We start from the raw sequence: 115,343 nt of genomic DNA on the forward strand, positions 1-115,343 counted from the left end.
CGCTTCAGCCAAGACTCTGGGAGCGCCGCCAAAGGTCGTCGGCAGGCAACGCGCCTGCACCGTCGCTCCGGCAATGATCTGGCCATGCAGCGATCGGGCCACTTCCCAGGACGGATTGATGGCCTCGCCGCCAAAGGGCTCGAAACCGGTGAGCAGGATGTTCATGGCCCCAATTGTGTCGTTTCATGTCGAAGCCGGGCGAGCCCGCGGCCCGTCGGTCTGCGGCGTCAGCATGGCGTTTTTCGGGGCCAGCGCGAGCGCCGCAGCCCTCCATAATCATCGGCACACCTGCTGCCCAGCCCATGACCGACCCGTCCCAGCCCCTGCCCTGGCCCCATGGCGATGCCGACTCACCCGCTGCGGCAGGCCCGGCCTCCGGTTTTCTCTGGCCCAGCCCGCCCTATGCCGCCTACCCCCAGCCGCAGGTGCAGCGTGGGTCCGAGGCCTGCGAGATCCTGGGGCTGAACAACAGCCGCAGCATGGGCCAGCTGTTGCAACTCGATGCCAGCGACCGCATCGTGCAGATCAATGTGCCGCCAGCGCGCAACAGCATGCCGCTGAAGTTCAGCCAGTTCCGTGCCGTCAAGCTGCTGCGCACGCTGGAGGTGCCGCCGCGCGATGCCGGCGACCTGAATTCCCCGCTCAGCGTCGACCAGCGCCCGCGCACCGAGTTCCGCGTCGTCTTCACTGGCGGCGATGAGCTCAAGGGCGTGACCATCGGCCATCATCACGACAGCCTGGGCCTGTTCCTTTTCCCGCCGCTGGCCGATGACGACGACTCCGTGCGCCGCGTCTTCGTGCCCCGCGAGGTGCTGGCGAATTTCGAGATCGGTGAGCGCCTGGGCGACCTGCTGCTGAAGGACAAACTCGTCACGCCCGAGCAGCTCAACGCCGCCGCTGTCGAGCAGAACGACCTGCGCCAGCGCCGCGTCGGCGACATCCTCGTCAACCAGCAGATCGTCACCGCCGAGCAACTGCTGCAGGCCATCGAGCAGCAGGCCAAGATGCCGATGGTGCGCATCGGCGAGGCGCTGCTGGCGCTGGAGCTGGTCACGCCCGAGCAGCTCGAGGTGGCGCTGGTTCAGCAGCGTGATGACCGCTCCGTGCCGCTGGGCGAGCTGCTGGTGCGCAAGGGCGTCATCAGCCGCGCGCAGCTGCAGTCGGCGCTGGCGCGCAAGATGGGCTACCCGGTGGTCGATGTCGAGAACTTCGCCATCGAGCCTGACGCCGTGCGCAAGCTGCCGCACGCGGTGGCCAAGCGTCTGGAGGTGCTGCCCCTGCTGCTGCGCGATGGCCGCCTTGTCGTGGCCATGGAAGACCCGACGCGGCGCGACGCCCTCGACGAGGTCGAGTTCATCACCCAGCTCAAGGTCGTGCCGACGCTGACCAAGCTCGGCACCCTGCAGTTCGCCATTCCGCTGGCTTTCGACCGCTATGGCGGCGAGCCCCTGCCGCGCGGCAGCGCCGTCGACCCCCTGCCCGACTTCCAGCCCGACTTCACGCTGGACAACTCCAACAAGCTCATCGAGAGCCTGGAGCGCGACAGCAGCGAGCGCAGCGCCAGGGAAGAGGAGTCGCCCATCGAGCAGAGCGACAACTCGCTCGTGCGCCTGATCAACTCGATGATCATCGAGGCGCACAACCAGGGCGTGTCCGACATCCACATCGAGACCTACCCGGGCAAGGAAAAACTCAAGATCCGTTTCCGCCGCGATGGCGTGCTGCAGCCCTATCTGGAGCTGCCCCCCACCTACCGCAACGCGATGATCGCGCGCATCAAGATCATGTGCGACCTCGACATCTCCGAGCGCCGCAAGCCCCAGGACGGCAAGATCAACTTCGCCAAGTACTCACCCCAGCACCGGCTGGAGCTGCGCGTGGCGACCATCCCGACCAACAACGGCCTGGAAGACGTCGTCATGCGCCTGCTGGCCAGCAGCAAGCCCATGCCGCTGGACCGCATCGGCCTGTCGCCCGCCAACCTCGCCGCTCTGCAGACCGCCGTCGCCCGCCCATATGGCTTGGTGCTCTGCGTCGGCCCGACCGGCTCCGGCAAGACGACGACGCTGCATTCGGCGCTCAGCCACATCAACACGGCCGAGCGCAAGATCTGGACGGCCGAGGACCCCATCGAAATCACCCAGGCCGGCCTGCGTCAGGTCCAGGTGAACGCCAAGATCGACTGGACCTTCGCCAAGGCCCTGCGCGCCTTCCTGCGCGCCGATCCCGACGTCATCATGGTCGGTGAGATCCGTGACCAGGAAACCGCCGAGATCGCCGTCGAGGCCTCGCTGACCGGCCACTTGGTGCTCTCCACGCTGCACACCAACAGCGCGCCCGAGACCATCACGCGGCTGCTGGACATGGGCATGGACCCCTTCAACTTCGCCGACTCGCTCTTGGCCGTGCTGGCTCAGCGGCTGGTGCGGCGCAGCTGCACCGCCTGCCGCACCAGCGAGCCCATGCTTGAGGCCGAGCTGCAGGAACTGCTGGACGACTATCTGCACGTCTTCCCGGCCGAGGGACGGCCCAGCAAGCTCGCGCTGATGTCGGAATGGATCAAGTCCTACGGCCAGGGCGGCCGGCTGATGAAGCACCACAGCCCCGGCTGCACGGCCTGCGGCGGCAGTGGTTACAAGGGGCGCGCCGGCCTGCATGAGCTGCTGACTGTGTCCAAAGACATACGGCGCATGATCCAGACCGGGGCCCGCGCCGAGGAACTACAGCACGGCGGCCTCGCCGAAGGCATGCGCTCGCTGCGCCAGGACGGCATCATCAAGGTCTTGCAGGGCATCACGACCCTCGCCGAAGTCCACGCCACCAGCAATGCATGACTGAAAGTTCGAGCCGATGAGCGATGCGCCCGTAGAAACCGCAGCCCCCCGCCCCAAGCTGCGTCTCGGTGACGTCCTCGTCGAGCAGCAGCTGATCTCGGCCGAGCAGCTCGGCCAGGCGCTGGAGCTGCAGCGCGCCACCGGCAAGAAGCTGGGCCGCATCCTCATCGAGGCCAACCTCATCACCGAGGAGGCCCTGGCCCATGTGCTGGCCCGCCAGCTGCGCGCGCCCTTCGTCAACCTCAAGACCTTCCCGCTCAAGACCGACCTGGTGCGCCTGCTGCCCGAGACGCCGGCGCGGCGCTTTCGCGCCCTGGTGCTGGAGGAGCGTGGCGACACCCTGCTGGTCGCCATGGCCGACCCGCTGGACCTGTTCGGCTTCGACGAGCTGGCCAAGATCCTGAAGCGCCGCCTGGCCATGGCCGTGGTGGCCGAAAGCCAGCTGCCGGCCGTCTTCGACAAGCATTACCGCCGCAGCGACGAGATCTCCGGCCTGGCCAAGGCGCTGGAGAAGGACATCGGTGACGCCGTCGACTTCGGCGCCCTGCAGGCCAGCGTCGGCCAGGAAGGCGCACCGGTCGTGCGCCTGCTGCAGTCGGTGTTCGAGGACGCGACGCGCGCCGGCGCTTCCGACGTGCACATCGAGCCCCAGGAAGGCGAGCTGCTGATCCGCAACCGCGTCGACGGCCTGATGCAGACGCTGACGCAGGCCGACAAGCGCATCGCACCGGCCCTGGCGCAGCGCCTGAAGCTGATGGCGGGCCTGGACATCTCCGAAAAGCGCCTGCCGCAGGACGGCCGCTTCACGCTGCGCCTCTCCGACCGCACGCTGGACGTGCGCCTGTCCACCATGCCCAGCCAGTACGGCGAATCGGTCGTCATGCGCCTGCTGGGCCAGGGCTCGGCCCTGCGGCGGCTGGATGCCATCGGCATGCCCGACGACATGCTCAAGCGCTTTCGCGAGCTGCTGGGCCGTGACTCCGGCATGCTGCTCGTCACCGGCCCGACGGGTTCAGGCAAGACCTCGACGCTGTATGCCGCGCTCGCCGAGCTGGACTCGGAGAAGCTCAAGATCATCACCGCCGAAGACCCCATCGAATACCGTCTGCCGGGGCTGACCCAGGTGCAGGTCAACGACAAGATCGAGCTCGATTTCGCCAAGGTGCTGCGCGCCGCGCTGCGCCAGGACCCCGACGTGATCCTGGTGGGCGAAATGCGCGACGCCGAAACGGCCGAGATCGGCCTGCGCGCCGCCATCACCGGCCATTTGCTGCTGTCCACGCTGCACACCAAGGACACCGTCTCCACGCCTTTTCGCCTGCTCGACATGGGCGCGCCGCCCTTCATGGTGGCCACCTCCCTGCAGGCCGTGCTGGCCCAGCGCCTGCTGCGCGGCGTCTGCAAGCACTGCGCCGAACCGCACCTGGCCACGCCGCAGGAGCAGGCCTGGATCAACGAGGTGCTGGCCATGAATGGCGAGGCGCCGGGCCTCGTGAAGAGCGTGGCGGGCCGCGGCTGTGCGGAGTGCAACGGCACCGGCTACCAGGGCCGGCGCGGCATCTACGAGATGCTGGAGATGGACCCCGACATGGCTCTGGCCATCCAGAACAGCGACGCCGGCGCCTTCCTGACGGCCGCCCGCAAGTCGCTGCGCGGCAAGACCCTGGCCGACCGCAGCCTGGCGATGGTGCGCGAAAGCAAGACCTCACTGGCCGAGGCGGTGCGCATCAGCGTAGATGCTGAATGACAGAGTTGAAGCCCCTCGCCCAGCCTCGCGCCGCTGAACGCGGGCGAGTCCAGTCGGTCCCCCGCGGGGACGGCGATGCTTGCGGCGTTGAGCCGCAAGCACATCGCCCGCGATCCGGCTCGGGGCGGCCCAGCGCTCGGCTCGCGGCTCGAACGCACAGAAGGCAACCCGCATGAACTTCGCGTTCAAGGGCCGCAACGGCCGCGGTGAGCTGGTTGAAGGCATCGTCGATGCCATCAACAGCGACGCCGTGGCTGCCCAGCTGATGGCTGGCGGCGTCGTGCCCGTCAGCATCGAGGCGACCACCGAGGCCGTCAGCGTGGCGGGCGGCGGCAACTGGCTCGAGGCCCTGCTCGCCAAGCCCATCACGCAGGAGGATGCCCTGGTGCTGACGCGTCAGATGTACACCCTGCAAAAGGCCGGCGTGCCCATCCTGCGCGCGCTGGCCGGGCTGGAGGCCTCCACCAGCCACCCCGGCATCATCGCCCTGCTGCAGGACGTGCGCGCCAGCCTGGACCAGGGTCGCGAGCTGGGCACCGCCTTCGCGCGCCACCCGGCCGTGTTCAGCAGCTTCTACGTCGCCATGACCCGCGTCGGCGAGCTGACGGGCAAGCTGACCGAGGTCTTCCAGCGCCTGGCCGAGCACCTGGAGTTCGAGCTGGACATCCGCGCCCGCATCAAGCAGGCGCTGCGCTACCCCATCATGGTGATCGTCGCGATGGCCATCGCACTGATCGTCATCAACGTCTTTGTTTTACCGAAGTTCGCCGACGTCTTCTCCCACTTCAAGACAGAGCTGCCGCTGATGACACGCATCCTGCTCGGCTTCTCGGGCTGGACGGTGAAGTGGTGGCCCCTGGTCGTGGCTGCTGGCATCGGCGCGGCCTTGGCCTGGCGAAACTGGATCGCCACACCCGGCGGCCGCTACACCTGGGACCGCTTCAAGCTGCGCCTGCCCATCGCCGGCAACATCGTGCTCAAGGCCACGCTGGCCCGCTTCGCGCGCAGCTTTGCGCTGGCCAGCAGCTCGGGCGTGCCCATCAGCCAGGCGCTGACCGTGGTCGCGCAGACCGTGGACAACGCCTACATCGGCGCCCGCATCGAGCAGATGCGCGACGGCGTCGAGCGCGGCGAAAGCATCTCTCGTTGCGCGACGGGCACCGGCGTCTTCACGCCCATCGTGCTGCAAATGATTGCGGTGGGCGAGGAGACGGGCGAGCTGGATACCCTGATGACCGAGATCGCGCAGATGTATGAGCGCGAGACCGATTTCGCCATCAAAGGCCTGTCCGCCGCCATCGAGCCCATCCTGCTGAGCATCATCGGCGGCATGGTGCTGGTGCTGGCCCTGGGTGTCTTCCTGCCACTGTGGAACCTGGGCCAGGCGGCCATGGGGCGTTGAAGCGACGGCCAGGGCGTGAAGCCTGCAACGGTTTGCAGGCCGGTGTGGACCCGTCATAAAACTCGTGCGCAATTCACTTCTCATCGCTGAGCCGCTGCCCGATAGTCCTGTCACCCCCCGGACCACAGCGCCCAGAGCGCAGGAAGGCACCCCATGAACAAGTCTGTGCAAGCTGGTTTCACCCTGATCGAACTGGTGATGGTCATCGTCATCCTCGGCGTGCTGTCGGCCGTCGCCCTGCCCAAGTTCGTCGCCGTTGATGACGACGCCAAGCAGGCGGCCGTCAACGGTTTTGCCGGCGCGCTGAGCTCGGCCTCGGCCATCAACTACGCCGGCCGCAAGGCCAACGGCAACAACGGCGTGGCCGTGACCAAGTGCTCCGACGTCATCGCAATGCTGCAAAGCCCGCTGCCCACCGGTTTCTCGGTCACGACGGACAGCACCGCTGCCGCCAACATCACCGTGAGCACCTGCGTGCTGACCGGTCACATCGACAAGACGGCCACCTTCACCGTCACCGGCATCCTCTGATCCCATGACCCACGCCCCGCGCGCCGACGCGGGCTTCACGCTGATCGAGCTCATCCTCGTCATCGTGATCACAGCCGCCCTGGCGGTGTTCGCCCTCCCCAAGGTGGTGGACACGACGCTGTGGCGGCTGCGTTCTTTTGGCGATGACCTTCAGGGCCGCCACCAGGCCATGCTCAGGCTGGCCCTGCAGCAGCGCCGCCCCATCATCGAGACCATCAGCAGCACCGGCGTGAGCTGGGCCTACGGCAATGGCAGTGGCACCGCCATCGCGACGCTACCCTGCCCTGCGACCGAAAGCCCTTGCTTGTCCTCCAGCGGCACAGTGACCTTCAACAGCGGCAACAGCGGCGCGACGACGACCCACACGGGTGGCGCGCTGACCGTCACGGTCGCCTCCAGCAATTACAGCCAGGCCTACCGCATCGAGGCGGATACGGGCCTGATCTACGCGACTCCTTGAGGCTTGACCCATGAGGCGCTCGGCTAGCATCCCCCGCATGCCGGCCATGCCCCGTCGGCCGCGCCAGTGCGGCCTGAGCCTGATCGAACTCCTGCTCTTCATCGTCGTTGTCAGCATCGCGCTGGCCGCGCTGCTGAAGGTTTTCGTCACGGCCACGACGGCGAGCGCGGAACCCATGATCCGCCGCCAGCAGCTGGCCATCGCCGAGTCGCTGCTGCGCGAGGTGGAGCTGATGAACTTCACCTGGTGCGATCCCGACGATGCCAACGTCGCCACGGCCACGTCGGCCACGGTGTCGCCAACCGGGTGCGCAGCACTCGTCGAAGGCAGCGGCACCGAGCCCGGCGAGACCCGCTACGGCACCACCTCCTTCGACAACGTCAACGACTACGCCGGCTTCTCGATGAGCGGCATCCGCGACGTGGCCAACACGGCCATCGCCGGCCTCGGCGGCTACAGCGCCTCGGTCGCCGTGACCTCGGCCGCCCTGGACAACGTCGTGGCCGGCGAGGCGCTGAAGATCACCGTCACCGTCACTGCGCCCGACAGCAGCACGCTGACCTTGCAAGGCTGGCGCACCCGCTATGCCCCCAACGATGCGAACTGAAGGCGTTCGCTCACGCCAGCAAGGCTTCACGCTGATCGAGGCGGTGATGACCATCGTCCTCACCGGCATCGTCATCACCATCGTCTCGGTCTTCATCGTGCCGGCGACGGATGCCTACTTCGCCAGCAACGACCGCGCCCAGCTCGGCGAACAGGCCGACACCGCGCTGCGCCGCATCGCCCGCGACCTGGCCGGCGCTCTGCCCAACAGCGTGCGCGTGAAGGGCAACAGCCTGGAGCTCATCCCCGTCAGCGGAGCGGCGCGTTACGCCACCGCCGGTGCCGGTGCCTTGCAGTTCGGCGTCGCGCCCGTCCCCAACTTTGCCATTGTTGGGCCATCGCTCACGATCAGCCATGCCAGCCAGAAGCTGGCCTGGTACAACCTCGGCGCCGACACGCCGGACGCCGACGCCTACGCCGGTGACAACGTGCGCATCTCCGGCAACGCCGCGGGCAATGCCGTCAACGTCGGCGTCGCGGGCGTAGCGCTGCCCAATGCGCTGCAGTCGCCGCCATATCGCGTCTATGCCATCGAGTCACCCGTCAGCTACACCTGCAATATCGCCGCCGGCACGCTCACCCGCTACAGCGGCTATGCCGCGACAGCCAGCCAGGCCGACCCGCCGGCAGGCACCGCCGCCGTGCTGGCCCGCAACGTCACCGCCTGCAGCTTCAGCTACGGCACCGGCGCGGCGACGGCCCGCTACGCCCTCGCCTCGCTGCAGATCTCGCTGACCCGCTACGGCGAGACCGTGTCCCTCTATCACGCCGTCCACGTGGACAACCTGCCATGAGAACGCTGCGCGGCTTAGCGAACCGGAGTACCGGCTTCACGATGATGTCCATGCTCTTCATCCTCGTGGTGCTGGCCGCGCTGGGCGTGGCGCTGGCCTCGCTGAGCCAGCGCCAGCAGCTCGGCTCGGCCGGCGAACTGGCCGCGGCCAAGGCTTACCAGGCCGCCCTGGCTGGTCTGGATTGGGGCAGCTACCAGGTCCTGCGCGGTGCCGCCCAGCCCATCTGCTTCGCCACCAAGAGCATCGCCCTGCCCGACCAACTGTCCGACTTCACCGTCACCATCACCTGCGCGCGCAATCCGGCCGCCGGCACGGTGACCGACGGCGAGCAGCAACTGGCCTTCTACGTCGTGCAGGCCACCGCCTGCAACATCGCGAGCGGCGGCGCCTGCCCCAACGGCAGCACCACCGAACCCACCTACGCCGAGCGCCAGCTCAGCCGCACCTTGTCGTACAAGACATGCACGCCGCCCGCTGTCTCCTGCTGATCGCCCTGGCCCTGCTGTGCGGCCTCGCGCAGGCCGCGTCCAGCTACACCTTCCGCAGCGACAGCTATGCCTGGGAGACGGCCGCCAATGCCCTCGCGTGGGACCGCAGTTGCACCAGTTACCCGGGCGACGACGACAAGGCCACCATCACCTTCACCGGCGGCTTCAAGTTCACCTTCGCAGGCACGGCCTACACGTCGGTGCGCGTGCTGACCAATGGTGGACTGCAGTTCGGGACCGACACCGGCTTCTTCCGCAATTACACCAACACCGCCCTGCCGGCCGGCGCGGCCGACACGCAGAGTGGCTGCGTTGCCTCGGCCACGACCAACGTCATCCTGGCCTACTGGACCGACCTCGACCCCAGCCGCGCCGGCAGCGGCGGCGTGACCTGGGAACAGAAGGGCACGGCGCCCAACCGCTACGTCGTCGTGTCCTGGAACGGCGTCTATCAGTACAACACCAGCACCCCCTACACCTTCCAGATCATCCTGTTCGAGAACGGTGAGTTCAAGTACCAGTACGGCAACGCCAATGCGAGCGGCTCCAACGCCACCATTGGCGTGCAGGTCAGCAGCAGCGACACCACCCAGTACTCCTACAACAGCGGCTACAACGCCAACGGCAGCGCCATCCGCTGGTTCGTGCCCAACGGCACGCCGACGCGCCGCGCCGAGTACCGCTTTGACGAATGGAACTACAGCGGTCGCGTCGGCGAGGTGGCGGACAGCAGCGGCAACAGCAACAACGGCGTGCGCATCGGCAACGCAGTCACCTCGGCCACGGCCAAGGTCTGCCGCTCGCTCAGCATCCCGGCCGACACAACGAGTACCAGCCACGCAGTGGACACGCTGCTCGACGTCAACTCCGGCGTCGGCGACAAGGGCGCCGTGACCTTCTGGTACGACGCCAGCACGGCCTGGAACAACTCGGCGGCGATGCTGCTGGACGCGACGACGTCCACGAGCAAGCCCTTCTTCCTGGTGCGCCAGAGCGACGGTTCCCTGCGCCTGACCGTCACCGACAGCAACGGTCTCGTGGTGTCGACCGCCACGCCGGCGCAGTCCGTCGCCGCGAGCACGTGGAAGCACATCGGCATCACCTGGAACCTGGCAGCCGGCACCAACCAGAGCACGCTGCGCATCTATCTCAACGGCGTTCAGATCGGCGCCACGACGGCGACGACGAGCGGCAGCCTGGACAACAGCATCGGCACCCTCTTTGTCGGCGACAACCGCAGCAGCACCGCGCCCACCAATGGCACGCTGAGGTCGGCCAATGGCCTCATCGACGAAATGCGGGTCTACAACTACGAGATCAGCGCGCTGGAGCTGACGGCCGACATGGCGCCGGCCTCGCGCACTTGTCCGCTGCCGCTGGACCACTACGAGGTGTGGCTGCCATCCACCAGCCTGACCTGCCTGCCGACGACGGTGACCGTCAAGGCCTGCGCCACCAACGCCGCCAGCTGCAGCGTCGAGACAACGGTCAATGGCACGGCCACGCTGACGACCAGCGCCGGCACGCTGGGCAGCAGCGCCCTCAACTTCAGCAACGGCGTCGCGACGACGACGCTCAGCCTCCCCGGCGGCGCCGACAACACCAGCGTGGCGCTGACGCTGAGCTCCGAGAGCACCGCCGCCGCCAATGCCCGTGAATGCTGCCCCGATGGCGCCAGCTGCTATGTGTCCAACAGCTGCTCGACGACCTTCAAGCGCTCCGGCTTCCTGGTCTCCACCACCACCACCGGTGCTGCGATCACCCTGCCCATGCAGACGGCTGGCACGGCATCGGCCTCCTATTGGCTGCGTGCCGTCAAGTCCGGCACCAACAACCAAGCCTGCGAGGCGGCCTTGACCGGTTCCCGCAACGTCAATTGGGGCTATCAATGCCTCAATCCGGCGAGCTGCGGTGGCAGCAACCTGATGAGCGTCAATGGCACCGCCGTTGCCGGCAACGCCAGCGGCGTGTCCACCGCCACGGCCGCTGTGCCGATGACTTTCGACACCAACGGCAACGCTCCCTTCACGCTGACCTTCAACGATGTCGGCCAGACGTCGCTGTTCTTCAACTACGCGGTCAACCCCGCAGTCGGCGTTGACATCAACGGCACAGGCAACGCCTTCGTCACCAAGCCGGCGCGCTTTCTGATCTCCAACGTCGCCAGCGGCGCCAAGCCCAATCCCGCCGCGGCCAATGATGCCGGCGGCTCTTTCGTGGCTGCAGGCGCCAGCTTCGGCGCCCGTATCACCGCCGTCACCTCAGGGGGAGTTGCCACGCCCAATTTCGGCAAGGAGTCGACGCCCGAAGGCGTGTTGCTGACACCGACCCTGGTGCTGCCTTCGCCGGGCGCCTCCGGCACGCTGACCAACGGCACCGTGGCCGGCAGCCTGTTCATCAACGGCGTCGCCAACGTCGGCAATCTCAGCTACGCCGAGGTCGGCATCATCACGCTGACGCCTGCCCTGGCCAGTAGCGGCTACCTCGGTGTGGCCGCACCGACCGGCGCCGTGACCGGCACGCCCACCGGCAATATCGGCCGCTTCATCCCGGCCGGCCTCACCGTTACGCAGGGCCTGCCTACGCATCGCAGCGATCTGGCATGCGCGCCGGCTTCGACTTTCACTTACCTGGACGAGAACTTCAGCCTCGCGTTCACGCTGACGGCCGTCAATGCCGCCGGCAACAAGACCAGCAACTACACCAGCAATGCCAGCGGCAACTTCACCAAGCTCCCCCTCGGCACGCATGGCAGGTTCAATCTTGCCGGCATCGCCGGTGCAACGAAGTTTGCCGGCCGCGTCGGCGCCTCTGCCAGCGCTGGAACCTGGACGAACGGCACGGCCTCGGTGACCCTCACCGCCAAAGTCGCGCGTGGCGCGACAGTCGATGGTCCCTTCAACAGCGCCCAGTTCGGAATCGCGCCGGTCGATGATGACGGCGTGGCCATGGCCGCCTTCGACCTCGACACCGACGCGGTAGCCGGCAACGATCGAACGCAGGTCAATTCCTCCGGCCCTTCCGGGCAAATCCCCCTGCTCTACGGCCGCCTGCGCCTACAAAATGCGCTCAGCGCCGCCAACCGCACGCTGAAACTGCCGCTGACCGCCCAATCCTGGAACGGCACGGCCTTCGTGACCAACGCCTTGGATTCCTGCACCCGCATCACCGCCGCCAACCTGAGCTTCGGCAACTTCCGCAAGACCCTCACCGCTCAGGATGCGGTCATGTACCCCAACGTCCCCAACACCGCTGTCGTCGTCAACCCGCTGCAACCAACTTACATCACGCTGGCCGCCCCGGGCGGTGGCCGCCTGGGCAGCATGGACGTGGCCGTGGCCCTGAGCTCCACGCCCACCGACGCGTCCTGCCTGAAGACGGCCGGCGGCTGGGCCAGCGCCGCGGTGCCCGCCACCGCCGGCGCCAACCTCGCGTCGCTGCGCGGGGCCTGGTGCGGCGCGGCCGCCACCAGCGACCCCAGTGCCCGCGCCACCTGGGGCCTGTACCGCGGCAGCGACGGCGTCGTCTACCAGCGGGAGAACTATTGATGCGCTGGCCCTGGTCCACCCGCCGCAACGGCCAGCGCCTGTTACTGCGCCGCGTTGGCGAACAGCATGCCTTCGTGCTGACCGACGGCCCACCCGGTCATGACCAGGACCAGCCGGCCCGGCTGCTGCGCTGGGGCCTGATGAGCGAGGCAAAACCCGTCACCTCGGGCGACGCCATCGCGCTGCTGGACCCGGCCGACTACCAGATCCTCAAGGTCGACACCCCCCATGTGCCGCCGGAGGAGCTGAAGGCCGCGGCGCGCTGGCAGATCAAGGAGATGGTCGACGTCGACGTTGCCGAACTGACGCTGGATGTCATGCACGTCGGTGGCGACGTCGAGCGCGCGCAGCGCCAGCTCTTCGTCGTCGCGGCCCGCAACAGCGCCATCAAGGCGCTGACCAACGGCGCTGCGGGCATCAGCAGCAACATCACCATCGTCGATGTCTGGGAGACGGCCTTGCGCAATCTGCTCGCCGCTCAGGCCCGTGCCGACGACCTGGCCGCGCGCGCCTGCGCCGCCGTCCATATCGATGAGCGCCACTGCCTGCTGGTCGTCAGCGCCGGTGATGAACTCTTCTACACGCGCCGCCTCGAAGGCGACCCCGGCCTGCTGGCGCGTGCGCGCGGCGAGCAGGCCGACGCCGGCGCTGCCGAACTGCCGCTGGGTTTCGAATACCAGCCCGGCGGCACCTTCGATGCCAGCACCACGCAGGAGTCGCCCCTGGTCGTCGAGCTGCAACGCTCCATCGACGTCTGGGAGCGCAGCTGGCCTGAGCTGCCGTTGGCGCGGCTGTACGTCATCACGGCCGAGCACGGCGCGGAGGTCGCGACGCTGATCCAGCGCGAGCTCGGCCAGCGCACCGTGGCTCTGAATCCGCTGGCCGCCTTCGCGCCCGACGCGCCGGCCCCCGAGGGCGACGCAGCCCAGGCCCTGGGCGCCTGCCTGCCGCTGCTGGGCGCCGCCTTGCGCACCGAGACTCGAAAGTTGTGATGCCCCCTCGTTCACTTCGTTCACTGCCCCCCAAGGGGGCGCCAGTGCCCTTCGGGCGGCCGGGCGGGCACTGCTGATGGCCCAGCAAATCAACCTGCTCACGCCGATCCTGCTAGCACCCAAGCGCTATTTCTCGGCGCTGACGCTGGTGCAGGCCACGGGCCTGCTGTGCCTCGCGGGCCTGGCTGCGGCGCTGTGGCTGCAGCAGCGTGACCGCAGCGCCGAAGCCCAGCATCAGGTCGTTCTCGCGCAATACGCGACGGAGCGCCAGCAGTTGACCGTGGCCCGCGCCAACCTGCCCGCGCCACTGGATGCCGCCACGGTGCAGCAGCAACTGCTGCCACTGGCGGCCGGCAACGCTGATCGCCGTGCGCTGCTGCAGGTGCTGGGCGCCGACGCAGCCGGGCAACGCCATTCCGACCTGCTCGCGCTGATCGCGCGCACCCTGCCCGAACCGGCCTGGCTCAGCGAGTTGCGCTACGCGCCGGGCCGGGTCGAACTCGTCGGCGGCACGCTGGACACCGCCATGCTGAGGCCCTGGCTGGCCAGGCTCGCGGCCCATCCGCTACTGGCCGGGCAGCAGTTGTCGGCCCTGCGCGTCGAGCGCCTGGGAGCACCCGGTACAGAGACGGGCGGCAACCCGCTGCTGTCGCGTGACAGCCCGCTCGTCAGCACCGGCCTGCCGGTCTGGGCCTTTCGCGTGGTCAGCGCGCCGGCCCATGCGGCCAGCGCCGCAACCGGAGGCGCACGATGAAGGCGCAGACGACCATCGATCTCGCGCTGCTGCGGCGCCGCCTGGCGCCCTTGCTGCAGCGCTGGGAACGCCAGGCCAAGCGCATTGACGCCCTCAGCCTGCGTGAGCGCGCCATCCTGTTCCTCAGCATCGTGGCGGTACTGGCCCTGCTGTTCGACTCCTTCGTGCTCGCGCCGCAGTCCGCCCGCGCCAAGCTGCGCAGCAACGCTCAGGCGCAGCAGGCCGCCGAGATCAGCAAGCTGCGCGAGCAGTTCATCAGCGCCAGCGGCAGCGGCGGCACGCCGGCCGAACAATTGCAAATCCAGCTCGAAAGCGCCCGCAACGAGCGCCAGCGCCTGGACAGCGAATTGCGCCAGGCCAGCACCGTCAACCCCGCCGAAGGGCTGTCGGCCCTGCTGCAGCGTGTGCTGGCCCAGCAGCCGGGCCTGGTACTGGAACGACTGACGCTGCTGGACGACACGCCCGTCAGCCTGCCGTCTGCATCGGCATCGGCATCGGCAGCAGGCAACACGCTGCCACCGAGCATGCCGGGCATGAGCTGGCAGGGTGTCGAGCTGCAGCTGCAAGGCAGCTACCGCGACACCCAGCACTATGTGCAGGCCCTGGAACGCGAACTGCCGGCGTTGCGTTGGGGCGAGATGCGCCTGAGCAGCGGCGGCCCCAACGAGGTGCCGCGCCTGCTGGCCCGGATCTATCTGCTGAAGGTGCAGCCATGAGAGCGGCATTCATCGCCCTGCTGTTCGCTGCGCCGCTGGCCCAGGCCGCCGACGAACCCACCCGCGACCCCACGGCCTGGCCACCCGCGCTGCGCAGCGCCATGGCGGCCTCGGCCGCACCGGCTGCCTCTGGCGTTGCGCCGGCCGACAACGCCATCCGCCAGGTCGTCTTCGCGGGAGGCCGCGCGTATGTCGTACAGCGCGGCCGCCGCTATGGCGTGGGCGAACAAATCGAAGGCGCACGCATCGAGCGCATCACCGAACAGGCCGTTTGGCTGCGCGAGGCCGGCCAGGTCCGGCGCGAGCCGCTGTATGGCGGCGTCGAGAAGCGCCCGCCTCCGGAGGCGGCCCGGGCTGCATCCGGCGTGAAGAAATCCAAGGAGAAGCCATGAAGGCCCCCGTCCATCGACTCCTGCTGGCCAGCTCAGCAGCTGCGCTGCTGGCAGCAGGACTGTCAGGTTGTGCCGACAAGCCGCTGCGCGTGGCCCAGCCCAGCCAGGCCCTGCGCGAGGAGCTGCAGGCCCAGCGAGCCGCCCCCGCCGCCTCTGGCGTGCCCGCACCGGTCGTGGTGGCGACGCCCGTACCGCCGCCCGCCCCCGCGCTGCCGCCCGAGCCACGCTTCGACCTCATCGTCAATGGCGCGCCGGCCCGTGACGTCTTCCTGTCCCTGGTCAGCGACACGCGCTACAGCATGCTCGTGCATCCCAGCGTGTCGGGCCAGCTGTCGGTCACCCTCAAGGGCGTCACGGTGCGCGAATCGCTGGACGCCATCCGCGATGTCTACGGCTTCGACTATTCCATCGACGGCCGCCGCATCACCGTCTTTCCGCCCACGCTGCAGACCCGCGTCTTCACGATCAACGCGCTGGCTCACCAGCGCAGCGGCCGTAGCGAGGTTCGCGTCAGCTCGGGCGCCGCGCCGGCCAGCAGCCAGAACGGCGCCGCCGGTGCAAGCGGCAACACTGGCAGCGCCACCGGCGGCAGCACGACCACGGTCCAGCAGCAGGAGAGCAGCCAGCTCAGCACCAAGGTGTCGAGCGATTTCTGGGGCGAGACCAACAACGCGCTGAAGGCCCTGGTCGGCAGCGGCGAGGGCCGCGCCGTCATCACCAGCCCGCAGACCGGCACGGTCGCCGTGCGAGCCATGCCGGAGGAGCTGCGTCACGTCGAGGCCTGGCTGAAGGCGACACGCATCGCCGTCGAGCGCCAGGTCATGCTGGAGGCCAAGATCGTCGAGGTCGAGCTGCGCGAGGGCTACCAGAGCGGCATCGACTGGTCGCGCATCGGCGAGCGCAGCGCCATCGGCCAGACCAGCGTCAACCCTTCCATCCCTAGCGGCGTCAGCAGCATCATCAATCCGCTGGTCAGCAACACACGCGGCTTTCCCACGCTGTCCAGCGGCACGCAAAGCCCGGCCTGGCCCGACCTCATCCCCCTGCCCTCGGCCGGAGGCGGCACGCTCGGCCTGGCGCTGGCGCGCGGCGGCTTCCAGGCGCTGCTGGCCTTCGTCGAAAGCCATGGCGACACGCAGATCCTGTCCAGCCCGCGCATCGCGACGCTGAACAACCAGAAGGCCGTGCTCAAGGTCGGCACCGACGACTACTTCATCACCGGCATCAGTGGCAGCAACAGCGGCACCAATACCGGCACCAACGGCACGAACGGCACCACCAACCAGATCCCGACGCTGACGCTGACGCCTTTCTTCAGCGGCATCGCGCTGGACGTGACGCCGCAGATCGACGCGGCCGACATGATCACCCTGCACATCCACCCCTCGGTCTCCAACGTGACCGAGAAGATCAAGCAGGTCGATCTCGGCTCGGTCGGCAACTTCCGCCTGCCGCTGGCCAGCGCCAGCGTCAACGAGAGTGACACCGTGGTGCGCATCCCCGACGGCCACATCGTCGCCATCGGCGGCCTGATGCAGATGGAAGCCACGCGCCGCGGCTCCGGCGTGCCCGGCGCCGACAGCAACCCGCTGACGTCCATGCTGTTCGGCAATCGCGCCAACAACGGCCGCAAGCGCGAGCTCGTCGTCCTCATCAAGCCCAGCATCATCCGCAGCGCGGAGGACTGGGAGCAGCACAACCGCCTGGTCAGCGAGTCACTGGACGACACCGAAGGCCGCTCGCGGCGCGTGATCCGGGTGGATGGCGCGGCGGCGGCGCCGCAAAAGTAAGCGGTGGCGGGAAAAGTGGCCGGGTCCGCATCCGTGCCCATTCGCACAGCGTGGACGGTCGCGGCCGTCGCGGCCGTCGCACTAGCGCTGGCCGCAGGCAGCTGGCTACTGAACCGATCGGCCGAGGCGCCCACCTCACTGCCGCCCACCCAGCCAGCCCCGCCCTCGGCAACACTTCTAGGAACGTTGCTACAGCCGATCGTTGACGCGAAGGCCGATGCCGCTACCCAGCCGGCGAGCGCGGCCACGCCGGCTGCGCTTCCCCCGTCCCTGCGCACGCCGGCCTCATCGACACCCGATGAACTGCGCACGGTGCAGCTTGCGTTGGAAGAGGGCGCGACGCCAGCGCAGGCGCGCAAAGCAGCCGACGTGCTCGAGCGATGCGAGCATGCGACCCAGACAATCGAATTCGCGTACAGCGTACGCGACCAGGGCGGCCCGCTGCGGCAAGTGTTCGAGAAGACTCCTGGCTTCAACATGGACCAATGGATCAAGGAGAAGCAGGACTTGCAGCGACGCTGCCAGTTCTTCGACACGGCCACCCTGGCGCGCAGGGGCGAGTTTCTGAAGCGAGCCTACGAGGGAGAGCTCCCTGGCATGGCGCTGGCGTACCTGCTGTGGCTCAACGCCCATGCCAACCAGGCCGTCGCCGCACCGGAACTGCTCGGCAAGCTGCAGCGCGAGGTGCGGCAGACCGCCGAGGACGGCGACCTGGAGGCGTTGTCGACCTACGTCCATTCATTCGGCGCGCTGGGCGAGACGGCGATGCAGCGGCAGGCCTACAAGGAAGCGTGGCTGCGCATCCTGACTGAAATGTCCGGCCCGGCGGCGACCAAGGAAAGCCGCGATTCGATGGAGAACGTCGAGAAGATGATGCGCCAAGGGCGCTGGGCGCCGCCGGCGCTGAGCGCCGACGAACAGCGCGAGACCGATGCGCTGACGGAGCGTGTGGTTGATGCCTGGCGCAAGCGCCACTAGGAGGCTCGGGCCGGAGCGCCCTCAGCGCGAGCTGGCCGGCAGCGCGCCCGGCAAATGCGTCGCCTCCCAACCGAGCAGCTTGCGTATCTCCCTTGGCACCGGCAGCGGCTGAACGCCCTCCGGCACACGAGCGAGTTCAAAGCGGCGCAGCTCCGGGCTGCGGAAGACCGCCCCTTCGTAGGCCAGCAGCGCCTTGCCGGTGGCTTCCACACCTGGCGCTGACTGGCGGAGGGCGTCGAGGCTGGCGAAGTGGGCCTGGCAAGCCGCACCTGGCAGCGGCGCCCAGCTGATCAGCGGTTGGCCGCTGCCCGCACGCAGATAGACATTGCCGTCGACGCGGCTCATCATGGTCTGCGTGACCTTGCCGCAGGTGACCGCCGCCTGTTCGACGCGCAGCAGTGGCCCCTTCACGGTGGCATCGGCCACCAGCAGATTGCCCTCGAAGACATGGCCGACGCGCTCGTTGACGCCCGGCCCGGTCTGCGGGTGCCAGCCGCCGTTAAGCTCATCGAGAGCGGGAGATCGATCTCAACAACGCAGCCCACGCGACCCAACCCTTGCCTATGCCATAGAAACCAACGGCTACTCCGCAGGCGACCAGAAAAAAGCATGCGGCAAGTGCCATCCCACGATCTAGATCCAGAACATATGCGAGCCCCGCCCCAATTGCCGCAAGGATGAATCCTAGAAACCCAACTATCAGCGGCCTAACAATGGGTCGATCGAAGTAACGCATTGGTTGCACTCCAAAGACTAGGAGGCGAGTGACCTGATCTGTTTAGCCAATTAAGCTTCTAATGAGCTTTGGTTGCAGATAATTCCTTCGATCTGCGAAGCCGCTGCACCTCGTTCAGACAAATTGCATTTATTTTCGAGTAAATTGCAAATACCAAAGCGATTGCGATTACTCCGAAAACAATTGCAGGTGGCGCGCGTCCGATGTTGGCCAAATGCTTCCAAAGAAAAACACTGGCGACCCCAACTGTAACCATTAGAGCCACCCCAACAAAAACATACAGCGACAGCCGCAAGTATTTTCTCATGCCTATTGCCCACAAGAATTCCCAAACCTAAGACCTTCGACGATGGCGCTGCCGAGTGCGGCGCCCGCTACTCCGCCGAGTCCGCCCATCACCACATTTTTTGCCACGCCGTTTGTCATAAATCCCGTAACGAAGCCAGCGACGCCTCCGCCAATTCCCCCACCGACGATTGCGGCGTGTGAATCACGCATCCCATCCTGCGCGAGTTCATAGGCGAACACTCCGCCGACGAGTCCTCCAAATCCATCACGAACCGGCACCCCGCCTGAACCCATAACCGCTGCGGCGGCGCCACCCAGCGAAGAATTTCCAACCGTTGACGAGCCGATGAAGCCAGCAAGACCGCCCATAGCACCGCCGGTCACAGCCGTTACGATGGCCATGGGAAAGCCCCCTCGTTGAAATCCATTTATCGCACCCGATAGAACGCCACCTGCGATCCCACCTATTGTCCCGATGGCCTCCTCGGACATGCAGTACAGGCCACTTGGGTCCAAGTAAGAAATTGGGTTGCCGCCGACATACGCATAGTTATTAACTTGACCCGACGCCCAACCGATCGGGTCTTCCGAGATAAACCTCATACAATCTGGCCGGTAATACCTCGCCCGGTAGTAATACAACCCGGTGCCGTCGTCCTCGCGCCCCGTGTAGCGCTGGCTGTCGGTGCTGGTGCCGGTGGTGGCAATGGGGCTGCCATACGGCGTGTACTGAAAGCTCTTCTGCACATTGCCCGCGCCGTCGGCCTGCACCACGGTGCTGTTATTGGCCTCGGCCATGACCCAGCTCAGGCTGGGCTGGGCGTTGACGGTGGTCTGGCGCATGAAGTGCTGGTCGATGCCGCCGGTGATGAGGTTGGCTCGGATGTTGCCGCTTCTGCCCAGCGCATCCAACTCCTGGATGAAGTTGTCGCCGTCGTAGTTAAAAGCCGTTGTCGCTGAACCGAGCGTGCGCGAGACGCGCCGGCCCTGGCTGTCGTACTTGAAGCCGGCATTGGTCATCGTGTCGTTGACACCAACGAGCTGGTCCCGCGCATCCCAGGTGTAGGTCGTGACTCCGTCACCCGTCATGTTGCCGTTCAGGTCATGGCTGAAGGTCTTGCCACCCCAGGTGAGCAAGCGGTTGGCCGCGTTGTAGCTGGCGTCCGTGATGTCGGGGCCTTGCGTGCCGATGAAATTCGCCAAGTCGCCGCTGACGCCGGTGCGGCGGCCCGCCAGGTCATACGTGTAGCCACCCTGCGCAATCACACTGCCATCGGCCTTGAGGTACTTCAGCGTCTTGACCTCGCCCGCATCCGTGTATGTGGTGTTCACGCTCATGCCGCCGGTGTAGGTGGTTTTGGTGGGCCGGTTGGCGTCGTCGTACTGGAAGGCCACCGTCTGTGCCTGGTTGCCGTTGCTGGCCCCGGCTGCCTGGGTGATCAGCGTGAGCCGGTCGGCGTTGTCCCAGGTGTAAGTCAGCGTGGGCTGGGCCACCTGGCTGCCTGCCGGACCGTTCTTGAGAGTCACGGTCGCGCGCCGGCTGGCCTTGTCGTAGGTGTAGTTGACCTCGCCCTGGTCGGTGGTCTCCTGGGTCAGGCGGTCCAGCGTGTCGTAGGTGCGGGTGATGGTCTTGCTCACGCCGCCCTGGGTGTCGACGATCTGCGTCAAGCGGTTGGCGTTGTCCCAGGTGAGGGTCACCGTGCTGGTGTAGGCGGTGGGGTTGGCCGCCGTGGCGCCGAAGCCGATGGTCTTGACCCGCCCCAGGTTGTCGTAGGTGACGCCGCTAAGCTGACCTTTGCGGTCGGTGCGCTGCTTGAGCCGGCCGCCGGGCTCGTACAAGTAGCTCTCCACCTTGCCCAGCGGGTCCGTCTTGTCCTTGACCTGGCCGGTGGGCCAGTAGGTGTAGCCGGTCGTCTGGTTCTTGGCGTCGGTGTGGCTGAGCAGTTGGCTGTTGTTGTCGTAGCTGAATGTGGTGAGGCCGCCCAGCGCGTCCGTGACCTGCGTGAGGCGGTTCATGGCGTCCCAGGTATTGATGGTGGTGTTGCCCAGGGGGTCAGTGGTGGTGGTAACGCGCCCGACCGCATCGGTGAGTTGCTTGGCTGTGCGGCCCAGTGGGTCGGTCGCGCTGAGCGGGTCGGCGCTGGCATAGCTGAACAGGCTGGTCTTGCCCAGGGCGTCGCTCGTGCTGATGAGCAGGCCTTGGTCGTCGTAGGCGAAGGTGGTGACGTGGCCCAGCGGGTCGGTGACGCTACGCAGGTTGCCGCGGGCGTCGTAGCGCAAGGTGTGCGTGTGGCCCAGCGGGTCGGTCACGGTCAGGGGTTGGTTGAAGACCGTGTCGTAGGTGGCGCTGGTGACGACGGCATCCGCGGTGCCGGCCAGGCGCGTGAGCGTCTTGAGGTTGCCGACTGTGTCGTAGCCGAAGGTGGTCTGCCGGTTCAGCGGATCAGTGAGGCTGGTCAGCAGGTTGTCGGTGTATGTGAAGGTGGTGGTTTGCTGCTCGGGCTGCCCGATCGCCGCAATGTTCTTGATGACGTTGCCGCGAGCGTCGAACTGCACGCGCCGCCCGATGGTGCGGCGGTCGATGAGGTCGGTCTGCAAGGAGGCGGGCAGCGTCACTGCGCCGCCAGCGCAAGGCGGCTGGGTCGCCGTGGTGGAGTACCAATAACTGAAGGTCGAGCCGTCGGCCAGGGTTTGGGATTTAACGCGGCCGGTCTCGTAGTTGTTCAGCGCGGGGCTGCTGGTGCCAGAGCTGCAGCTGCCCGCAGGGATGTTGACGACTTCGTACGTGTTGGAGATCACCAATTTGCTGTTGGGGTCGGTCACCTCCTTCAAGCGATTGGTGGCCGTCCACGCATTCCACGACGTCGTCGTCCCGAGCAAGAACGGCGCGAAATCTTCAGACGAGCTGGTGCGGATCTTCTTGAGCCTGGCTGACAAAGAGCCGGACGCCGGGCTGGTCATTGCAAGGGAACCTGAACTTGCCGAGCTTGGCCGTTTCGTGGTGACCCGAGAACCCAAGGACATCGGTCGGTTCAAGACGCCCAGTCTGCGTAACGTCGGCCTGACGGCTCCGTACATGCACGACGGTAGCGTGCCAACGCTGGCCGAGGCGGTCGACCTAGAGGTGTATTACCGAAGTCGTACCAGCGGGCGGCCTTTGATTCTGCTTGACGCAGAGAAGGCGGACATCGTGGCTTTCCTGCAGACCTTGACGGCGGATGATCTGCAACGGCGTTAGGTGAGGACGGCGCCCACAACGGCTCCCTCGGTGAAGTTCGGCGAGCGTTGCCGGCGAAGACTCCGACACGCTGGCCGACGATCGCGCCGCTTTGCTGCCCCATGGCTGGCTAGCAATGGCCTGTATGTCGACCGGCTTCCCATGCCCAGCCTGGCCTTCTCCCATGCCACGTTGGGACCGACCTGGTGATCGCGGAGCTGCTGAGCTTCTGCGTGATCAGCTCAGCGGGCCGCGGGGAGCGCGCCCGGCTGGTGGCTGGCCTCCCAGCCCAGCAGTTTGCGCACCTCGGCCGGTATCGGTAGCGGCTGGACCCCGTCCGGCACGCGCGCCAGCTCAAACCGCCGCAGCTCCGGGCTACGAAACACCGCCCCTGCGTAGGCCGGCAGCGCCCGGCCCCTTGCCTCCGCACCCGGCACCGCCTGGCGGAGGGCGTCGAGGCTGGCGAAGTGGGCCTGGCAAGCCGCTTCCGGCAGCGGCGCCCAGCTGATCAGCGGTTGGCTACTGCCCGCGCGCAGATAGACGTTGCCGTCGACGCGGCTCATCATGGTCTGCGTGACCTTGCCGCAGGTGACCGCCGCCTGTTCGACGCGCAGCAGCGGACCCTTCACCGCGGCATCCGCCACCAGCAGATTACCTTCGAACACATGGCCGACACGCTCGTTGACGTCCGGCCCCGTCTGCGGATGCCAGCCGAAGTGGTCGCCCTGCGCGCTGCGCTCGTTGCGGTCGATCAGGGCCGGCGAATTGACGAAGGTGTTGTGGAGGATGCGGGCGTCCGAGCTGTTCAGGATGCGGATGCCCTGCACGTTGTTCACGAACACATTGCCGGCCACGACGATGCCCTTCGAGATCTCGAAGAACAGGCCCGCCATCGTGCCTTCGACGTGGTTGTTGACGAACGCGCCGCTGACATTGCCCACGTCGTACCAGACACCATTGGAGTTCGGCTGCTCGACGATGAGGTTGTCGCGCACGGTGACGCGGTAGGACTGGTTGAAGATCTTCACCGCTGCCGGGAAATAGCCGGTCAACTTCTCCACGTTGTTGCGCCGGATGAGGTTGCGCTCCAGCAGCACGTCCGACGAGCCGATGACATAGATGCCCTCGGTGCCGGTGTCGCTGATGAGGGAGTTGCGGATGACGAGCCCGTCGCCGCGGAAGTAGCCGGCCACGCGCGAGCAATGGCTGATGGTGACGTTCTCCAGCAGCGTGCCCATGACCTCCTTGCCGTGCTCGCTTTCAGGTGACGGGCCGACGGGATCGTCGGTCGGTTCTTCCGACACCAGCGTCGACGGCTTCTTGCCCTCGATGTCGATGGCCCGGTAGGCGTATTGCGTGAAGGTGATGCCGCGCAGAGTCGGGCCCTTGCGGTCCGACGGCTTGCCGTGGACTTCGCGCGAGGGGCGGTGGAGGGCGATGTCGTGCGCCGTGATCTCGACGAGGCGACCGGCCGGGTCGGCGCCGATGTAGACATGGCCCTTGGCGTAGTCGACGTAGTAGGCCTTGGCACTGACCTCGCCTTCCCAGCCCGCGGACTGCAGCGGCTCGCCGTCGATGAAGACCATGTCGTTGTTGAAGCGGTGCAGCGGCGTCTTCATGCCCTCACGCTCCCGTTGCCACCAGCCCAGCGGCTGGGCCGGGAACAGCGTGGCCCATTTCGTGCGCCAGACGTTGTTGCCCAGGCTCTGCCACTCGATCGCCACGCGCGTGCCCTTGAGCACAGGCACTTCATCCAGATAAGGCTGGATGGTGATGCCTTGGTTGAGCTGAAGACCGCCGGTGCGGTAGGTGCCGCCGCGCATGACGATGGCGTCGCCGGTGACGACGCGCGTCACCGCTTCCTCGATGGACGTTGCCTCGTTGATCGACGCACCGGAAGCCTCGGCCTTGCCGTCAGGCGCCACGAAATAGACGTGCGGCGCCTTGGGCACCGCGTAGCGTTGCGGCACCGGACCATAAGGGCCGCCCGAGGGCTGGGCCATGGCGGTGGTGGCCAGGATCTGTGCGGCCAGCAAGCCGAGAGCGCCGATCCAGCGGCGGGATGGGAGCAAGGACATCGTGCGGTCTCCAGGCGCCTGACGGTAGCGCTACCAATTGCAATGGCGCGCACGCTATCACTGTTTGCGCCGCGCCGAGGCGCCTGGAGATCCGCCGCGTGACTTCAGCGCGGCTTGGGGCCCACCAGGCCCAGCGCCAGCGCAATGCCGACCAGCACGATGGCGCCGCCAGCCACCATCTGGGACGTGATGGCTTCCTGCAGGAAGAGCGCCCCCCACAGGATGGCAAAGAGCGGGATCAGAAAGGTCACCGACACTGCGTTCGTCGGCCCGACTCGGCTCATCAGCCGGAAATAGAGGATGTAGGCCAGCGCCGTGCACAGGCCGGCAAGCGCCAGCGCCGAGCCCCAGGCGACGTTGCTCGGCATGGCGGCCGGCCACAGCCAGGCGGCTGGCAGCGCCAGCAGCACGGCGGCGGCGAACTGGCTGCCAGTGGCCACGGCGAGAGGAGAAACGCCGGCGAGATAGCGCTTGGTTGCGTTCGCCGCGATGCCGTAGCAGAGGGTGGCCGTCGCGCAGGCCAGCACGGCCCAGAAGCCCGAATGGTCCTCGCCGGGCTTGAAGCCGGCCTTGTCCCAGGCCAGGAAGGCCACGCCCGCAAAGCCGATGACGAGGCCGAGCACGCGCCATGGTGTCAGCCCCTGGCGCAACCAGACGAAGGCGACGACGGCCGTCCACAACGGCGTCGTCGCGTTGACGATGCTGGACAGGCCGGCCGTGATGGACAGGGCCGCGAAGGAGAACAACGCAAACGGGATGGCGCTGTTGAGCGCGCCGACGAGCAGCAAGCCCTTCCAGTGCTTGCGCAGGTCAGCCAGATTGCCGCGCGCTGCCAGCAGCGGGATCAGCATGGCGCTGGCCAGGCCGACGCGCACGGCCGCCAACGCAATCGGCCCGAACTCATGGGCCCCGAGGCGCATGAACAGGAAGGAGGCGCCCCAGAGCGCGGCGAGCAGTACCAGCTCGCCGATGTCGAAAGCCTTCATGCGGTAGCACCCTCCAGGCTCAACAGGGCCTGCTTGCGCTCCAACCCGCCGGCATAGCCAGTCAATGAGCCATCGGCGCCGACGACGCGATGGCAGGGCACGAGAACGGAGATCGGGTTGCGGCCTACTGCGGCGCCCAGCGCCCGCGCCGCACTGGCGCGCCCCAGCCGCTCAGCAAGCGCGCCATAGGTCGAGGGCTGCCCCGGCGCGATGGCCAGCAGCGCCTGCCAGACCTCGCGCTGAAAGGCCGTGCCGGCCGGGTCCAGCGGCGGGAGGTCGAAAGACTTGCCGCTGAAATAGGCCGTCAGCGCGGCTTCGGTGGCCGACAGGACGGCGTCGCTGCCGTCGTCCTCAGGCGCGTCAAGCGCGCCGGGATGGTGCTTCTGCCCGTCAAACCACAGGCCCGACAGGCCCGTGGCGCTGCGTGCGGCCGTCAGCGGGCCGAGTGGGGTTTCGATCCTGCGTTGCAAAACGTGATGGTTCATCGAGTAACTCCGATCTTTCTGATTGGCCGCGCGACTGCCGCGGAACTGGCTTTGCCAGGCCGCTGGCAGTGCCCCCTTGAGGGGGCGCGCGAAGCGCGTACGGGGTGGGTCAAGCCCTTCTCCAGAGATGAAGGACGGCGTAGCTGCGGTAGGGGCGATAGTGCTCCGCGGCTTCGAGATAGGCCTTGGGCGACAGCAACGGGCCTTCGCGGCTCAGGGCCTTGCGCAAGACAACGTCACCGGGGGGGAAGGCGTCGGGCCAGCTCCAGCCCCGCATCAACATGTAGCCGGCTGTCCAGGGGCCGATGCCGGGGATGGCCGTCAGCTCGGCGGCAGCGGCTTCTGGTGAACCCTCGTGGCGGGCAAAGGCCAGCGTCGGCCAGGCCTGGGCCAGGGCGATGAGGCTGTCGGCACGCCGGCCAATGATGCCGAGTGACGCGATGTCGTCGCGCGTCGCCTCGGCAATGCGCTCGGGTGTGGGGAACAAGCGTTGGCAACCTTCGGGTGCGTCGGACAAGGCTTCGCCGAAACGCTCGACGAAACGGCCGGCGAGTGTGCGAGCGGCGGCCACGGTGACCTGCTGGCCCAGCACGGCGCGTACCGCCAGCTCGAAGCGGTCCAGGCAACCCGGCAGCCGCTGGCCTGCGACGGCCGCCTCGCCCAACGCAGCGGCGATGGCCTCGGGTTCGGCGTCCAAGTCCAGCCAGCGGCGCAGCAGCGGCAATAGCGAGCCGACGGCAGGCCAGAGCGTGGGGGACAGCTCGACGCCGACCTCTCCCGCCTTGGCGAAGCTCACGCGCAGCCAGCCGGCATGGCGCCGGCCGGCGTGAGTCAGCGCCAGGGAGCGTGTGACGCCGCCCTCCTCCACCCGCTCAACCCCCGTGATCGCACGCGGCGCAAGAAACGCCAGCACGCCAACCACGTCATAGGGCTGGCGGTAGCTCAGCCGCAGCCGCGACACGGGAGCCGCACCGCCACCCTCGCGCCGCAGGGCTGTGGGCTGCAGGCGGTAGTGCTCGACGAAGGCGGCGTTGAAGCGCCGCAGGCTCGCATAGCCGGCCGCGAAGGCGATCTCGCTGACGGGCAGCGTGCTGTCGGTCAGCAGGGCCTTGGCGAGCAGCAGGCGGCGCGTCTGCAGGTATTGCAAGGGCGACACGCCGTGCTCGGCCTGAAAGATGCGGCGCAGATGCCGGCTCGTGATGCCGAGATGGGCTGCCAGGTCTTCGACGCTGGCCTCGGCGTCATCGCAGGCATCCAGCCAGGCGGCGGCCTGCTGGGCGAGCGTTCGCGAGGCGTCCATCGTCGTCCACGGCAGGGCGCGCGGTGCCAGCTCGGGCCGGCATTTCATGCAGGGGCGAAAGGCGGCGGCTTCGGCCTGGGCCGCCGTCGAGAAAAAGCGGCAGTTCTCGCGCCGCGGCAGGCGCACCCGGCATACAGGGCGGCAGTAGATGCCGGTGGACGTGACGCCCACGTAGAGCCGCCCGTCGAAGCGCGCGTCGTGCGACTGCAGGACGGCGTAGGCGGCATCGGGAGGGAGGGTCTCGGACAACATGCAGCCAGTCTAGGACGGGCCCCTGCCAGATCCTGGCAGTTTTCGGACATGCCCCCAGAACTTACTGGAGGTAGCGGCGGCGGATGCGGGCGACGGTGCCGTCTTCTTCAAGCTGGCGGTAGGCCGCGACCCAACGCCGTGCCTCGGCGGCATCGAGCCCGAGCGACGCGGCCATGTAGAGCGTGGCTTCGCCGAGCGTCGTCTGCAACACGAAGAGCATGCGGGCTTGGCCATACTCGTCCATTGCGGCCTCCAGCATGGGCGTGCCGGCGTAGACGGCATCCAGCGCCTGCTCGCGCAGGAGGCGCAACAGGTCGCGGTAGTCCTTCGCTTCGACGATGGTCTTGAAGCGCTCGGCCCGCAGATTGGCCGCAATGGGTGAGCCGCGCAGCACGCCGACGCGCAGCGCACGCAACTGGTCGAGCTCCAGGCGCGACTCGGTCGCGAGGGTGTAGAGGCCGTAGCGCACCGTCATCAGCGGCACCAACCACTGGAAGCGGGCCTCGCGGTCCGGCGTCCGCGCCAGCGGAAAAATGCCGTAGTGCCGCCCCTGCTCGACCGTGCGCACCGCGCGCGCCCAGGGGACGTAGCTGACGAGGGCCGGCCTGCCCAGGCGCTGGGCCATGGCAACGGCCAGCTCGTGGGCGAAGCCGCGTGGGCCACCGCTCGCCTCCCACGCAAAGGGTGGCAGATTCCCGGCCACCCACTCCAATGGCGGCGCGGCCTGGGCCGTGCCCAGCAGTACAGCCGGGGCGAACAGCAGGCAGCGGCGGGACAACAGCATGCCCCGACTCTAAGCCGGGTGAAGGCCGTTCTACATCGCCTTGAACAGATGAACGTAGGCGCGGCTGACAGGCAGCTCGCGAGCCTGGCCGCGAATGCGCACGAAGAGCCGGCTCTGCTCGTCGCGGCGCGTGCCGGCGAGGTGGTCGAGGTTGATGATGGTGGAGCGGTGCACCTGCCAGAAGCGGTCGGGGTCCAACTGGCCACCGAGCTCGAAGATGGGCGTGCGGATCAGGTGTTCGGCAGTGGCCGTCTGCACGACGGTGTACTTGTCGTCTGCGTGGAAGAACAGCACTTCATCGACGGGAATCTGGTGCATCAGCTCCCCTTGGGCGGCGCGGATATAGCGCAGCCGTGCCGATGCGGCGGTGGGCAGCAGCCGCTTGAGCGTCTCGGCCAACGCATCGTCGCCAGCCGGCGGTGGCGCCTCCTGGCGCAGACGCGTCACACACGCGGCCAGGCGCTCGGCTTTCAGCGGCTTGAGCAGGTAGTCGACGGCGCGGGCCTCGAAGGCTTCGACAGCGTACTGGTCGTAGGCCGTCACGAAGACAACGCGCGTTGCACCCTCGATGCCCTGGGCCACCTCCAGGCCGGTCAGGCCGGGCATCTGGATGTCCAGAAAGGCCAGGTCGGGCTCGAGGTCGGCGATGGCTTCGGCGGCCTCGACGCCGTTGGCGGCGATCCTGACGATCTGCAGCTCGGGCCAGGCCTGGGCGAGCTGGGCCTTCAGGTATTGGGCCAGGTGGGGTTCGTCGTCGGCGATGAGGGCTGTCGTCATGGTGTTCAGGCAGAAAAGGGAATGCAGATGCGGGCGCGGGTGCCGCCGCCTTCGCGGGGTTGAAGTTCGAGCGTGGCGCGCAGGCCCCAGCGGGCTTTGAGCCGCTCGCGGATGTTGTCGAGGGCGACGCCGTTGCCACCTCGCCGTTTCGGGGCGTCCAGCCCCTGGCCATCGTCGTCGACATCGATGACCAGCGTGTCGGCCTCACGCCGCGCGCTGACGACGATCTCGCCGCCGGCGATCTTGGGCTCCAGGCCGTGGTGGATGGCGTTCTCCACCAGCGGCTGCACGAGCAGCGGCGGCAATTCGATGCCGTTCAACTCAGCGGGCAGCTCCAACCGCACGCGCAGCCGCTCGCCCATGCGCAACTGCATCAGCGCGAGGTAGGCGTCGAGCATCGCGAACTCCTGGGCCAGTGTCGTCGTGTCGCCGCGCAACTGGCCCAGGCTGGCGCGCAGGTAATCGGTGAAGCGCTCCAGCATCTGCTTGGCCCGCGCCGGGTCGAAGTCGATCAGGCTTTGCACATTGGCCAGCGTGTTGAACAGGAAATGCGGCTCGATCTGGCCCTGCAGCAGCTTGAGCTGGGCCTCGGTCACCCGGGCCTGCAGCATCTCCTGGCGCCACCGCGCGCGGTAGCGAAAGCTCGCCACGACGGAAATGAACACCGAGATCAGCAGGAACTGGCGCCAGAAACCGAAGCTACCCAGCAGCTGCAACGTGTTGCCGTTGCCCATCCAGATGCGGTCGACCAGCCACATGCCAACGACCACGCCAAGCAGCGCGCAGCTGATGGACAACACAGAGAAGAACAGGCCCGAGCGCCAGTCGCGCCAACCCATGACGGTGTCCAGCCAGCGCTGCGGCGCCAGCCGCTCGAAGGCGCGAAAGATGGAGAAGAAGCCGATCGACACGCACAGGCTGACGAGCATGTTGCCTGGCATCAGGGCCTGCCACCAGAAGAGCGAACCGAGATTGCCCTGTTGCAGGCCGGCCATGACGGAAAAAACGGTGCCGAAACCAAGCGTCCAGATCAGGTAGATCAGCAGCCGAAAGCGCATCCGGTCCGGCCGATGTTTCATCAGCACGCGCTGGTGGCGCAGGGCCTGGGCGAATTCCTCGGTGAATGTCATGGGGCGCGAGTGTAGGAAGCCGCGGCGGCATGCCCCTTGCATGAGTGACGAATCGACAGCCGATGCGACGGATGGTCGGCCACGGGCCGTGCCTACAATCCGGCGCGTTTTCAAAACCCAGTATTCGAGGGCATTTCATGCAGGTTCACGCATCCATCTTCAAGGCCTATGACATCCGTGGCGTCGTCGGCCAGACCTTGAACGAGGAGCTCGCAGAGCACCTGGGTCGTGCCTTCGGCACCGAGGCCAAGGCCCTGGGCGAAAAGGCCGTCGCTGTCGGCCGTGACGGCCGCCTGTCGGGCCCCGGCCTGGTCGCAGCACTCATGCGTGGCCTGCGCTCTACGGGCCTGGACGTCGTCGACATCGGCGCCGTGACCACGCCCATGCTCTATTACGTCGCCGCCACACGCGGCGCGCATGGCTGCAGCTCCGGCATCATGGTCACGGGCAGCCACAACCCCAAGGACTACAACGGCTTCAAGATGGTGCTCAAGGGCGCCGCCGTCTATGGCGAGCAGATCCAGGGCCTGCGCCAGCGCATCGAAGCCGAGGACTACGCCAAGGGCAAGGGCCGCGGCGCCAAGATGGACATCGTGCCCGAGTACACCCACCGGGTCGTCAATGACTGCAAGCTGGCCCGCCCGATGAAGATCGTCGTCGATAGCGGCAACGGCATCCCCGGCGCCTCGGCCCCGGCCATCCTGCGCGCTCTGGGCTGCGAAGTCATCGACATCTTCTCCAAGGTCGATGGTGACTTCCCCAACCACCATCCGGACCCGAGCCGTCCCGAGAACCTGGAAGACCTGAAGCGCGTCGTCCACGCGACCGGCGCCGAGCTGGGCCTGGCCTTCGACGGCGATGGCGACCGCCTCGGCATCGTCACCAAAGACGGCGAGATGATCATGCCGGACCGCCAGATCATGCTGATCGCGGCCGACATCCTGAAGCGCCAGAAAGGCGCCCAGATCATCTTCGACGTGAAGTGCACGCAGCGCCTGGCGCCTTGGATCAAGAAGCACGGCGGCAAGCCCCTGATGTGGATGACCGGCCACTCGCTGGCCAAGGCCAAGCTGAAGGAGACCGGCGCACCGCTGGCCGGCGAGCTGTCGGGCCACATCTTCTTTGCCGAGCGCTGGTACGGCTTCGACGACGCGATGTACACGGCCGGCCGCATGCTGGAGATCCTGTCGCGGGCCAAGGACCCGAGCGCCGTGCTGCAGGCCCTGCCCAACAGCTTCAACACGCCCGAGATCAACGTGCCCTGCGCCGAAGGCGAGCACCACGAAGTCGTCAAGACGCTGAAGGCCCAGACGACGCTGGCCGACTTCCCCGGTGCGAACGAGCTGATCACCATCGACGGCCTGCGCATCGAGTACGCGGATGGTTTCGGTCTCATCCGCCCGTCCAACACGACGCCCGTGCTGGTGCTGCGCTTCGAAGGCCATACGCCCGAGGCGCTGGAACGCATCCAGCACGACGTGCTGGAGCAACTCAAGCGCGTGAAGCCGGACGCCCAGTTCGCAGCGGGCCACTGATTCCGAAGCGGCCACAGAGCCGCCCAAGACCAATCACAGGGAGAACGACATGCCATTGATCGGAGGCCTGCACATCCTGATCGCGCTGTTCTGCGCGGTCCATGTCGTGCGCAGCGGCCAGCAGCTGTACTGGCTCTTCATCCTGTTCGCCTTCCCATTGCTGGGGAGCGCGGTCTATTTCTTCGCCATCTACCTGCCCAACTCGCGGCTGGACCAAGGCGCACGCAAGGCGGTGTCCGCGGCCGCGCGGGCCCTCGATCCCGGTCGTGAAGTGCGGGAGGCACGCATCGTCTACGACGTGTCGCCCTCGGCCCAGAACCAGATGCGGCTGGCCGAGGCGCTGCTGAATGCCGGCGAGGCCAAGGAGGCCGCCGAGCTGTACGAGGGCGCACTGAAGGGGCCGTTTGCCAGCGACCCCGACCTGCGCTTCGGCGCCGTGCGCGCCCACGTGGAGTGCCAGCGCTTCGACCCGGCGCTGAGCCATCTGCAAGTACTCAAGGCCGAACGGCCCGATTACCGTCCCGACCAGGTCCTGCTGCTGCTTGCACGCTGCTTCGCCGGCACGGGCCGGCAGGCCGAGGCCCGCGAGAACTTCGAAGCAGCAGTGCGCCGGTTCGGCAGCTTCGAGGCCAATGCCGAGTATTCGATCTGGGCCCTGGCCACCGGCGACGCCGCCACGGCTGCCCGCCTGCAGACCGAGATCGATCGCCAGGTCCAGCTCTGGAATCCTGTCAGCCGCGAACTGAATGACCCGGTCATGCGTCGGCTCAAGGCCGCGCACGAGCTGGCACGCAAAGGTGGTTGATGCCTGAGGGCCTCGCGCTGGCCCTGTATGCAACCGCGCTGCGGCTGCTGACGCCCTTTTATCTGCTGCGGCTGTGGCGACGCGGCGCCAAGGAGGCGCTCTACCGGCACGCCCTCGGCGAACGCCTTGGTTTCTACGCAGGCTCGGCCGAACCTGGCCGGCTGTGGATCCATGCCGTGTCACTGGGCGAGACGCGCGCGGCCAGCGCCCTCATCACGGCCCTGCGCGGGCGCGAGCCCGGCCTGCGCCTGCTGCTGACCCATTCCACGGCAACCGGCCGCGAAGCCGGCCAAGCCCTGCTGCGCGAGGGTGATGCCCAGGCCTGGCTGCCCTACGACACACCCGGCGCCGTGCGCCGCTTCCTGCGCCATTGGCAGCCCAAGGTCGGCGTGTTGATGGAAACCGAGGTCTGGCCGACATTGCAGCGTGAAGCCGAAAGGGCCCGGGTGCCCATGGTGCTGGCCAACGCGCGCCTGTCGGAGAAAAGCCTGCGCCAGGGCCGGCGCCTGGCGGCACTGATGCGGCCGGCGGCACGCCGCATGACGCTGGCCCTGGCCCAGACCGAGGCCGACGCCGAACGCATCCGCGCGATGGGCATGGCCCGTGTCGAGGTGGCCGGCAACCTGAAGTACGACATCGCGATGGACCCGGCCCTGATCGCCCGCGGCAAGGCCTGGGCGCAGCGCCTCGGGCGCCCCGTGCTGATGCTGGCTGTCAGCCGCGAGGGCGAGGAAAAAGCGCTGCTCGACGAGTGGGTCAAGCTGCCCGCCCCTCGTCCGCTGCTGGCCATCGTGCCCCGCCACCCGCAGCGTTTCGACGAGATTGCGGCGCTCATTCAGGCTGCCGGCCTGACGCTGGCGCGCCGCAGCCAGTGGGGCGATGAGCCGCCGCCCGAGGCCCTCACCGTCGACGTCTGGCTGGGCGACTCCATGCGCGAGATGCCGCTGTACTACGGCCTGGCCAGCGTCGCGCTGCTCGGCGGCAGTTTCGCGCCGCTGGGCGGCCAGAACCTCATCGAGGCCGCGGCCTGCGGCTGCCCGGTGCTGGCGGGGCCGCACACTTTCAATTTCGCCGAGGCGACCGAGCTGGCCATTGCAGCGGGTGCGGCCAGACGCTGTGCCGATCTGTCCGACGCCGTCGCCCAGGGCCTGACACTTTGTGGGGACACTGTGTCACGGCAGACCATGGCGGCACGGGCGCAAGCCTTCTCCCGGGCGCACCAAGGGGCTGCCGCCCGCATGGCGGCGGCCCTGCTTTCAATCATTCCCTGACGGCCATGACGACCTATTCCGGTGAATGCCTTTGTGGCCGGGTAAAGCTGGCCGCCCGAGGCGAACCGCTGCGCGTGGGCATCTGCCATTGCATGGACTGTCGCAAGGAGAGCGGCTCGGCCTTCACCTTCTACGCCGTCTGGCCAGCCGGCCAGTTCGAGCATCAAGGCGACACCGCCGAGTTCCGCGGCCAGCGCTTCTGCCCTCGCTGCGGCTCGCGGCTGTTTTCCCTCGACGACCAGGAGGCCGAGATCAAGCTCGGCATCCTGTCGCAGGCGCCCACGCCCCTCGTGCCGAGCTACGAGCTCTGGGTCAAGCGCCGCGAGCCCTGGCTTCAGGCCGTCCCGGGCGCCGAGCAGTTCGACGAGAACAGGGGCTGAGCCCCGGGATCAACTGCCCTGGGTCCAGCCGCCGCCCAGCGCCTTGACGAGTTGCGCCGTCGCCGCCCATTGCGCGCCGCGCAGCTGGGCCAGGGCGCGCTCGGTGGCGAGCGGCGTGCGCTCGGCCTCGGTCACGTCCAGATAGCTGACGGCGCCCTTGTCATAGCGGCTCTTGGCCACGTTCAACGCCTGGCTGCTGGACGCCAGCGTGCGGTTCTGGGCGTCCACGACGGTCGCGCGCCCCTGCAGTTCGGCCAGCGCGTCGTCGACCTCGCGCAAGGCCTGCAGCATGCGGCTGCGGAAGGCGGCGAGAGACTCGTCCACCGAGGCCCTCGCGCCGGCGAGGTTGGCCTTGTTGCGGCCGCCTTCGAAGATGGGCAGCGAGATGCTCGGACCGATGTTGTACAGGCGCGCTGGCGCGGAGATCAGCGAGTCCAACTCCTTGCTCTGGTAGCCGAAGCTGCCGGTCAGGCGGATGGACGGGTAGAAGGCGGCCTCGGCAATGCCGACCTGGGCCGTCGCGGCATGCAGCTGCGCCAGGCTTTGTGCCAGGTCAGGACGGCGTTGCAGCAGCTCGGACGGCAGGCCGGCGCGGATCTGCGGCGGTGCCGCCATCGGTGACGCCCGCAGCTTCAGCTCGGCCGCGGCCTGGCCGGTCAGCGCGGCGATCTGGTTGGCCACCAGCGCCTGGCGGCGCGGCAGGTCGGCCACGTCGGCGTCGGCCGAGGCCAGTTCGGCGCGCACGCGCTCCAGGTCCTGCGTCGTCGAGGAGCCCGCGTCGAAGCGGGTCTGCGCGACCTTGAAGGCGTTGGCGCGGCTGTCGCGCAGGCGTTGCAACGCTGCGGCCTCGTCGGCCAGCGCGCGCCACTGCCAGTAGGCGGCGGCGACGTCGGCGGTCAGCGCGACGCGGGCGGCGGCAGCGTCGAGCGTGGAGGCATCCAGCTGGGCTTGCGAAGCTTCAGCCTGGCGCTTCACGCGGCCCCAGAGGTCCAGCTCCCAGCCGATGGAGGCCTGCACACCGGTCTGGGTGCCGTCGAAGGTGATGGCCTGGCCGCCCAGCACCGGCGTCGTGACCGACTTGGCGGACGTGCGCAGGTTGGTGACGCTGCCGCCGACGTCGACACGCGGCAGCTCGTCCGCCTTTGTCGCGCCATACACGGCGCGGGCGCGTTCGACCCGCGCGGCCGCGGCCGCCAGCGTGGGGCTGGCCTGCAGGGCCTGCGCTTCAAGCGCATTGAGCTGGGCGTCGCCGAACATCAACCACCAGTCGCGCTGCAGTTCGGCGCCGGCCACGGGTGCGGCGGTACGGTAGGCCGCAGGTGCGTTGGGGGCCGGGGCCTGGTAGTTGGGGCCGAGTGTCGTGCAGGCGGCCAGCGAAGCTGTCAGAAGCAGCGAAAACGAGAACTTTGCATTCATCTCTATCTCCGAACGGGAGTGCATGACCAAGCGGCAGCCGTGGAACCGGCTTTGCCGGGCCACTGGCTGCGCCCCCTTGAGGGGGAGCGCGAAGCGCAACGGGGGTGGGCCATCAATGTGCGGCTTCGGCGGCGCCTGCGCCACCGAGCACCTTCTTGCTCATCCAGACGATGAACACGCAGCTGATCAGCGCGATGCCCAGGATCAGGAAGGCGTCGTTGTAGGCCATGACGAAGCTGTCGCGGCGCACGACGTTGTCCAGGGCCTTGATGGCCATGTCCTGGGCGGTCGCGAGGTCGGCGCCCTTGGACGCAAAGTTCTGCGCCAGCGTGTCCAGGCGAGCCTGCGTGGCGGGGTCGTAAAGGCTGATGGACTCGCCGACGCGGGCGCTGTGCAGGTGCTCGCGGTTGGTCAGCAGCGTGGCCAGCGTGGCGATGCCGACGGAGCCACCGAGGTTTCGCATCATGTTGAACATGCCCGAGGCGCTGGGCAGCAGGTTGGGCGGGACACCGTTCACCGCAAAGTTGGTCAGCGTGATCATGATCAGCGGCTGGCCCAGGGCGCGGACGATCTGCGCGAACAACAGTTCCGGGCCGGCCGTGTCGGCGCTCATGTGCGTGTTCATGAAGCACGAGGTGGCGAACAGCGCCAGGCCCACGCTCATCATCACGCGGTTGTCCAGCTTGGTGGACAGCTTGGCCGCGAAGGGCATGATGAAGAGCTGCGGCAGGCCCATCCACATGATGACGATGCCGATCTGCATCGGCGTGTAGCTGGCGATCTGGCCCAGGTACAGCGGCAGGATGAAGGCCGAACCGTAGAGGCCCATGCCGGTCGCAAACGCAATGACGCCGGCGATCAAGAAGCTGGGGCGGCCGAGGATGTGCAGGTCGATGAAGGTGTTCTTGCGCGTCAGGCCGCGCCAGGCCCAGCCATAGATGCCGCCCACCGCCAGCACGGCGGCCGTGATGATGAAGGGGCTGGCGAACCAGTCCTTGGCATTGCCCTCTTCGAGCATCGCGGTGAGAGACCCAAGGCCGATGGCCATGAAGACGACGCCCCACCAGTCCACTTCACGCAGCAGCCGCAAGTTCATCGGCTCCTTGTCCAGGCCGATGCTGACGCCGAGCATCAGCAGGATGCCGGGTGCCCAGTTGATGTAGAAGATGCTGGGCCAGCCATACAACTCGGTCAGGTAGCCGCCGACGGTGGGGCCAAGCGTCGGTGCCAGCGTGGCGGTCATGCCGAACAGCGCAAGGCCGATGGGGCGCTTGTTCAGCGGCAGCTTGCGCGTGACAAGCGTCATCGCCATCGGGATCATGACGCCACCGGTGAAGCCCTGGGCCGCGCGGAAGGCGATCATGGACTCCAGGCTCCAGGCCATGCCGCACAGCGTGCTGAAGAGCAGGAACAGCGCGACGTTGACGACCAGGTAGCGGCGCGTGGAGAACACCATCGACAGGAAGCCCGCGAGCGGGATGACGACGATCTCGGCGACCAGGTAGGCGCTGGAGATCCAGGAGCCCTCTTCCTGCGTGGCCGACAGCGCACCGAGGATGTCCCGCAGCGAGGAGTTGGTGATGGCGATGTCCAGCACCGCCATGAAGGCACCCAGCAGGCTGGCCAGCACGGCCAGCCAGGTGCGGCCGCTGACCTTCTGGTCGGGCGGCGGGGGGAGGTAGTTCTCGTTGCCCATGTCAGGCTTACTCGGAAATTTCGACTTCCACCTGCACCGAGAGGCCCGGCACGATGCGTGTCGCGGCTTCACCCAGGCTCTTCAGGCTCTCGGGCTCGAACACGACCTTGACGGGCACGCGCTGGACGATCTTGGTGAAGTTGCCGGTCGCGTTGTCCGGCGGCAGCAGCGCGAAGCTGGCGCCCGAGGCTGGGGCAAAGCTGTCGACATGGGCTTCCAGTTCCTTGCCCGGGAAGGCGTCGACCTTCACGTGCACCTTCTGACCCGGCTTCATCTTCGCGAGCTGGGTTTCCTTGAAGTTGGCGGTGATCCAGACCTCGGGCTCGACGATGGCCGCCAACTGCTGGCCGGCCTGCACGCGCTGGCCGACCTCGACCGTGCGCTTGCCAACACGGCCGTCGCTGGACGCCCGCAGCTCGACATAGCCAAGCTGGTTCTGAGCGTCCTTCAGCAAGGCCTGCGTCGCACTCTTTTGCGCGTTGGCCGACTGGCGCGCGCTCTCGGCAGCCGCGATGGCTTCCTTGGCCGCCGAGGCGCCGGCCTTGCGGGCGGTCAGGTCGGCACGGGCGACATCGCGAGCGGCAAGGGCGGCATCCAGTTCCTGCTTGCTCGTGGCGCGCAACTCGGCGCCGAACAGTGCCTGGCTGCGCTTGGCGTCCAGCTCGGTGCGGGCCAGCACGCTCTCAGCCTGGGCGACCTGCGAGTTCGTCACCGCGGCCTGGGCCTTGGACTGGGCGATCTGCGCAGCCGTCGTTGCGATGGCCGCGTCGGCCTGGGCGATCTGGGCCTTCAGGCGCTCGATCTGCACGGCCGCATCGGCCGGGTCCAGGCGCAGCAGCACGTCGCCGGCCTTGACCACAGCGTTGTCCTGCATGCGCATCTCGGTGACGACACCAGCCACGCGCGTGGCGACGGGGTGCAGGCGGCCGGCGACGAAGGCGTTCTCGGTCTCGACGAGATGCTGTGCGCGCCACCACATGCGGCCACCCAGGCCGATACCGCCAATCAGCAGGATCGCGCCGACGATGAGCAGGGGCACGGGCGGGCCGCTCTTGGCAGGCTTCGGGGCAACGGTGTTGTCTTGCGGTGCATTCATGACAGGGTTTCCTTGTTGTTGCTTGAGGTTGTTCTAGGGCTGAGGCGGCCCATGCCGCCAGACTGGAATCGCTGCAGCGCGGCCACAACCTGGCCTTCGTTGCTCATGACAAAGGGGCCGTGGCGCACGACGGGCTCGAAAAGCGGCCGGCCGCAGAAGCAGGCCAGGCGCAGCGCCTCAGCGGCCACGATGCGGGCGCCGCCACCGACGGACACGCTCAGGGCTCGGCCGGTGGTCAGTGGCAGCTCGCCGGTGTGGCCGCTGCCGTGGATGGGGATGGCAAAACCCTGCTCGCCCTCGGGCAGCACGAAATCGAAGGCAGCGCCGGCGTCAATGTCGACCAGCACCAGCGAGGTCGACCAAGGCAGGTCCAGCCCGGTGTCGGCGCTGAAGATCTGAATGGCGCGCCAGCCGTCACCCACGCGGCGCGGCATCTGCTCGGCAGCAAGCCGCATGACGGTAGGCGCGCGCAGCTTCTGCTCGGCGGGCAGGTTGACGAAGATCTGCAGGCCATGGGCTTCGCGGCCCGCCTCGATGGGAAATTCGTCATGCATGACGCCCCGGCCGGCCAGCGTCCAGTGCAGGCCACCCGGCAGGATTTCATGCTCGCCGCCCAGCGAATCGCGGCTGACCATGCCGGTGGCCGAGTCGTCGAAGAGATAGGTCACCGCCGAGAAGCCTGCATGCGGATGCGGCGCAAACGCCGGCTCGGTCATGCGGAAGTGGTCGACCATGATGAAGGGGTCGAGCAGCGCCAGCGGCTCGCGCCAACCCTCGGCCTGGAAGCCGGCGCCGATGCGGTGCCTTTGGGGCTGGAGAAGACGGGCGGTTGACATGATGGCCGCGACTGTAGAGAGTTCCATTTATGGCGAATAGCCACAAAACTCAAACTCACCGTTCCGGAAACGAAACGAAACCAAACGAGAAACAGCGAGATAAACGACGCCATGAAGATCGACGACCTCTTGCTGCTGGCCCAGGTTCACAAGGCGGGATCGCTGTCCGAGGCCTCCCGCCAGCTCGACCTGCCCAAGGCAACCTTGAGCCGGCGCCTCACGGCGTTGGAGACCTCGGTAGCCGCCCGCCTCTTTGTGCCCGGCGCCAGCCGGCTGACGTTGACGGAGCTGGGCGAGCAACTCGCCGAACGCGCTGCCCGCCATGAAGAGGACATCGCCGAGACGCGCGAATGGCTGGCCTCACGCGATGCCACACCCACAGGGCGACTGCGCGTGTCCGTGCCGGCCGAGTTCGCGATGCTGGTGCTGGCGGAAAGCTTTGCGCGCTTCGTACGCCGCTACCCCAAGGTGGAGCTGGAGGTGGACACGACGCCACGCCGTGTCGACCTTTTCAACGAGCCCTATGACGTGGCCGTGCGCATGGGCCCGGTGGACGAGCCCGACCTGGTGGCGCGCCAGTACATGCTGTTGGAGCGAGGCCTGTATGCCAGCCCGGTCTATCTGCAGGCCAGGCCCGCACCGCAGACGCCTGCAGACCTGGCCGAGCATGACTTCGTCGTGCTGACCCAGGGCAAGGGCATGTACCGCACGCTGCAGAACGGCAAGCAGACGGCCGAGGTGCATCCGGTTGGCCCGCTGGAAGCGAACTCCATCGGCCTGGTGCTGTCACTGACCCGCGCCGGCGGCGGGCTCGGCAGCTTTCCCTTCGGCATGGTGGCGTCGGACATCGCCGCGGGCACGCTGGTGCCTGTGTTGCCCGAGTGGAGCTACGAGCCCCTGCCCGTGACGCTGCTGACGGCCAGCCGCCGGCTGATGCCGGCCAAGACGCGCGCCTTCATCGACCACCTGTTCGAGACCGTGCCCGAATGGGCGCATGTGAAGGGCGTGCTGGGGCCGGACGCGACGCCGCGGCGCAAGCCCTGATCAGGCGCCGGCCGGCCGCGCCACCTCCACCGCCGGGGCGGCGTACTCGACCTGTTCGATGCGAGCGATGAAGCGCGAGGCCGGCCTCGTGCTCAGTTCACCTGGGCAAAGAAGCTGCGGATGTCATCGATCAGCAACTGCGGCGCATCCGTTGCGGCGAAGTGGCCGCCCTCCGGCATCTCGGTCCACTGGCGGATGTTGCTGTGCGAACGCTCGGCAAAGGCCCGCACGGAGCGAAAGTCGTTCGGGAAGGAGGCGACCGCGGTGGGCGCCGCGTTGGGCAGCTCGCGGTAGCCGGCGCCGGTGCGGGCGTTCTCCAGATAGAACTCGGCCGCCTGGCCGCCGGTGGCCGTGAACCAGTACAGCGACACATGCGTCAGGAAACGCTCGCGATCCATCGTGGTGGCGGCCTCGCCCTCGAAGCCGAAGAAGAGCTCGGCATTCCAGGCCAGCTGCGCGACCGGTGAATCGACCAGGCCGAAGCCGAGCGTCGCCGGCCGCTTGGACTGGATCTCGGCGTAGCCGTTGTACTTCTGGAAGCGCGCCAGGTTGCCCAGGCCGGCCTTCTCGAAAGGCGACAGCTTCTCCATCTCGCCCGGCGCGCCGCTCGGGAAGGCAAAGATCTGCTGCAGGTGCACGCCCACCAGCCCTTGCGGATTCAGGATGCCCAGCTCGCGGGTCACCAGCGCGCCGGCGTCGCCGCCCTGAGCGCCGTAGCGCTCATAGCCGAGGCGCTTCATCAGCACATCCCACGCGGCGGCAGTGTGGGCGGCGTCCCAGCCGGGCCCCGCCAGCGGCGACGAGAACGCGAAGCCAGGCAGCGACGGGATGACGAGATGAAAGGCCTGCGCGGGGTCGAGGCCATGGGCGCGCGGGTCGCTCAGCGGGCCGATCAGGTCGAGGAACTCGGCCACCGTGCTGGGCCAGCCATGGGTGAGGATCAGCGGCAGCGCATGCGGCTCAGGCGAGCGCACGTGCAGAAAGTGGATCGTCTGGCCGTCGATCTCGGTTGTGAACTGCGGGTGGCGGTTCAGCGCGGCTTCCTGCTGGCGCCAGTCGAAGCCGTTCAGCCACTGGTGGGCCAGTTCACGGACGAAAGCGACGGGCTGGCCGCGGCTCCAGTCCTGCGCCACGGCCTGCGGCCAGCGCGTCTGGCGCAGGCGTTGCTTCAGATCGTCGATGGCGGCTTGCGGGATGTCGATGTGGAAGGGGCGGATGGCAGCGGTCATGGTGGGCTCCAGGTGAGGTGAATCGATGGAACCCAGTGTCCGCAGCGGTCGGTTTGGGGTCTTGTAAAAACCCGCCACGGGGCGCTTGCATTTCTTCATCCACCGGCTGTCCGGAAGCTGTCGCCAGGGCGGCGGCTCTCGTCACACAATGACCGGCGCCGCCTCCCGCGCGGCGGCGTACTTCCAAGACTCAAGGAGCCGCACATGAAAAGGATTTCCCAGCTCAACGCCATCGCGCTCACGGCAGCCCTGCTGCCAGCCGCCGGCTTCTGCGCCGAAACGGCGACCGCACACCCCGGCCAGCACCCGGCCCACTGGACTTACAGCGGCGTGACCGGGCCGGCCAAATGGGCCAGCGTCGACGAGAAGTTCGGCACCTGCGCGATGGGGCAGACCCAGTCGCCCATCGACATCCGCACCACCGACGTCCAGTCGGCTGCCCTGCCCGCGATCAGCTTCGACTACAAGCCCACGCCGCTGAAGATCATCGACAACGGCCACACCGTGCAGGTCAACATCGCGCCGGGCAGTTCGATCACCGTCGGCGACAAGCGCTACGAGCTGCTGCAGTTCCACTTCCACAAGCCCAGTGAGGAACGGGTGAACGGCAAGGCCTATCCGCTCGTGGCTCATCTCGTTCACAAGAGCGAGGACGGCAAGCTGGCCGTCGTGGCGGTGTTGATGGACAAGGGTGCCAGGCTGCCGCTGATCCAGGCCGTGTTCGACAACCTGCCCAAGGCCAAGGAGCAGGAGTCCAGCGTCGCCGGCCTTGGCATCGACCTGAACGCCCTGCTGCCCGACAACCGCGCCTACTACAGCTTCGCCGGCTCGCTGACGACGCCGCCCTGCAGCGAAGGCGTCAGCTGGTTCGTGCTGAAGACGCCGGTGCAGGTGTCTGCCGAGCAGATCGCCCGCTTCGGCCGCGTCTATGCAATGAACGCCCGACCCGTGCAGCCGCTCAACGGCCGGGTCATCCAGGTCAGCCAGTGAGCGGGCGGGCGCTGCTCAGGCGCCCGTCTCCAACAAGGCCCGCAGGCCGGCCTCGTCGAGCACGGGGACGCCGAGGCTGCGGGCCTTCTCCAGCTTGCTGCCGGCCTCCTCGCCGGCGATGACGTAATTCGTCTTCTTCGACACCGAGCCGCTGACCTTGCCGCCCGCCTCCTCGATCAAGGCCTGGCCCTCGTCGCGCGAGAGTGTTGGCAGCGTGCCTGTCAGCACCAGCGTCTTGCCCAGCAGCGGCCGCGGCCGGTCGTCGGCCTCGCCGGCGCTTTCCTTCGGGCTTACGCCGGCCGCCAGCAGCTGCTCGACGACCTCGCGGTTGTGCGGCTGGGCGAAGAACGTGTGGATGCTGGCCGCGACGATGGGGCCGACATCAGGCACTTCGAGCAATTGCTCGACGCTGGCGTTCATCAGCTTGTCCAGCGTGCCAAAGTGCCGCGCCAGCTCCTTGGCCGTCGTCTCGCCAACCTGGCGGATGCCGAGCGAAAACAGGAAGCGCGCGAGCGTGGGCGTCTTGCTCTTTTCCAGCGCGTCAACGATGTTCTGCGCGCTCTTCTCAGCCATGCGGTCCAGCGCCGCGAGCTTGGCGACACCGAGTTTGTAGAGGCCGGGCAGGCTCAGCACGATGCCGGCGTCCACGAGTTGCTCGACCAGCTTGTCGCCCAGGCCTTCGATGTCCATCGCGCGGCGGCCGGCGAAGTGCAGCATGGCCTGCTTGCGCTGGGCCGGGCAGAACACGCCGCCCGAGCAGCGGTGGTCCATGCCGCCGCGCTCGCGCACGACCTCGCTTTTGCAGACGGGGCAGGCGCGCGGCATGTGGAAGTTGGGGACGTAGCTGGCGCGCTCGCCGGGCACGCGGCCGACGACCTCGGGAATCACGTCGCCGGCGCGGCGGATGATGACCTTGTCGCCGACGCGCACGCCCTTGCGGCGCATCTCGAAGACGTTGTGCAGCGTGGCGTTGCTGACGGTCGTGCCACCGACGAACACCGGGTCCAGCCGCGCCACCGGCGTCAGCTTCCCTGTCCGACCCACCTGCACGTCGATGGCCAGCAGCGTCGTCACCTGCTCCTGGGCCGGGTATTTGTGGGCCACGGCCCAGCGCGGCTCGCGGGTCTTGAAGCCGAGCCTCTGCTGCAGCTCGCGGGAATTGACCTTGTAGACGACACCGTCAATGTCGAACGGCAGGTCGTCACGCGCAGCCGCCACGCGCTGATGGAATTCGACCAGGCCCGCCGTACCGGCTGCGACCGTGCGCAGCTTGTTGACGGGCACGCCGAAGTCGGCCAAGGCATCGAGCAGACCCGACTGCGTCGCCGGCAGCGCCCAGCCCTGCACGTCGCCGATGCCATAGGCGTAGAAGCTCAGCGGCTTGTCGCGGGCCTGGCGCGAGTCGAGCTGGCGGATGGCGCCGGCGGCCGTGTTGCGCGGGTTGACGAAAGTCTTGTCGCCCTTGGCGCGCTGGCGCTCGTTCAGCGCCTCGAAGGCGTCGCGTCGCATATAGACCTCACCACGCACCTCCAGCACCGGCGGGGCGTCACCTTTCAAGCGCAGCGGGATCTGGCCGATGGTGCGCACGTTGTGCGTGACGTCCTCGCCCGTCTCGCCGTCGCCGCGCGTGGCGGCCTGCACCAGCACGCCGGCTTCAAAGCGCAGGTTGATGGCCAGGCCGTCGAATTTCAGTTCGGCGTTGTAGTCGACCAGTGCGTCGCCCTCCTTCAGCCCCAACTCGCGGCGTACGCGGGCGTCAAAGGCGATGGCTCCGCCTTCGGTCGTGTCGGTCTCGGTCGTGATCGACAGCATGGGCACGACATGGCGCACCGGCGTCAGCCCCGGCAGCACGGCGCCGATGACGCGCTGGGTGGGCGAGTCCGCCGTCAGCAGCTCGGGGTGGGCCGCCTCGATGGCCTGCAGTTCGGCGAAGAGCTTGTCGTACTCGGCGTCCGGCAGTTCGGGCGCGTCGAGCACGTAGTACTGGTGGGCGTGATGGTTCAGCTGGGCGCGCAGATCGGCGGCGCGGGAGGCGGGGGCGGCGGTCATGGGGGCATTTTGTCGCGGTCGGACAATCCGTCGCATGAGCTCCCGTGTCGATTTCCTGCACGCCGGCCCCGCCGTCGGTTTCGACCAGCCCTTCGAGATGCTGGCCGCCTGTCACGAGCGCGTGCGCCGCAGCCTGGACCTGCTGCAGCGCCTGCATGCACATGTCCAGCAGCATGGCGTGGACGCCCAGGCGCGCGACGCTGCGGCCGATGTGCTGCGCTATTTCGACCGCGCCGGCCCGGCTCACCACGAAGACGAGGAGCGTCATGTGCTGCCGCGGCTGCGCAGGGCTGGCCTGACGGATCTGGCCGATCGACTGCACGCCGACCACGTCGAGATGGGGCGACTGTGGGCGCTGTTGCGCGAGCCTCTGCTCGCATGGACCGGCGGAAGAACCGCGCCTCTTGATGCCAACGTGTTACTTAACTACACAACTCTCTATCAGGCCCATTTGGCAGCCGAAGACGATCAAGCATTCCCCATCGCCCAGTCCAATCTGGACAAAGCGTCCCTCTCCAATATTGGAGAAGAGATGGCATCGCGTCGGAAATCGCTCTGAGTCACCTCGCCGCCGCCGAATGTTCTAGGGATTTTGCTCGTTGATTGGTAGTTTTCCTACATTTAAATTACCGCCGTCTGTCTAGAGTCGCAGCACTTTCCTGAACGGGAAAGGCGGCCAGGGTAAGCAGTCGATTGGCCGAACCCAGCCGCCCCATGACGAGGGCGGCGGTCGACCACATGACGGAGACACACCCATGCCATCGCTGCTGCCCGCGAGCTTCCGACTCGCCCCTTCTCTCTCGTTCGCGCTCGCACTGAGCGCCGCCCTCGCCTCACCGGCCCACGCGCTGAACCCCAACTCGACATCGGTCCAGATGTTCGAGTGGTCATGGCCCGACATCGCCACCGAATGCACCCAATGGCTGGGCCCCAAGGGCTTTGGCGGCGTGCAGATCTCGCCGCCCGGCGCGTCCAAGAACGCCAATGGCTGGTGGGGCGTCTACCAGCCCGTCAACTACACCAACCTGACCAGCCGCATGGGCACGCCCGGGCAGCTACAGACCATGATCAACACCTGCCACACGGCCGGTGTGCGCGTCTATGCGGACATCGTCGTCAACCAGATGGCCGACGGCAGCGGCACGGCCACCGATGGCTCGACCTGGAACGCCGGCACGCTCGCCTACCCCTTCTTCAGCGCCAGCGACTTCCACGCCAACTGCAACATCGCCGACAGCGACTACAACTCGCCGTCGGGCCGCTGGGCGGTACAGAACTGCCGCCTCGGCGGCCTGCCTGACCTGTCTACCGAAAGCAGCTATGTGCAGGGCCAGATCGTCAACTACCTGAAGGCCCTGCTGGCCATTGGCGTGGACGGCTTTCGCATCGATGCGTCCAAGCACATGCCGGCCGGCGCCTGGACGTCGATCATGAACGCCGTGAAGGCCGCCTACCCGACGACGCTGCAGGGCGAGCCGATCTGGGTCACGCAGGAGATCATCAACGACGGCGAGGTGGACCGGCCGAGCTACTTCCCCGTAGGCACGCTCAACGAGTTCCAGTTCACGTCGGCCATGCGCGATGTCTTCCGCAACAACAACGGCCTGAACCTCGCGAGCATCCCGAGCGTCATGGGCACCTGGGGCAACTGGGGCGGCAGCTGGGGCTTCATCCAGCCGCAGAACGCAACCGTCTTCATCACCAACTGGGACACCGAGCGCAACGGCGGCTCGCTGAACATCAACAACAACGGCGGCGCCGATGCGACCGGGCAGCGCTACACGCTGGCGCACGTCTTCATGCTGGCCCAGGGCTATGGCGAGGCCCAGCTCTATTCGGGCTTCAAGTTCACCGACACCGGTGCCGACCGCCCCAGCGCCAGCCCCTATAGCGGCGGCGCGCCACAGATCAACGTCGTCTGGGACTTCGCCCACCGCTGGACGCCGCTGGCGAACATGGTGGCCTTCCGCAATGCCAGCCTCGGCCAGGCGCAGCAGAACTGGATCGTCGGCAACAACGGCAACCAGGTCGCCTTCAGCCGCGGCAATGTCGGCTTCGTCGCGCTGAACAACAGCGGCAGTGCCTGGACGCGCACGTTTGCCACGGGTCTCTCCGCAGGCACCTACTGCAACGTCATCAACGGCACGAAGAACGCCGCCGGTACTGGCTGCACGGCCGACTCGATCACGGTGGATGCCAGCGGCAACGCCAGCATCACGGTGCCGGCCAACAGCGGCAGCCCCACGCCGGCCGTGGCCATCTACACCGGGCAGAAGACCAGCGGCGGCGGCAGCAGCAGCTGTGCCGTGACCTTCACGATCGCCAACGCCAACACGGTGATGGGCGAAAACCTGCGCGTCGTCGGCAACGTCAGCGGCCTCGGTGCCTGGGCACCGGGCTCGGGCTTCGCGCTGACCATCCAGGGCTCAGGCGCCAACGTGCCGTGGACGGGCACCGTCAGCCTGCCCGCCGGCACGGCGATTCAATACAAGTATGTGAAGTGGAACGGCTCGTCGGCCGTCTGGGAAAGCAATCAAGCCACCGGCAGCGGCAACCGCGAGTTCACGAGCTGCGCCAGCGGTTCGCAGGCTCGCAGCGACGGCAACTTCAAACCTTGAGAGACGACGCTCCGACGTGGCGCAGGAAGCGTCGCGAGCGGGCTCAGGTGGGGTCGAGCAGCACAGCCGTACACCCGTACGGCGCGCAGCACAGGCCCCAGATGTGCCCGCGCAGTAGCTTCATGCGCTACGTCGGGTGATCATGACCTGGTCCACGCGGTAGCTGTCCACGTCAACCACCTCGAAGCGCCAGCCTTCCCACTCGACGACATCGGTGCGCCGCGGAATGCGGCGCAGCATGACCATCAGGAAGCCGGCCAAGGTGTCGTAGGTGCCGGCATGCGGCCAGCCCTCGATGCCGAGCGACCGCTCGACATCCGGGATGGGCGTGATGCCGTCGGCCAGGAAGGAACCGTCCTCGCGGCGCACGATCTGCTCCTCGTCGTGCGGCGCGACGAGACTGCCCATCACCGTATTCATCACGTCGTTCAGCGTGATGACGCCCACCACGCGGCTGTACTCGTTGACGACGACGGCGAAGTCCTCATGCGCGTCGCGGAACTGGGTCAGCATCTCGGACAGCGTCAGCCTGTCGGGCACGATGAGCACTTTCTTGACCAGCACGCCGCCGTCCTCGCGCAGCGACAGTTTCTCGTCGCGCAGCACACGCTGGAACAGGTCGGTTGCGTCCACGTAGCCGACGACCTGGTCGACGTCGCCGTCGCAGACGACGTAAGTCGAGTGGGGCGTGTCGGCGATGCGGTTGCGGATCAGCACGTCATCGTCGTCGCGCGAGAAGAAGACGATGCGCTCGCGCTCCGTCATCACCGTCTCGACGGTGCGCGTGTCCAACTCGAACACGTTGGCGATGACCTGCTGCTCCTCGTCCGCGACGACGCCGGCCTGGTAGCCGGCCTCGGTCAGCGCGAGGATGTCGCGGTAGCTGATGGTCTCGTCACGCTTGGCCGGCAGGCCCAGCACGCGGATCAAGCCCTCGGTGATGCCGCTGAACAACCAGGCCAGGGGCTTCAGCACGCGGCACAGGGCCAGCATGGGGCCTACCAGCGTCATGGCGACGCGCTCCGGCTCGTTCATCGACAAGCGCTTGGGCACCAGGTCGGCCAGCACGATGAAGAGCGATGTGATGCTGATGAAGGACGCGGCAAAGCCCAGCGTCGCGGCCAGTTCGGGTGAAACGACGAGGCGCAGCGCCGCTTCGAAATGCGGCGTGAACGCACCCTCGCCAACGATGCCGGCCAGGATGGCGACCGTGTTGACGCCGATTTGCACGACGGTGAAGTAGTCGCCCGGGTGTTCCTGCACAGCCAGCACCTTGGCTGCGCGGGCATCGCCGGAGTCGGCGCGCTGCTGCAGGTTGAGCCGCCGCGAGGCCGCCAGTGACAGCTCGGCCATCGAGAAGAAGGCGCTGGCGGCGATGAGGAGGGCAATCAGCAGCAGGCTGGTGGTCAAGCGCCGAGTCCGAGGTCTGAATGGAGCTTCAGTTTATTCCGCGATCCCGCCCTCACGGCTGCACCGCTCCAGGAAGGCCGTCGCCTCTCGCACGGGCTGCGGGCGCGCATAGCCAAAGCCCTGCATCACGTCGCAATGCCAGTTGCGCAGGCAGGCCTCCTGGCTGGCATCCTCAACGCCTTCGGCCACCACCGTCATACCCAGGCTGTGCGACAGCTGGATCATGGCCTGCACGATGGCCGCACCGCCCTCGTCCTGGCCGAGGTCTCGCACGAAGGCGCGGTCGATCTTCAGGCGGTTGATGGGAAAGCGCTTCAGATAGGCCAGGCTCGAATAGCCGGTGCCGAAGTCATCGATGGCCAGGTGCAGGCCCAGCGCACGCAGCTCGGCCATCTTGGTGATGGTGGACTCGGCGTCGTCCATCATGGCGCCCTCGGTGATCTCCAGCTCGATGAAGTGCGGGTCCATGCCGCTGCTCTCCAGCGCCTCGCGCACCGTGGCCATGAACTCGGGATGCTGGAACTGCCGCGGCGAGATGTTGATGGCCATCACGGGCCGGCCCAGCCCGCTGTCATGCCAGATCCTGGCCTGGCGGCAGGCCTGCTGCAGCACCCAGCGGCCAATGGGCACGATGAGACCGGATTCCTCGGCCAGCGGAATGAAGCGGTCCGGCGCAATCAGGCCGTCGGGGCTGCGCCAGCGCAGCAGGGCCTCAAAGCCCGACAGCCTGCGCGTGCGCAGATCGCACTGCGCCTGGTAGAAGAGTTCGAGTTCACCGCGCTCCAGGGCCTGTGACAGCCGTGCTTCCAGTTGCAGCCGGTCCTGCTGGTCGGCCAGCAGGCCTGCCGTGAAAACCACCGCGCTGTTGCCCGGCTGGCCCTGCGCCTGTCGCATGGCGAGCTGGATGGCCTTGGCCACGTCGGAGGTCTGCGCGCCGTGCCGCGGGTATTCAGCGGCACCGATGCTCAAGGTCACCGCGAGCTGCTGGCGCTGCACTTCGAAGACAGGCTGCATCACCTGCAGCAGCTGCTCCAGCAGGCTGCGCAGGGCGGCGTCATCGCCCAGTGCGGGCACGATGGCACCGAAGGAAAGTCCGTCCATCCGGTAGAGCCGGCCGCCGGCGCCCTCGACGACGGACTTCAGCCGAGCTGCCACCTGGCACAGCAAGTCGTCACCGGCGGCATGGCCCAGGCTGCCCATGATGCGGCTGAAGCGATTGATGGCTATCCCCAAGCCGATGAAGCTCTCGTTGCCGAGCTCCCGGGCCCGCCGCTCCAGTGCGCGCCGGTTGGGCAGGCCGGTCACGCGGTCATGCAGGCCGACGTAAGCCAGCTCGGCGTTGTGGGCCTGCAGCGTGCGGTTGGCCTTGCGGGCGCGGCGATACAGGGTCACCGTCAGCAGCACGACGATGAGCAGGGCGAGGGCCAGGCCCAGGGTCAGCCGCCTTTCGCTGCTGTGGCGCTCGAGCTGGCTGGCTTGCAGCTCGTTGTCATGCTTGAGGCTCTCCAGGGCGCGCTGGTTCTGCTCGAAGCTGGAGCGGCGCTGCAGTTCCAGCACCGTGCTGACACGGTCGTTGCGCACCAGCTCGGCCTCCAGCCCCAGTGCCTTGCGCGATTGGCGCAGCGCGCCCGCCGCATCGCCCAGGGCTTCCAGCAGGCCGGCATGCCGGTTCAACTGCTCCAGCAGGCGCACCTTGCGGCCCTGCTTCTCCAGCGACGCCAGGCCCTCGTTCACCAGTTGGTCGCCGGGGGCCGTCTGGCGCAAGCCGAGTCGCGCCAGCCCGGAACTGATCGTGGCCACGGCCACAGCGTCCTCGTCACCTTCCTGTCGGGCCAACTTCAGCGCAGTCTCGGCATAGCGCTGCGCGGCCACAAAGTTGCGTGCGCTCAGGTGCAGGTCGGCCAGTTCCTGCACGACCTCCGCCTGGGTGTTGAACCAGGTCGCGCTGCCTGAAGCAGGATTCACGGCGGCAGCGCTGGCGGCCAGCGTGGGCTCGATCTGGGCGGCCAGCCGATGGGCCTGCTCCCGGGCCTGGTCGCGCGCCGGGCCGCGTCCGCCCTCCTCCTCGGCCAAGGATTCGATCAACTTGGCCGCCAGTTGCAGGGGCAGGCTGCCCGCGGACTCGGCCAGGCGAAAGGCCTGCTGCGCATCAGCACGGGCACCGTCGATGTCGTGCAGGACCAGGCGTATGGGCGCCAGCGCCATATGGGCCTGCGCCCCGCGCCGCGGGTTGGACTGGGCCTGCGCCGACCGGCTCGCCGCCGCGTAGCTGCGCAGGCCTTCCTGCAAATGCCCCGTCGCCAGGCTCAGATTGCCCGCTGTCATGAAGACCCAGTAACGCAGAGGCTCGTCCTGGGTCTTTTCCACCCAGGGCAGGGACGCGTTCACCCAGTCGTAGGCGACGCTCAGGCGGCCCGACAGTTGCAGGACGGTCGCGCGCAGTGCCAGCGCCGAAGCCATGGCCGCGGCGTTGCCTTCGCGCTCCCCCAGGTCGATGAGCTCGGCCGTCGCCGCATCGACCACCGTGAACTGGTCCATCATGCCGTGGGCATAGCCCCAGGCGGCGAGGAAGACGCGCAGGTTGTCGCCGCCCAGAGCGCGGGCCTGCGCTTCCAGCGGCCGCAGGCGCGCGACCACCTCGGGCGGCTCGCTGCCATGGCTGGCTTCGATGGCTTCGATCTGCTGGGCGAGCGTGGGGGCGGCGAGGCTTGGCCCAGCGAGCAGCGACAGCAGCAACAGCCAACCCACCAGCCAGAACTGGGTGGCTGGACGAAGGATGGGACTGAAAACTTGGAGGAAGCCGCCGCTGCGCATCAGGCTTGAAGGGCCGTGTAACGCGCAGACTTTAGAAGCTTTGCCCCCCGCCGCCCCGTGGGCTGTCAGTCAGACCGCGGCGTTTGCGCGGCCAATGTCACGCGATCAGCTGAACAGCCTTCGTGCGGCAGGCGAGCCGGCGGCCAGATCACGCTCCGCCAAAGCTTCGTAGAGTTTCTTCAGCTCAACGTCGATGGACGCGAAGGCATGCAGGCCCAGCACCTGGCCACGGTCGTCGCAAACCTCGGCCTCCAGATCGCGGGCCAGTGCGCGGGCCGACTCCTGCCAGAGCGCGAACGGCTCCTGATCGGCCGACGTCTGCGGCACGTCCAGCGCCAGCGTCAGCTCGCGCAGCGACAGGGCTTCGGGGTCTTCAGCCAGCGCAGCCTGGGCATCGAACTGCAGCGTCAGCACCGGCGGCGCGCCCTCTTCTGCCGACGGCATGACGAGGCGGCCCGGCAGCGCACCGGCGACGAAGCCGTGGCGACCCGCGGCCTGCTGCACAAAGCCTGGCGTCCAGGCCGCGGCCTTGGCACGCAGCAGCAGGGCAAGCTGGGCGTCATGGCTGGCCGCGAACTGATCCAGCTCGCGGGCGCGGGCGACGACGTCCAGCATGTCGGGGAACTGCACGAAGCCGCCAACGCCGTCGGCAAAGGCCTGGATCTTCTGCACGAACTCCGAGTACTCGATCTCGTTGAGGGCGCCGCTGCGGTTGGCCATCTTCAGCCCGGCCTGGAATTCGCTGTAGCGCTGGCCGGGCGCGGGCAGTTCCCAGTCGCCGGTTGCGGCATTCAGACCTTCGATTTGCAGCGGCTTGGTGCCGGCGCGGCGGCTGCCGGGCTGGTGCTGCAGGGCCATTTCGCCAGAGATGGGAGCCTCGACGGTGATGGTCGCGATGGCGTCAATCAGCGCGTCGATCCGCGCCGACGGCCGGCGCAGCGGGCGGGCCACAGCGGGCAGCGTCGCTTCCAGCGCCTCGGCCTCGGCAGTCGCCTCCGCCGTCACGGGCGGCGCGTCGAAATGCGGCTCCTCCAACGACGGCACGGCGCGCTTCGGCCCCGCCTTGCGGGCGGCCCAGGCGCCCTGGGCCACGACACCGATCAGCACCACGCCGCCCGTGATGGCCAGAAGTTCGGTCAACGAAACGTTCATGCCGCCTCCGCCATCGCCAGGGCTTTGTCCATGTCGACGGCCACGATGCGCGACACACCCTGCTCCTGCATGGTCACGCCAATCAGTTGTTCAGCCATTTCCATCGCAATCTTGTTGTGCGAGATGAAGAGGAATTGCGTGCCCGCACTCATCTTGGTGACGAGGCGCGCATAACGCTCGGTGTTGGCGTCGTCCAGCGGTGCGTCCACTTCGTCCAGCAGGCAGAAGGGCGCCGGGTTGAGCTGGAAGATCGCGAACACCAGCGCGATGGCCGTCAGCGCCTTTTCGCCGCCCGACAGCAGGTGGATGGTGCTGTTCTTCTTGCCCGGCGGCTGGGCCAGGACCTGCACGCCGGCGTCCAGGATCTCGTCGCCCGTCATCACGAGGCGCGCCTCGCCGCCACCGAACAGCTCGGGGAACATGCGGCCGAAGTGGTCGTTGACCTGGTTGAAGGTCGAGCCCAGCAGGTCGCGCGTCTCCAGGTCGATCTTGTGGATCGCGTCTTCCAGCGTCTTGATGGCCGAGTTCAGGTCGGCGCACTGCGAGTCGAGGAAGGTCTTGCGCTCGCGGGCCGTGGTCAGCTCGTCGAGTGCGGCGAGGTTGACGGCGCCCAGGGCCGCGATCTCGCGGTTGATGCGATCGATCTCGCCCTGCAGGCCGTAGAGCTTGACGACGCCGTCTTCGATGGACTTGGCCAGCACTTCCAGGTCGACGGCCGCCGCTTCGAGTTGCTCGCGGTACTGCGCACCGCCGAGCTGGGCGGCCTGCTCCTCGAGCTGCAGCTTGGTGATGGCCTCGCGCAGCGGGTCCAGGCTGCGCTCGAAACCCATGCGCTGCTCGTCGGCCTTGCGCAGGCGCAAGCTCAGATCGTCGTAGTTGGTGCGCACGGCGGCCAAGGCCTGCTCGCGTTCGACCTTGACGGCCAGCGCGTCCTGCAGCCCGGCTTGCGCCGCGGCGTCGTTCAGCGTGTCCAACTCGCCTTGCAGGCTGGCGGCCGAGGTTGCGACGGTGGCGATCTGCGCCTCTGCAGTTTCGATGCCACGCTGCAGCTCGCCGCGGCGGGCAGCCAGCGTCTGGGTTGCGAAGCGCGCTTCCTGAGAGCGGCGCTCCAGCGCGCGCAATTGCTCGCGCGCATCAGCCAGCTTGCGCTCGGCGGCGATGGTGCCGTCTTCGAGCTCCGCGTGGCGCTGCTGCGCGTCGCCGAGCTGGATGTCCAGTTCCTCGAAGCGGGCCTCGCCGACGGCGCGGCGCTCCTGCAGGCCTTCCTGCTGGGCGGCGATCTCGGCCAACTCGGCATCCAGCACGCTGCGGCGCTGCTGGCTGGCTTCGGCCTGTTGGGAGAGGCGCAGCAGCTCGACGTGGATCTGGTGGGCGCGGGTCTGCGCCTCACTGGCCTCGCGGCGCAGCGTCGTCAACCGTCCATTGGCGTCGTTGAACTGGTGCTCGATGCGGCTCAGCGACAGGCGAGCCTCGTCGGCGATCAGGTTCTGGGCGCGCTGGGCCGTCGTCAGCTGCTCGATCTCCTGGGCGCGTGCCAGCAGGCCGGCCTGCTCGGAGTCGGGCGCGTAGAAGGTGACCGAAAACTGGCCAACGGCGTGGCCGGCCGGCGTCAGGATCAGCTCGCCGTGCGTCAGCTTGCCGCGCGCGGCCAGCGCGTCATCGAGCGTCGGCGCGGTGTAGACGCCTTCCAGCCAGTCATTCAGCAGCGCGGACAGGCCCGCGTCGTTCAGGCGCAGCAACTCGCTGAGCTTGGGCAGCGTCTCGTGCGTGTTGGCGATGGAGCCGCTCGGCGTCGAATAAAAAGCCAGGCGAGCTGGCGGCGAGTCGGCCTCGAAGGCACGCACCGTGTCCAGCCGGCCGACGCTCAAGGCGCCCATGCGCTCGCGCAGCGCGGCTTCCAGCGCGTTCTCCCAACCCTGGGCGATGTGCAGCTTGGTCCACAGGCCTTGCAAGCCATCAAGGCCATGCTTGGCCAGCCAGGGCTTGAGCTTGCCCTCGGTCTGCACCTTCTCCTGCAGGGCCTTTAGCGCTTCGAGCCGAGCGGTCAGGTCGGACTGCCGGGCGAGCTGGGCGTTGGTGTCCTGCTGGGCGTTGCGGCGCTGCTCTTCGAGTTGCGGCACCTGCTCGGCCAATTCCTGCAGGCGAGCGTCGGACAGATCGCGCGCCTCGTCGGCCGCTGCGCTGCGCTCCCGCAGGGCTTCCAGCGCCTCGTGATCGGGCGCACCGAGGGCGCGCGACTCGGCCGTCAGCTTGTCCTCGCGCTGGCGCAGCGCCCTCGCCTGCTCGTCCACGCTGCGGCTCTCGGCCGCCAGCACCTGGATCTGCTGCTGCACCTGGGCGACCAGGGCACGCTGCTCGTTGGCTCGGGCCTGGGCGGCACGCACGGCGTCCTCGCTCTGCGGCAGCTGGGCCTGCTGCTCCTCGGCCTGGGCGGCCAGGATCTCGCTCTGTTCGTCGGCGCCGGCAATCTGCTCGGCAATGCCTTCCAGCTCGGCCTTGGCCTGTTCGACGCGCTCGCGCCACTGGCCGTCCTGCGTGTGCAACTCGGTCAGGCGGGCTTGCGCGCGGTTGCGGCTCTCGACGACAAAGCGGATGCGCTCTTCCAGCCGGCTCACTTCGAGCTGGGCCTCGGCGTAGCGGCCTTGTGACGCGTGCAACTCGTCGCCCGCCGCGTAGTGGGCCTGGCGAACTTCTTCCAGCGTGGCCTCGACGGCGCGCAGCTCGGCAGTGCGCGACTCCAGCGCATTCAGCGCCTCGGCGTGTGCCGCCTTGACGCGCGTCGCCTCGTTGCCGGCGTCGCGCAGCTTCAGGAACCACAGTTGATGCAGCTTCAGCGTGCCGCTGTCCTGCAGGCTGCGATAGCTCGCCGCGACCTCGGCCTGGCGTTCCAGCTTCTCCAGATTCGCGTTCAGCTCGCGCAGGATGTCGTCGACGCGGGTCAGGTTCTCGCGGGTGTCCTTGAGCCGGTTCTCGGTCTCGCGGCGGCGTTCCTTGTACTTGGACACGCCGGCCGCTTCTTCCAGGAACAGGCGCAGCTCTTCCGGCTTGCTCTCGATGATGCGCGAGATGGTGCCCTGGCCGATGATGGCGTAGGCGCGCGGCCCCAGGCCCGTGCCCAGGAAGACGTCCTGCACGTCGCGGCGGCGCACCGGCTGGTTGTTGATGAAGTAGCTGCTGGTGCCGTCACGCGTCAGCACGCGCTTGACGGCGATCTCGGTGAACTGGTTCCACGGGCCGCCGGCGCGGGCGGATTGGTTGTCGAACACCAGCTCCACGCTGGAGCGCCCCGCGGGCTTGCGGTTGCCCGAGCCGTTGAAGATGACGTCCTGCATGGACTCGCCACGCAACTCACTCGCCTTGCTCTCTCCGAGCACCCAGCGCACCGCGTCCATGATGTTGGACTTGCCGCAGCCATTGGGCCCGACGACGCCGACAAGTTGCCCGGGCAACTGGAAGGTCGTGGGTTCAGCAAAGGATTTGAAGCCGGCCAGCTTGATCGAGTTCAGCCGCATGAAGCTTGCGCGTAAGCCCTTGATTTGGCTAAAGAAAAGCGCCTTTCAGGGGCGCTTCAACGGGGTCGGATGATAGCATTCGCACCCTCTCTGATTGACCCTGCATCATGGCTACCAAGAAGTCCGCCTCCGCCCCCGCCGCCAAGAAGAAACCCAAGATGCGCGAGGTGCCCAAGAACCCGCCCACCAAGCCCAGCAAGGACATCCTGGTCTTTCCGAATCCGAACCCGGAACGCGACTACGTCATCCAGTTCCAGGTGCCCGAGTTCACCTGCCATTGCCCGCTGACCGGCCAGCCCGATTTCGCCCACTTCACGATCGACATGATTGCGGACGAACTCTGCGTGGAGCTCAAGAGCCTGAAGATGTACTTCTGGAGCTACCGCAACGAGGGCGCCTTCCACGAGAAGGTCACCAACACCATCCTCGACGACATCATCAAGGTCACCGACCCGCGTTTCATCCGCATCACGGCCAAGTGGTATGTGCGCGGCGGCATCTACACCAACGTGGTGGCCGAGCACCGCAAGCCCGGCTGGACGCCCGCGCAGCGCGTGGACCTGCCGGCCCATGGGTTTGAGTCGGGGATGCTAGGCTGATCAGCGTTTCATGATGGGGTTGCGCCGCCACGCGTCCTGGTTGTCATCGACGATGCGGCCGGCGTTCAAGGTGGACAGATAGCGCTTGAGCATGGCATCGAACTCCTGCAGCCGCCCCAGGCAGGCGCTTCGGCGTGACCAGCCCACATAGTTCAGCGCCTCAGCCGCATAGGGCTTGAGCGCAACGTACTTGCCCTCGTTGCCGCTGGTGATCAGATGGGACAGTGCCGGGTAATGTGGCGAAATGAAGTAGTCGATGCGGCCGGCGTCGAGCTTCAGGAAGTTCTCCTTGATGCCCGGCCCTGCCTCGACATTGAGATTGGCCTCGATGTACTCGTCCAGCCCGTCACCGAACCGCGTGCCATGCGTGACGCCGCCGCGCAACCCGCGCAGGTCTTCGCGTTTGGTGAACTTCAGGTTTTGCCCGGCTCGCACAAACACCGACGAAGGGTTGGTGAAGATGGGCGTGTCGGCGAAGGCCAGGTATTGCTCGCGCTCGGCATTGCGCTTGAGTTCGGTGACGATATCCACCTCGCCGACGCGCGCGTTCTGCAGCACGCGCACGAACGGCCCGACATAGCGCAGTTCATAGGGCAGCTTGATCGCTTGCAGCACGGCCAGCACCACATCGACGCTGGCGCCCCGCAGCGTCTGGCCGTCATACCAGGCATAGGGCGGGTACTCGGGATCGGCCGTCACGACGACCTTCTGGCAGGCTGCCTGGCCCAGGGCTGCGCCATTTGCGGCAAGCAGCGCGCAGATCAGCCAACAGCGTTTCGTCACATGCCTCCCCAGGCTGCAGATCACGGGCCGCGCCCTATCATGCCTGCATGAGTTTTCCCGTCAATCCGCGGCTCGACCGGCTGCACCCCTATCCTTTCGAGCGCCTGCGCGAGCTGACCGCCGGCATCACGCCCAATCCCGACCTCGCGCCCATCTCGCTGGGCATCGGCGAACCGCGCCATGCCGCACCGGCCCTGATCGCGGAGGCCATCAGCAACTCGATGAAGAGCCTGGCGGGCTACCCGGCCACTGCCGGCACGCCGGCCCTGCGCGAGGCCATCGTTGGCTGGATCGCGCGTCGCTACGGTTTGACGCTGGACCCGGCCACGCAGGTTCTGCCCGTCAATGGCTCCCGCGAGGCGCTGTTTGCCATCGCCCAGACCGTCGTCGACTCGAGCCGACCCGGCGCCACCGTCGTCTGCCCCAATCCCTTCTATCAAATCTACGAAGGGGCCGCGTTGCTGGCCGGTGCCGAGGTGGCCTACGCCAATTCCGATCCGACGCGCAACTTCGCCGTCGACTGGCGCCAGATCGATGACGCGACCTGGGCGCGCACCCAGCTGCTCTATGTCTGCTCGCCGGGCAACCCGAGCGGCGCGGTGATGCCGCTGTCGGAATGGCAGGCCCTGTTCGAATTGAGCGATCGCCACGGCTTCGTCATCGCGTCGGACGAGTGCTATTCGGAGATCTATTTCCGTGACGAGGCGCCCCTGGGAGGCCTTGAGGCCGCTGCCAGGCTGGGCCGCCCCGACTTCCGCAACCTGATCGCCTTCACGTCCCTGTCCAAGCGCTCCAACGTACCGGGCCTGCGCTCGGGTTTCGTGGCCGGCGACGCGGCCCTGCTGAAGAAGTTCCTGCTCTACCGCACCTATCACGGCAGCGCCATGAGCCCCATCGTGCAGGCGGCCAGCATCGCGGCCTGGGGCGACGAGGCCCATGTGGTCGAAAACCGGGCCCGCTACCGCCACAAGTTCGCCGAAGTCACGCCCCTGCTGGCTGACGTTCTGGACGTGGCCCTGCCCGACGCCGGCTTCTACCTCTGGGCGGCTGTTCCAGGCGGTAACGACGTGCGCTTCGCCCAGGAGCTGCTCGCTCAATACAATCTCGCCGTCCTGCCGGGCAGCCTGCTGGCGCGCGAAGCCAATGGCAGCAACCCTGGCGCCGGGCGCATCCGCCTGGCTCTCGTGGCCGACGAGGCCGAATGCCTCGAAGCCGCCCGCCGCATCGTCTCCTTCACGAAATCTCTCCCATGAACACCGCTGAACTGCAAAGCCTGATCGACCTCGCCTGGGACAACCGCGCGGCGCTGGATCCCACCAACGCGCCCGAGTTGCGCCAGGCCGTCGAGCACGTCATCGCCGAGATGGACGCCGGCCGCCTGCGCGTGGCCACCCGCGAAAGCGTCGGCCAGTGGACGGTGCACCAGTGGGTCAAGAAGGCGGTCCTGCTGTCCTTCCGGCTGAACGACAACCGCATCATGGGCGACAAGGAGTTGACCTTCTTCGACAAGGTGCCCACCAAGTACGCGGGCTGGAGCGACGAGCAGCTGCGCGCCAGCGGCGTGCGCATCGTGCCCCCGGCCGTCGCGCGCCGCGGCAGTTTCCAGGCAAAGAATGTCGTGCTGATGCCCAGCTACGTGAACATCGGCGCCTACGTGGATGAAGGCGCCATGGTCGATACCTGGGCCACCGTCGGCTCCTGTGCGCAGATCGGCAAGAACGTGCACCTGAGCGGCGGCGTCGGCATCGGCGGCGTGCTGGAGCCGCTGCAGGCCAACCCGACCATCATCGAGGACAACTGCTTCATCGGTGCCCGCTCCGAGGTCGTCGAAGGCGTCATCGTCGAGGAGAACTCGGTGATCTCGATGGGCGTCTACATCGGCCAAAGCACGCCGATCTACGACCGCGCCACCGACACCGTCAGCTACGGCCGCATCCCGGCCGGCTCCGTCGTCATCTCGGGCAGCCTGCCCAAGGATGGCGGCCGCTACTCGCTGTACGCGGCCATCATCGTCAAGCGGGTCGACGCGCAAACGCGCTCCAAGACCAGCATCAACGAACTGCTGCGGGCCTGATCATGAGCAGCCCCGGCGCCGGCAACATGGAACGCATCCTGCGGCTGATGGCCGACAAGGGTGCTTCGGACTGCTATCTGTCAGCCAACATGCCGGTGCTGATCCGGATCAATGGCCAGACCGTGCAGCTGTCAGACCAGCTGCTGACGCCGCCCCAGCCGCGCCAGCTCATCGCCGAGGTCATCGACCCGGCATCGCTGGCCGAACTGGACAACACCGGCGAGCTGAACATGGCGGTGTCGGTGCGTGGCGTGGGGAGCTTCCGGTTGTCGGGCTTTCGCCAGCGCGGCTCGATCGCGGGCGTGTTCCGCCACATCCCGCACGACATCCCGACGCTGGAGAGCCTGCAGCTACCGGGCGTGCTGGGCACGATGATCAAGGAAAAGCGCGGCCTCATCCTGATGGTGGGCGCCACCGGCACCGGCAAGAGCACCACGCTGGCCTCCATGCTGGAGATGCGCAACCAGACGATGACCGGGCACATCCTCACCATCGAGGACCCGATCGAATACCTGTTCAGCAACAAGCGCTCGGTCGTCAACCAGCGCGAGATCGGCCGCGACACGGCGTCGCTGCAGATCGCGCTGAAGAACGCGCTGCGCCAAGCACCCGACTGCATCCTGATCGGCGAAATCCGCGACCGCGACACCATGACGGCGGCCATCAGCTATGCACTGTCCGGCCACCTGGTGCTGGCCACGCTGCACGGCAACAACACCTACCACGCGCTGAACCGCATCCTGTCGTTCTATACGCCCGAGTCCCGCCCGGCGCTGCTGAACGACCTGGCGGCTGGCCTCAAGGCCATCGTGTCGCAGCGCCTCGTGCGCGCCACGACGGGCGGGCGCGTGCCCGTCGTCGAGATCCTTTTCAATACCAAGCTGACGTCCGAGCTCATCGAGCAGGGCGATTTCGCCGGCGTGAAGGAGGCGATGGAAAAGTCCATCGCCGAGGGTTCGCAGACCTACGAAGAGCATTTCGCCAAGCTCATCACCGAAGGCACCATCACCCGAGAGGAAGGCCTGGCGTTCGCTGACTCGCCGACCAACCTGCTGTGGCGGCTGCAGAACGAAGCGCCGGGCCAACGCCTGGTCACGGCGCCGCGCAAAGAAGAAAAGGCCGGCGACGACGCCAGCTTCACAGAAATCACATTGGACGTCCGCGGCTCTTGAAACTGATCACCTGTATCGAAACCCAAGCCGCCCGCCTTGACCAGGCGGGCGTGTTTTTTGGCCATGGCACCTCGACCGCCTTTGATGAGGCCGCGTGGCTGGTGCTGTGGCGCCTGGGACTGCCGCTGGACGCGCTGAACGAACACGCCGAGCGTGAACTGAACGAGGCCGAACTGGCCAACGTCACCGAACTCGTCGACCAACGCATTGCAACACGCAAGCCCGCCGCCTATCTGACCGGCGAGGCCTGGCTGCAAGGCGTGCCCTTCACCATCGACGAGCGCGCTATCGTGCCGCGCAGCTTCATTGCCGAGCTGATTGCCGACGCCAGCATCGACCCCTGGCTGCATCCGAGCAGCCGCCGCGTGCTGGACCTGTGTACCGGCAACGGCAGCCTGGCGGTACTGGCGGCGATGGCCTGGCCCGACGTCGAGGTGGATGCGCTGGACATCGACATCAACGCCCTCGCCGTGGCCAAGCTGAACGTGGAGCGCCACAACCTGGCCCTGCGTGTGCGCTTGCTGCAGGGCGACGGCCTGGCCGGAGCGCAAGGACCCTACGACCTGATCCTCTGTAACCCGCCCTACGTCAACAGCCAGAGCATGGCCGCCCTGCCCGCCGAATACCTGGCCGAGCCCGAGCTGGCCCTGGCCGGCGGCGCCGACGGCATGGACTTCATCCGCGAGTTGCTGCGCGCCGCGCCTGCCGCCTTGAACGACGACGGCGTGCTGGTGCTGGAGATCGGCAACGAGCGTGAAAACTTCGAGGCGGCCTTCCCCGCGCTCGAAGTCGTCTGGATGGAGACCTCCTCCGGTGCCGACCAAGTCCTCCTGGTCACCAAGGAGGCCCTGCAATGATCACGCTGCGCGACATCACGCTGCGCCGCGGCGTCAAGGTGGTGCTGGACAACGCCTCCGCCACGCTGCAGCCCGGCGAAAAGATCGGCCTGGTCGGCCGCAACGGCGCGGGCAAATCCAGCCTGTTTGCGCTGCTGACGCACCGCCTGGGCAACGACAAGGGCGAGGTCGAGGTGCCCAAGCACTGGCGTCGTTCCGAGGTCGCCCAGAACATGCCCGAGACCGAGGACGGCGCGACCGACTACGTGCTCGAAGGCGACCTGCCGCTGGTTGCTGCCCGCGCCGCGCTAGAAGCCGCCGAAGCCGCCAACGACGGCCATGCGATGGCCGACGCCCACGCGCTGCTGGCCGACGTTGGCGCCTTCGACGCCCGCTCCCGCGCCCAGGCGCTGCTGATGGGCCTTGGCTTCAAGACCGAGCAGCTCGACGCTCCCGTCAACAGCTTCTCCGGCGGCTGGCGCATGCGCCTGCAGCTGGCCCGCGCGCTGATGTGCCCGGCCGAACTGATGCTGCTGGACGAACCCACCAACCACCTGGACCTGGACGCCCTGGTCTGGCTGGAAGCCTGGCTGCAGCGCTACGACGGCACGCTGATCATCATCAGCCACGACCGCGAATTCCTTGACGCGATCACCAAGGTCACCCTGCATCTGGACGAAGGCAAGCTCGTGCGCTACGGCGGCAACTACACCAGCTTCGAGACGCAGCGCGCCGAGCGCATGGTGCTGCAGCAGGCCGCCTTCTCCAAGCAGCAGGACCGCGTGGCCCACCTGCAGAAGTTCATCGACCGCTTCAAGGCCAAGGCCAGCAAGGCCAAGCAGGCGCAAAGCCGCGTGAAGGCGCTGGAGCGCATGGAAAGGCTGGCGCCCGTGCTGGCGTCTGCCGACTTCAATTTCGAGTTCCGCGAGCCGCTGAATCTGCCCAACCCGATGCTGATGTTCGACGAGATGTCGGCCGGCTATGGCACGACCACGATCGTGCGCGACATCGACCGCTCGGTGCTGGCCGGACAGCGCATCGGCATCCTCGGCGCCAACGGCCAGGGCAAGTCGACGCTGGTGAAGACCATCGCCGGTACCCAGCCAGCGCTGGCGGGCAGGCTAACGCAGGGCAAGGGCCTGTCCATCGGTTACTTCGCCCAGCAGGAACTGGACGTGCTGCGCCTGGACGAAGGCCCGCTGGAGCACATGGTGCGGCTGGCTCGCGAGGTCGGCCCAGCCGGCCGCGAGCAGGAACTGCGCGACTTCCTCGGCCAGTTCCGCTTCACTGGCGACATGGTCAACCAGCAAGTCGGCAGCCTGTCTGGCGGCGAGAAGGCGCGGCTGGTGCTGGCCATGCTGGTGTGGCAACGCCCCAACCTGCTGCTGCTGGACGAACCCACCAACCACCTGGACCTGAACACCCGCGAGGCGCTGTCGATGGCGCTCAACGAGTTCGAGGGCACCGTCATGCTGGTCAGCCACGACCGCGCGCTGCTGCGCGAGGTCTGCGACGAGTTCTGGCTGGTGGCCGACGGCGTCGTCAAGCCTTTCGACGGTGACCTGGACGATTACCAGAAATGGCTGCTCGACCAAAGCAAGGAAGCCGCCCGTGCGGCCAAGAAGGGTTCCGCACCCGCTGCGGCGCCTGCGCCAGTGATTGCGGCGGCCCCGGCACCGGCACCCCGCGAGGACCGCAAGGCCTCAGGCCAGGCACGCGCCAAGCTGGCCGACCAGACACGCCCGTTGCGCAAGGAGATGGACGCCATCGACAAGCGCCTGCACGCCCTCGCCTCGGAGCGCGCCGAGATCGAGGCCCAACTCGCCGAGGGCGCTGCCGCCTCGGCCATTGCCGAGATGGGCAAGCGCCTGAAGGCGATCAGCGACCAGCTCGAAGCCGACGAGGCGCGTTGGCTGGAGCTGGGTGAGCAGATCGAGGCGCTGAACGCCTAGATCGCGAGCACCGCTGCCAGGGCAATCGCGCCTGGCAGCGCCTGCACGAAAAGGATCTTCTTCGAGGCCGTGGCCGCGCCGAACACGCCGGCCACGACGACGCAACCCAGGAAGAACACCAGCCAGGGCTTGCCCGCGCCTGCGGCGCCCTGCATCAGGCCCCAGGCCAGGCCTGCGGCGAGAAAGCCGTTGTAGAGCCCCTGGTTGGCCGCCAGTGCCTTGGTCTGCTCGGCGAAGTCCGCCTTCAGCCCGAAGGCCTTGCGGCCCAGCGGCTTGGTCCAGAAGAACATTTCCAGCACCAGGAAATACAGGTGCAGCAGCGCCACCAGCGCCGACAGCACGATTGCGACCATCTGCATCGTTTCTCCTCGTCTTTTGTGATTGGGGGTGGCGCATCGTCTCAGATCGCCCTAGCGTCCGGTGTCGCATGAAAGACCATTTAACTTGTACGCAATTGAATTGCGAACTACATTAATGGCCATGGCACGCAGCAAGACCCCACCCCCCAACGCCGATCCCCGCGGCGAATGGCTGCAGCTGGACCGCCAGCTCTGCTTCGCGCTGTACAGCAGCTCGCTGGCCATGACCCGCATCTACAAGCCCCTGCTGGCGCCGCTGGGCCTGACCTATCCGCAATACCTCGTCATGCTGGTGTTGTGGGAGGTCGAAGGCCCCAGCGTCTCACAACTCGGCCAGCGCCTGTCGCTGGACTCGGGCACGCTGACGCCGCTGCTCAAGCGCCTGGAAGCCCTGGGCCACATCGAGCGCCGCCGCGCCAGCGACGATGAGCGCCGTGTCGACATCTTCCTGACGCCGCAGGGCCGCAAGCTGCGCGAGCAGGCACTGGACATCCCCGGCCACCTCGCCTGCGCCAGCGCCTGCGAACTGGACGAGGTCATCGCGCTGACGCAGCGGCTCACGCAATTGCGCCAGCAACTCAACCGGGCCGCCGACACGGCTGCCTGATTTCTTCCCCCACCACCCCAAAGGAGCCACCATGGCCATCGAAAAAGCCCTCTACACCGCCACCGCCACTGCCACCGGTGGCCGCGCCGGCACCGCCAAGTCGTCTGACGGCGCCATCGACGTGACGCTGTCCACGCCCAAGGAACTCGGCGGCGCCGGCGGCCCGGGCACCAACCCCGAGCAGCTGTTCGCGGCCGGCTATTCCGCCTGCTTCATTGGCGCCATGAAAGCCGTCGCCGGCAAGCAGAAGATCAGCCTGCCTGCCGAGGTCTCGATCACCAGCGACGTCGCCATCGGCCCGCACGCCAACAAGCCCGGGGCCTTCGGCATCCAGGTCGACATGAAGATCTCCGTGCCCGGCATGGACCGCGCCGCCCTGGAGGCTCTGGTCAAGACCGCCCACGAGGTCTGCCCCTACTCGAACGCCACGCGCGGCAACGTCGACGTCTCGCTGACTGTCGTCTAACCGTCGTCTGAATGGGCGTCACGCCGGCGTCACGCGCGCCGGTCAGCATCGCGGGTTTTCCAATCACACCCGGAGACCCGCGATGCGCCTCTTCCTGACCACCGCCATCGCCAGCGCCCTGCTGGCCCTCGCCGCTCCATCCCGCGCGGCCGAACCGGTGCTGATCGGCATGGGCAACCTCAGCGGCTCGCTGAGCGACCTTTCCGGCCTGAACTACTCCCTCGAAAGCGGCCTCGCGGCCAACCTGCTCGGCGGCATGGGCTCGGGCCTGGCCTGGGCCGGCGGCAACACCTTCCTGGCGCTGCCGGACCGCGGTCCGAACGCCAATGACTGGGGCGCGCCGCAGCTCGACAACACGACGTCCTTCATCGCCCGCTTCCAGACGGTGCAGCTCAGCCTCACCGCCAACGCGGCCGGCTCCGCCCTGCCCTACGCGCTGACGCCGACGCTGCAGGCCACCACGCTGCTGTCCAGTTCCACAGCGTTGAACTACGGCCCCAAGGCCGCGACACTGAGCGGCATCGTGGACAGCAGCACAGTCCTCGCCGGCAGCAAGAACTACTTCTCGGGCCGCTCCGACAACTTTGCCGCCGGCCTGTCGACCAACCCGGCCAACGCGCGCCTGGACCCCGAAGGCATCCGCGTCTCCAACGACGGCAAGAGCGTCTTCATCTCCGACGAGTACGGCCCCTACGTCTACCAGTTCGACCGCGCGACGGGCGAGCGCATCCGCACCTTCAGCCTGCCGAGCAGCTTCGCCGTTGGCAACGTCAGCTCTTCCGGCGCCGCCGAGATCTCTGGCAACACGGCAGGCCGCGTCGCCAACAAGGGCATGGAGGGCCTGGCCATCTCGCCCGACGGAAAGACGCTGTTCGGCTTCGTGCAGAGCCCGCTGGCCCAGGACGGCGGCGACGGCGGCCGCTACAACCGCATCGTCAAGATCGACGTCGCCACGGGAGCCACCAGCCAGTTCGCTTTCGACAACCAGATCAACGGCAAGGCCTACAACAGCAGCGAGTTGCTGGCACTGAACGACCACGAACTCATCGTGCTGGAGCGCGACGGCAAGGGCATGGGCGACGGCTCCAAGGCGGCGGTGAAACAGCTCGTCAAGATCGACCTGACCGGTGCCGCCGAGGTCAGTGGCATCGCTGACCTGCGCACCCAACCCGGCACGGCAATAGTCGGCACGCGATTCCTCGACATCAAGGCCGCGCTCAACGCCGCCGGCATTTCCGACGCGCTGATACCGGCCAAGCTCGAAGGCATTGCCTTCGGCGAGGATGTCATCGTCAACGGCAAAACGATGCACACGCTGTATCTCGCCAACGACAACGACTTCCTGGCCACGGCAATCCCGAACGGCGGCAGCGCGCCGGCAGCCTACGGCAACCAGTTCTACGTCTTCGCTTTCGACGGCAATCTGACCAACCAAGCCATCGCGGCCGTGCCTGAACCCAGCCAATATGCCCTGCTGCTGGCCGGCCTGAGCCTGGTCGGTTTCGTGGCCCGGCGCCGCAGCCGCTGAGGCTCAGTCGCCCAGCAGGCTCAGGATCAGTTCGATCCTGGCCTTGACCGGGCTCAGCGCGCCGGCGCTGGGCAGCAGCCCGGGCAAGTCCATGACCGGGCCGGCGTCGCAGCGCGTGCTGCGCCAGACCTTGACGCCGCCGGCCCGGGCTTCGTGCAGCGCGGCAGCCAGCGTGGTGCTGAGCGTGCCGTTGCCCGTGCCAGCGGCGACCAGCCCGTCGATGCCTGCCGCGCAGAGCGCCCGCACGACAACGCCATCCGCACCGGCATGGTTCATGACGATCTCGACCCTCGGCCAGCGTGCGGCCGGCCGGGCGATGCGCGCCAGCCCCAGGCCATCGCCCACGGGCCAGCGGCCAAGCTGGCGCACGACGCCCTCCTCCACCCGCGCCACCAGCGCCCCGTCGACCGACTCGAAGGCGTCAACGCGATAGCTGTGTGTCTTGCGCACCTGGGTCGCATCGTGCACACGGCCTGCGAATGCGACGACGACGCCCGCCGCATCGGGCGTCGCTGCCACCTGCACCGCATCGAAAAGGTTTTGCGGCCCGTCGGGCGCCAGCGCCGTCGCCGGCCGCATCGCGGCCGTCAGAACGACGGGCTTGACAGGTGCCAGCACGCGCTGCAGGAAGTAGGCGGTCTCCTCCAGCGTGTCCGTGCCATGGGTGATGACGATGCCAGCGACTTCAGGCCGGTCGAGGTGCTGCTGTACGGCGACTGCGAGCCGCTGCCAGGTCGCGAAATCCATGTCCTTGCTGTCGAGCTGGGCAACCTGCTGCGCCTCGAGCTTCTGGCCCGACAGCGCGGGCACTGCCGCCAGCAAATCCTCAACGCTCAATTGCGCCGCCGTGTAGCCCACACCGTCGCTGGCGGTTTTGGCAGTGCCGGCAATCGTGCCGCCGGTGCCCAGAATGACGATCAGACGGTCAAAGGTTTGCAATTTCTTGGATTCCTGGATGAAAATACAGGTGCTGGACAAATTTCCAGCCCTGACGAAAAGGCCGCCCCGTGCAAGACCGACCCAAGCTTACCGCCCGACAGCAGCAGATCTTCGACCTGGTCCGCAACGCGATCGAAAGCACCGGCTCGCCACCCACCCGCGCCGAGATTGCCGCCGAGCTGGGTTTCAAGTCCGCCAACGCGGCCGAGGAGCATCTGCAGGCCCTGGCTCGCAAGGGCATGCTGGAACTCGTCGGCGGCACCTCGCGCGGCATTCGCCTCAAGTCCGATGCGCTGAGCGCCGTCAACCGCGCCCGCCAATTCAACCTTCCGATTCCCCACTTCGCCCAGCTGACCCTGCCCCTGATCGGCCGCGTCGCCGCTGGCGCGCCCATCCTCGCGCAGGAGCATGTCGAGCAGACCTATACGGTCGAGCCCGGCCTGTTCGCTAGGAAGCCCGACTACCTGCTCAAGGTCAAGGGCATGAGCATGAAGGACATCGGCATCCTCGATGGCGACCTGCTGGCTGTGCAGTCGGCCAAGGAGGCGCGCAATGGCCAGATCGTCGTGGCTCGGGTCGGCGACGAGGTCACGGTCAAGCGCTTCAAGCGTGGGCCTGATGGCATCCAGTTGCTGCCCGAGAACGCCGATTTCGAGCCCATCCGCGTCGATGAGCACAGCGAGAGCTTCAGCATCGAGGGCCTGGCTGTTGGGCTGATTCGCGGACAGGGGTTCAATTGACCCCGGCGCACTCGAGATGAAAAAAGGCCCGTGTCACCGACACGGGCCTTCTCAATTGGATGGTGGAGCCGGGGGGAATTGAACCCCCGTCCGCAAGCCATCACCGGGCAGATCTACATGTTTAGCCGGCTGATTTGAATCTCACGGTCAATTCGCGCAGTGGCACGCTAGCTTTCCCGCCAGTCACTTGATCTCACGCCCCACCGAGTGACCCGGTGCGACGCCAGCCGATGTGAGTGACTTCTCAGCCTTGCCCCTTGCGGAACTCAGCCCGGCCCATCGGCCTGCCGTTGAGAAGCTCATCCGCAATTAAGCGGCGAGTGCGAACGTAGAGTCGTTTGCAGTTACTTTGTTTCCAGTGGTTTTACGAGCGGACTGGTGCTCGACATGCCCTACTCCGGATCCGCACCCACGTCGAAACCAAGTCGGCCCCAGAGACCTCGCATCTTAGGCCAGACCGAGCGCTTTCAAGAGCTCACCCGGCGCGGACAGCTCCAGGTCGGCGCCCCAATGACGAAATTCACCGCTATGGCCGAGATAGCCCCACGCTGCAGCGGCCGTTGCCATGCCGGCAGCGCGACCGGCCAGGATGTCGCGTTCGTCATCCCCGACGTAGAGACAGGACCGGGGTGGCATGCCCAGGCGGCGTGCGGCTTCCAGCAGCGGGGCGGGGTGCGGTTTGGTGTGCCCTGTCGTGTCGCCGCCCACGATGGCGCCGGCCGCCAGACCCAGCGCCTTGGCCAACGGCAAGGCGAAGCGCTCGGCCTTGTTGGTGACGATGCCCCATGCCAGGCCCGCATCCGCGAGCCCGAGAAGTTCCGCCTCGATGCCGACAAAGGCGCGCGTGCTGTCATACATCAGCGCTTCGTAACGATCCAGGAATTCACGCTTGAGTTCCTCATAGCCCGACTGACCAGGCGCCGCGCCGAAGGCTTGGCCCAGCATGCCGCGCGCGCCGGAGCCGCCATGCGGCCGATATTGCGGCAACGGCAGCGGGGTGAGACCATGATCGGCGCGCATCGCATTGGCCGCCGCCGCAAGGTCAGCAGCACTGTCGATCAGCGTGCCGTCCAGGTCGAACAGCACGGCCCGCAAATGCGACCAAGGCGCAGGGAGCTTCAAGCGGGACGGCGGCAAGCCAGCAGGTAGTTCACGTCGGTGTCGCTGCCGAGGCTGTAGCGCTGCGTGAGCGGGTTGTAGGTCAGGCCGCGGCTGCCTTGTAGCTCCAGGCCGGAGTCGCGGCAGAACTGCGACAGCTCCGATGGTTTCAGGAAGCGCGCGTATTCGTGCGTGCCCTTGGGCAGCATCTGCAGTACGTACTCCGCACCAACGATGGCGAGCAAAAACGACTTGGCGTTGCGATTGAGCGTTGACAGGAAGACCCAGCCGCCGGGCTTGACCAGCATCGCCAGCGCCCGCACGACCGAGGCCGGGTCGGGCACATGCTCCAACATCTCCATGCAGGTAACCACGTCGAAGCTGGCCGGTTGTTCAGTGGCCAACGCTTCGACAGCGATTTCGCGGTATTCCACGCCTTCGGTCCCCGCCTCCATGGCGTGCAGTTCTGCGACGCGCAGCGGCTTGGTCGACAGGTCGATGCCCAGCACCTGGGCGCCGGCACGCGCCATGGAATCGCTCAGAATGCCGCCGCCACAACCGACGTCCAGCACACGCTTGCCTGCCAAAGGGCAGAGCTGCTGAATCCATCCCAGGCGCAGCGGGTTGATCTCGTGCAGCGGTTTGAAGTCGCTCTCGGGGTCCCACCAGCGGTGGGCCAGTTCGCCGAATTTGGCGAGCTCTTGCGGATCGGCGTTGATCGTCATGACATCCAGAAAGTAGAAAAGCCCCGACGGCGGACCGTGCGGGGCTTTGCGCAAAGCGCCCGAGGGCGCTGAGCTTACTTGTTGCGCGTACCGACGACTTCGATCTCGGTGCGGCGGTTCTTGGCGCGGCCTTCGGTCGTCTTGTTGTCGGCGACGGGCTGCTTTTCGCCCTTGCCTTCGGTGTAGACGCGGTTCGGCTCGACACCCTTGCCAACCAAGTAGGCCTTGACGGCTTCCGAGCGGCGGATCGACAGCTTCTGGTTGTACTCATCGCTGCCCACCGAGTCGGTGTGGCCAACGGCGATGATGACTTCCAGGTTGATGCCCTTGGTCTTGCTGACCAGGTCGTCCAGCTTGGCGGTGGCTTCGGGCTTCAGCGTCGACTTGTCGAAGTCGAAGAAGGCATCAGCGGCGAAGGTAACCTTCTCGCTGACCGGAGCCGGCGGCGGGGGAACCGGCTTCGGAGGCTGGGGAGCCGGGGCCGGAGGCGGGGGAGCAACCGGTACCGGCGGCTCAACCTTGGGTGCCGGCTTGATTTCGCCGTCGCAGCCCTTGGCGGCCGTAGCGGGTGTCCAGAAATTGTCGCGCCAGCAATATTCGTTGGTGCCGTTCTTCCAGACGGTGCCGTCGGTTGCGCGCCAGTTGTCGATAGCTTGGGCCGATGCGCCAGACGCAGCAACGGCGACCGCGGCCACCGCAAACAGCGACGCCACACGATTCAGTTTCTTCATGATTCTCCTCTCAAGGAATGCCGCAGTTGCCCTGCGAGAGTCAGTACTCAACCTCTAACCTCAGGAGAGACTTTAGGGTTTCTCCTAGGGACCCGACGATTGTGCCATGGGGGCACCGAGACCAACGCATTGTGGCGGCCTACGTTCAAGGCCATGGTGACGATGTTGCGCTGCTGCTACAGGGGGGCGGGCCGCATAGAATTCGCGCCTTTCACCTACCTCTGAGGACGCCGCGGCCGTGTAGCGCGTGCGTCATCCTGCCGCATGACCCAGTTCGCCAAGGAAACCCTCCCGATCAGCCTCGAGGAGGAGATGCGCCGCTCCTATCTCGACTACGCGATGAGCGTGATCGTGGGACGCGCCCTGCCCGATGCGCGTGACGGCCTGAAGCCGGTGCACCGTCGCGTGCTGTACGCGATGAACGAGATGGGCAACACCTACAACGCCAAGTACCGCAAGAGTGCGCAGGCGGTGGGCGAGACCATGGGCAAATACCACCCGCACGGCGACTCGGCCATTTACGACACCATCGTCCGCATGGCGCAGCCATTCAGCCTGCGCCACATGCTGATCGATGGTCAAGGCAACTTCGGCTCGATCGACGGAGATAACGCCGCTGCAATGCGATACACCGAGATTCGTCTCGACAAAATCGCTCACGAAATGTTGGCTGACATCGACAAGGAAACCGTCGATTTCGGGCCGAACTATGACGGCAGCCATAAGGAACCCCTGGTACTGCCGACCCGTTTGCCGAATCTTCTGGTGAATGGCGCTTCGGGTATTGCCGTGGGTATGGCCACGAATATCCCGCCGCACAACCTCAACGAGGTTGTCGACGCCTGCCTGTTCGCGCTGAAGAGCCCGGAATGCACCGTTGACGAGCTGATGGAGATCATCCCGGCGCCGGACTTCCCGACCGCCGGCATCATCTACGGCCTGGCTGGCGTGCGCGATGGCTACCGCACCGGCCGCGGCCGCGTCGTCATGCGCGCCAAGGTGCATTTCGAGGACATCGACAAGGGTTCGCGCCAGTCGATCATCGTTGACGAGATCCCCTACCAGGTCAACAAGAAGACCCTGCTTGAGCGCATTGCCGAACTGGTGCAGGAAAAGAAGATCGAGGGCATCAGCCACATCCAGGACGAGTCCGACAAGTCCGGGATGCGCGTGGTCATCGAGCTCAAGCGCGGTGAAGTGCCCGAGGTGGTGCTGAACAACCTGTACAAGCAGACGCAGCTGCAGGACAGCTTCGGCATGAACATGGTCGCCCTCGTCGATGGCCAGCCCAAGCTATGCAATCTGCGCGACATGGTCATCGTGTTCCTGGAGCACCGCCGCGAGGTGGTGACCCGCCGCACGATCTACGAACTGCGCAAGGCCCGCGAGCGCGGCCATGTGCTGGAAGGCCTGGCGGTGGCGCTGGCCAACATCGACGAATTCATCGAGACCATCAAGACCTCGCCGACGCCGCCCGTCGCCAAGGCTGCCCTGATGGCCAAGAGCTGGGATTCGTCGCTGGTGCGCGAGATGCTGTCGCGCACCGAGACGCTGTCGGCCGGTGGCCCCTCCGCCTACCGTCCCGAAGGCCTGGAGCCCGAGTACGGCATGCAGGCCGACGGCCTGTACCGCCTGTCGGAATCGCAGGCTGGCGAAATCCTGCAGATGCGCCTGCAACGCCTGACTGGCCTGGAGCAGGACAAGATCGTCGGCGAGTACAAGGAAGTGATGGCGGAGATCGCCGATCTGCTCAACATCCTTGCCACGCCTGCCCGGGTGACAACCATCATCAGCGACGAGCTGGTGCAGCTGAAGAACGAGTTCGGCCAGACCAAGCTGGGCGCTCGCCGCAGCGTCATCGAGCACAACGCCCAGGAACTCGGCACCGAAGACCTCATCACGCCGACCGACATGGTCGTGACGCTCTCGCACACCGGCTACATCAAGAGCCAGGCATTGAGCGAATACCGCGCTCAAAAGCGCGGCGGCCGCGGCAAGCAGGCCACGCAGACGAAGGACGACGACTGGGTCGACCAGCTCTTCATCGCCAACACCCACGACTGGCTGCTGTGCTTCTCCAACCGCGGCCGCGTCTACTGGCTCAAGGTCTGGGAAGTACCGCAGGGCTCGCGCAACTCGCGCGGCAAGCCCATCGTCAACATGTTCCCGCTGCAGGCCGACGAGAAGATCACCGTCGTGCTGGCGCTGACCGGCGAGTTCCGCAGCTTCCCTGAAGATCACTTCATCTTCATGGCCACGGCCATGGGCACGGTCAAGAAGACCTCTCTGAAGGACTTCAGCAATCCCCGCAAGGCCGGCATCATCTCCGTCGACCTGGACGAGGGCGACCACCTGATCGGCGCCGCACTGACCGACGGCCACCACGATGTGATGCTGTTCAGCGACGGCGGCAAGGCCGTGCGCTTCGACGAGGACGACGTGCGCCCGATGGGCCGCACCGCCCGCGGCGTGCGCGGCATGATGCTCGAGCCCGACCAGCGCCTCATCGCCATGCTGGTGGCCGAAGACGAAACCCAGAGCGTGCTGACCGCCACCGAGAACGGCTACGGCAAGCGCACGTCCATCGTTGAGTACACGCGCCACGGCCGCGGTACCAAGGGCATGATTGCCATCCAGCAGAGCGAGCGCAATGGCCGCGTCGTCGCCGCGACGCTGGTGCGCCCCGAGGACGAGATCATGCTGATCACCGACAAGGGCGTGCTGGTGCGCACCCGCGTCAGCGAGATCCGCGAACTCGGCCGCGCCACGCAAGGCGTCACACTGATCGCGCTGGACGACGGCAGCAAGCTGTCCGGCCTGCAGCGCATCGTCGAGAACGACGCCAACGAGACCGATGCCCCTGCCGAAGATGGCGAGGCCGGCCTTACCGATGACTCCTCCGAAGCCCCCAAGGACTGATCACATGACCTCTCGCAACCTGGGCCTGGCCCTCGCCCTGGCCCTGGCCACTGGCACCGCCCTGGCCGATCCGTCGCCGGCCAAGAAGGCTCTGATCGACAAGATCGTGGCGCTGCAGCAGCAGGGCATGGCCGACAGCATGGCGGCCAGCATCGTGCAGCAACCCCTGCCGCAGCTGACGCAAGGCGGCCGCGCCGCGCTGCAGCAAGTGCCGCCCGAGAAGCGCGACGCGACGGCCAAGGCCATGGACGCCGAGCTGAAGAAGTTCATCGAGGAAAACGTGCCCTACCTGAAGGACAAGATCGCCAAGGCGATTGGGCCCACGGCTTCGGCCCTGCTGGACGAACGCTTCAACGAGGACGAACTGAAGCAGGTCGTCGCCTGGGCAGAATCGCCGGTCAGCCAGAAATTCGGCCTTGCCAGCGTCGAACTGCAGAAGGCCGTCGCGCAAAAGGTGATGGCCGAGGCCGGCCCCACGCTGGAAGGCCGTCTCAAGGCCTTGCAGACCACGCTGGCCAAGCAATTGGGCCTGCAGCCTCCGCCGGCCGCCGCGCCCAAGCCCGCAGCCTCCGCGCCCAAGAAGTAGCCTCCCGGATCTCGATGACCACAGCCCGCCCGTTCAATTTCGCCCCCGGCCCCGCCACACTGCCTGAACCGGTGCTGCAACAGGTGGCGGCCGAGATGCTGGACTGGCACGGCAGTGGCATGAGCGTCATGGAGATGAGCCACCGCGGCAAGGAGTTCATCTCCATCGCGGAAGCGGCTGAGCGGGATCTGCGCGAGCTGCTCGCCGTGCCGGCCAACTTCCGCATCCTCTTCATGCAGGGTGGCGGCTTGGGTGAAAACGCCATCGTGCCGCTGAACCTGAGCCGTGGCGGCAAGGTCGATGTCGTCGTGACGGGCTCTTGGTCGCGCAAGAGCGCCGCCGAGGCGCGCCGCTATGCCGACGTGCAGATCGCCGCCGACATCGGCAGCGGGCATGCCATCCCCGGCGACTGGCAACTTCGCAGCGACGCGAGCTATGTCCACGTCTGCACCAACGAGACCATCGACGGCGTCGAATTCCATGACCTGCCCCGTATCGGCAACGGCGTGCCGCTGGTCATCGACTGCTCCTCCCACCTGTTGTCGCGCCCCATCGACTGGAGCCGCATCGGCCTGGCCTTCGGCGGCGCGCAGAAGAACATCGGCCCGGCCGGCATGACCCTGGTCTTCGTGCGCGAAGACCTTCTGGGCCGCGCACTGGAGATCTGTCCTTCGGCCTTCAACTACGAAACCGTAGCGGCAGCCCAGTCCATGTTCAACACGCCGCCAACCTTCGCGATCTATGTGGCGGGTCTGGTGTTCCAGTGGGTGAAAGGCTTTGAGTACGCCGGCAAGCGCGACCTGGCCGCCATTGAGCAGCGCAACATCGACAAGGCCGGCCTGCTCTACGCGACGCTGGATGCCTCCGGCTTCTACGAGAACCGCGTCGACGCCAGCTGCCGCTCACGCATGAACGTGCCCTTCTTCCTGAAGGATGAAAAGCTCAACGAGAGCTTCCTGACCGCGGCCAAGGCCGCTGGCCTGCTGCAGCTCAAGGGTCACAAGTCGATGGGCGGCATGCGCGCGTCCATCTACAACGCGATGCCGCTGGAAGGCGTGCAGGCGCTGGTGTCATTCCTGAAGGACTTCGAGGCCCGCCATGGCTGAACCTGTCGCCTCCCAGGCACTGCTCGCGCTGCGCGACCAGATCGACGGCCTGGACCGCCAGCTGCTGGACCTGCTGAACCAGCGCGCCCGCGTCGCCGAGCAAGTCGGCGAGATCAAGCGCGCCGAGGGCACACCCTTTTTCCGCCCGGACCGCGTCGCCCAGGTCATCGACAAGATCCGTGCCGCTAACCCGGGGCCGTTGAAGTCCGAGCACGTCGCGGCCATTTGGCGCGAGATCATGTCCGCCTGCCTGGCGCTGGAGTCGCCGCAGCGCGTCGCCGTGCTCGGCCCCATCGGCACCTTCTGCGAGCAGGCCGCTCTCGAATACTTCGGCAGCGCCGCCGACATGACCTACTGCGCCACTTTCGACGAGGTCTTCCACGCGACGGCCAGCGGCAGCGCGCAGTTCGGCGTCGTCGGCGTCGAGAACATGACCGAGGGCGTCGTCACGCGCTCGCTGGACCTGTTCCTGCACACGCCCTGCCATGTGGTCGGCGAGGTCAGCCTGCTGATCCGCCACAACCTGATGCGCAAGGAGCCTTCGATGCACGGCATCGAAGCGGTGCTCGCGCACCCGCAAGCCCTGGCCCAATGCCAGAACTGGCTGAACAAGCACCTGCCCGACGTCGAGCGCCGAGCCGTCTCCAGCAATGCCGAGGGCTCGCGCCTGGCCGCCACCAACCCGGCCTGGGCCGCCCTGGGCAGCGAACGTGCCTCGCAGGTTTTCGGCCTGCACATCACCGCGCACGCCATCCAGGACGAGGCATACAACCGCACGCGCTTCGCCGTCATCTGCCTGCCGCAGACGATGGCCACACCGCCGGCCACCGGGCGCGACTGCACCAGCCTGGTCGTTTCCGTGCCCAACCGGCCCGGCGCCATGCACGATCTGCTGGTGCCGCTGAAGAAGCACGGCGTATCCATGACCCGCCTGGAGTCCCGCCCGGCCCGTACCGGCCAGTGGGATTACTACTTCTACATCGACCTCGACGGCCATCCGACGCAGCGCCACGTCGCCGACGCGCTGGCTGAGTTGCGCGAGCTCTGCGCCTTCTTCAAGATGCTGGGCGCCTACCCGGTGAAAAACTAACCATGTTTCAACAGCTCGGCGTGATTGGATGCGGCCTGATGGGTGGCAGCTTCGCGCTGGCGATGAAAAAAGCCGGCCTGGTCAAACGCGTCGTCGGCTACAGCAAGTCGCCGTCCACGACGGAGCAGGCCAAGAAGCTGGGCGTCATCGATGTGGCCGCCGAATCGGCGCTGCTGGCGGTGTCAGGTTCGGACATCGTGCTGATCGCGGTACCCGTGTCGGCCACCGAGAGCACGCTCAAGGCCATCCGCCACCTCGTCAATCCGGGCGTCCTGTTCATGGACGTCGGCTCGACCAAGTGCGACGTCATCGAGGCCGCGCGCCGCGCCCTGGGTGACCGCTCTTCCAGCTTCGTGCCCTGCCATCCCATCGCCGGCAAGGAGTCGGGCGGTGTCCAGCATGCCGAGGCGAATCTCTACGAAGGCCGTCAGGTCATCCTGACACCCCAGCCCTTCACCAATCCGCAATTGGTGCAGCGTGCAACCGACGTTTGGTCCGCCCTGGGCGCCACGGTGCTGAAGATGCGGCCGCACAACCATGACGCGGCCTTCGCCGCAGTCAGCCACCTGCCGCATCTGCTGGCCTTTGCCTATTTCCAGGCCATCGCCGAGCAGCCGGCCGCGCGCGACTACCTGAGCCTGGCCGGCCCAGGCTTTCGCGACTTCACCCGCATCGCCGCCGGCGAGCCGTCCGTGTGGCGCGACATCCTGCTGGCCAACAAGCACGAGGTGCTGGCCCAGTCCAAGCGTTTTCGCACCATGCTGGATCAGCTCGAAGCGCTGATCGAATCCGGTGACGCGCCGGCCCTGGAAGCCGCGCTGCGTCCCATCTCCGAAGGCCGTTCGGCCTGGGGCAATCCGCCCCCTGCCCCTCCTCCCGGCCGACCAGCCGGCAAGTGATGTTCAAGATCCCCTTTCTCGACCTGCCGCCCCTGCGCGGCGCCGCAGGCACCGTGCGCCTGCCCGGTTCCAAGAGCATTTCCAACCGCGTGCTGCTGCTGGCAGCCTTGAGCGAAGGCAAGACCGTCGTGCGCGACCTGCTGGCGTCCGACGACACGGCTGTCATGCTCGATGCGCTGCGGGCGCTCGGCTGCGGCGTCTGGAACGAAGGCGAGGCCGTCGTCATCGACGGACTGGGTGGCCGCCTTCGCGCCAAGGACGCCAAACTGTTTCTCGGCAACGCCGGCACCGCCATGCGACCGTTGACCGCAGCGCTCGCTCTGCTGGCCGCGACGCAGGGGGCGAGCTTCGAGGTGTCCGGCGTGGCGCGCATGCATGAGCGCCCCATCGGCGATCTCGTCAACGCGCTGCGCGGCCTGGGCTGCGAGATCGACGACCTCGGCAATGCAGGCTACCCGCCGCTGCGCCTGCGCGGCCCGTCCCAGCTCGCGCTGGACACGCCAGTGCGCGTGCGCGGTGACGTGTCCAGCCAGTTCCTCACGGCCCTGCTGCTGGCCCTGCCGCTGGTGGCCGAGCGCGACATTCGCATCGAGGTCATCGGCGAGCTGATCTCCAAGCCCTATATCGAGATCACGCTGGCCCTGCTGGAGCGTTTTGGCATCGCGGTGAAGCGTGAAGGCTGGGAGGCTTTCATCATCCCGGCCGGAAGCCGCTATCGCTCGCCCGGCGAGGTCTTCGTCGAGGGCGATGCGTCCTCGGCGTCCTATTTCGTCGGCCTCGGCGCCATCGCCGCGATCGATACGCCGATCCGCATCGAAGGTGTCGGTAGCGAATCCCTGCAGGGCGATGTGCGTTTCATCGAGGCCGCTGCCGCCATGGGTGCGCAGGTCAAGACCGGGCCCAATTGGCTGGAAGTACGCCGCGGCGCCTGGCCGCTGAAGGGCATCACGCTGGACTGCAACCACATCCCCGACGCGGCGATGACGTTGACAGTGATGGCGCTTTATGCCGACGGCCCGACCACGCTGACCAATATCGCCAGCTGGCGCGTCAAGGAGACCGATCGCATTGCTGCCATGGCCGCCGAGCTGCGCAAGCTGGGTGCCACGGTCGACGAAGGGCCGGACTGGATCCGGGTTGAACCGCTGCAGGACTGGAAGGCCGCGGCCATCCACACCTACGACGATCACCGCGTCGCCATGTGTTTCTCGCTGGCCGCCTTCAACGGCCTTGTCACCGATCACGCCGTGCCGGTGCGCATCCTCGAGCCGCACTGCGTCGCCAAGACCTTCCCGGACTACTTCGAGACGCTGTTCGGCGTCGTGATGGCCAACGCTGCCGACATTCCGGTCGTCACCATCGACGGCCCGACCGCCTCCGGCAAGGGCACGCTGGCCGATGAGGTGGGCAAGGCGCTCGGCTTTGCCGTGCTTGATTCCGGTGCGCTCTACCGCGTCGCGGGCTTGGCCGCGCGCCGCGCCGGCTTGAACCTGGATGACGGCGACGCCGTCGCCGCCATCGTGCCGACGCTGCAACTGCGCTTCAGCGATGGCCATGTCTTCCTGGGCCAGGAAGACGTCAGTGCCCGGCTGCGAGCCGAAGCGACCGGCCTGCTGGCCTCACAGGTCGCCGTCCATCCTCAGGTGCGCAAGGCCCTGCATCAGTTGCAACTCGACTTCCGCCGCCTGCCCGGTCTCGTCGCCGACGGCCGCGACATGGGCACAGCCATCTTCCCCGACGCCTCCCTCAAGGTATTCCTCACCGCCAGCGCCGCGACGCGCGCTGAGCGCAGGCATAAGCAGTTGATTTCCAAAGGAATTTCGGCTAATATCGATAGCTTGCGCGAAGATCTGGAGGCGCGGGACGAACGGGACAAGAACCGCTCAGCCTCGCCACTGGAACCCGCGCAGGACGCGCAGCTGCTCGACAACTCGGCGCTGACCATCGAAGCCTCGGTGGATCAGGTGCTGGATTGGTGGCAACAGCGCAGGCCTTTTTGACGCGCCTCGTTACGAACGAGGTGCCAGAGAAGGTCCAGGCTTGAGACGCCACGGCCCGCGGCCCTTCCCTCCGAACGTCAGTTCACTGAGGGTCGCGATGTCAACAACTTAACCCGCAGCTTGTCTGCACGCCGCGTCCGGGGTTCCCCGGCGCATCAGGATCCATCACATGTCCCAAACCCAAACCGCCCAAGCCTCCGGCATGGAATCCTTTGCCGCCATGTTCGAGGAGTCGCTGCAGCGCTCCGACATGCGCGCTGGCGAAGTGATTTCGGCCGAAGTCGTTCGTGTCGAACACAACTTCGTCGTCGTCAACGCAGGCCTCAAGTCCGAAGCCTATGTGCCCATCGAAGAGTTCAAGAACGACCAGGGCGAACTGGAAGTCCAGGTCGGCGACTTCGTCTCCGTCGCCATCGACGCCATCGAAAACGGCTACGGCGACACCATCCTGTCGCGCGACAAGGCTAAGCGCCTGGCCTCGTGGCTGAGCCTGGAAACGGCTCTGGAGTCCGGCGACTTCGTGACCGGCACCGTCTCCGGCAAGGTCAAGGGCGGCCTGACCGTCCTGGTCAACGGCATCCGCGCCTTCCTGCCCGGCTCGCTGCTGGACACGCGCCCGGTGAAGGACATGAGCCCGTTCGAGGGCAAGACCATGGAATTCAAGGTCATCAAGCTCGACCGCAAGCGCAACAACGTTGTGCTGTCGCGTCGCGCCGTGGTCGAAGCCTCCATGGGTGAAGAGCGCGCCAAGCTGCTCGAGACGCTGTCCGAAGGCGCCATCGTCAACGGCGTGGTCAAGAACATCACCGAATACGGTGCGTTCGTCGACCTCGGCGGCATCGACGGCCTGCTGCACATCACCGACATGGCATGGCGCCGTGTCCGTCACCCGTCCGAAGTCGTGACGGTTGGCCAGGAACTGACCGCCAAGGTCCTGAAGTTCGACGCCGAGAAGAACCGTGTCTCGCTGGGCATCAAGCAGCTGGGCGACGACCCGTGGTTCGGCGTTGCGCGCCGCTACCCGACCGGCACGCGCCTGTTCGGCAAGGTCACGAACATCGCCGACTACGGCGCGTTCGTCGAGATCGAGCCGGGCATCGAAGGCCTGGTGCACGTCTCCGAAATGGACTGGACCAACAAGAACATCGCCCCCAGCAAGCTGGTCTCGCTGGGCGACGAAGTCGAAGTCATGGTCCTGGAAATCGACGAAGACAAGCGTCGCATCAGCCTGGGCATGAAGCAGTGCAAGGCCAACCCGTGGGAAGAGTTCGCCGAGAACGTCAAGCGCGGCGACAAGGTCAAGGGCCCGGTCAAGTCGATCACCGACTTCGGCGTGTTCGTGGGCCTGGCGCAAGGCATCGACGGCCTGGTGCACCTGTCCGACCTGTCCTGGGACGAGACCGGCGAAACCGCCGTTCGCAACTTCAAGAAGGGCCAGGAAGTCGAAGCCGTCGTGCTGGCCGTGGACGTCGAGCGCGAGCGCATCTCGCTGGGCATCAAGCAGCTGGACAGCGACCCCTTCACCGCCTACACCACGATCAATGACCGTGGCGCTTCGGTGACCGGCATCGTCAAGACCGTCGACCCGCGCGGCGCCGAGATCGAGCTGGCTGACGGTGTGATGGCCTATCTGCGCGCTTCGGAAATCTCCCGCGACCGCGTGGAAGACGCCCGCAACGTGCTGAAGGAAGGCGACGAAGTCACCGCCGTCGTCGTCAACATCGACCGCAAGACCCGCAACATCCAGCTGTCCATCAAGGCCAAGGACAACGCCGACAACCAGGAAGCCATGACGCGCCTGAGCCAGTCGAGCGAGCGTGAAAACGCCGGCACCACCAGCCTGGGCGCCCTGCTGCGCGCCAAGCTGGACAACCAGGGCAACTAAGCCCTGTTTGAACTGCCCGGTCCTCTAGCGAATTGCTGGAGGCCGGGTATGCTCCCCACAGGCTCGCCGGCCTCGCCAGCGGGCCTGTTTCAATTCCAAGACCGACAAGCTGCCTCGCTTATGACCCGCTCCGACCTCGTCGCCGTCCTCGCCGAACGATTTGGCCAATTGACCCAGCGGGACACAGAGTTCGCGGTCAAGACCATCCTCGACGCGATGAGCGACGCTCTCGCGCGCGGCCACCGCATCGAGATCCGCGGCTTCGGCAGCTTCTCCATCAGCCGTCGCCCGCCGCGCGTGGGCCGCAACCCGCGCAGCGGCGAGCAGGTCATGATCCCCGAGAAACTGGCTCCTCATTTCAAGCCCGGCAAGGCGCTGCGCGAGGCAGTCGACAAGCATCTTCCTGTGACGGACGCCTGACCCCGCCTGAGTCAGAATCCCGGGCCATGCGCACCCTCGTCTGGCTCCTGCGAGCCCTGCTCTTCTTCACGCTGTTTGCCTTCGCGCTGAACAACAGCCACGAAGCCGTCGTGCGCTGGTTCTTCGGCCACGAGTGGCGCGCGCCGCAGGTCATCATCGTGCTGCTGGCCTTTGGCTTCGGCGCCGCCTTTGGCGTGCTGGCCATGGTGCCCGCCTGGTGGCGCCACCGCCGCGCCGCCCAACGCGTCGAACCCCTGCCCGGCATGCCCCAACCCACACCCGAAGTCCCCGCAGCCCCTTACGCCGCCCACCAAGATGGAGTTTGATCCGCGCTGGCTGCTCTTTGTCCTGCCCGTCGTCTTCGTCCTCGGCTGGCTGGCCTCCAAGCTCGACTCCAAGCAGTGGAAGCTGGAACAGCGTGATTCGCCCAAGGCCTATTTCAAGGGTCTGAACCTGCTGCTGAACGAACAGCAGGACAAGGCCATCGATGCCTTCATCGAGGCCGTCCAGAACGACCCCGACACCTCCGAGCTGCACTTCGCCCTGGGCAGCCTGTTCCGCCGCCGTGGCGAGACGGAGCGCGCCGTGCGCGTGCACGAGCATCTGTTGCGCCGCGGCGACCTGCCCAAGACCGACCGCGACCGCGCCCAGCATGAACTGGCCCAGGACTTCTTCAAGGCCGGCCTGTTCGACCGCGCCGAGGCGGCCTATGCCGAACTGCGCGGTACCGCCTTCGAGCGTGAGGCGCGCCTGGCCCTCTTGTCGCTGTACGAGCGTTCGCGCGACTGGGCCAAGGCCGCCGAGGTTGCCGCAGAACTGGAAGCCGCAGGTACGGGCTCCTTCTCCGGTCGTATCGCGCATTACCTCTGCGAGCAGGCCCTGGTCGCCCAGTCCCAGGGGCATGTCGACCTGGTGCCCTCCCTGCTTGAACAGGCGCAGCGCCGCGCGCCCGAAGCGGCCCGCGCCTATGTGCTGCAGGGCCAGATGCTGCTGAAGGCCGGCCAGGCCGAAGCCGCGCTTGCCGCCTTCACCAAGCTGCTCGCAGCCAACCCGCCGGCCTTCAACCTGGTCGCCGCCGATTGCGCCGCCGCCGCCAAGTCTCTGGGCCAGCCCGAGCGCGCCATCGCGCTGATCAGCGAGCAATACCACCGCTCGCCCAGCATGCATTTGCTGCGCGCACTGGCAGGCCTGCAGCCTGGCCCGCAACGTGAGCGCCTCGCGGCCCATCTGCGCGAGCAGCCGGCCCTGTCGGCTGCCACGGAGCTGCTCAAGCTCAATGCCGGCGCGTTGCCCGCCGACGAGGCCGCTCCCATGATCCAGACGCTGGAAAAGGCCGCCAAGCCGCTGCAGCGCTATCGCTGCGCCGCCTGCGGCTTCGAGGCCGCCCACTACTTCTGGCAATGCCCGGCCTGCCTCAACTGGGACAGCTATCCGCCGCAACCCATTGAGGAGCTTGCGTAGATGAAGCCCCTCGCCCAGCCGCACACCGCTGAACGCGGTGCGCCTGACCGGTCCCCCGGGGGGACGGCGATGCTTGCCGGATTGACCGGCAAGCACATCGCCAGCGCGGGCCGGCTTGGGAGCGGCCCGGCGCTCGGCCCGCAATGACTATGGAACAACTGAAATGAGCAGCGCAGCCGAAGACCGCTTCGTCATCTGCATGAAATGGGGCACCAAGTACGGCCCCGAGTACGTCAACCGCCTGTATGGCATGGCCGCGCGCCACCTGCGCGGCCCCTTCCGCTTCGTCTGCTTCACCGATGACGCCAACGGCATCCGCTCCGAGGTCGAAAGCCTGCCGCTGCCCGAGACGCACGCCAGCCAAGGCAAGCGCGATGGCGGCTGGAAAAAGCTCGGCACCTACCAGGCCGACCTCTTCGGCCTGAAGGGCACGGCCCTGTTCCTGGACCTGGACGTCGTCATCGTCGGCGACCTGACCGAATTCTTCGCTGTGCCCGGCGACTTCCTCATCATCAAGGACTGGAAGCGCCCCTGGCGCGTGACGGGCAACTCCTCGGTCTACCGTTTCCGCATCGGCGCCCACGCCGACGTGCTGGCCCACTTCATCGCTCACCAGGACGAGGTGCGCGCCAAGTACCGCAACGAGCAGGAATATCTCAGCCATTTCCTGCACGACCAGGGCAAGCTGGGCTACTGGCCCACGGACTGGTGTGCCAGCTACAAGTACCACTGCCTGCCGATGTGGCCCACCAGCTTCTGGCGCGACCCCTTCATTCCGGCCGGCGCGCGCGTGCTGGTCTTCCACGGCGTGATGAACCCACCCGATGCGCTGGTCGGCCGCTCGGAAGGCAACTGGCGTCACGCCCGCCCGGCAAAGTGGATCGCCGATCATTGGCGTGAATGAGGCCAGGGGCATGGACAACCGCATCGTCACTGTCGACAGCCGCGACTGGACCTCGCCCAGGCATGGTCTCGTGCCCGACCTGGAAGCCGGTCGGGTGCTGTTCTTCCCCGAGCTGCGCTTCGAGCTGACTTCAGAAGAAGCCGGGCTGCTGCGCCCCGACGTGCGTGACGAGAAGGCACGCAACATCAGCCTGCGCCTTGACGGCGTGCTCGCTGGCGCCGCCGTGCAGGGCGAAGAGCGGGCAAGGCTGGCAGCCATGATCGGGCGTTTCCGCGCCCGCGCCTGCTCGCTGATCGACGCAATCGCGCCAACCTACAAGCCGGCGCTGCGCCTGGCACCCACGAGCTATCGGCCCATGCAGGTCGAGTCGCGCGTGCAGTCCTGGCGCGCCGATGACCGCCGCCTGCATGTGGACGCCTTCCCCTCGCGCCCCAACCGCGGCGAGCGCATTCTGCGTGTGTTCACCAACCTCAACCCCAACGACGAGCCGCGCATCTGGCGTGTCGGCGAGGCCTTCGAGGACATCGCGCGCCGCTTCGTGCCACGCGCCAAGCCCTATGTGGCCTGGCAGGCCAAGGCTCTGAAGGCGCTGCACGTGACCAAGTCGCTGCGCACCGAATACGACCACCTGATGCTGCAGCTACACGACGGCATGAAGGGCGACCTGGACTACCAGCGCAGCAGCCCGCAGGTCGAGATGCCCTTCCCGCCTGGCTCGACCTGGGTTTGCTATTCCGACCAGACGTCGCATGCGGTCATGTCCGGCCAGTTCATGATGGAACAGACCCTGCACTTGCCGGCCGAGGCCCAGGTGGACCGCACGGCCAGCCCCCTCGCCATCCTTGAGCGCCAGCTAGACCGCCGGCTGACCTGAATGCCCTGGTTGTCCACGGGCATCGTCCTCATCGTCGCCGGCCTGTTCCTGCGCGAACTGGCCACCGTGCTGAGGGCCCGCGTACCGACGCAGACCCGCGCCATCATGGTGGGCGACAACGCGCCGCTCTGCCAGGACGAGATTCCCAGGATCATCTGGACCTACTGGCAGCCCAGCCCGGCGCCGGCCTTCATCCAGGACTGCCTGGCCAACTGGCGCCGCTTCGCGCCCGACCACCAACTGCGCCTGCTGGACCGCGACAGCGTCTCGCAATGGCTGCCCGCGCTGCGAACCGATTTCGACGAGATGCCGCCCCACCGCCAGGCCGACTGGCTGCGCGTCCAGCTGCTGGCGCGGCACGGCGGTGTCTGGATGGACGCCTCCATGCTGCTGAGCCGCGACTTGGGCTGGCTGCACGAGACGCGCCGGCGCCGCGCCGCGGACTATGTCGGCTTCTACATCGACCGCTACACAACCCGGCCTGAGCTGCCCATCATCGAGAACTGGCTGATGGCTTCGGTGCCTGGCGGGGCTTTCGTGACCGCGCTGGCTGCCGACTTCGACCGGGCGCTGGACGAAGGCGCCGAGGCGCTGCTGCCGCGCCTGCAGACCGATGGCCGGCATGCACGCGTCGTCCAGGCGCTGCCCGATGACCTCCAGCGCCATCGATTGATGCAGATTGCAGCAACGGAGCTGCTGGACTGCGAGCCCCAGCTCGCTCGTCTCGTGCTGCTGCGCGCCGAGGACGGCCCTCTCGCCTGGCAGGCCGGCGTCGGCTGGCGTCATCGCCACTTGTACGCTCGCTTGGCCCTGGTGCCCTGCCCGCGCGTGCTGCCCGCCGTGCTCAAGCTGCGCAGCGCTGACCGCGCCATCGTCGAGCGCAACTGGCGCCGCGGCCTCGTGTCGCCCTTCAGCGCCCTGGTCCAGCTTATGGACCGCAGCAAGTAAAGCCACCTCGGCTGCAGACCTGCCTGGCTTCGTCGAAGCCCTTGCTCGCCGCAACTGCGGCCCCGGCCGCGAGCACACGGCGACACGCCGCGCACCTCTAACTCCCATCACTCTCGATATTAGGGTTCGCGCGAAGCACGGAAGAGCCACAGCCAGTAATCAACAGGTAAACAACCCCAACGTAAGCTCCTCAAAGCCGGCCTAGATCCACGTTCTGTTCAGTTAGAACGGCCATATATTTCGGGCCGGAAAATCAGAGAAGTCACATATACGCAAGGGTAAGATGAAAAAACTGTCATTCGCCAAATCCATGATTGCGGCAGCGGCGCTCGTATGTTCCGCCAGCAGCATGGCCCAAACCAGTCCGAGCCCGTTCGTCGGGCAATGGAATCAGTTCTACGCAAGTCTGAACGGCAACGCCGAATATATCGACAAGCATTCGATCCAGGGTTACGCCTTCAACGCCTTCTATCACAACTGCGGCGGCAGCGCATACCAGGACTGGGCGACAAACAACGGCCAGTCCCAGTATCTGGTCCAGATGTCCACTGGCGGATACATGACTGGGCTGCACGTCATCAACAATGAGCTGCTGTGCGCCAAGGGTGCATCGTCCGCCATCCCTGCCTTCATGGAGTCCAGCACCGTGCGGCAAGGGATGCTCGCCTGCCCGTTGGGCACCATCATGACCGGCCTCCATGTCCAGAACAACAAGATCTGGTGCGCGTCACCGGCCAGCGGCCGGATCCTGCATACCTGGGCCGAAACCGTCGACTATTCAACCGGCCGCCCCGGCACATCAGCTGCACATATGCACGCATGCCCGCCAAAGTGGGTCATGACCGGCGTCCATGTTGGCAACAACGCCTTCCTTTGCACGCCGTATGAAGGCCCGGGCATTGATCCGTGGAGCGCCGCGCCGGTGGCTGATCCCAGCGTTGGCCCGGCCGCGTCCGGCGGTGGCGGTGGCGGTGGCGGTGGCGGTGGTGGTGGTGGCGGCGGCGGCGGTGGCGGGCAGCAGCAGTACTGATATTCCGCTTCAGCACAGCCGTTGAACTGCAGGGTGTGCCAGCCAATCCACTGGCGCACCCGACCAGTTCCAAATTGGAATCGCTTGGCAGGAGTTCCATCCAGGAATATTAATCTCCAGGTTTGATTCGAGCATCTTCGGGAGTTGCAGCCATTGTCTTTGGAGAATGGCTGCAACTCCCGATCTGCATGAGGACTCTCGCGTCCCGTCACCACGCCCTTCGGCCGCGTGCCCCGCCTGTGCGCGAGTGCACCGCCCCTCCAGCGCGGGTCAGTCGGCTGGCACCACCGCCCCATCACCGATACTTGAAACCATCGGTCTGCAAGCGGGTGAGAGCCCCGGTCTCCTCATGAGTTCCCTGTTTCTGCGCAATCTCGATGAACACCTGCAACTGATGCAACTCCTGGGAGCGCTGGACCCACAAGTGCAGCAGGCCGGCCAACGGCTCGCCGACGCGCTGAAGGCGGGCGGCAAGATCATGTTCTGCGGCAACGGCGGCTCGGCCGCGGACAGCCAGCACCTGGCCTCCGAGCTGACGGGCCGCTTCATCAAGGACCGCCGCCCGCTCGCCGGCCTGGCGCTGACGACCGACAGCTCAGCGCTGACCTGCATCGGCAACGATTACAGCTTTGACGATGTGTTCGCCCGCCAGGTGCAGGGCCTGGGCCGCGCCGGCGATGCGCTGATCGGCATCTCGACCTCGGGCAACTCGGCCAATGTGCTGCGCGCCGTCGAGGCCGCCAAGGCCATGGGCATCTACACGCTGGGCCTGCTGGGCCGTGACGGCGGCAAGCTGGGCGCGCTGTGCGACGACAGCATCATCGTGCCGCACGGCATCACCGCCCGCATCCAGGAGGCGCACCTGCTGATCGGCCACACGCTGTGCGGCCTGATCGAGGCCAACCTGGGCGTGGGCCAATGAGCGCCCTGCCCTCGCGTGAACTGCTCGCCTCCCGCCGCATCCTCGTCGTCGGCGACGTCATGCTGGACCGCTACTGGCACGGCGCCGTGGAGCGCATCTCGCCCGAGGCGCCCGTGCCCGTCGTGCGCATCGAACGCGAGGAGGAGCGCCTGGGTGGCGCCGCCAACGTCGCGCTCAACATCCGCACGCTGGGCGCGCGGGCCACGCTGCTGACCGTCGTCGGCCAGGACGAACCGGCCCGCCGCCTGCGCGAACTGCTGCACGAGCGCGACATCGAAACCGTGCTGCGCGAGGACAAGCAGCTCTACACCATCGTCAAGCTGCGCATCATTGGCCGCGCCCAGCAGTTGCTGCGCGTGGACTTCGAGAACGAGCCCGACCACGAGGCGCTGGGCGAGATGCTTGAGGCCTTCGCCGAGCAGTTGCCCCGACACGACGTCGTGCTGTTCTCCGACTATGGCAAGGGCGGCCTCACGCACATCCCGCGCATGATCGAAATGGCCCGCGCCGCGGGCAAGCCCGTGCTGGTCGACCCCAAGGGCAGCGACTACCAGCGCTACGCCGGCGCCAGCGTCATCACGCCCAACCGGGGCGAACTGGCCCAGGTCGCGGGCGCCTGGCGCGGCGAGGAAGAGCTGCGCGCCAAGGTCGAGACGCTGCGCGCCGACATCGACGTCGGCGCCGTGCTGCTGACGCGCTCGGAAGAAGGCATGACGCTGTTCGAAGCCAGCGGCGTCACTCACGAGCCGGCACGCGCCCGCGAGGTGTTCGACGTGACCGGCGCAGGCGACACCGTCATCGCGACGCTGGCCGTGATGACCAGCGCCGGCGTGCCGCTGCCCGAAGCCATGCGCCTGGCCAACAAAGCCGGCGGCATCGTCGTCGGCAAGTTCGGCACAGCGACGGTGAGCTACGACGAGCTGGCGGCATGAGCATGCTGGAAGACAAGCTCATCGACGCCGCCGCGCTGGGCGACGCCGCGCTGGCGGCGCGGCTGGCCACGCTGGGCCGACCCATGGTGTTCACCAACGGCGTGTTCGATGTGCTGCACCGCGGCCACGTGGCCTACCTGCATGCGGCGCGCGAGCAAGGGGCGAGCCTCGTCGTGGCCGTCAACTCCGACGTCTCAGCGCGTGGCCTCGGCAAGGGGCCGGACCGGCCGCTGAACCGCGACGTCGACCGCGCCCTGGTGCTGGCTGGCCTGGCGTCGGTCGACGCGGTGCTGTTCTTCGACGAGCCCACGCCTTGCGCACTGCTGGCGCGCGTGCGCCCGCAGCTCTACGTGAAGGGCGGCGACTACGACATGGAAGCGCTGGAAGAGACGCGCCTCGTGCGTTCGTGGGGGGGCGATGCGCGCGCCATTCCCTTCGTCGACGGCTACTCGACGACCGCCCTGGTCAACCGCATCCGCGCGCAGGGCCGATGAGCGCGCGCCGCCCCGCCGCCTTCCTCGACCGCGACGGCGTCATCAACATCGACCACGGCTACGTCTGCCGCTGGGAGGACTTCAGCTTCGTGCCCGGCGCGTTGGATGGCCTGCGCCGCCTGCAGGCTGCCGGTTACGCCCTCGTCATCGTGACCAACCAGTCGGGCGTGGCGCGCGGCTACTACGACGAAGCGGCGGTGCAGCATCTGCACGACGCGCTGCGGGAGCACCTGGCGCAACAGGGCATCACGCTGGCCGCCATCGAGTACTGCCCCCACCTGCCCGACGCGCAGTTGCCTCGCTACGCGCTCGACTGCGACTGCCGCAAGCCCGCGCCCGGCATGATCCTGCGCAGCGCCGAAGCGCTGGACATCGACCTCGCCGGCTCGCTGATGTTCGGCGACAAGCCATCGGACGTCGAAGCTGGCCGGGCGGCAGGTGTCGGGCGCCGCGTTCTTCTCGCGAAGAACGGGCAGCCGACCCCGTCGGCCGTGGACTACCTCGACCTCCCGCAGGCGCTGGACGCACTGGGCATCGCCTGACATGAGCCGCCCGCCCGTCTTCGCGATCGAGGCCACCAACCTGACCGACGAACGCGGCACCGGCATCGGCCGCTACACGCGCCAGCTCATCGAAGCCTTGTCGGCGCTGCAGGTGCCACCGCAGGACGAATTCGAGCTGCTGCAGCTGTGCAAGCGCTCGCGCTGGCAGCTACGCGACCGGCTGGCCCAGGGGCCCCGGCTGTCCAGCCGCTGTTGGTGGGGCCCCGTCTGGCCGCTGCCGCGCCCGGCCTGTGCCTTGCTGCATGTGCCCGACGAACGCCAGCCGCCCTGGCGCGTGCCCACCGTCGCGACCGTGCACGACCTCTACGCGGCGCTGAACATCAACTACACCGACGAGAAGAAGCGCCAGCGCAAGCTGCGCCACTACGAACATCTGCGCGACAGCTGCGCGCGGCTGGTGTGCGTCAGCGAGAACACGCGGCAGGACTTCCTGCGCCTGGTCGGCGGTGATCCGGCGCGGCTCAAGGTCGTCCATCCGGGCGTCGCACCCGAGTTCCGGCCGCACACGGCGGACGAGATTCAGGCCGTGCGCACGCGCCATGGGCTGGCGGGGCCCTATCTGTTGTTCGTCGGCTCCACGCCCAACAAGAACCTGGCACGCACCATCGAGGCCTTCGCCGCTGGGCGCTTCGGCCAGGACTACACATTGTTGGTCTGCGGCGAACACTCCCGCACCCAAGGCGAGGCCCTGGCGGCACGGCTTGCCGAGCTGGGCCTGGCCTCGCGCGTGCACTTCGCAGGCTTTGTCAGCGACACGGACCTGCCCGCGCTCTACGCTGGCGCGGCGGCCTATCTCTTCCCGTCCTTGTACGAGGGCTACGGCCTGCCCATCCTGGAGGCCATGGCCTGTGGCACGCCCGTGCTGGCCAGCGACCGCGGCAGTTGCCCCGAGGCGGCGGGTGGCCACGCCGCGATCGCAGACCCGGAAGACATCGCGGCGCTGGCCGCGGGCATTGCGGCCGCGGTGGCGATGACGCCCGCTCGCCGCGCAGCGGCACTGGCCTACGCGCGCACGCGGACCTGGGAGGCCACGGCCCGCGGCACGCTGGCGGTCTGGCGGGAAGCGCTGGCGCGCTAGCCGATCACGTCTTGCACACGGGCCTCGACGTCCGCGGCGCGGATGTCCGACAGCTGCGCGGCCTGCAGCAAGTGCACATGCTCGGGGTCGTGCTCCAGCGGCGGGCGCGGGCCGAGCACGATGAAGGCATGCGTGCCCACCGCGGCCGCGATGTTGACGGCACCCGTGTCGTTGCCGATGCAGGACCGCGCCAGCGACAAGGCCGCCACGCTCTCGGCGACGCTGCTGTCGGTCATCGTGGCCACGCGCTCGCGCAATGCCGGCTCGACGTGCGCCAGGATGGCCTGCGCCAGCACGCCTTCCGCCGGCCCGCCCAGCAGCAGGACCCCGTGGCCACGCGCGGCCAGGCGATTGGCCAGTTCGACGAAGTTGTCTTCGCCCCACTGCTTGTAGGGCTCGGACGCGCCGATGGCCAGTGCATGAAAGGGCCGCGGCAATGGCGCCAGGCGCTCGCCCATGCGCGCCAGCGCATCGGGGCGCACGCTGATGCGCGGCACGATGGGCGCGCTGCAGAAGCCCTGGGCGATGGAGAAATTCGTCGCGTCCTTGTAGCCCGCCACGGCGGGGCCGCGGTAGCGACTGATCCAGGGCGATCGGGTCAGCAGCAGGCGCTGCAGCCAGGTCTCGCCGAAGCCGAGGACGGTGCGGATGCCGGCGCGCCAGCAGACGATGATGGCGCGACCCGGATGGTCGGAGAACAGCACCATGCGGTCGAAACGCTTGGGGGCCAGCTCGGCACCCAGGCGCAACAGGCCATCCAGGCCGCTGTGGCGGCCGCGGCGACGCTCGCTCTTGCGCGGGCGCCGGTCGAAATCGATGATTTCGCGCACCCAGGGTTCGTGGCCCAGCAGCTCGCGGGCCATCGTGGTGGGCGCGGCGATGAGGCTGACCTGCCCGTCGCGGCTCTGCTCGGCCACGCAGCGGAAGTACTGCGCATGCCACACGAGATCGCCCATGCCGTTGAGCTGCAGCTGCACGGCCGTTTTGGGGCGGGTGTCTGCCGGGCTCATGCGGCCTGCGCCAGCGCGATACGGGCAACGTCGCCGGGCTGGATGTCGGCCAGCCTGGGCGCGGTCAGCATGTGCAGCGTTTCGGGGTCATGCGCCAGCAGCGGACGTGGGCCCAGCATCACCCAGGTCGGCGTGCCGACGGCAGCGGCGATCTGCACGCCGCCCGTGTCGTTGCCCAGGCAGGTCCGCATCAGCGACATGGCCGCCACGGTCTCGGCGACCGTGCCGTCCGTGATGGCCAGAATGCGCGGGCGCAGGGCTGGCTCGATGCGCTGCAGGATGGTCTGCGCCATCTCGCGCTCCGCCGGGCCGGCGATCAGCAGCACCCCGTGGCCGGCGCGGGCGAGCTCGGCGGCCAGGGCAGCGAAGTTGTCGGTGCCCCACTGCTTGTAGGGCTCCGACGAGCCGATGCACAGCGCATGCATGGGCTGCGGCAGGCCCTGCACCCGCGCCTTCACGCGCTCCAGCGCTTCGGGGCGCACGACGAGGCTCGGCACGATGGGTGCATCGCACCAGCCATGCGCGATGGCGAACATCGTGGCGTCCTCGTAGGTGCCGACCGCCGGCCCGCTGTAGCGCTGAATCCATGGCCCATGCGACAGCAGCCGGCGCTGCAGCCAGGTCGTGCCATAGCCCAGGCGCTCAGGGATCTTCGCGGCCAGCGCCACCAGGGAGCGGTTCGTGTAGTTGGTGAACAGCACGATGCGGTCGAACTGCTTCTCGCGCAGCTCCACGCCCATGCGGAACAGGCCCAGCACGCCGCGGTGACGCCCCTGGCGGCCCTCATGGCGGCGCGGGTGGCGGTCGAAGTCGATGATCTCGCGCACCCAGGGTTCATGGCCCACCAGCTGCGGCGCGAACACGGTCGGCGAGGCAATCAGCGACACCTGCCCTCCAAAACTGGTCTCGGCGACGCGTCGAAAGTACGGCACATGCCAGACCAGGTCGCCCATGCCGACCCACTGCAGCAGGACCACGGTGCGCGGGCGGGTGTCGGGGCCTGCCGGGCCGTCCGCGGCGGAAGGGATCACCGGCGCGGGCGAAGGCGGAATCGGATGCATCGGGCGTGAGAAGCGGGGGGCGGCGGCGATTCTATGGGCCGGGCATGGCGGCACCGGCTGGCGAAGCGCCTCCAAACACGCACGACAATCACGCCCGATGTCGACCTCCGCCGAAGCCAATCCTGCCCGCCGCCTGGGCCAGTACATCTACCCGCACCGTTGGGGCGCGCTGTTGACGGTGCTGGCCTACATCGGCGCGGCCGCCACCGAGCCGATGATCCCCAAACTGATCGGCTATGCCTTCGGCGAGGGCTTCACCAAGGATGCCTTTCCGCTGTGGATGATCCCGGTCGTGCTGATCGGCCTGTACCTGATGCGAGGTGTCTTCGGCTTTGCCGGCCAGTACCTCTTCAACTGGACGCTGACGCGCAGCGTGATGGACTTCCGCTCCACCCTCGTCAACGCACTGCTGCGGCTGGACGCCCAGGTCTACACGCGCATGCAGCCCGGCACGGCGGTCAGCAAGGTCGTCAACGACCCGCAGCAGATCCTGCAGCTCGTCGGCGATGTCGGCGTGAGCGTGCTGCGCGACGGCCTGCCGGCGCTGGCAATGCTGGGCTACCTCTTCTATCTGAACTGGCAGCTGACGCTGCTCAGCCTGGTCGTCACGCCGCTGATGGCGCTGGTGATGAAGAAGCTCAACCTGCGCATGCGGCTGATGGCGACGCGCTCCTATGACTCTCAGCTGCTGCTCGTCAACAAGGTCGACGACCTGACTCGCGCCTGGCGCGTGGTGCGCCAGTTCGGCGCGGCCGCGCACGAACGCGAACGCTTCGCTGCCGTTGCCCACGACGTGCGCCGCAACAACCTGAAGACGGCAACCGCCGGCGCCTTGGCCCAGCCATTGTCGCAACTGGTCGCCAGCGTCGGCCTGTCCTTCATCATCTGCGTGGCACTGTGGCAGGCGCGCGCTCAGGGCACGGGGGTGCAGGCCTTCGCCGAGTTCGTCACGGCCCTGCTGCTGCTGACCTCGCGGCTGCGCCATTTGTCCGACCTGGCCGCGCCGCTAACTCGGGCTACCGTCATCGCCAAGGGCTGCTTCGAGCTGATGGATGCGCCCAAGGAGGCCGACAGCGGCACCCGAGAGCTGCCGTCGCACGCACACGGCGAGCTGACGATGGAAGACGTGCGCCTGACCTATCCCGGCGCCTCCCAACCGGCTCTGGACGGACTCAGCCTCGCCTTTCACGCCGGCAAGACGACGGCCCTGGTCGGGGCCTCGGGCGCGGGCAAGAGTTCCATCATCCACCTGCTGCTGGGCTTCGGCCCGCCGGACGCCGGCCGCATCCTGCTGGACGGCACCGACATCGGCACGCTGACGCGGCTCTCGCTGCGCCGGCAGTTCGCGGTGGTGTCGCAGGACATCGTGCTCTTCGACGACTCCGTGGCCAACAACATCGCCTACGCGCAGCCGCGCGACGAGGCCAGGCTCGAAGCCGCGCTGCGCGCCGCCCATCTTTGGGACTTCGTGCAGACGCTGCCCGAGGGTGTCGAAACCCACGTCGGCGCCAATGGAAGCAAGCTCTCTGGCGGCCAACGCCAGCGCCTCGCGATTGCCCGAGCGCTGTACAAGGACGCACCGATCTGGATCTTCGACGAAGCCACCTCAGCGCTGGACACCGAGAGTGAGCGCGCCGTGCAACAGGCCCTGGCCGCCTGGTCGGGCCGCAAGACGCTGATCGTCATTGCCCACCGGCTGTCCACCATCCGCGATGCGGACGCCATCCACGTGCTCGGCGCCGGCAAGCTTGTAGAGACCGGCACGCACGCCGAGCTGATCGCGCGCGATGGTGCTTACGCGGCCATGGTGCGGGCGCAGCTCGGCGAAGCCTGACGATGAAGCGGCGGGCCCTGCTGCTGTGGGTGGCACTTCCCGCCCTGGCTCAGAGTGAGGTCGAGGCCAACACCGCGACCCGCGCGGAACTCGAATCCCTGCCTGGCCTGGGCCCGGCCCTGGTGCAGCGCCTGCTGGCCGCGCGGCCGTTCAAGGACTGGGCCGACCTGATGCGCCGTGTGCCAGGCATCAAGGCGGGAACCGCCCGCAAGCTCTCCAGCGCCGGCCTGCGCGTGGCCGGCCAAGCCTTCTCAACAGCCGGCAGCGAACCCGGCTGAGCGGCTCTTGCGAAGCAGCGCCGGGTCGATCTGCGGCGCCCGCGCCGGCCAGCCGAAGAAGCGCTGCACCTCGGCGCGCTTGGCCAGCGTGTCGCTCATGCCCAGGTTGATCAATTCGTTGACGAAGCTAGGTTCGAACAGCAGATAGCTCACGAGCGCCGAGCCGCTGGTCGTCTTGCCCTTGCCGCTGACGCCGAAGGCCCGCAGCATGGCGCGCACCGAGGGCGGCAGGCTGGCCTGATGCTCGCCGGCCAGTTCGTCCAGGCGCCGGCTGGGCGCAATGACGAGCAGCTCGATGGGCCGCAGCGCCGTTGCCGCTCGCGTCTCGCGTGACAACAGGGCCAGCGTGCGGTTGATGCGGCGCAGCCGTTCGACGTCCACCGCCAGCGCATCCAGGAAGATGTTGGACAGCGCATGGCCGGCAATCTGGGCCATGCTGGGATGGGCCTCGGTGGCGGTGACGCGGCGCCCCTCGGGTTCCTTCATGCGGCCCGCGCCGATGACGAGGACGCGCTCGGCACCCAGGTGCACGGCCGGCGAGATCGGCGCGCTCTGGCGCATCGAGCCGTCGCCGAACCACTCGGCCACGCCCTCCAGCTCCAGCAGCTCGGCCGGGAAGATGAAGGGGATGGCCGAGGACGCCATCAGGTGACTCAGGCTCAGCTTGGTCTGCACCGCCATGCGCTGCTCGCGCAGCCACGGCACGACGTGGTGATGGGTCTGGAAGAAGGTGACGTGCTGGCCCGACGTGTAGCTGGAACCGGTCAGCGCCAGCGCGCGCAGATGGCCGCCGTCCAGCATGGTCTCGATGCGCGGCATGTCGAGGTAGCGGGCCAGCAGCTCGCGCAGCGGTGAATTGTTCAGCAGGCTGCGCGGGCGGCTGCGCGTCCAGCGTGCAATGGCCCAGCCCAGGCTCAACATGCTGAGCCAGCGCGCGCCGCTCCTCACCGCCTCGAACGCGTCGGCACGGTAGATGTTCTCGACATGCAGGCCCTGCCAGAGGTGCAGCAGACCGTCGACGGCGGCGTCGAAGTCGTCCGCGTGGCAGGCCAGCGTCGACGCATTGATGGCGCCGGCCGAGGTGCCGCTGATCACGGGAAACGGGTTCTGCTGCGTCGCGCCGGCATCGCGGCGCAGCTGGGCGATGGCCGCCAGCACGCCCACCTGGTAGGCGGCACGTGCGCCGCCGCCGGTCAGGATCAACCCCGTGACCGGTGGCGTACGGTTGAGCCCCATCGACTGGGATGCGGGCTTGGGCACGGCTTGCAGCATCGGCGGGAATCATCGCCGATGCCGGGGCTCATCCAGCTTCGTAAATGACCTCAGCCGCTGTGCCCAATTTGGCTAAAGCCTCGTCCGCGGGCCAGAAACGGCTGGCCTCGCCAAGTTCCACCAGCCAGCGCGCGCCGACGCTGTCGCCATCCGGCTCGGCCTTGACCGACACGCGCACGGGCAGGCCGAACTTGCGCTTGCCGCCCTCCTCCGTCTCGACCTCGCGCGGCGGAAAGCGCTCGACCAGCTCCTTGACCAACCCGGCGGCACCGGCATTGCCCAGCAGCAGATGCCGGCCGAACTTGGCGCGCGCCGCCGACAGGCTCCACACCGCCTGCACATTCATGCGCAGGCCGCCCGAGAAGCGGTCGTTCTGCACCTTGCCCTGGGCAATGATGAGTTCGTCCTCGGCCAGCAGTTCCTTGTTGGCGTTCAGCAGTTCCTCGTTGGCCACGGCCTCGATGGCGTCGCTCTTGTCGTCGATCTTGAAGATGGCGACACGGCCGCGCTGGCCGTTGATGACGCGCATGTCGCTGACGATGCCGGCCACCAGGGTCGGCTCGCGGCTGTCCACCAGGTCGGCAATCTGGCGCTTGACGATGCGCCGCACCTCGGCGCCGCCGTGGTCGAACAGGTGACCCGACAGGTAGAAGCCGATGGCGGTCTTCTCCAGCGACAGGCGCTCCTTGATGCTCCACACGGGCGCGTCGACCAGATCGGGCTCGACATGCGAGGCCGCGTGCGAGTCGCCAAAGTCGAACAGGCCGCCCTGATCGGCATTGGCCTCCTGCGTTTCGGCATGCGTGTAACCGCGGCCGACGCTGGCGAGCAGCCGGGAGCGCTCGGGGTTGATGCTGTCGAAGGCGCCGGCCTTGATCAGCGCCTCCACCGCGCGCTTGTTGACGGCCTTGCGGTCCACGCGCAGGCAGAAGTCATAGAAGCTCAGGAAGGGCCCGCCTGATTCGCGCGCCGCGATGATGGCCTCGATGGCGCCGCGGCCCGTGCCCTTGACGGCACCCAGGCCGTAGTTGACGAGGCGGTTCGTCATCGGCTCGAAGCGGTAGACGCCCTTGTTGACGCAAGGCGACTGGAATTCGATGCCGAAGATCTTGGCGTCGTTGAGCAACACCTTGAGCTTGTCGGTGTCGTCCATTTCGATGGTCATGTTCGCGGCGTAGAACTCGGCCGTGTAGTGCGTCTTCAGCCAGGCCGTGTGATACGACAGCAGCGCGTAGGCGGCGGCGTGCGACTTGTTGAAGCCGTAGCCCGCGAACTTTTCCATCAAGTCAAAGACTTCATCCGCCTTGGCCTGGTCGATGCCCTTCTCCGCGGCTCCCTTGCGGAAGATCTCGCGGTGCATGGCCATTTCCTCGGCCTTCTTCTTGCCCATCGCGCGGCGCAGCATGTCCGCGCCGCCGAGGCTGTAGCCGCCCAGCACCTGGGCGGCCTGCATCACCTGCTCCTGGTAGACGAAGACGCCATACGTCTCCTCCAGCACCTGGCCCAGCAGCGGGTGCGGGTACTCGATGGTCTCCTTGCCGTGCTTGCGCGCCACGAAGGAAGGAATCAGGTCCATCGGGCCGGGGCGGTACAGCGACACCAGCGCGATCAGGTCCTCGAAGCGCGACGGCTTGGCGTCCTTCAACAGGCGCTGCATGCCGGGCGATTCAAACTGGAACACGCTCTCGGAGTAGCCCTTGCCGAAGAGGTCGAACACCTTCTTGTCGACCAGCGGCACATTGGCCCAGTCGAAGCCGGCGCGGTCGGCGTGGCGGGCGACGATGAAGTCCTTGGCCAGCTCCAGGATGGTCAGCGTCGCCAGGCCCAGGAAGTCGAACTTCACGAGGCCGATGGCCTCTACGTCGTCCTTGTCGAACTGGCTGACGGCCGAGGTTGAGCCGGGCTGCTGGTATTGCGGGCAGAAGTCGGTGATCTTGCCCGGCGCGATCAGCACGCCGCCGGCGTGCATGCCGATGTTGCGCACCATGCCTTCGACGCGGGCGGCGAGCTTCAGCAGCTCGGCCACTTCCTCGTCGCTCTTTTCGCGCTCCTCGAGTTCCGGCGCCTCGTGGCGGGCGTATATGACCTTGGCCTTGTCGGGGTCGAAGTTGGGCGGCAGCTTGGCCAGCGTCACCGTCTTGCCCGGCGGCGCGGGAATGAGCTTGGCGATGCTGTCCACATGGCCGAAGCCCATGCCCAGCACGCGGCCGATGTCGCGCAGCGCGGCCTTGGCGGCCATGGTGCCGAACGTCGCGATCTGGCTGACCGCTGGGCGGCCGTATTTGTCCTTGACGTAGTCGATGACGCGGTCACGGTTGCCCTGGCAGAAGTCGATGTCGAAGTCGGGCATCGACACGCGCTCCGGGTTCAGGAAGCGCTCGAACAGCAGGTTGTACTTGAGCGGGTCCAGGTCGGTGATCAGCAGTGCATAGGCCACCAGCGAGCCCGCACCCGAGCCCCGGCCCGGGCCGACCGGGCAGCCGTTGGCTTTGGCCCAGCGGATGAAGTCCGAGACGATGAGGAAGTAGCCCGGGAAGCCCATCTTGATGATGGTGTTCAGCTCGAACTCGAGCCGCTCGACGTAGCGCGGGCGCTCCTTGTCGCGCTCGGCCTCGTTGGGGAAGAGATGCTTGAGCCGCCCCACCAGCCCCTCGTGGCTCAGCTCGCGGAAATACTGCTCCATCGGCATCGGCGTGCCGTCGTCCAGCAGCGGCGTCGGGAAATTGGGCAGCTGTGGCTTGCCCAGCACCAGCGTCAACGAGCAGCGGCGCGCGATCTCGGTGGTGTTCTGGATGGCGCTCGGGATGTCCTTGAACAGCTGGCGCATCTGCGCCTGCGTCTTGAAATACTGGCTGGGCAGGAAGCGCTTGATGCGCTTGGGGTTGGCGAGAGTCTCTCCTTCGGCCACGCAGACGCGCGCCTCATGGGCCTCGAAGTCGTCCTCGCCCAGGAACTGGATCGGGTGTGTCGCCACCACCGGCAGGCCCAGCTCCGCCGCCAGCGGCACGCTGGCCTGCACCAGCGCCTCCTGGCCGGGCAGGCCGGCGCGCTGCAGCTCGATGTAGAAGCGCCCCGGAAAAACTTCTGACAGCCGCTGCGCCCATTCCCTGGCGCGCACCTTGTCGCCCTGCATCAGCGCCTGGCCCAGGCCGCCATGCTGGGCCCCGGACAGGCAGATCAGCCCGCCACCCAGCTCCGTCAGCCATTCCCATTTCAGGCAGGCCTGGTTGCGCTGCACGTTGTCGATCCACGCGCGCGACAGCAATTCGCTGAGGTTGAGATAACCCTGGCTGTTCTGCACCAGCAGCAGCAGGCGCGTCGGCGGCTTGTCGGTGGCGTCGGTCTCCAGCCAGCAGTCGGCGCCGAGGATGGGCTGCACGCCCTTCTTGCGCATCGCGCTGTAGAACTTGATGCCGCCAAACAGGTTGGCCAAGTCGGTGATGGCCGCCGCCACCTGGCCATCCGCCGCGGCTGCGTCGGCGGCGTCATCGGTGCGCAGGGTGCCATCCACCACCGAATACTCGGTGTGCATGCGCAGGTGGACATAGGGCAGGTCTTGCAGGTCTTGAACAGCGGTCTCGGGCATCGCCGCATTGTAGGAAGCCCCTCCGCCGTTAAGCTGCGCGCCCATGAAACACATCGCTCTCGCGCTGGCCACTGCCGGCCTGCTGTCCACCGCCCTTGCCGCACCCCTCAAGGCTGCCAAGCCCCCGGTCAAGGCGGCCGCGAAGAAGACCGCCCAGCAGATCCTCGCCGGCTCGCCGGCCAGCGACTGGCGCGGGCTCGATCCCGAGAACACGCTGCTGATGGAGTTGGCGTCGGGTCAGGTCATCATCGAACTGGCCCCGCGCTTTGCGCCGGCCCATGCCGCCAACATCCGCGCCCTGGCCCGCGGTGGCTACTGGGATGGCCTGGCCATCCTGCGCGTTCAGGACAACTTCGTCACCCAATGGGGCGACCCCGATGGCGAGGACGCCGCCAAGGCCAAGCCGCTGCCGGCCGGCGCCTCAGCCAAGCTGCCCGCCGAGTTCTCCGTGCCGTTGGACAAGGTCGGCAAGGAAGCCGCCTTCACCAGGCTGCCCGATGTGGAAGGCTGGGCGCCACGCACCGGCTTTGCCGAAGGCTTCCCGGTCGCCGCTGATCCCAAGGCCGGCAGGGCCTGGCTGGCCCACTGCTACGGCATGGTCGGCGCCGGGCGCAGCGACGCGATCGATTCCAGCAACGGCACCGAGCTCTATGTCGTCATCGGCCAGGCGCCGCGCGGGTTGGATCTCAACATCACCGTGGTGGGTCGCGTGCTCAAGGGCATGGAGCTGCTGTCCGGCCTGCCCCGCGGCGGCGCGGCCATGGGCTTCTACGACAAGCCCGAGCAGCGCACCGGCATCCAGCGCATCCGCCTGCTGGCCGAGGTGCCGGCCGCCGAGCGGCCCGCGCTGCAGGTGCTGCGGACCGAGTCCACCACCTGGACGCAGCTGCTCGATGCCAGGCGCTTTCGCGGCGGCTGGTTCGTGCACAGCCCCGGCTATATCGACATCTGCAGCGCGTCGGTGCCGACGCGGCCCACTCCCTGAAGCCCCTCGTCCGGTCTCGCCCCGCTGAACGCGGGCGCGCCCAGCCGGTCCCCCGAGGAGACGGCGATGCTTGCGGCATTGAGCCACAAGCACACGCCCAAGCGGGCCGGCTCGGGAGCGGCCCAGCGCTCGGCCCAGAATACGCTGACGTCAAGCGCCCAAATAAAGCGCGACGCGGTAGGTGACGAAGGAGGCCAGATAGGCCAGCCCGAACAGATAGCCCGTCATGATCAGCGGCATCTTGTAGCCGCCGGTCTCGCGCTTCACCGCCGCCAGCGTCGCGATGCATTGCGGCGCGAACACATACCAGGCCAGCAGCGACAGGGCCGTCGCCAGGCTCCAGCTCTGCTGGATCAGCGGCGCCAGCGCCTGGGCGGCATCGTCGCCCGTGGCCGACAGCGCGTAGACCGTGCCCAGCGCACTGATGGCCACCTCGCGCGCCGCCAGGCCCGGCACCAGGGCCAGGCTGATCTGCCAGTTGAAGCCGATGGGCGCGAAGATCTTGGCCAGGCCCGCGCCTAGATAACCCGCGACGCTGTACTGGATGGGCGCCCCGGTCGCGCCCTCCGGCGGGCCGGGGAAACTGGACAGCAGCCACAGCGCGATGGTCAGCACGAGGATGATGCCGCCGACACGCTTGATGAAGATCATGGCGCGCTGCCACAGGCCAATGGCGATGGAGCGCGGATGCGGCCAGTGATAGCTCGGTAGCTCCATCATCAGCGGCCGCACGAGGCGGCCCGTGCTCGTGAAGCGCTTGAGCACCCAGGCCACGGCCAGCGCGCCCAGGATGCCGGCGAAATACAGGCCGAACAGCACCAGCCCCTGCAGCTCGAAGCCCGCCACCTCGCGGTGCGGCACGAAGGCGCCGATCAGGAGGGCATAGACCGGCAGCCGCGCCGAGCAGGTCATCAGCGGCGCGATCATGATGGTGACGAGGCGGTCGCGCGGATTGGAGATGGAGCGCGTGGCCATGATGCCGGGGATGGCGCAGGCAAAGCTGGACAGCAGCGGGATGAAGCTGCGCCCCGACAGGCCGACGCTGCCCATCAGCCGGTCCAGCAGCAGGGCCGCGCGCGGCAGATAGCCCGACTCCTCCAGCAGCAGGATGAAGAAGAACAGGATCAGGATCTGCGGCAGGAAGGCCAGCACGCCGCCGCAGCCGGCAATGACGCCATCGACGATGAGGCTGCGCAGCCAGCCCTCGGGCAGCCACAGGCCGACCTGGTTGCCGAGCCAGGCCATGCCACTCTCGATGGCGTCCTTGGGCGGCTCGGCCCAGGAGAAGACGGCCTGGAAGAGCAGGAAGAGCAGGACGGCCAGGATGACGGAGCCGGCCACCGGATGCAGCAGCACGCGGTCGACGCGGTCGCTGGGCAGGGTGGGCAGTTCATGGTCGAGGTGGAGCTCGCGCAGCAGCGTGCGCACAGTGACATGGTCGTCGACCTGCTGCTCGCCGGCGACGGCAAGGGGCGCGGCCTCCCAGACCTCAGGCTTGTCGAGCAGCGCACGCAACTCGTCCAGGCCTTCGCGGTGGATGGCGACGGTGCGCACGACGGGCACGCCAAGCTGGGCGGCCAGGGCAACCGGGTCGATCTTGAGGCCACGCCGGGCGGCCAGGTCGGCCATGTTCAGCGCTACGACGACGGGCAGGCCCATGCGGCGCACGGCCAGCAGCAGGCGCAGGTTGCGGCGCAGATTGGTGGCATCCAGCACGCAGACGACCAGGTCGGGCCGCTTCTCGCCCTTGGCGCGGCCGGCCAGCACATCGCAGGTGACGCGCTCGTCGGGTGAGCGCGGGTGCAGGCTGTAGGTGCCGGGCAGGTCCAGCAGGCGCAAGGCCTTGCCGGCCACGGTGACGAGGCGGCCTTCCTTGCGCTCGACGGTCACGCCAGCGTAGTTGGCGACCTTTTGATGGCTGCCGGTCAGGCCGTTGAACAGGGCCGTCTTGCCGCAGTTGGGGTTGCCAACCAGGGCCACCAGCTTGCCGCCGCGGTGGACATGGACAATGGACTCAGTCATGGCCGCGCGGCGTCACGGCGATGCATTCGGCTTCGGCATGGCGCAGCGCAAACGTCGATTGCCCGATGCGCACGACCAGGTTGCCGGTGCGCTGGGCGCCGCGGCGCAGCACGCGCACGGCTTCACCCGGCAGAAAGCCCAGATCGGCCAGCCACGCCGCCCATTCCGGCGAATGCCCGGGTGCGCTGACCTGCTGGACGGTCAGCGCCTGCCCGGCAGGGGCGGCGGCGAGGCTGGAGAACAGCGGCTCGGACATGGGCGGGCTCGGCGGACGAGTCGGTTTGATGAGAATGATTCTCATTGTACGCAAGCCCATGGCGCCCGCACCCCGGGAATGGGTTTTGCCGTTTCGGCGGCTCGGCCGGCGCTCAGCGGGGATTGAGGCGATCCAGCAACTGGTCGCAGGCCTTCAGGGCCTTGCTGAAATCCAGCTTCGCCACCGCCGTGGAAAGTTGGGCAAGCTCGGTGCCGAAGGCGTCGGCGTGCTGCGTGGACAGCTCTTCGCAGACTGCGACCGAGCGCATATTGCGTTCGACCAGCAACTGGCGCAGCCGGCGCAGTGCTTCCAGAGGCTCGCTCACGATGGCGGGGGCAGTGGGCGGCGGCGGGCCGGGCACGACAGCGGCGGACAGCACGGCGAGGCTGGCGTCGAGCAGCCCCTGCAAGCCGACCAGATCGACCGCGCTGGCGCTGCCACCCTCGCGCAATGCCAGCTCTTGGCGGCCGGCCGATACGGCCAGCGCGGTGGCGCCGACGGCGCCGGCCAAGCCGCGCAGGGTATGCAGCACGCGCGTCGCGTCGGCCAGGGCTTGTTGTTGCAGATGGCACCTGAGCGTGTCCATCTCCGCGGGCGCGTCCTGGGCGAAGGACTTGGCGAGTCGCTCGTACAAGGCGGCTCGACCGCCCAGGCGCTGCAGCGCTGCCTCGCGCTCCAGCAGCGGTGCCGACACCGGCGGCGGGGGCGGCGCCGGCCGCATGGGGATGGGGCCGACGTGGCGGCGCAGGCTGGCGACGAGCTGCTCCAGGTCCACGGGCTTGGCGACATGGTCGCGCATGCCGGCGGCCAGGCAGGCCTGGCGGTCCGATTCCATGGCATTGGCCGTCATGGCGATGATGAGGCTGTCGGCCCGGTGCGCGAGGATGCGCCGCGTGGCCTCGAAGCCGTCGATGTCGGGCATCTGCAGGTCCATCAGGATGGCGTCGAAAACGGGCTCGGCCACCTTGGCCAGATGGGCCCCCTCGACGCCGCCGCCGGCCACTGTCACGACGGCGCCCTCGCCTTCCAGCAGCTCCTGGGCCACCTGCTGGTTGACGCTGTTGTCCTCCACCAGCAGCAGGCGCATGCCCTGCAGTCGGGGTTCGGCGGCGGCCCGCGGCAGCGGTGCCGGCTGCCCACGCGTGGCTTCAGCAACGGCGTCGTGCAGCATGGACGCCGTCACCGGCTTGACGAGATAGCCGCCCAGGCCCTGGATGTCCTGCTCACTGCGCTCGGCCAGCAGCTCGCGGCCATGGGCCGTGACCATGATGATGACGGGCGCATCGGACTCGTGGCTGGCGCGGATGCGCCGCGAGGTCTCCCAGCCGTCCAGCCCCGGCATGCGCCAGTCCATCAGGATCAGTTCGTAATGCGGCTCGCCGCGCTCGGCGGCCTCGTGCACCACGTCCAGCGCCTGCTCGCCACTGGCTGCCAGGTCGCAGTCCCAGCCCAGGCTGGCGCCGATGCCCTGCAGCACCTCGCGGGCCATCGGGTTGTCGTCGACGATCAGCACCTTGAGGCCGCGCTGCGCCGTGTCGGGCTCACCGCGCTCGGCCGGCGCAGTCGCCATCAGCAGATCGAAATGGAAGCGGCTGCCCTCGCCGACGCGACTGTCCACGCGCAGCTCGCCACCCATCAGCGCGACCAGCCGCCGACTGATGGCCAGGCCCAGGCCCGTGCCGCCGTAGCGGCGCGACGTCGACTGCTCGGCCTGGCTGAAGCCGGCAAAGATGTGATCGAGCTTGTCCGCCGCGATGCCGATGCCGGTGTCGCGAACCTCGAAGCGCAGCCGCGCCTGCCCACCCGTCTCGCCCAGCAACGACAGCCCCAGCACCACCTCGCCGCGCTCGGTGAACTTCAGCGCATTGCCGGCCAGGTTGAGCAGCACCTGGCGCAGCCGGGTGGCATCGCCGACGAGGGCGCTGGGCAGGCGCGGGTCGAGGCGGAACAGCACCTCGATGTCCTTGGCACCAACGTTGGCCGACAGGATGACGGCCAGCTCGCGCATGAAGTCGCTGAGCTCGAAGCGGTGCGGGTCCAGCTCCATCTTGCCGGCCTCGACCTTGGAGAAATCCAGCACATCGTTGATGACGGCCAGCAGCGCCTGGGCCGCCGTGCGGGCCTTCGCCGCATAGTCGAGTTGGCGCGGCGACAGCTCGGTGCGCAGCAGCAGGTTGAGCATGCCCAAGGCCCCGCTCATCGGCGTGCGGATCTCGTGGCTCATGTTGGCCAGGAAATCGCTCTTGGCCTGGCTGGCCGCCTCGGCCGCAACCCGAGCACGTACCAAATCAACTTCGGCGCGGTGTCTCTCGGTCACGTCGACCAGCATCTGCACGACGTTGACGAGGCGGCCACGGCGATCGCGGATGGCGCTGGCGCTGCCGTCGACGAACAGCTCGCCGCCGCCGGGCAGCGCGAAGCCGCGTTCGAAGCGGACATGGTCCAACCGCCCGGCCGCCAGGCGCGCCAGCTCGCCACCGGGCAGGCGGCCGGGCCGGAAGTCCGGCAGATCGGCCAGCTTGGCGCCGCGCAGCGCCCCGGCCTCGCGGCACAGCATGGCCGTCAGCGCCTGATTGACGTCGAGGATGACACCCTGGGCGTCGCACAGCGCAATGCCGACCTGGGCGCGCTCGAAGACGCCGCGAAAGCGCTGCTCGCTCTCATTGAGCGCCCGCGTGCGTTGCTCGACGCGCGCCTCCAGCAGTTGGCGCTCGACGACGAGCTGTTCCGTCATTTGGTTGAAGCTGCGCGCCAGCTCGCGGAACTCGGCAAAGCCGCAGACCGGCGCTCGCTCATCCAGCTTGCCCCCGGCGATGCGGGCCACCGCACCGCTCAGCATCTGGACGGGCTCGACCAGGCGACGCCCCAGCAGCAGACCCAGGCCCAGGGCCAGCAGCAGGGACAGGCCGAGGGCGAGAGCCAAGCGGTCGCGCAGCGCACGCGCCGGCGCAAACGCCTCGGCCGCGTCGATGTTGACGGAGATGCCCCAGTCCAGCGCGGGCAGGTGGCGCCAGGACGCGACGATCTCGATACCGGCGTAGTCACGCGTCAGGCCGCTGCCGCTTTCGCCGCGCAGGGCGCGCACGGCCGGCGGCGGCTCGGGCGAGGCCAGGTCCAGCGAGCCGGTCAGCGTCTGCAACGGCGGCCGCTTGAGGTCGTTGATGAAGACGGCCCGGTCGCCCTGGCGTTGCACCAGCACCGTCTCGCCCGTCAGCGCCAGCCCCGAGCGCTCGGTCGCGACCCGCAGCAGGCGGTCCAGGTCGAGCTGCAACACGACACTGCCGAGCACGCGATCGCCATCAACCACCGGATGGACCAGGAAAAGCGTCGCCGGGCCCTCGCCGCGCAGGCGCTGGGCCGGCGTCAGCTGCGGGTCCAGCTGGCCGATGGCGCGGCGGTGCGCGGCCAGCAGCTCGCTGCCTTCGTAGGCGCCGCCGTCCAGCCGCGCCAGCTCGGGTGTCGAGCCGGCCGGTGCCTTCATCGCGAAGCTGATGCGCCCGTCGGGCTGCACCAGCAGCAGGTTGAGGTATTTGCCGCTGTCGTAGAGACGCTCGAAAAAGGCCCGGCTGCCGGCACTCACGCGGGTAGCCACCGCGTCGCCGCGCTGCACCAGCAGCTCGCGCGTGTCGCTGGCCTGGGCGACGAGGCGGCCATCGACCTCGACCTCGTTGAGGTATTCGTTGATCTCGTGGACCTTCTTGCGCGAGATCGCCACCAGGCCTTCGGTCACCGTCTCATGCAGGCTGTTCTCAAAGCTGGAAAGCTGCCACAGCCCGACCAGCCCCAGGGGCAGCATCGACAGCAGCATCAGGCCCAGCAGCAGGGCCGGGCCGACGCGCCAGGCGCGGCGCGTCGACTCCACGACCGGCACGGCGGCGATCACGGCGCGCCCTCGGTGCGCGGCAGCACCGCCATCCAGTGCTCTGCCGAACGGAACACCGGCCACGGTGCCGGCTTGATGTAGCGCGGCAGCGCGAACACCTCGGCGAGCTGACCGCCCGGCTTGACCTGGGCGATGCGCAGCTGGCGCCACAGATGCCGGCTCTGGCTGTCCACCGCCCCGAAGCCCTGGGGGGCTGAGATGCTCTGCTGCAGCACATTGGCATTGACCGCGTCCGTCTGCGCGCTGCCGACCTCGCGCACCGCGGCGGCCCAGAGCTGCACGCCGATGTAAGCCGACACCGCCGGATCACTGGCCTGGATGCCCTCGCCCTGGCTGCGCCGCAGCCGCGCCAGGAAGGCCTCATTGGCCGGCCCGGGCTGCGACTGCAGATAGCTCCAGGCCGTGAAATGGCGGTCGAGTCGGCCGCCGTCATAGGCGGTCATCTCCGGCTCGGCGGCGCGCAGGGACATGAGCGGCAGGTCGGTCAGGCCGGCCGCCACCAGGGCATCGAAGAAGGCGCGATTGCTGCTGCCACCAATGGTGCTGATGACGACATCGGGCTGGACGCGCTGCAGGTCGGCCAGCACGCCGCCCATGTCGGTGCCTGCCAGCGGCACATAGCGCTCGGCCAGCACCTGGCCGCCACTCAGCAGGATGAAGTCGCGCAGCATCGCGTTGACACGCCGCGGGTAGAGGCCGTCGGTGCCGATGAGGTAGACCCGCCGGCCGAAGCCATGCATGGCCCAGTCGGTGGCGGGCAGTGCGTGCTGGTTGGGCGTGGGGCCGGTGTAGATGATGTTCGGCGACTGCTCCATGCCCTCGTAGGCCAGCGGGTAGAACAGCAGATGGCGATGAGTCTCGACGACAGGCCTGACGGCCTGGCGGCAGTTGGACGACCAGCAGCCGAACAGGGCGACCGCATGTTCGGTGCTGATGAGGCGCTCGGCGGCGGCAGCAGCAACGCGCGGCTCGGAGCGCGTGTCCTCGATCCTGAGTTCGACGCGTCGGCCCAGCAGACCGCCGCCGGCATTGATTTCCTCCACCGCCAGCTTGACAGTGGCCACCAGCGGCGCCTCACTGGCCGCCATCGGGCCGCTCAAGGCATGCAGCAGCCCGATGACGATGGGGCCCTGCGCGGCCTGCGCCGACGGCCTTTGCAACAGATAGAGCCCCAGCCCCAGTGCCAGCACCAGCAGCAGGCCGCCCAGCAACGCCAGTCGGGCGCGAATGCCTGCCAGCATCAACCCGCCGCGCGCCGCGCCTCGGGCGATATCAGCGGCAGCGTCAACCGCACCGTCGTGCCCACGCCGGGCGTGGACTCGACCTGGATCTGCCCGCCCAGTGCAAAGGTGACGAGGTTGCGCACGATGTACAGGCCAGGCTCGCTGCGGTTGGGGCCGAAACGCGTCGAGAAGAAGGGGTCGAAGACGCGCCCGAGCATGCCGGGCGGGATGCCGACGCCATGGTCCTGCACGGTGACTGTGAGCTGGTCCGTGCCCAGCGGCCGCACGCGCAGGTGGACCTCGCCTCCGGCCTCGCGGTAGGCATGCTTGACGGCGTTCTGGATCAGCGTGGACAACACCTTGGCCAGGGCGCCGCGAAAACTCAGCAAGTGCAGATCGTCGCCGGCGTCCAGCTCGCAGCGCACCTGGTGAGTCTGGAGTGCCGGTGCCAGACCGGCCACCACCTCGTGCACCAGTTCCAGCAGCGAGAAGCTGCGGCGCTGGTCGCCGAAGTTGTCGGCCGTGGACTGCAGGAAGGAGTCGACGATGGACAGGGTGCGTTGCAGGTTGGACAGCACCAGGCCGACGCTCTCCTCGCTGACGCGCAGGTGCTTGTCGAGGTCGCTGCGCTTGATGTTGCTGGTGCCGGACAAGCCGCGCAGATGGGTCAGGTCGTCCTGCAACGTGCAGGCCGAGATCAGCGCGTTGCCCAGCGGTGAGCTCAGCTCCTGGGCGATGCCCGAGATGGTGCGGCCGACCGAGGCCAGCTTGTCGCGCTGGAAGAGCTCGATCTGCGAACGCGCAAAGCTCTCGGACGCCAGCTTGAGCGCCAGCTGGGTGCGCACCCGCGCCTTGACGACGACGTCGACAAAGGGCTTGGGGATGTAGTCGACCGCGCCATGGGCAAAGCCCTGGGCTTCGTCGTCGGCGCTGCCCTGCACGGTGACGAAGATGACGGGCACGCCGCGCGTGCGCGGATCGGCCTTCAGGCGGTCGCAGACCTCATAGCCGCTCATTTCGGGCATCAGCACGTCAAGCAGGATCAGGTCGGGCAGCTGCTGGGCACAGAAGGCCAGCGCCTCGGCGCCGCTGGTGGCCATGGAGACCTCACATTCGTCCACCAGCAGCTGGTAGAGCGCATGGATGTTGCTCGGCTGGTCGTCGACTACGAGGATGAGCGGCATGGCGGGTCAGAATAACCGCTGCACCTCCCCGACAACCACAGGCATGCCCGGGGCTTTCCCCAGGGCGTGGCTACGGATTCCGTCGCACATTCGGGTCATCCGCGACAACCATAATCGGCAAGTTCACACGCGATCGCCCATGCCCCAGCGCACGTTCACGCTCGGCCTACTCTGGCTTGCCATGGCGGCGCTGCTGGCGCTTCTGGCCCTGCTTTGGAGCCTGCGCGACGCAGGCGGCGCGGCCGTCGACGCTGCCCTGGTCATCAATACCTTGTTGCTGCCCCTGCCCGCGCTGTGCATGCTGGTGCTGCGGCGCGGCGTCGATGCGGCCGAGTCACACCGGTCGGCCACCGAAGCCAAGACGCGCTTCCTGACCCAGCTCAGCCACGAGATCCGCACGCCCATGAATGCCGTCATGGGCATGACGCAACTGGCACTGCAGACCCAGCTCACGCCCGAACAGCGTGACCTGCTGACCAAGGCCGATGCTGCCTCGCGCATGCTGCTCAGCCTCGTCAACGACGTGCTGGACGTCGCCAAGATCGAGGCCGGTCACATGGCGATCGAGTCACTGCCGCTGCGGCTGGAGGACGTCGTCGGCCAGGCCATGGAGCTGGTCAGGCCGGTGCATGCCAACCCCGCTGTCGCGCTCATCTGCGACTGGGCCGACGCCAGCCTGCTCGGCTCGCGCGGCCAGCTCCGCGGTGACGCACTGCGGCTGCAGCAGGTGCTGGTCAACCTGCTGGCCAACGCCCTCAAGTTCACGCCGGCGGGCCAGGTGCAGCTGCGCCTGGCGGCCGCACCCACCGACGATCAGGGCCGCGTACCGCTCTGCATCACCGTGCAGGACAGTGGCATCGGCATGAGCACGGAGCAGCTCGACGGCCTGTTCCGCGAATTCCGGCAGGGCGACGCGCCCATGCAGCGGCGCCATGGCGGCACCGGCCTGGGCCTGGCCATCACGCGCCGCCTCGTCGAGCTGATGGGTGGCGTGCTCGGCGTGCACAGCACGCTCGACCAGGGCAGCAGCTTCGAGATCCGCCTGCCGCTACCGCTGGACGCGGGCGCCGCGACGCCCGCGCCGCTCAAGCCACAACGCCTGCTGCTCGCCAAGGCCCGCCCCGAGGGTCGCGAGGCGACGCTGGCCCTGCTGCGCCATCTCGGCTTCGGCGCTGGCCTGGGCGCCAGCACCGATGCCGCCAGCACGCGGGCCGCGCTGGTCGAGGCCCACCAGGCCGGCAAGCCCTTCGAGTGGCTGCTGCTCGACTGGCAGTTGCCCGGCCCGGGTGCAACCGGTGCCGAGTTGCTGGCCCAGTTGCGCCGCGATCACCCGGCACTGCGCATCGCCGTGCTCTGCCCGCCAGGCGTCGACGACGGCCCGGCCCAGGCGCGCAGCTTCGGCGCCCGCGCGCTCTGCCCCAAGCCGCTGCTGCCCGGGGAGTTGCGCCGCTTGCTCGGCGACGCCCCGGCCGACCGGCCCGCCGGCCTGGATGCCCAATCCCTGGCCGGGCTGCGCGTGCTGCTGGTCGAGGACCATCCCGTCAACCAGGAGATCGCGCTGCGCCTGCTGAGCAGCCGCGGCGCCCAGGTCGACGTCGCAGCCAACGGACAGGAAGGCCTGGACCGCCTGCTGGCGCGCGGCCCAGCCGCCTACGACCTCGTGCTGATGGACCTGCAGATGCCCGTGCTCGATGGCCTGAGCGCGACGCGCAAACTGCGCGAGCTGCCCGAGTTCGACGCCCTGCCCGTGCTGGCCATGACGGCCCATGCGCTGGCCGAGGAGCGCGCCCAATGCACGGCCGCCGGCATGCAGGGCCATATCGCCAAGCCGCTGGACGTGGCCCGCCTGGTGCGCGAGCTGCAGCGCTACCGTCCTGCTGCCAAGCCCCCGGCGCCGCTGCCGCCGCGCCCGGCGCTGGACCTGCAGACCGGGCTGCGCCAATTCGATGGCCAAACGGCGCTTTACCGTCGCACGCTGCAGGGTTTTGCCGACCAGTACACCGCCGGGCTGGCCGGCTGGTCCGACTGGCTGGCTGCTGGTAACTGGGCTGAACTGCGCCGCGCGGCCCACACGCTGCAGGGCCTGGCCGCGACGCTGGGCGCTCAGCCCCTGCACCAGGCCGCCCTCGCGCTGGAACGCAGTGCCGCCGCGGCCGACGCCGACAGCGCCAGCCGGCATCTCGGCCGCGTCGAACCTGCCCTGGCGCTGCTGCAGACCGAGATCCAGGCCGCCCTGGCGCGCAACTGGGATGCTGCGGCGGCCCCGCGCCCGGGCGGCCCGGGTGACGTGACCGAGCTGCATCGGCTCCTGACTCAGAGCGACAGCCGCGCGCTGGACTGGTGGCAGGCCCATGGCGCCCACAGCGGCCTGGCACCCGATGTGCGCCAGCGCCTGGAGGAGGCCCTGGCCGCACTCGACTTTGATGCCGCGGCCCTCGTGCTGAAGGGCATGGCTTGAGGGCCCCGGTCATCGTCGTCCTCGGCCCGGTCGGCACGCGCTGGCTCTTCAAGGTCATCGTCGCCTCCGCGCTGTTCGCCTGGGCGAGTGAGGCGGTCATGGGTGTCATCGAACCCAGCGACCGCATCGCCTATCCGCTGATCGCGACCGCCTTCTCAGCCCTGGCCCTGCTCGTCTGGCGGCGGCCGCAGCGGCTGCGCCTGTGGCAGCGCATCGGCGTCACGCTGCTGGCCCTGTACTTCTCCTTGACCATGCTGGTGTTCACGCTGCGGCCCGACCCTGGACCGAGCCTCTACACCCTGGGCAGCTTTGCGCCTTGGGCCATGGGTGGCAGCCTGCTGCTGTTCACGACCTGGCGCGCCCGCGAGGCGCTCTGGATCTCGCTGAGCCTGCTCGTCGCCATGCTCGCGCCGCCAACGCTGCTGCGCTTCTCCGGCACGCCACCGCAATGGCTGATGCAAGGCTGGCCGCTGATCGCCAACCTTGGGCTGTGCCAGACCATGTTCTGCGTCGCGCTGTGGGGCCTGTCGCGCCAGCTCGGGCGCCTGACCCAACTCGCGCCCGCTGCCAGGGGCCTGGGCACGGCCGAAGACCTCATCGAAGCCCGTCTCATCGAACTGGAGCGTTCGCGCGCCGCAGCCGAAGCGGCCTCGCGGGCCAAATCCGACTTCCTGGCCAATATCGGCCACGAGATCCGCACGCCCATGAACACCGTGCTCGGCCTGACAAGGCTGATGCTGGCCGGGCGGCTGCCCGGTGAGCAACGCGGCCGGCTGCAGCAGGTGGCGAGCGCCGGCGAGTCCCTCGTCAGGCTCATCGATGGCCTGCTGGACTACGCCGACCTCGACGCCGGCCGCATGCAGCTCGCCGCCGAGCCCCTGCACCTCGAGCAGCTGCTGGCCAGTGCTTTCGAAGCCGTGCGGCCGGCGGCCCAGGCCAAGCAGCTGGAACTGGTCTGCGACATCGCCTCGCCGGAGCTGCTGGGCGCGGCGGGCGCGCGCCGCGGCGACGTGGTGCGCCTCACCCAGCTCATCACCGAGCTGCTCGTCAACGCCGTCAAGTTCACGCCAACCGGACAGGTCAAGCTCAGCGCCGAGCTGGATGCGGCCGGCGGCTGGATCCTGCGCGTGCGTGACACCGGTCTGGGCATGGCGCCGGACCAACTGGCGCGCCTGTTCACGCCCTTCGCCCAGGCCGAGGCCGGCGCGACACGACGCTTTGGCGGCACGGGCCTGGGCTTGGCGATCTGCCGCGCGCTGGCCGAGCGCATGGGCGGAACCCTCTCGGCAAGCAGCGCTCCGGGCCGCGGCAGCGAGTTCGAGCTCAGCCTGCCGCCGGCTCCCTGCCCTGAGCTGGCGCCACCGCCCGCCCCGCCACCGCAGCGCGTGCTGCTGGTGCAGGCGGCCCACAGCGGTGGCCACGAAACGTTGACCGCGCTGCTGAAGGCGCTGGCACCGACCAGCCGCATCGACCTGCTGGCCCAGGGCCGCCAGGCCCTGTCCCGCCTGGTCACCGTGCCGGCCAGCCAGCCCTATGACCTGTTGATCGTCGACTGGGTGCTGCCCGACATGGAGGGCAGCGAGCTGCTGGCCTGCCTGCGCGACAGCGGCCCGTCGCGCGCCCGCCGCACCGTGCTGCTGAGCGCCTTCGACACGCCGGTGCTGCGCGAGCGCGCACTGCGCCTGGGCGCCGAGGCCCTGTGCAGCAAGCCCCTGCTGCCGCACATGCTGCGCCGCCTGCTGGACCTGGACCACCCTCTGCCGGTCGACCTGCTCCTGCCCCTGCCCAAAGTCCTGAACCGGACAACGCCCGGCGCCGACCCGACCACGCTGATCAATGAGCTCGACACCCTGCTGGGCGAGGCCGACAGCAATGCGCTGACGCTGTGGGAGCAGCATGAATCCGCCTTCATCGAGATGTTGCCGGCACCGCGGGCCAAAGCCCTGGCGGGTGCCATGCAACGCTTCGATTTCGACGAGGCCCAGGCCGCGTTGCGCGGTGACACCAAGGACGCAAGCCCGCCATGACGATGATGCTGCCCGAGTTCACCGGTACGTCACAGGCCACGGTGCTGGTCGTCGATGACACGCCGGCCAACCTGACGCTGCTGGCCCAGGTGCTCAAGCCCGACTACCGCGTGCAGCTGGCCGTCAGCGGCGCGAAGGCGCTGGAAATATGCCGCCGCCAACCGCCCGACCTGATCGTGCTCGACGTGATGATGCCGGAGCTGGATGGCTACGAGGTCTGCCGCCGGCTCAAGGCCGACCCGGCCACGCGCCGCGTGCCCGTCATTTTCCTGACCGCGCTGACCCGGCCCGAGGACGAGAGCGCCGGCTTCCAGGTCGGCGGCGCCGACTTCATCCACAAGCCCTTCAACCCCGCCACCGTGCTGGCCCGCGTGCGCACCCATCTGCAGCTCAAGCTGGCCGAGGACCACCTGCTGCGCCACAACGAGCTGCTGAGCGGCGAGCTGGGCGCGCGCCGGCGTGAGGTCGAGCGGCTGCGCGACACCACCCTCTTCGTCATGGTCGGCCTGGCGGAGTTCCGCGACGCCGATACCGGCAACCACATCCAGCGCACCCAGGAATATGTGCGTACGCTGGCGCAGTGGATCTCCGCCCAGCCCGACGGGCCGCTGGACCTCACGCCCGAAGCCATCGACGAGCTCGCCAAGGCCGCGCCGCTGCACGACATCGGCAAGGTTGCCATCCCTGACGCCATCCTTCTCAAGCCCGGCAAGCTGTCGCCGGACGAATGGCAGGTCATGAAGACCCATGCCGAACACGGGGCCGACCTGCTGCAGCGCGCCATCGACCGCCTTGGCGACGACGCCGGCCCGATGCTGACCTTCGGCAAGCAGATTGCCCGCCACCACCACGAGAAATGGGACGGCAGCGGCTATCCGGACGGCCTGGCCGGCGAAGCCATTCCGTTGTCGGCCCGGCTGATGGCCGTTGCCGACGTCTATGACGCCCTGATCAGCGTGCGGCCCTACAAGCAGGCCATGAGCCACGACGAGGCGCTGGCCTTCATCCGCAACGGCGCCGGCAGCCATTTCGACCCGCGCATCGTCGAGGCGCTCAATGCCTGCCTGGACGAGGTGCGCGGCATTGCTTCGCGCTGGGCTGACTGAGCCGCCCCGATAATCCGCGGCCTCATGCAGTCCGGCCCCATCCTCAACATCTCCTGCTATCTCTTCGTCTCGCTGGCCGACACGGCAGCGCTGCGCGATCGGCTCCATGCCCGCGCCGAAGCCCTGGGCCTCAAGGGCACGGTGCTGATCGCCGAGGAGGGCATCAATCTCTTCTTGGCCGGCCCGGCCGAAGCCGTGAACGCCTGGGTGGCCGAGCTGCGCACCGACCCACGCTTCGCGACACTGACACCCAAGGAGAGCTGGAGCGAGGTGCAGCCCTTCCAGCGCCTGAAGGTCAAGGTCAAGCCCGAGATCATCCGCATGAACCACCCGACCATCCGCCCTGACCAGGCGCCGCGCGCACCGGCCCTGGCGCCGGCCGTGCTGGCCCGCTGGCTGGACCAGGGCCATGACGACGCCGGCCGCGAGATCGTCATGCTGGACACGCGCAATGGCTTCGAGGTCGACCAGGGTGCCTTCGACGGCGCCATCGACTGGCGGCTCGACAAGTTCAGCGACT

At 67.8% G+C, this 115,343-nt stretch carries 95 protein-coding genes and 1 other RNA gene (2 of these 96 running past the window's edge); 60 read left to right on the plus strand and 36 right to left on the minus strand.

Annotated features, from left to right (window positions below; translation table 11 throughout):
* Positions 1–165 carry the beginning of a pyroglutamyl-peptidase I gene (gene pcp / locus ACXJKM_RS12675; RefSeq protein WP_056202277.1) on the minus strand. 489 nt of this gene lie to the left of the window's left edge, so only the first 165 of its 654 coding nucleotides appear in the window; the start codon lies at positions 163–165; the stop codon falls past the left edge of the window.
* Positions 166–302: 137 nt separating this feature from the next.
* On the opposite strand from pcp, the gene ACXJKM_RS12680 reads away from it, so the two are divergent.
* From ACXJKM_RS12680 to ACXJKM_RS12750, 15 genes are all read left to right on the plus strand, one after another.
* The gene (locus ACXJKM_RS12680; RefSeq protein ID WP_457352695.1) at positions 303–2,834 is read left to right on the plus strand and encodes an ATPase, T2SS/T4P/T4SS family; all 2,532 of its coding nucleotides are present in this window, start codon (positions 303–305) and stop codon (positions 2,832–2,834) included.
* A 16-nt stretch (positions 2,835–2,850) separates the two neighbouring features.
* Positions 2,851–4,581, plus strand: a complete 1,731-nt coding sequence (locus tag ACXJKM_RS12685) for a GspE/PulE family protein (RefSeq protein ID WP_457352697.1) — start codon at positions 2,851–2,853, stop codon at positions 4,579–4,581.
* A gap of 172 nt (positions 4,582–4,753) precedes the next feature.
* On the plus strand, positions 4,754–5,983 hold the full coding sequence (locus ACXJKM_RS12690; RefSeq protein ID WP_457352699.1) for a type II secretion system F family protein: 1,230 nt from the start codon (positions 4,754–4,756) through the stop codon (positions 5,981–5,983).
* Between the two features lie 153 nt (positions 5,984–6,136).
* Positions 6,137–6,514: a type II secretion system protein gene (locus ACXJKM_RS12695; protein WP_457352701.1), complete on the plus strand. Its 378-nt coding sequence runs from the start codon at positions 6,137–6,139 to the stop codon at positions 6,512–6,514.
* Between the two features lie 4 nt (positions 6,515–6,518).
* Positions 6,519–6,974 carry a type II secretion system protein gene (locus ACXJKM_RS12700; RefSeq protein WP_056202265.1) on the plus strand — a complete coding sequence of 152 codons (456 nt, stop codon included), beginning with the start codon at positions 6,519–6,521 and terminating at the stop codon, positions 6,972–6,974.
* A gap of 10 nt (positions 6,975–6,984) precedes the next feature.
* Positions 6,985–7,581, plus strand: a complete 597-nt coding sequence (locus ACXJKM_RS12705; protein ID WP_200955317.1) for a type IV pilus modification PilV family protein — start codon at positions 6,985–6,987, stop codon at positions 7,579–7,581.
* Positions 7,571–8,374, plus strand: coding sequence for a type II secretion system protein (locus tag ACXJKM_RS12710; RefSeq protein ID WP_457352703.1), 804 nt, complete (start codon positions 7,571–7,573; stop codon positions 8,372–8,374). The genes ACXJKM_RS12705 and ACXJKM_RS12710 overlap by 11 nt, the downstream gene beginning before the upstream one ends.
* The gene (locus tag ACXJKM_RS12715; RefSeq protein ID WP_457352705.1) at positions 8,371–8,862 is read left to right on the plus strand and encodes an agglutinin biogenesis protein MshP; all 492 of its coding nucleotides are present in this window, start codon (positions 8,371–8,373) and stop codon (positions 8,860–8,862) included. Before ACXJKM_RS12710 ends, ACXJKM_RS12715 begins: the two co-directional genes overlap by 4 nt.
* Positions 8,835–12,410 carry a DUF6701 domain-containing protein gene (locus tag ACXJKM_RS12720; protein WP_457352707.1) on the plus strand — a complete coding sequence of 1,192 codons (3,576 nt, stop codon included), beginning with the start codon at positions 8,835–8,837 and terminating at the stop codon, positions 12,408–12,410. The genes ACXJKM_RS12715 and ACXJKM_RS12720 overlap by 28 nt, the downstream gene beginning before the upstream one ends.
* On the plus strand, positions 12,410–13,402 hold the full coding sequence (locus ACXJKM_RS12725; protein WP_457352709.1) for a hypothetical protein: 993 nt from the start codon (positions 12,410–12,412) through the stop codon (positions 13,400–13,402). Before ACXJKM_RS12720 ends, ACXJKM_RS12725 begins: the two co-directional genes overlap by 1 nt.
* 76 nt (positions 13,403–13,478) lie before the next feature.
* The gene (locus ACXJKM_RS12730; RefSeq protein WP_457352711.1) at positions 13,479–14,156 is read left to right on the plus strand and encodes a PilN domain-containing protein; all 678 of its coding nucleotides are present in this window, start codon (positions 13,479–13,481) and stop codon (positions 14,154–14,156) included.
* Positions 14,153–14,872 (plus strand): hypothetical protein, encoded by a 720-nt coding sequence (locus ACXJKM_RS12735; RefSeq protein WP_457352713.1) that lies wholly within the window; start codon positions 14,153–14,155, stop codon positions 14,870–14,872. Before ACXJKM_RS12730 ends, ACXJKM_RS12735 begins: the two co-directional genes overlap by 4 nt.
* Complete coding sequence (locus tag ACXJKM_RS12740; RefSeq protein ID WP_056202243.1) at positions 14,869–15,264, plus strand: hypothetical protein; 396 nt, start codon at positions 14,869–14,871, stop codon at positions 15,262–15,264. The genes ACXJKM_RS12735 and ACXJKM_RS12740 overlap by 4 nt, the downstream gene beginning before the upstream one ends.
* On the plus strand, positions 15,261–17,054 hold the full coding sequence (locus ACXJKM_RS12745; RefSeq protein ID WP_457352715.1) for a secretin N-terminal domain-containing protein: 1,794 nt from the start codon (positions 15,261–15,263) through the stop codon (positions 17,052–17,054). Before ACXJKM_RS12740 ends, ACXJKM_RS12745 begins: the two co-directional genes overlap by 4 nt.
* Before the next feature lie 312 nt (positions 17,055–17,366).
* On the plus strand, positions 17,367–18,032 hold the full coding sequence (locus ACXJKM_RS12750; protein ID WP_457352717.1) for a hypothetical protein: 666 nt from the start codon (positions 17,367–17,369) through the stop codon (positions 18,030–18,032).
* Positions 18,033–18,053: 21 nt separating this feature from the next.
* On the opposite strand, the gene ACXJKM_RS12755 is transcribed toward ACXJKM_RS12750, so the two are convergent.
* Together ACXJKM_RS12755 and ACXJKM_RS12760 are read right to left on the minus strand one after the other, a co-directional pair.
* Complete coding sequence (locus tag ACXJKM_RS12755) at positions 18,054–18,458, minus strand: hypothetical protein (RefSeq protein WP_457352719.1); 405 nt, start codon at positions 18,456–18,458, stop codon at positions 18,054–18,056.
* A gap of 619 nt (positions 18,459–19,077) precedes the next feature.
* Entirely contained in the window at positions 19,078–22,017 is a 2,940-nt protein-coding gene (locus tag ACXJKM_RS12760) for an RHS repeat-associated core domain-containing protein (protein ID WP_457352721.1), read from the minus strand.
* Between ACXJKM_RS12760 and ACXJKM_RS12765 the strand changes: the two genes are divergently transcribed.
* Positions 21,977–22,294: a c-type cytochrome gene (locus ACXJKM_RS12765; protein ID WP_457352723.1), complete on the plus strand. Its 318-nt coding sequence runs from the start codon at positions 21,977–21,979 to the stop codon at positions 22,292–22,294. The two genes, ACXJKM_RS12760 and ACXJKM_RS12765, sit on opposite strands and share 41 nt — an antisense overlap.
* 221 nt (positions 22,295–22,515) lie before the next feature.
* On the opposite strand, the gene ACXJKM_RS12770 is transcribed toward ACXJKM_RS12765, so the two are convergent.
* From ACXJKM_RS12770 to ACXJKM_RS12800, 7 genes are all read right to left on the minus strand, one after another.
* Positions 22,516–24,351, minus strand: a complete 1,836-nt coding sequence (locus tag ACXJKM_RS12770; protein WP_457352725.1) for a right-handed parallel beta-helix repeat-containing protein — start codon at positions 24,349–24,351, stop codon at positions 22,516–22,518.
* 104 nt (positions 24,352–24,455) lie between these two features.
* Positions 24,456–25,337: a DMT family transporter gene (locus tag ACXJKM_RS12775; protein WP_056202226.1), complete on the minus strand. Its 882-nt coding sequence runs from the start codon at positions 25,335–25,337 to the stop codon at positions 24,456–24,458.
* Positions 25,334–25,822 (minus strand): methylated-DNA--[protein]-cysteine S-methyltransferase, encoded by a 489-nt coding sequence (locus ACXJKM_RS12780; RefSeq protein WP_457352727.1) that lies wholly within the window; start codon positions 25,820–25,822, stop codon positions 25,334–25,336. The genes ACXJKM_RS12775 and ACXJKM_RS12780 overlap by 4 nt, the downstream gene beginning before the upstream one ends.
* A gap of 109 nt (positions 25,823–25,931) precedes the next feature.
* Positions 25,932–27,374 (minus strand): Ada metal-binding domain-containing protein, encoded by a 1,443-nt coding sequence (locus ACXJKM_RS12785; RefSeq protein WP_457352729.1) that lies wholly within the window; start codon positions 27,372–27,374, stop codon positions 25,932–25,934.
* A 61-nt stretch (positions 27,375–27,435) separates the two neighbouring features.
* The gene (locus ACXJKM_RS12790) at positions 27,436–28,158 is read right to left on the minus strand and encodes a substrate-binding periplasmic protein (RefSeq protein WP_457352731.1); all 723 of its coding nucleotides are present in this window, start codon (positions 28,156–28,158) and stop codon (positions 27,436–27,438) included.
* 30 nt (positions 28,159–28,188) lie between these two features.
* Positions 28,189–28,935: a LytR/AlgR family response regulator transcription factor gene (locus tag ACXJKM_RS12795; protein WP_056202214.1), complete on the minus strand. Its 747-nt coding sequence runs from the start codon at positions 28,933–28,935 to the stop codon at positions 28,189–28,191.
* A 5-nt stretch (positions 28,936–28,940) separates the two neighbouring features.
* Positions 28,941–30,065 carry a sensor histidine kinase gene (locus ACXJKM_RS12800; RefSeq protein ID WP_457352733.1) on the minus strand — a complete coding sequence of 375 codons (1,125 nt, stop codon included), beginning with the start codon at positions 30,063–30,065 and terminating at the stop codon, positions 28,941–28,943.
* 137 nt (positions 30,066–30,202) lie between these two features.
* On the opposite strand from ACXJKM_RS12800, the gene ACXJKM_RS12805 reads away from it, so the two are divergent.
* Genes ACXJKM_RS12805 through ACXJKM_RS12820 form a run of 4 tightly spaced genes read left to right on the plus strand, consistent with a single transcriptional unit; the run spans position 30,203 to position 34,056 of the window.
* Entirely contained in the window at positions 30,203–31,600 is a 1,398-nt protein-coding gene (locus ACXJKM_RS12805; protein WP_457352735.1) for a phosphomannomutase/phosphoglucomutase, read from the plus strand.
* A 49-nt stretch (positions 31,601–31,649) separates the two neighbouring features.
* On the plus strand, positions 31,650–32,405 hold the full coding sequence (locus ACXJKM_RS12810; RefSeq protein WP_457324004.1) for a tetratricopeptide repeat protein: 756 nt from the start codon (positions 31,650–31,652) through the stop codon (positions 32,403–32,405).
* On the plus strand, positions 32,405–33,676 hold the full coding sequence (locus tag ACXJKM_RS12815; RefSeq protein WP_457324005.1) for a 3-deoxy-D-manno-octulosonic acid transferase: 1,272 nt from the start codon (positions 32,405–32,407) through the stop codon (positions 33,674–33,676). The genes ACXJKM_RS12810 and ACXJKM_RS12815 overlap by 1 nt, the downstream gene beginning before the upstream one ends.
* A 5-nt stretch (positions 33,677–33,681) precedes the next feature.
* On the plus strand, positions 33,682–34,056 hold the full coding sequence (locus ACXJKM_RS12820; RefSeq protein ID WP_056202199.1) for a GFA family protein: 375 nt from the start codon (positions 33,682–33,684) through the stop codon (positions 34,054–34,056).
* Between the two features lie 9 nt (positions 34,057–34,065).
* Here the strand turns inward: ACXJKM_RS12820 and ACXJKM_RS12825 are convergent, their stop codons facing one another.
* From ACXJKM_RS12825 to ACXJKM_RS12840, 4 genes are all read right to left on the minus strand, one after another.
* Complete coding sequence (locus ACXJKM_RS12825; protein ID WP_457352737.1) at positions 34,066–35,472, minus strand: efflux transporter outer membrane subunit; 1,407 nt, start codon at positions 35,470–35,472, stop codon at positions 34,066–34,068.
* A gap of 112 nt (positions 35,473–35,584) precedes the next feature.
* A complete protein-coding gene (locus tag ACXJKM_RS12830; RefSeq protein ID WP_457352738.1) occupies positions 35,585–37,168 on the minus strand; it encodes a DHA2 family efflux MFS transporter permease subunit in 1,584 nt (527 codons plus the stop codon).
* A 7-nt stretch (positions 37,169–37,175) separates the two neighbouring features.
* A complete protein-coding gene (locus ACXJKM_RS12835) occupies positions 37,176–38,264 on the minus strand; it encodes an HlyD family secretion protein (protein WP_457352740.1) in 1,089 nt (362 codons plus the stop codon).
* Complete coding sequence (locus ACXJKM_RS12840) at positions 38,261–39,127, minus strand: pirin family protein (protein ID WP_457352742.1); 867 nt, start codon at positions 39,125–39,127, stop codon at positions 38,261–38,263. The genes ACXJKM_RS12835 and ACXJKM_RS12840 overlap by 4 nt, the downstream gene beginning before the upstream one ends.
* 84 nt (positions 39,128–39,211) lie before the next feature.
* On the opposite strand from ACXJKM_RS12840, the gene ACXJKM_RS12845 reads away from it, so the two are divergent.
* A complete protein-coding gene (locus ACXJKM_RS12845) occupies positions 39,212–40,144 on the plus strand; it encodes a LysR substrate-binding domain-containing protein (protein ID WP_457352744.1) in 933 nt (310 codons plus the stop codon).
* A gap of 92 nt (positions 40,145–40,236) precedes the next feature.
* Here ACXJKM_RS12845 and ACXJKM_RS12850 read toward each other — a convergent pair whose 3' ends face one another.
* Positions 40,237–41,373 carry an epoxide hydrolase family protein gene (locus ACXJKM_RS12850; protein WP_457352746.1) on the minus strand — a complete coding sequence of 379 codons (1,137 nt, stop codon included), beginning with the start codon at positions 41,371–41,373 and terminating at the stop codon, positions 40,237–40,239.
* Between the two features lie 204 nt (positions 41,374–41,577).
* Between ACXJKM_RS12850 and ACXJKM_RS12855 the strand changes: the two genes are divergently transcribed.
* Positions 41,578–42,363, plus strand: coding sequence for a carbonic anhydrase (locus ACXJKM_RS12855; protein ID WP_457352748.1), 786 nt, complete (start codon positions 41,578–41,580; stop codon positions 42,361–42,363).
* Between the two features lie 15 nt (positions 42,364–42,378).
* Here ACXJKM_RS12855 and ligA read toward each other — a convergent pair whose 3' ends face one another.
* Positions 42,379–44,412: an NAD-dependent DNA ligase LigA gene (ligA, locus tag ACXJKM_RS12860; RefSeq protein WP_457352750.1), complete on the minus strand. Its 2,034-nt coding sequence runs from the start codon at positions 44,410–44,412 to the stop codon at positions 42,379–42,381.
* Positions 44,413–44,446: 34 nt separating this feature from the next.
* On the opposite strand from ligA, the gene ACXJKM_RS12865 reads away from it, so the two are divergent.
* Positions 44,447–44,971 carry a hemerythrin domain-containing protein gene (locus ACXJKM_RS12865; RefSeq protein ID WP_457352752.1) on the plus strand — a complete coding sequence of 175 codons (525 nt, stop codon included), beginning with the start codon at positions 44,447–44,449 and terminating at the stop codon, positions 44,969–44,971.
* A gap of 196 nt (positions 44,972–45,167) precedes the next feature.
* Positions 45,168–47,030, plus strand: a complete 1,863-nt coding sequence (locus ACXJKM_RS12870) for a carbohydrate-binding module family 20 domain-containing protein (RefSeq protein ID WP_457352754.1) — start codon at positions 45,168–45,170, stop codon at positions 47,028–47,030.
* A gap of 120 nt (positions 47,031–47,150) precedes the next feature.
* Here the strand turns inward: ACXJKM_RS12870 and ACXJKM_RS12875 are convergent, their stop codons facing one another.
* From ACXJKM_RS12875 to smc, 4 genes are all read right to left on the minus strand, one after another.
* Positions 47,151–48,440: a hemolysin family protein gene (locus ACXJKM_RS12875; RefSeq protein WP_457352756.1), complete on the minus strand. Its 1,290-nt coding sequence runs from the start codon at positions 48,438–48,440 to the stop codon at positions 47,151–47,153.
* 33 nt (positions 48,441–48,473) lie between these two features.
* The gene (locus ACXJKM_RS12880) at positions 48,474–51,188 is read right to left on the minus strand and encodes a putative bifunctional diguanylate cyclase/phosphodiesterase (RefSeq protein WP_457352758.1); all 2,715 of its coding nucleotides are present in this window, start codon (positions 51,186–51,188) and stop codon (positions 48,474–48,476) included.
* A 171-nt stretch (positions 51,189–51,359) separates the two neighbouring features.
* Entirely contained in the window at positions 51,360–52,406 is a 1,047-nt protein-coding gene (locus ACXJKM_RS12885) for a cell division protein FtsZ (protein ID WP_457352760.1), read from the minus strand.
* Positions 52,403–55,918 carry a chromosome segregation protein SMC gene (smc, locus tag ACXJKM_RS12890; RefSeq protein ID WP_056202165.1) on the minus strand — a complete coding sequence of 1,172 codons (3,516 nt, stop codon included), beginning with the start codon at positions 55,916–55,918 and terminating at the stop codon, positions 52,403–52,405. Before smc ends, ACXJKM_RS12885 begins: the two co-directional genes overlap by 4 nt.
* A 158-nt stretch (positions 55,919–56,076) precedes the next feature.
* On the opposite strand from smc, the gene queF reads away from it, so the two are divergent.
* The gene (queF, locus tag ACXJKM_RS12895; RefSeq protein WP_056202531.1) at positions 56,077–56,517 is read left to right on the plus strand and encodes a preQ(1) synthase; all 441 of its coding nucleotides are present in this window, start codon (positions 56,077–56,079) and stop codon (positions 56,515–56,517) included.
* Here the strand turns inward: queF and ACXJKM_RS12900 are convergent, their stop codons facing one another.
* Positions 56,518–57,300, minus strand: coding sequence for a substrate-binding periplasmic protein (locus ACXJKM_RS12900; RefSeq protein ID WP_056202162.1), 783 nt, complete (start codon positions 57,298–57,300; stop codon positions 56,518–56,520).
* Between the two features lie 47 nt (positions 57,301–57,347).
* Between ACXJKM_RS12900 and dapC the strand changes: the two genes are divergently transcribed.
* The 5 genes from dapC to ACXJKM_RS12925 are packed head-to-tail and all read left to right on the plus strand — an operon-like array spanning position 57,348 to position 63,334.
* Positions 57,348–58,553, plus strand: coding sequence for a succinyldiaminopimelate transaminase (dapC, locus tag ACXJKM_RS12905; protein WP_056202159.1), 1,206 nt, complete (start codon positions 57,348–57,350; stop codon positions 58,551–58,553).
* Positions 58,550–59,374 carry a 2,3,4,5-tetrahydropyridine-2,6-dicarboxylate N-succinyltransferase gene (dapD, locus tag ACXJKM_RS12910; RefSeq protein ID WP_056202156.1) on the plus strand — a complete coding sequence of 275 codons (825 nt, stop codon included), beginning with the start codon at positions 58,550–58,552 and terminating at the stop codon, positions 59,372–59,374. Before dapC ends, dapD begins: the two co-directional genes overlap by 4 nt.
* 2 nt (positions 59,375–59,376) lie before the next feature.
* Entirely contained in the window at positions 59,377–60,546 is a 1,170-nt protein-coding gene (locus tag ACXJKM_RS12915) for a PilT/PilU family type 4a pilus ATPase (protein ID WP_235532062.1), read from the plus strand.
* Positions 60,543–61,403 (plus strand): 50S ribosomal protein L3 N(5)-glutamine methyltransferase, encoded by an 861-nt coding sequence (gene prmB, locus ACXJKM_RS12920; protein WP_457352763.1) that lies wholly within the window; start codon positions 60,543–60,545, stop codon positions 61,401–61,403. Before ACXJKM_RS12915 ends, prmB begins: the two co-directional genes overlap by 4 nt.
* A complete protein-coding gene (locus ACXJKM_RS12925; RefSeq protein ID WP_457352765.1) occupies positions 61,400–63,334 on the plus strand; it encodes an ATP-binding cassette domain-containing protein in 1,935 nt (644 codons plus the stop codon). The genes prmB and ACXJKM_RS12925 overlap by 4 nt, the downstream gene beginning before the upstream one ends.
* Here ACXJKM_RS12925 and ACXJKM_RS12930 read toward each other — a convergent pair.
* A complete protein-coding gene (locus ACXJKM_RS12930; protein WP_056202148.1) occupies positions 63,331–63,693 on the minus strand; it encodes a DUF1304 domain-containing protein in 363 nt (120 codons plus the stop codon). The genes ACXJKM_RS12925 and ACXJKM_RS12930 overlap by 4 nt on opposite strands.
* A gap of 121 nt (positions 63,694–63,814) precedes the next feature.
* Between ACXJKM_RS12930 and ACXJKM_RS12935 the strand changes: the two genes are divergently transcribed.
* The 3 genes from ACXJKM_RS12935 to ACXJKM_RS12945 all read left to right on the plus strand — a co-directional run bounded on the left by ACXJKM_RS12935 (position 63,815) and on the right by ACXJKM_RS12945 (position 66,294).
* The gene (locus ACXJKM_RS12935; RefSeq protein WP_457352767.1) at positions 63,815–64,300 is read left to right on the plus strand and encodes a MarR family winged helix-turn-helix transcriptional regulator; all 486 of its coding nucleotides are present in this window, start codon (positions 63,815–63,817) and stop codon (positions 64,298–64,300) included.
* A 31-nt stretch (positions 64,301–64,331) separates the two neighbouring features.
* On the plus strand, positions 64,332–64,766 hold the full coding sequence (locus ACXJKM_RS12940) for an organic hydroperoxide resistance protein (RefSeq protein ID WP_457352769.1): 435 nt from the start codon (positions 64,332–64,334) through the stop codon (positions 64,764–64,766).
* Positions 64,767–64,848: 82 nt separating this feature from the next.
* Positions 64,849–66,294, plus strand: a complete 1,446-nt coding sequence (locus ACXJKM_RS12945) for an esterase-like activity of phytase family protein (protein ID WP_457352771.1) — start codon at positions 64,849–64,851, stop codon at positions 66,292–66,294.
* Between the two features lie 3 nt (positions 66,295–66,297).
* Here the strand turns inward: ACXJKM_RS12945 and ACXJKM_RS12950 are convergent, their stop codons facing one another.
* On the minus strand, positions 66,298–67,233 hold the full coding sequence (locus ACXJKM_RS12950) for an asparaginase (protein WP_457352772.1): 936 nt from the start codon (positions 67,231–67,233) through the stop codon (positions 66,298–66,300).
* A 68-nt stretch (positions 67,234–67,301) separates the two neighbouring features.
* On the opposite strand from ACXJKM_RS12950, the gene lexA reads away from it, so the two are divergent.
* Positions 67,302–67,973 (plus strand): transcriptional repressor LexA, encoded by a 672-nt coding sequence (gene lexA, locus ACXJKM_RS12955; RefSeq protein ID WP_056202140.1) that lies wholly within the window; start codon positions 67,302–67,304, stop codon positions 67,971–67,973.
* Positions 67,974–68,033: 60 nt separating this feature from the next.
* Here lexA and ssrA read toward each other — a convergent pair.
* The 4 genes from ssrA to ompA form a co-directional block, all read right to left on the minus strand.
* Positions 68,034–68,406, minus strand: a transfer-messenger RNA (tmRNA) gene (gene ssrA / locus ACXJKM_RS12960).
* 14 nt (positions 68,407–68,420) lie between these two features.
* On the minus strand, positions 68,421–69,059 hold the full coding sequence (locus ACXJKM_RS12965) for an HAD-IA family hydrolase (protein WP_457352774.1): 639 nt from the start codon (positions 69,057–69,059) through the stop codon (positions 68,421–68,423).
* 32 nt (positions 69,060–69,091) lie between these two features.
* Entirely contained in the window at positions 69,092–69,796 is a 705-nt protein-coding gene (gene ubiG / locus ACXJKM_RS12970) for a bifunctional 2-polyprenyl-6-hydroxyphenol methylase/3-demethylubiquinol 3-O-methyltransferase UbiG (RefSeq protein WP_457352776.1), read from the minus strand.
* Positions 69,797–69,870: 74 nt separating this feature from the next.
* Positions 69,871–70,527, minus strand: a complete 657-nt coding sequence (ompA, locus tag ACXJKM_RS12975; RefSeq protein WP_056202133.1) for an outer membrane protein OmpA — start codon at positions 70,525–70,527, stop codon at positions 69,871–69,873.
* Positions 70,528–70,791: 264 nt separating this feature from the next.
* Here ompA and gyrA point away from each other — a divergent pair, with 264 nt between their 5' ends.
* The 19 genes from gyrA (at position 70,792) to ACXJKM_RS13070 (ending at position 90,638) form a co-directional block, all read left to right on the plus strand.
* Positions 70,792–73,446, plus strand: coding sequence for a DNA gyrase subunit A (gyrA, locus tag ACXJKM_RS12980; RefSeq protein ID WP_056202130.1), 2,655 nt, complete (start codon positions 70,792–70,794; stop codon positions 73,444–73,446).
* 4 nt (positions 73,447–73,450) lie between these two features.
* Entirely contained in the window at positions 73,451–74,032 is a 582-nt protein-coding gene (locus ACXJKM_RS12985; RefSeq protein WP_056202128.1) for a DUF2059 domain-containing protein, read from the plus strand.
* A 14-nt stretch (positions 74,033–74,046) separates the two neighbouring features.
* Complete coding sequence (gene serC, locus ACXJKM_RS12990) at positions 74,047–75,138, plus strand: 3-phosphoserine/phosphohydroxythreonine transaminase (RefSeq protein WP_056202125.1); 1,092 nt, start codon at positions 74,047–74,049, stop codon at positions 75,136–75,138.
* Positions 75,131–76,228, plus strand: a complete 1,098-nt coding sequence (pheA, locus tag ACXJKM_RS12995) for a prephenate dehydratase (protein WP_056202122.1) — start codon at positions 75,131–75,133, stop codon at positions 76,226–76,228. Before serC ends, pheA begins: the two co-directional genes overlap by 8 nt.
* 2 nt (positions 76,229–76,230) lie before the next feature.
* Positions 76,231–77,127, plus strand: a complete 897-nt coding sequence (locus ACXJKM_RS13000; RefSeq protein ID WP_056202119.1) for a prephenate dehydrogenase — start codon at positions 76,231–76,233, stop codon at positions 77,125–77,127.
* A complete protein-coding gene (locus ACXJKM_RS13005) occupies positions 77,127–79,127 on the plus strand; it encodes a bifunctional 3-phosphoshikimate 1-carboxyvinyltransferase/cytidylate kinase (RefSeq protein ID WP_457352779.1) in 2,001 nt (666 codons plus the stop codon). Before ACXJKM_RS13000 ends, ACXJKM_RS13005 begins: the two co-directional genes overlap by 1 nt.
* Before the next feature lie 169 nt (positions 79,128–79,296).
* On the plus strand, positions 79,297–81,012 hold the full coding sequence (gene rpsA / locus ACXJKM_RS13010) for a 30S ribosomal protein S1 (protein ID WP_082532915.1): 1,716 nt from the start codon (positions 79,297–79,299) through the stop codon (positions 81,010–81,012).
* Positions 81,013–81,132: 120 nt separating this feature from the next.
* Positions 81,133–81,432, plus strand: coding sequence for an integration host factor subunit beta (locus tag ACXJKM_RS13015; RefSeq protein WP_056202110.1), 300 nt, complete (start codon positions 81,133–81,135; stop codon positions 81,430–81,432).
* 26 nt (positions 81,433–81,458) lie between these two features.
* Positions 81,459–81,758, plus strand: coding sequence for a LapA family protein (locus ACXJKM_RS13020; protein WP_056202107.1), 300 nt, complete (start codon positions 81,459–81,461; stop codon positions 81,756–81,758).
* Positions 81,748–82,893 carry a lipopolysaccharide assembly protein LapB gene (lapB, locus tag ACXJKM_RS13025; RefSeq protein WP_056202104.1) on the plus strand — a complete coding sequence of 382 codons (1,146 nt, stop codon included), beginning with the start codon at positions 81,748–81,750 and terminating at the stop codon, positions 82,891–82,893. The genes ACXJKM_RS13020 and lapB overlap by 11 nt, the downstream gene beginning before the upstream one ends.
* Positions 82,894–83,056: 163 nt before the next feature.
* Positions 83,057–83,797 (plus strand): glycosyltransferase, encoded by a 741-nt coding sequence (locus ACXJKM_RS13030; RefSeq protein WP_457352782.1) that lies wholly within the window; start codon positions 83,057–83,059, stop codon positions 83,795–83,797.
* 10 nt (positions 83,798–83,807) lie between these two features.
* A complete protein-coding gene (locus tag ACXJKM_RS13035) occupies positions 83,808–84,671 on the plus strand; it encodes a Kdo hydroxylase family protein (protein WP_457352784.1) in 864 nt (287 codons plus the stop codon).
* Positions 84,672–85,619, plus strand: coding sequence for a glycosyltransferase family 32 protein (locus ACXJKM_RS13040; RefSeq protein WP_457352786.1), 948 nt, complete (start codon positions 84,672–84,674; stop codon positions 85,617–85,619).
* A gap of 283 nt (positions 85,620–85,902) precedes the next feature.
* On the plus strand, positions 85,903–86,649 hold the full coding sequence (locus ACXJKM_RS13045; protein ID WP_457352788.1) for a hypothetical protein: 747 nt from the start codon (positions 85,903–85,905) through the stop codon (positions 86,647–86,649).
* Positions 86,650–86,998: 349 nt separating this feature from the next.
* Entirely contained in the window at positions 86,999–87,571 is a 573-nt protein-coding gene (locus ACXJKM_RS13050) for a D-sedoheptulose-7-phosphate isomerase (RefSeq protein WP_457352790.1), read from the plus strand.
* Positions 87,568–88,503, plus strand: coding sequence for a D-glycero-beta-D-manno-heptose-7-phosphate kinase (gene rfaE1 / locus ACXJKM_RS13055; protein WP_457352792.1), 936 nt, complete (start codon positions 87,568–87,570; stop codon positions 88,501–88,503). The genes ACXJKM_RS13050 and rfaE1 overlap by 4 nt, the downstream gene beginning before the upstream one ends.
* Positions 88,500–88,997: an adenylyltransferase/cytidyltransferase family protein gene (locus ACXJKM_RS13060; protein WP_457352794.1), complete on the plus strand. Its 498-nt coding sequence runs from the start codon at positions 88,500–88,502 to the stop codon at positions 88,995–88,997. Before rfaE1 ends, ACXJKM_RS13060 begins: the two co-directional genes overlap by 4 nt.
* The gene (gene gmhB, locus ACXJKM_RS13065) at positions 88,994–89,539 is read left to right on the plus strand and encodes a D-glycero-beta-D-manno-heptose 1,7-bisphosphate 7-phosphatase (protein WP_457352796.1); all 546 of its coding nucleotides are present in this window, start codon (positions 88,994–88,996) and stop codon (positions 89,537–89,539) included. The genes ACXJKM_RS13060 and gmhB overlap by 4 nt, the downstream gene beginning before the upstream one ends.
* Before the next feature lies 1 nt (position 89,540).
* Positions 89,541–90,638, plus strand: a complete 1,098-nt coding sequence (locus tag ACXJKM_RS13070) for a glycosyltransferase family 4 protein (protein WP_457352798.1) — start codon at positions 89,541–89,543, stop codon at positions 90,636–90,638.
* On the opposite strand, the gene ACXJKM_RS13075 is transcribed toward ACXJKM_RS13070, so the two are convergent.
* Positions 90,635–91,648, minus strand: coding sequence for a glycosyltransferase family 9 protein (locus tag ACXJKM_RS13075; RefSeq protein ID WP_457352800.1), 1,014 nt, complete (start codon positions 91,646–91,648; stop codon positions 90,635–90,637). The genes ACXJKM_RS13070 and ACXJKM_RS13075 overlap by 4 nt on opposite strands.
* A complete protein-coding gene (locus ACXJKM_RS13080) occupies positions 91,645–92,679 on the minus strand; it encodes a glycosyltransferase family 9 protein (RefSeq protein WP_457352802.1) in 1,035 nt (344 codons plus the stop codon). The genes ACXJKM_RS13075 and ACXJKM_RS13080 overlap by 4 nt, the downstream gene beginning before the upstream one ends.
* A gap of 127 nt (positions 92,680–92,806) precedes the next feature.
* Here ACXJKM_RS13080 and ACXJKM_RS13085 point away from each other — a divergent pair, with 127 nt between their 5' ends.
* Positions 92,807–94,543 carry an ATP-binding cassette domain-containing protein gene (locus ACXJKM_RS13085; RefSeq protein WP_457352804.1) on the plus strand — a complete coding sequence of 579 codons (1,737 nt, stop codon included), beginning with the start codon at positions 92,807–92,809 and terminating at the stop codon, positions 94,541–94,543.
* Between the two features lie 2 nt (positions 94,544–94,545).
* On the plus strand, positions 94,546–94,821 hold the full coding sequence (locus ACXJKM_RS13090) for a ComEA family DNA-binding protein (RefSeq protein ID WP_056202069.1): 276 nt from the start codon (positions 94,546–94,548) through the stop codon (positions 94,819–94,821).
* Here ACXJKM_RS13090 and ACXJKM_RS13095 read toward each other — a convergent pair.
* The gene (locus ACXJKM_RS13095; RefSeq protein ID WP_082532913.1) at positions 94,795–96,093 is read right to left on the minus strand and encodes a patatin-like phospholipase family protein; all 1,299 of its coding nucleotides are present in this window, start codon (positions 96,091–96,093) and stop codon (positions 94,795–94,797) included. The two genes, ACXJKM_RS13090 and ACXJKM_RS13095, sit on opposite strands and share 27 nt — an antisense overlap.
* A gap of 28 nt (positions 96,094–96,121) precedes the next feature.
* On the minus strand, positions 96,122–99,679 hold the full coding sequence (gene dnaE, locus ACXJKM_RS13100) for a DNA polymerase III subunit alpha (protein ID WP_457352806.1): 3,558 nt from the start codon (positions 99,677–99,679) through the stop codon (positions 96,122–96,124).
* Between the two features lie 43 nt (positions 99,680–99,722).
* Here dnaE and ACXJKM_RS13105 point away from each other — a divergent pair, with 43 nt between their 5' ends.
* Positions 99,723–100,664, plus strand: coding sequence for a peptidylprolyl isomerase (locus tag ACXJKM_RS13105; RefSeq protein ID WP_457352808.1), 942 nt, complete (start codon positions 99,723–99,725; stop codon positions 100,662–100,664).
* Positions 100,665–100,814: 150 nt separating this feature from the next.
* Here ACXJKM_RS13105 and feoB read toward each other — a convergent pair whose 3' ends face one another.
* From feoB to ACXJKM_RS13130, 5 genes are all read right to left on the minus strand, one after another.
* Positions 100,815–102,686 carry a ferrous iron transporter B gene (feoB, locus tag ACXJKM_RS13110; protein ID WP_457352810.1) on the minus strand — a complete coding sequence of 624 codons (1,872 nt, stop codon included), beginning with the start codon at positions 102,684–102,686 and terminating at the stop codon, positions 100,815–100,817.
* Positions 102,679–102,942, minus strand: a complete 264-nt coding sequence (locus ACXJKM_RS13115; protein WP_082532912.1) for a FeoA family protein — start codon at positions 102,940–102,942, stop codon at positions 102,679–102,681. Before ACXJKM_RS13115 ends, feoB begins: the two co-directional genes overlap by 8 nt.
* Before the next feature lie 112 nt (positions 102,943–103,054).
* On the minus strand, positions 103,055–106,825 hold the full coding sequence (locus ACXJKM_RS13120) for a response regulator (RefSeq protein WP_457352812.1): 3,771 nt from the start codon (positions 106,823–106,825) through the stop codon (positions 103,055–103,057).
* Positions 106,822–108,066 (minus strand): urea ABC transporter substrate-binding protein, encoded by a 1,245-nt coding sequence (locus tag ACXJKM_RS13125; RefSeq protein WP_457352813.1) that lies wholly within the window; start codon positions 108,064–108,066, stop codon positions 106,822–106,824. Before ACXJKM_RS13125 ends, ACXJKM_RS13120 begins: the two co-directional genes overlap by 4 nt.
* Positions 108,066–109,232 carry a response regulator gene (locus tag ACXJKM_RS13130; RefSeq protein WP_457352815.1) on the minus strand — a complete coding sequence of 389 codons (1,167 nt, stop codon included), beginning with the start codon at positions 109,230–109,232 and terminating at the stop codon, positions 108,066–108,068. Before ACXJKM_RS13130 ends, ACXJKM_RS13125 begins: the two co-directional genes overlap by 1 nt.
* A 139-nt stretch (positions 109,233–109,371) precedes the next feature.
* Here ACXJKM_RS13130 and ACXJKM_RS13135 point away from each other — a divergent pair, with 139 nt between their 5' ends.
* The 4 genes in view from ACXJKM_RS13135 to ACXJKM_RS13150 are tightly spaced (at most 24 nt apart) and all read left to right on the plus strand, a layout consistent with a single transcriptional unit that may run on beyond the window.
* Positions 109,372–111,690 carry a response regulator gene (locus tag ACXJKM_RS13135; RefSeq protein WP_457352817.1) on the plus strand — a complete coding sequence of 773 codons (2,319 nt, stop codon included), beginning with the start codon at positions 109,372–109,374 and terminating at the stop codon, positions 111,688–111,690.
* Entirely contained in the window at positions 111,687–113,717 is a 2,031-nt protein-coding gene (locus ACXJKM_RS13140) for an ATP-binding response regulator (protein WP_457352819.1), read from the plus strand. The genes ACXJKM_RS13135 and ACXJKM_RS13140 overlap by 4 nt, the downstream gene beginning before the upstream one ends.
* Positions 113,714–114,823: an HD-GYP domain-containing protein gene (locus ACXJKM_RS13145; RefSeq protein WP_457352821.1), complete on the plus strand. Its 1,110-nt coding sequence runs from the start codon at positions 113,714–113,716 to the stop codon at positions 114,821–114,823. Before ACXJKM_RS13140 ends, ACXJKM_RS13145 begins: the two co-directional genes overlap by 4 nt.
* A 24-nt stretch (positions 114,824–114,847) precedes the next feature.
* Positions 114,848–115,343: the 5' portion of a sulfurtransferase gene (locus ACXJKM_RS13150; RefSeq protein ID WP_457352823.1), read on the plus strand. 242 nt of this gene lie beyond the right edge of the window; only the first 496 of its 738 coding nucleotides appear in the window; the start codon lies at positions 114,848–114,850; its stop codon lies beyond the right edge, outside the window.

Source organism: Roseateles sp. P5_D6 (assembly GCF_054049415.1).

Bases quoted from the DNA above. Each gene is read 5' to 3' on its own strand.
- ACXJKM_RS12680 (WP_457352695.1), top strand. From the start codon at position 303: ATGACCGACCCGTCCCAGCCCCTGCCCTGGCCCCATGGCGATGCCGAC.
- ACXJKM_RS12685 (WP_457352697.1), top strand. From the start codon at position 2,851: ATGAGCGATGCGCCCGTAGAAACCGCAGCCCCCCGCCCCAAGCTGCGT.
- ACXJKM_RS12690 (WP_457352699.1), top strand. From the start codon at position 4,754: ATGAACTTCGCGTTCAAGGGCCGCAACGGCCGCGGTGAGCTGGTTGAA.
- ACXJKM_RS12695 (WP_457352701.1), top strand. From the start codon at position 6,137: ATGAACAAGTCTGTGCAAGCTGGTTTCACCCTGATCGAACTGGTGATG.
- ACXJKM_RS12700 (WP_056202265.1), top strand. From the start codon at position 6,519: ATGACCCACGCCCCGCGCGCCGACGCGGGCTTCACGCTGATCGAGCTC.
- ACXJKM_RS12705 (WP_200955317.1), top strand. From the start codon at position 6,985: ATGAGGCGCTCGGCTAGCATCCCCCGCATGCCGGCCATGCCCCGTCGG.
- ACXJKM_RS12710 (WP_457352703.1), top strand. From the start codon at position 7,571: ATGCGAACTGAAGGCGTTCGCTCACGCCAGCAAGGCTTCACGCTGATC.
- ACXJKM_RS12715 (WP_457352705.1), top strand. From the start codon at position 8,371: ATGAGAACGCTGCGCGGCTTAGCGAACCGGAGTACCGGCTTCACGATG.
- ACXJKM_RS12720 (WP_457352707.1), top strand. From the start codon at position 8,835: ATGCACGCCGCCCGCTGTCTCCTGCTGATCGCCCTGGCCCTGCTGTGC.
- ACXJKM_RS12725 (WP_457352709.1), top strand. From the start codon at position 12,410: ATGCGCTGGCCCTGGTCCACCCGCCGCAACGGCCAGCGCCTGTTACTG.
- ACXJKM_RS12730 (WP_457352711.1), top strand. From the start codon at position 13,479: ATGGCCCAGCAAATCAACCTGCTCACGCCGATCCTGCTAGCACCCAAG.
- ACXJKM_RS12735 (WP_457352713.1), top strand. From the start codon at position 14,153: ATGAAGGCGCAGACGACCATCGATCTCGCGCTGCTGCGGCGCCGCCTG.
- ACXJKM_RS12740 (WP_056202243.1), top strand. From the start codon at position 14,869: ATGAGAGCGGCATTCATCGCCCTGCTGTTCGCTGCGCCGCTGGCCCAG.
- ACXJKM_RS12745 (WP_457352715.1), top strand. From the start codon at position 15,261: ATGAAGGCCCCCGTCCATCGACTCCTGCTGGCCAGCTCAGCAGCTGCG.
- ACXJKM_RS12760 (WP_457352721.1), bottom strand. From the start codon at position 22,017: ATGACCAGCCCGGCGTCCGGCTCTTTGTCAGCCAGGCTCAAGAAGATC.
- ACXJKM_RS12770 (WP_457352725.1), bottom strand. From the start codon at position 24,351: ATGTCCTTGCTCCCATCCCGCCGCTGGATCGGCGCTCTCGGCTTGCTG.
- ACXJKM_RS12775 (WP_056202226.1), bottom strand. From the start codon at position 25,337: ATGAAGGCTTTCGACATCGGCGAGCTGGTACTGCTCGCCGCGCTCTGG.
- ACXJKM_RS12780 (WP_457352727.1), bottom strand. From the start codon at position 25,822: ATGAACCATCACGTTTTGCAACGCAGGATCGAAACCCCACTCGGCCCG.
- ACXJKM_RS12785 (WP_457352729.1), bottom strand. From the start codon at position 27,374: ATGTTGTCCGAGACCCTCCCTCCCGATGCCGCCTACGCCGTCCTGCAG.
- ACXJKM_RS12790 (WP_457352731.1), bottom strand. From the start codon at position 28,158: ATGCTGTTGTCCCGCCGCTGCCTGCTGTTCGCCCCGGCTGTACTGCTG.
- ACXJKM_RS12795 (WP_056202214.1), bottom strand. From the start codon at position 28,935: ATGACGACAGCCCTCATCGCCGACGACGAACCCCACCTGGCCCAATAC.
- ACXJKM_RS12800 (WP_457352733.1), bottom strand. From the start codon at position 30,065: ATGACATTCACCGAGGAATTCGCCCAGGCCCTGCGCCACCAGCGCGTG.
- ACXJKM_RS12805 (WP_457352735.1), top strand. From the start codon at position 30,203: ATGCAGGTTCACGCATCCATCTTCAAGGCCTATGACATCCGTGGCGTC.
- ACXJKM_RS12810 (WP_457324004.1), top strand. From the start codon at position 31,650: ATGCCATTGATCGGAGGCCTGCACATCCTGATCGCGCTGTTCTGCGCG.
- ACXJKM_RS12815 (WP_457324005.1), top strand. From the start codon at position 32,405: ATGCCTGAGGGCCTCGCGCTGGCCCTGTATGCAACCGCGCTGCGGCTG.
- ACXJKM_RS12820 (WP_056202199.1), top strand. From the start codon at position 33,682: ATGACGACCTATTCCGGTGAATGCCTTTGTGGCCGGGTAAAGCTGGCC.
- ACXJKM_RS12825 (WP_457352737.1), bottom strand. From the start codon at position 35,472: ATGAATGCAAAGTTCTCGTTTTCGCTGCTTCTGACAGCTTCGCTGGCC.
- ACXJKM_RS12830 (WP_457352738.1), bottom strand. From the start codon at position 37,168: ATGGGCAACGAGAACTACCTCCCCCCGCCGCCCGACCAGAAGGTCAGC.
- ACXJKM_RS12835 (WP_457352740.1), bottom strand. From the start codon at position 38,264: ATGAATGCACCGCAAGACAACACCGTTGCCCCGAAGCCTGCCAAGAGC.
- ACXJKM_RS12840 (WP_457352742.1), bottom strand. From the start codon at position 39,127: ATGGAACTCTCTACAGTCGCGGCCATCATGTCAACCGCCCGTCTTCTC.
- ACXJKM_RS12845 (WP_457352744.1), top strand. From the start codon at position 39,212: ATGAAGATCGACGACCTCTTGCTGCTGGCCCAGGTTCACAAGGCGGGA.
- ACXJKM_RS12850 (WP_457352746.1), bottom strand. From the start codon at position 41,373: ATGACCGCTGCCATCCGCCCCTTCCACATCGACATCCCGCAAGCCGCC.
- ACXJKM_RS12855 (WP_457352748.1), top strand. From the start codon at position 41,578: ATGAAAAGGATTTCCCAGCTCAACGCCATCGCGCTCACGGCAGCCCTG.
- ligA (WP_457352750.1), bottom strand. From the start codon at position 44,412: ATGACCGCCGCCCCCGCCTCCCGCGCCGCCGATCTGCGCGCCCAGCTG.
- ACXJKM_RS12865 (WP_457352752.1), top strand. From the start codon at position 44,447: ATGAGCTCCCGTGTCGATTTCCTGCACGCCGGCCCCGCCGTCGGTTTC.
- ACXJKM_RS12870 (WP_457352754.1), top strand. From the start codon at position 45,168: ATGCCATCGCTGCTGCCCGCGAGCTTCCGACTCGCCCCTTCTCTCTCG.
- ACXJKM_RS12885 (WP_457352760.1), bottom strand. From the start codon at position 52,406: ATGAACGTTTCGTTGACCGAACTTCTGGCCATCACGGGCGGCGTGGTG.
- smc (WP_056202165.1), bottom strand. From the start codon at position 55,918: ATGCGGCTGAACTCGATCAAGCTGGCCGGCTTCAAATCCTTTGCTGAA.
- queF (WP_056202531.1), top strand. From the start codon at position 56,077: ATGCGCGAGGTGCCCAAGAACCCGCCCACCAAGCCCAGCAAGGACATC.
- dapC (WP_056202159.1), top strand. From the start codon at position 57,348: ATGAGTTTTCCCGTCAATCCGCGGCTCGACCGGCTGCACCCCTATCCT.
- dapD (WP_056202156.1), top strand. From the start codon at position 58,550: ATGAACACCGCTGAACTGCAAAGCCTGATCGACCTCGCCTGGGACAAC.
- ACXJKM_RS12915 (WP_235532062.1), top strand. From the start codon at position 59,377: ATGAGCAGCCCCGGCGCCGGCAACATGGAACGCATCCTGCGGCTGATG.
- ACXJKM_RS12925 (WP_457352765.1), top strand. From the start codon at position 61,400: ATGATCACGCTGCGCGACATCACGCTGCGCCGCGGCGTCAAGGTGGTG.
- ACXJKM_RS12930 (WP_056202148.1), bottom strand. From the start codon at position 63,693: ATGCAGATGGTCGCAATCGTGCTGTCGGCGCTGGTGGCGCTGCTGCAC.
- ACXJKM_RS12935 (WP_457352767.1), top strand. From the start codon at position 63,815: ATGGCACGCAGCAAGACCCCACCCCCCAACGCCGATCCCCGCGGCGAA.
- ACXJKM_RS12940 (WP_457352769.1), top strand. From the start codon at position 64,332: ATGGCCATCGAAAAAGCCCTCTACACCGCCACCGCCACTGCCACCGGT.
- ACXJKM_RS12945 (WP_457352771.1), top strand. From the start codon at position 64,849: ATGCGCCTCTTCCTGACCACCGCCATCGCCAGCGCCCTGCTGGCCCTC.
- ubiG (WP_457352776.1), bottom strand. From the start codon at position 69,796: ATGACGATCAACGCCGATCCGCAAGAGCTCGCCAAATTCGGCGAACTG.
- ompA (WP_056202133.1), bottom strand. From the start codon at position 70,527: ATGAAGAAACTGAATCGTGTGGCGTCGCTGTTTGCGGTGGCCGCGGTC.
- gyrA (WP_056202130.1), top strand. From the start codon at position 70,792: ATGACCCAGTTCGCCAAGGAAACCCTCCCGATCAGCCTCGAGGAGGAG.
- ACXJKM_RS12985 (WP_056202128.1), top strand. From the start codon at position 73,451: ATGACCTCTCGCAACCTGGGCCTGGCCCTCGCCCTGGCCCTGGCCACT.
- serC (WP_056202125.1), top strand. From the start codon at position 74,047: ATGACCACAGCCCGCCCGTTCAATTTCGCCCCCGGCCCCGCCACACTG.
- pheA (WP_056202122.1), top strand. From the start codon at position 75,131: ATGGCTGAACCTGTCGCCTCCCAGGCACTGCTCGCGCTGCGCGACCAG.
- ACXJKM_RS13000 (WP_056202119.1), top strand. From the start codon at position 76,231: ATGTTTCAACAGCTCGGCGTGATTGGATGCGGCCTGATGGGTGGCAGC.
- ACXJKM_RS13005 (WP_457352779.1), top strand. From the start codon at position 77,127: ATGTTCAAGATCCCCTTTCTCGACCTGCCGCCCCTGCGCGGCGCCGCA.
- rpsA (WP_082532915.1), top strand. From the start codon at position 79,297: ATGTCCCAAACCCAAACCGCCCAAGCCTCCGGCATGGAATCCTTTGCC.
- ACXJKM_RS13015 (WP_056202110.1), top strand. From the start codon at position 81,133: ATGACCCGCTCCGACCTCGTCGCCGTCCTCGCCGAACGATTTGGCCAA.
- ACXJKM_RS13020 (WP_056202107.1), top strand. From the start codon at position 81,459: ATGCGCACCCTCGTCTGGCTCCTGCGAGCCCTGCTCTTCTTCACGCTG.
- lapB (WP_056202104.1), top strand. From the start codon at position 81,748: ATGGAGTTTGATCCGCGCTGGCTGCTCTTTGTCCTGCCCGTCGTCTTC.
- ACXJKM_RS13030 (WP_457352782.1), top strand. From the start codon at position 83,057: ATGAGCAGCGCAGCCGAAGACCGCTTCGTCATCTGCATGAAATGGGGC.
- ACXJKM_RS13035 (WP_457352784.1), top strand. From the start codon at position 83,808: ATGGACAACCGCATCGTCACTGTCGACAGCCGCGACTGGACCTCGCCC.
- ACXJKM_RS13040 (WP_457352786.1), top strand. From the start codon at position 84,672: ATGCCCTGGTTGTCCACGGGCATCGTCCTCATCGTCGCCGGCCTGTTC.
- ACXJKM_RS13045 (WP_457352788.1), top strand. From the start codon at position 85,903: ATGAAAAAACTGTCATTCGCCAAATCCATGATTGCGGCAGCGGCGCTC.
- ACXJKM_RS13050 (WP_457352790.1), top strand. From the start codon at position 86,999: ATGAGTTCCCTGTTTCTGCGCAATCTCGATGAACACCTGCAACTGATG.
- rfaE1 (WP_457352792.1), top strand. From the start codon at position 87,568: ATGAGCGCCCTGCCCTCGCGTGAACTGCTCGCCTCCCGCCGCATCCTC.
- ACXJKM_RS13060 (WP_457352794.1), top strand. From the start codon at position 88,500: ATGAGCATGCTGGAAGACAAGCTCATCGACGCCGCCGCGCTGGGCGAC.
- gmhB (WP_457352796.1), top strand. From the start codon at position 88,994: ATGAGCGCGCGCCGCCCCGCCGCCTTCCTCGACCGCGACGGCGTCATC.
- ACXJKM_RS13070 (WP_457352798.1), top strand. From the start codon at position 89,541: ATGAGCCGCCCGCCCGTCTTCGCGATCGAGGCCACCAACCTGACCGAC.
- ACXJKM_RS13075 (WP_457352800.1), bottom strand. From the start codon at position 91,648: ATGAGCCCGGCAGACACCCGCCCCAAAACGGCCGTGCAGCTGCAGCTC.
- ACXJKM_RS13085 (WP_457352804.1), top strand. From the start codon at position 92,807: ATGTCGACCTCCGCCGAAGCCAATCCTGCCCGCCGCCTGGGCCAGTAC.
- ACXJKM_RS13090 (WP_056202069.1), top strand. From the start codon at position 94,546: ATGAAGCGGCGGGCCCTGCTGCTGTGGGTGGCACTTCCCGCCCTGGCT.
- ACXJKM_RS13095 (WP_082532913.1), bottom strand. From the start codon at position 96,093: ATGCTGCAAGCCGTGCCCAAGCCCGCATCCCAGTCGATGGGGCTCAAC.
- dnaE (WP_457352806.1), bottom strand. From the start codon at position 99,679: ATGCCCGAGACCGCTGTTCAAGACCTGCAAGACCTGCCCTATGTCCAC.
- ACXJKM_RS13105 (WP_457352808.1), top strand. From the start codon at position 99,723: ATGAAACACATCGCTCTCGCGCTGGCCACTGCCGGCCTGCTGTCCACC.
- feoB (WP_457352810.1), bottom strand. From the start codon at position 102,686: ATGACTGAGTCCATTGTCCATGTCCACCGCGGCGGCAAGCTGGTGGCC.
- ACXJKM_RS13115 (WP_082532912.1), bottom strand. From the start codon at position 102,942: ATGTCCGAGCCGCTGTTCTCCAGCCTCGCCGCCGCCCCTGCCGGGCAG.
- ACXJKM_RS13125 (WP_457352813.1), bottom strand. From the start codon at position 108,066: ATGCTGGCAGGCATTCGCGCCCGACTGGCGTTGCTGGGCGGCCTGCTG.
- ACXJKM_RS13130 (WP_457352815.1), bottom strand. From the start codon at position 109,232: ATGCCGCTCATCCTCGTAGTCGACGACCAGCCGAGCAACATCCATGCG.
- ACXJKM_RS13135 (WP_457352817.1), top strand. From the start codon at position 109,372: ATGCCCCAGCGCACGTTCACGCTCGGCCTACTCTGGCTTGCCATGGCG.
- ACXJKM_RS13145 (WP_457352821.1), top strand. From the start codon at position 113,714: ATGACGATGATGCTGCCCGAGTTCACCGGTACGTCACAGGCCACGGTG.